The 115343-nt window shown below is 47.8% G+C and carries 87 protein-coding genes and 2 pseudogenes (2 of these 89 running past the window's edge); 24 read left to right on the plus strand and 65 right to left on the minus strand.

The window, feature by feature from the left end; translation table 11 throughout:
* On the plus strand, window positions 1-903 hold the 3' portion of the coding sequence (locus LKE33_11710; protein ID MCH3951581.1) for an MFS transporter. Its footprint begins 306 nt before the window's first position; the window shows 903 of its 1209 coding nt (coding positions 307-1209); its start codon lies off the left edge, out of view; it ends in the stop codon at window positions 901-903.
* Between the two features lie 16 nt (window positions 904-919).
* Window positions 920-1288: an ACT domain-containing protein gene (locus LKE33_11715; protein ID MCH3951582.1), complete on the plus strand. Its 369-nt coding sequence runs from the start codon at window positions 920-922 to the stop codon at window positions 1286-1288.
* 88 nt (window positions 1289-1376) lie between these two features.
* On the opposite strand, the gene LKE33_11720 is transcribed toward LKE33_11715, so the two are convergent.
* The 5 genes from LKE33_11720 to LKE33_11740 all read right to left on the minus strand — a co-directional run bounded on the left by LKE33_11720 (window position 1377) and on the right by LKE33_11740 (window position 6954).
* Window positions 1377-2603 carry an HD domain-containing protein gene (locus tag LKE33_11720; GenBank protein ID MCH3951583.1) on the minus strand — a complete coding sequence of 409 codons (1227 nt, stop codon included), beginning with the start codon at window positions 2601-2603 and terminating at the stop codon, window positions 1377-1379.
* A 137-nt stretch (window positions 2604-2740) separates the two neighbouring features.
* On the minus strand, window positions 2741-3217 hold the full coding sequence (locus LKE33_11725) for a low molecular weight phosphotyrosine protein phosphatase (protein MCH3951584.1): 477 nt from the start codon (window positions 3215-3217) through the stop codon (window positions 2741-2743).
* Window positions 3218-3572: 355 nt separating this feature from the next.
* Window positions 3573-3902 (minus strand): thioredoxin family protein, encoded by a 330-nt coding sequence (locus LKE33_11730; GenBank protein ID MCH3951585.1) that lies wholly within the window; start codon window positions 3900-3902, stop codon window positions 3573-3575.
* Between the two features lie 76 nt (window positions 3903-3978).
* On the minus strand, window positions 3979-4242 hold the full coding sequence (locus tag LKE33_11735; protein ID MCH3951586.1) for a TIGR03905 family TSCPD domain-containing protein: 264 nt from the start codon (window positions 4240-4242) through the stop codon (window positions 3979-3981).
* A 288-nt stretch (window positions 4243-4530) separates the two neighbouring features.
* The gene (locus LKE33_11740) at window positions 4531-6954 is read right to left on the minus strand and encodes an autotransporter outer membrane beta-barrel domain-containing protein (GenBank protein MCH3951587.1); all 2424 of its coding nucleotides are present in this window, start codon (window positions 6952-6954) and stop codon (window positions 4531-4533) included.
* Window positions 6955-7919: 965 nt separating this feature from the next.
* On the opposite strand from LKE33_11740, the pseudogene LKE33_11745 reads away from it, so the two are divergent.
* The 5 genes and pseudogenes from LKE33_11745 to LKE33_11765 all read left to right on the plus strand — a co-directional run bounded on the left by LKE33_11745 (window position 7920) and on the right by LKE33_11765 (window position 11162).
* Window positions 7920-8499: pseudogene (locus tag LKE33_11745) on the plus strand (carboxylesterase family protein).
* Complete coding sequence (locus LKE33_11750) at window positions 8494-8655, plus strand: carboxylesterase family protein (GenBank protein MCH3951588.1); 162 nt, start codon at window positions 8494-8496, stop codon at window positions 8653-8655. The pseudogene LKE33_11745 and the gene LKE33_11750 overlap by 6 nt, the downstream one beginning before the upstream one ends.
* Entirely contained in the window at window positions 8589-9392 is an 804-nt protein-coding gene (locus LKE33_11755; GenBank protein MCH3951589.1) for a carboxylesterase family protein, read from the plus strand. The genes LKE33_11750 and LKE33_11755 overlap by 67 nt, the downstream gene beginning before the upstream one ends.
* A 246-nt stretch (window positions 9393-9638) precedes the next feature.
* Window positions 9639-10040, plus strand: a complete 402-nt coding sequence (gene tnpA, locus LKE33_11760; GenBank protein MCH3951590.1) for an IS200/IS605 family transposase — start codon at window positions 9639-9641, stop codon at window positions 10038-10040.
* A gap of 6 nt (window positions 10041-10046) precedes the next feature.
* The gene (locus tag LKE33_11765) at window positions 10047-11162 is read left to right on the plus strand and encodes a transposase (GenBank protein ID MCH3951591.1); all 1116 of its coding nucleotides are present in this window, start codon (window positions 10047-10049) and stop codon (window positions 11160-11162) included.
* Window positions 11163-11408: 246 nt separating this feature from the next.
* On the opposite strand, the gene LKE33_11770 is transcribed toward LKE33_11765, so the two are convergent.
* Window positions 11409-13037, minus strand: a complete 1629-nt coding sequence (locus LKE33_11770; GenBank protein ID MCH3951592.1) for an IS1182 family transposase — start codon at window positions 13035-13037, stop codon at window positions 11409-11411.
* A gap of 657 nt (window positions 13038-13694) precedes the next feature.
* Here LKE33_11770 and nrdG point away from each other — a divergent pair.
* Both nrdG and LKE33_11780 read left to right on the plus strand, forming a co-directional pair.
* Window positions 13695-14204: an anaerobic ribonucleoside-triphosphate reductase activating protein gene (gene nrdG, locus LKE33_11775; protein ID MCH3951593.1), complete on the plus strand. Its 510-nt coding sequence runs from the start codon at window positions 13695-13697 to the stop codon at window positions 14202-14204.
* Window positions 14205-14221: 17 nt separating this feature from the next.
* Window positions 14222-16408: a ribonucleoside triphosphate reductase gene (locus tag LKE33_11780; protein MCH3951594.1), complete on the plus strand. Its 2187-nt coding sequence runs from the start codon at window positions 14222-14224 to the stop codon at window positions 16406-16408.
* Window positions 16409-16645: 237 nt separating this feature from the next.
* Here the strand turns inward: LKE33_11780 and LKE33_11785 are convergent, their stop codons facing one another.
* The 16 genes from LKE33_11785 to LKE33_11860 all read right to left on the minus strand — a co-directional run bounded on the left by LKE33_11785 (window position 16646) and on the right by LKE33_11860 (window position 45724).
* A complete protein-coding gene (locus LKE33_11785; protein MCH3951595.1) occupies window positions 16646-19600 on the minus strand; it encodes an autotransporter outer membrane beta-barrel domain-containing protein in 2955 nt (984 codons plus the stop codon).
* 317 nt (window positions 19601-19917) lie between these two features.
* The gene (locus LKE33_11790) at window positions 19918-20370 is read right to left on the minus strand and encodes an autotransporter outer membrane beta-barrel domain-containing protein (GenBank protein ID MCH3951596.1); all 453 of its coding nucleotides are present in this window, start codon (window positions 20368-20370) and stop codon (window positions 19918-19920) included.
* 420 nt (window positions 20371-20790) lie between these two features.
* Complete coding sequence (locus LKE33_11795; GenBank protein MCH3951597.1) at window positions 20791-23748, minus strand: autotransporter outer membrane beta-barrel domain-containing protein; 2958 nt, start codon at window positions 23746-23748, stop codon at window positions 20791-20793.
* 634 nt (window positions 23749-24382) lie between these two features.
* A complete protein-coding gene (locus tag LKE33_11800) occupies window positions 24383-27334 on the minus strand; it encodes an autotransporter outer membrane beta-barrel domain-containing protein (protein ID MCH3951598.1) in 2952 nt (983 codons plus the stop codon).
* 530 nt (window positions 27335-27864) lie between these two features.
* Window positions 27865-29952 (minus strand): autotransporter outer membrane beta-barrel domain-containing protein, encoded by a 2088-nt coding sequence (locus LKE33_11805; GenBank protein MCH3951599.1) that lies wholly within the window; start codon window positions 29950-29952, stop codon window positions 27865-27867.
* Window positions 29953-29970: 18 nt separating this feature from the next.
* A complete protein-coding gene (locus LKE33_11810) occupies window positions 29971-30861 on the minus strand; it encodes a hypothetical protein (protein ID MCH3951600.1) in 891 nt (296 codons plus the stop codon).
* Window positions 30862-31000: 139 nt separating this feature from the next.
* Window positions 31001-34252: an autotransporter outer membrane beta-barrel domain-containing protein gene (locus tag LKE33_11815; protein MCH3951601.1), complete on the minus strand. Its 3252-nt coding sequence runs from the start codon at window positions 34250-34252 to the stop codon at window positions 31001-31003.
* A gap of 680 nt (window positions 34253-34932) precedes the next feature.
* A complete protein-coding gene (locus tag LKE33_11820; protein ID MCH3951602.1) occupies window positions 34933-38031 on the minus strand; it encodes an autotransporter outer membrane beta-barrel domain-containing protein in 3099 nt (1032 codons plus the stop codon).
* 639 nt (window positions 38032-38670) lie between these two features.
* Window positions 38671-39609 carry an alpha/beta fold hydrolase gene (locus LKE33_11825; protein ID MCH3951603.1) on the minus strand — a complete coding sequence of 313 codons (939 nt, stop codon included), beginning with the start codon at window positions 39607-39609 and terminating at the stop codon, window positions 38671-38673.
* Window positions 39610-39717: 108 nt separating this feature from the next.
* A complete protein-coding gene (locus LKE33_11830) occupies window positions 39718-40038 on the minus strand; it encodes an AzlD domain-containing protein (GenBank protein ID MCH3951604.1) in 321 nt (106 codons plus the stop codon).
* A 336-nt stretch (window positions 40039-40374) separates the two neighbouring features.
* Window positions 40375-40743 carry an AzlC family ABC transporter permease gene (locus tag LKE33_11835; protein MCH3951605.1) on the minus strand — a complete coding sequence of 123 codons (369 nt, stop codon included), beginning with the start codon at window positions 40741-40743 and terminating at the stop codon, window positions 40375-40377.
* A gap of 222 nt (window positions 40744-40965) precedes the next feature.
* The gene (locus LKE33_11840; protein ID MCH3951606.1) at window positions 40966-41514 is read right to left on the minus strand and encodes a helix-turn-helix domain-containing protein; all 549 of its coding nucleotides are present in this window, start codon (window positions 41512-41514) and stop codon (window positions 40966-40968) included.
* A gap of 168 nt (window positions 41515-41682) precedes the next feature.
* The gene (locus tag LKE33_11845) at window positions 41683-43041 is read right to left on the minus strand and encodes a D-serine ammonia-lyase (protein MCH3951607.1); all 1359 of its coding nucleotides are present in this window, start codon (window positions 43039-43041) and stop codon (window positions 41683-41685) included.
* 19 nt (window positions 43042-43060) lie between these two features.
* Window positions 43061-43549, minus strand: coding sequence for a hypothetical protein (locus tag LKE33_11850; protein MCH3951608.1), 489 nt, complete (start codon window positions 43547-43549; stop codon window positions 43061-43063).
* A 47-nt stretch (window positions 43550-43596) separates the two neighbouring features.
* A complete protein-coding gene (locus tag LKE33_11855) occupies window positions 43597-44400 on the minus strand; it encodes a DUF3100 domain-containing protein (protein MCH3951609.1) in 804 nt (267 codons plus the stop codon).
* A 10-nt stretch (window positions 44401-44410) separates the two neighbouring features.
* Complete coding sequence (locus LKE33_11860; GenBank protein ID MCH3951610.1) at window positions 44411-45724, minus strand: amidohydrolase; 1314 nt, start codon at window positions 45722-45724, stop codon at window positions 44411-44413.
* Window positions 45725-46100: 376 nt separating this feature from the next.
* Here LKE33_11860 and LKE33_11865 point away from each other — a divergent pair, with 376 nt between their 5' ends.
* Window positions 46101-46487 carry a nuclear transport factor 2 family protein gene (locus LKE33_11865; GenBank protein MCH3951611.1) on the plus strand — a complete coding sequence of 129 codons (387 nt, stop codon included), beginning with the start codon at window positions 46101-46103 and terminating at the stop codon, window positions 46485-46487.
* Between the two features lie 85 nt (window positions 46488-46572).
* On the opposite strand, the gene LKE33_11870 is transcribed toward LKE33_11865, so the two are convergent.
* The 4 genes from LKE33_11870 to LKE33_11885 form a co-directional block, all read right to left on the minus strand.
* Window positions 46573-47580 carry an alpha/beta hydrolase gene (locus LKE33_11870; GenBank protein MCH3951612.1) on the minus strand — a complete coding sequence of 336 codons (1008 nt, stop codon included), beginning with the start codon at window positions 47578-47580 and terminating at the stop codon, window positions 46573-46575.
* 73 nt (window positions 47581-47653) lie between these two features.
* Window positions 47654-48307: a DUF2271 domain-containing protein gene (locus tag LKE33_11875; protein ID MCH3951613.1), complete on the minus strand. Its 654-nt coding sequence runs from the start codon at window positions 48305-48307 to the stop codon at window positions 47654-47656.
* A gap of 41 nt (window positions 48308-48348) precedes the next feature.
* On the minus strand, window positions 48349-48915 hold the full coding sequence (locus tag LKE33_11880) for a sugar O-acetyltransferase (GenBank protein ID MCH3951614.1): 567 nt from the start codon (window positions 48913-48915) through the stop codon (window positions 48349-48351).
* A gap of 11 nt (window positions 48916-48926) precedes the next feature.
* Window positions 48927-50090 carry an iron-containing alcohol dehydrogenase gene (locus tag LKE33_11885; GenBank protein MCH3951615.1) on the minus strand — a complete coding sequence of 388 codons (1164 nt, stop codon included), beginning with the start codon at window positions 50088-50090 and terminating at the stop codon, window positions 48927-48929.
* A gap of 433 nt (window positions 50091-50523) precedes the next feature.
* Between LKE33_11885 and LKE33_11890 the strand changes: the two genes are divergently transcribed.
* Window positions 50524-51489, plus strand: coding sequence for a cysteine synthase family protein (locus LKE33_11890; protein MCH3951616.1), 966 nt, complete (start codon window positions 50524-50526; stop codon window positions 51487-51489).
* A gap of 54 nt (window positions 51490-51543) precedes the next feature.
* On the opposite strand, the gene LKE33_11895 is transcribed toward LKE33_11890, so the two are convergent.
* Window positions 51544-52095, minus strand: a complete 552-nt coding sequence (locus tag LKE33_11895) for an XRE family transcriptional regulator (GenBank protein ID MCH3951617.1) — start codon at window positions 52093-52095, stop codon at window positions 51544-51546.
* Between the two features lie 137 nt (window positions 52096-52232).
* Between LKE33_11895 and LKE33_11900 the strand changes: the two genes are divergently transcribed.
* Both LKE33_11900 and LKE33_11905 read left to right on the plus strand, forming a co-directional pair.
* The gene (locus LKE33_11900; protein MCH3951618.1) at window positions 52233-52964 is read left to right on the plus strand and encodes an AzlC family ABC transporter permease; all 732 of its coding nucleotides are present in this window, start codon (window positions 52233-52235) and stop codon (window positions 52962-52964) included.
* Window positions 52961-53278 (plus strand): branched-chain amino acid transporter permease, encoded by a 318-nt coding sequence (locus tag LKE33_11905; GenBank protein MCH3951619.1) that lies wholly within the window; start codon window positions 52961-52963, stop codon window positions 53276-53278. The genes LKE33_11900 and LKE33_11905 overlap by 4 nt, the downstream gene beginning before the upstream one ends.
* Window positions 53279-53717: 439 nt before the next feature.
* Here the strand turns inward: LKE33_11905 and LKE33_11910 are convergent, their stop codons facing one another.
* From LKE33_11910 to LKE33_11920, 3 genes are read right to left on the minus strand one after another with little or no spacing between them, the layout of a single operon-like run.
* Entirely contained in the window at window positions 53718-56135 is a 2418-nt protein-coding gene (locus LKE33_11910; GenBank protein ID MCH3951620.1) for a homocysteine S-methyltransferase family protein, read from the minus strand.
* A 41-nt stretch (window positions 56136-56176) separates the two neighbouring features.
* Window positions 56177-56854 (minus strand): Vitamin B12 dependent methionine synthase activation subunit, encoded by a 678-nt coding sequence (locus LKE33_11915; GenBank protein MCH3951621.1) that lies wholly within the window; start codon window positions 56852-56854, stop codon window positions 56177-56179.
* A gap of 24 nt (window positions 56855-56878) precedes the next feature.
* Window positions 56879-57745: a methylenetetrahydrofolate reductase gene (locus LKE33_11920; protein ID MCH3951622.1), complete on the minus strand. Its 867-nt coding sequence runs from the start codon at window positions 57743-57745 to the stop codon at window positions 56879-56881.
* Between the two features lie 449 nt (window positions 57746-58194).
* Here LKE33_11920 and LKE33_11925 point away from each other — a divergent pair, with 449 nt between their 5' ends.
* Window positions 58195-59538, plus strand: a complete 1344-nt coding sequence (locus LKE33_11925; protein MCH3951623.1) for an MATE family efflux transporter — start codon at window positions 58195-58197, stop codon at window positions 59536-59538.
* A 469-nt stretch (window positions 59539-60007) separates the two neighbouring features.
* Here the strand turns inward: LKE33_11925 and LKE33_11930 are convergent, their stop codons facing one another.
* The 8 genes and pseudogenes from LKE33_11930 to nifJ (LKE33_11965) all read right to left on the minus strand — a co-directional run bounded on the left by LKE33_11930 (window position 60008) and on the right by nifJ (LKE33_11965) (window position 70923).
* Window positions 60008-60859, minus strand: a complete 852-nt coding sequence (locus LKE33_11930; protein ID MCH3951624.1) for a YitT family protein — start codon at window positions 60857-60859, stop codon at window positions 60008-60010.
* A 129-nt stretch (window positions 60860-60988) separates the two neighbouring features.
* Window positions 60989-62101, minus strand: coding sequence for a butyrate kinase (gene buk, locus LKE33_11935; protein MCH3951625.1), 1113 nt, complete (start codon window positions 62099-62101; stop codon window positions 60989-60991).
* A 12-nt stretch (window positions 62102-62113) separates the two neighbouring features.
* Window positions 62114-63451, minus strand: a complete 1338-nt coding sequence (locus LKE33_11940) for a 2-hydroxycarboxylate transporter family protein (GenBank protein MCH3951626.1) — start codon at window positions 63449-63451, stop codon at window positions 62114-62116.
* A gap of 59 nt (window positions 63452-63510) precedes the next feature.
* Window positions 63511-64410: a phosphate butyryltransferase gene (locus tag LKE33_11945; GenBank protein ID MCH3951627.1), complete on the minus strand. Its 900-nt coding sequence runs from the start codon at window positions 64408-64410 to the stop codon at window positions 63511-63513.
* A gap of 17 nt (window positions 64411-64427) precedes the next feature.
* Complete coding sequence (locus LKE33_11950) at window positions 64428-65762, minus strand: aconitase/3-isopropylmalate dehydratase large subunit family protein (GenBank protein ID MCH3951628.1); 1335 nt, start codon at window positions 65760-65762, stop codon at window positions 64428-64430.
* Window positions 65739-66224: pseudogene (locus LKE33_11955) on the minus strand (3-isopropylmalate dehydratase). Before LKE33_11955 ends, LKE33_11950 begins: the two are co-directional and overlap by 24 nt.
* A gap of 15 nt (window positions 66225-66239) precedes the next feature.
* Window positions 66240-67349, minus strand: coding sequence for an aconitase family protein (locus LKE33_11960; GenBank protein MCH3951629.1), 1110 nt, complete (start codon window positions 67347-67349; stop codon window positions 66240-66242).
* Window positions 67350-67413: 64 nt separating this feature from the next.
* Window positions 67414-70923: a pyruvate:ferredoxin (flavodoxin) oxidoreductase gene (gene nifJ, locus LKE33_11965; GenBank protein ID MCH3951630.1), complete on the minus strand. Its 3510-nt coding sequence runs from the start codon at window positions 70921-70923 to the stop codon at window positions 67414-67416.
* A gap of 423 nt (window positions 70924-71346) precedes the next feature.
* Between nifJ (LKE33_11965) and LKE33_11970 the strand changes: the two genes are divergently transcribed.
* From LKE33_11970 to LKE33_11980, 3 genes are all read left to right on the plus strand, one after another.
* On the plus strand, window positions 71347-72360 hold the full coding sequence (locus LKE33_11970) for a LacI family transcriptional regulator (GenBank protein ID MCH3951631.1): 1014 nt from the start codon (window positions 71347-71349) through the stop codon (window positions 72358-72360).
* 269 nt (window positions 72361-72629) lie between these two features.
* Window positions 72630-74006 carry a pyruvate carboxylase subunit B gene (locus tag LKE33_11975; protein ID MCH3951632.1) on the plus strand — a complete coding sequence of 459 codons (1377 nt, stop codon included), beginning with the start codon at window positions 72630-72632 and terminating at the stop codon, window positions 74004-74006.
* A gap of 18 nt (window positions 74007-74024) precedes the next feature.
* Window positions 74025-74414 (plus strand): carboxymuconolactone decarboxylase family protein, encoded by a 390-nt coding sequence (locus tag LKE33_11980; protein ID MCH3951633.1) that lies wholly within the window; start codon window positions 74025-74027, stop codon window positions 74412-74414.
* Between the two features lie 610 nt (window positions 74415-75024).
* Here the strand turns inward: LKE33_11980 and LKE33_11985 are convergent.
* The 8 genes from LKE33_11985 to LKE33_12020 form a co-directional block, all read right to left on the minus strand.
* Window positions 75025-75477, minus strand: coding sequence for an HD domain-containing protein (locus tag LKE33_11985; GenBank protein ID MCH3951634.1), 453 nt, complete (start codon window positions 75475-75477; stop codon window positions 75025-75027).
* A 19-nt stretch (window positions 75478-75496) separates the two neighbouring features.
* Complete coding sequence (locus LKE33_11990) at window positions 75497-76087, minus strand: helix-turn-helix transcriptional regulator (protein ID MCH3951635.1); 591 nt, start codon at window positions 76085-76087, stop codon at window positions 75497-75499.
* 310 nt (window positions 76088-76397) lie between these two features.
* On the minus strand, window positions 76398-76811 hold the full coding sequence (locus LKE33_11995) for an amino acid-binding protein (protein MCH3951636.1): 414 nt from the start codon (window positions 76809-76811) through the stop codon (window positions 76398-76400).
* Window positions 76812-76828: 17 nt separating this feature from the next.
* Window positions 76829-77869: a 3-deoxy-7-phosphoheptulonate synthase gene (locus LKE33_12000; protein ID MCH3951637.1), complete on the minus strand. Its 1041-nt coding sequence runs from the start codon at window positions 77867-77869 to the stop codon at window positions 76829-76831.
* A 237-nt stretch (window positions 77870-78106) separates the two neighbouring features.
* Window positions 78107-79171, minus strand: coding sequence for an alcohol dehydrogenase catalytic domain-containing protein (locus LKE33_12005; protein MCH3951638.1), 1065 nt, complete (start codon window positions 79169-79171; stop codon window positions 78107-78109).
* A gap of 145 nt (window positions 79172-79316) precedes the next feature.
* A complete protein-coding gene (locus LKE33_12010) occupies window positions 79317-80237 on the minus strand; it encodes a hypothetical protein (GenBank protein ID MCH3951639.1) in 921 nt (306 codons plus the stop codon).
* Between the two features lie 308 nt (window positions 80238-80545).
* On the minus strand, window positions 80546-81346 hold the full coding sequence (locus LKE33_12015) for a hypothetical protein (GenBank protein ID MCH3951640.1): 801 nt from the start codon (window positions 81344-81346) through the stop codon (window positions 80546-80548).
* Window positions 81339-82094, minus strand: coding sequence for an aldolase/citrate lyase family protein (locus tag LKE33_12020; GenBank protein ID MCH3951641.1), 756 nt, complete (start codon window positions 82092-82094; stop codon window positions 81339-81341). The genes LKE33_12015 and LKE33_12020 overlap by 8 nt, the downstream gene beginning before the upstream one ends.
* Window positions 82095-82263: 169 nt before the next feature.
* On the opposite strand from LKE33_12020, the gene LKE33_12025 reads away from it, so the two are divergent.
* A complete protein-coding gene (locus LKE33_12025; GenBank protein ID MCH3951642.1) occupies window positions 82264-83148 on the plus strand; it encodes a LysR family transcriptional regulator in 885 nt (294 codons plus the stop codon).
* A 20-nt stretch (window positions 83149-83168) separates the two neighbouring features.
* Window positions 83169-83957 carry a hypothetical protein gene (locus LKE33_12030; GenBank protein ID MCH3951643.1) on the plus strand — a complete coding sequence of 263 codons (789 nt, stop codon included), beginning with the start codon at window positions 83169-83171 and terminating at the stop codon, window positions 83955-83957.
* A 59-nt stretch (window positions 83958-84016) separates the two neighbouring features.
* On the opposite strand, the gene LKE33_12035 is transcribed toward LKE33_12030, so the two are convergent.
* Together LKE33_12035 and LKE33_12040 are read right to left on the minus strand one after the other, a co-directional pair.
* Window positions 84017-85366 (minus strand): butyryl-CoA:acetate CoA-transferase, encoded by a 1350-nt coding sequence (locus LKE33_12035; GenBank protein MCH3951644.1) that lies wholly within the window; start codon window positions 85364-85366, stop codon window positions 84017-84019.
* 76 nt (window positions 85367-85442) lie between these two features.
* Window positions 85443-86090 carry a PAS domain-containing protein gene (locus tag LKE33_12040; protein ID MCH3951645.1) on the minus strand — a complete coding sequence of 216 codons (648 nt, stop codon included), beginning with the start codon at window positions 86088-86090 and terminating at the stop codon, window positions 85443-85445.
* A 218-nt stretch (window positions 86091-86308) separates the two neighbouring features.
* Between LKE33_12040 and LKE33_12045 the strand changes: the two genes are divergently transcribed.
* Complete coding sequence (locus tag LKE33_12045) at window positions 86309-86689, plus strand: RidA family protein (GenBank protein ID MCH3951646.1); 381 nt, start codon at window positions 86309-86311, stop codon at window positions 86687-86689.
* Between the two features lie 541 nt (window positions 86690-87230).
* Here LKE33_12045 and nifJ (LKE33_12050) read toward each other — a convergent pair.
* From nifJ (LKE33_12050) to cdaA, 9 genes are all read right to left on the minus strand, one after another.
* Complete coding sequence (gene nifJ / locus LKE33_12050; GenBank protein ID MCH3951647.1) at window positions 87231-90734, minus strand: pyruvate:ferredoxin (flavodoxin) oxidoreductase; 3504 nt, start codon at window positions 90732-90734, stop codon at window positions 87231-87233.
* Between the two features lie 574 nt (window positions 90735-91308).
* Window positions 91309-92514: a threonine ammonia-lyase gene (ilvA, locus tag LKE33_12055; GenBank protein ID MCH3951648.1), complete on the minus strand. Its 1206-nt coding sequence runs from the start codon at window positions 92512-92514 to the stop codon at window positions 91309-91311.
* A 79-nt stretch (window positions 92515-92593) separates the two neighbouring features.
* Window positions 92594-93802: a dicarboxylate/amino acid:cation symporter gene (locus LKE33_12060; protein ID MCH3951649.1), complete on the minus strand. Its 1209-nt coding sequence runs from the start codon at window positions 93800-93802 to the stop codon at window positions 92594-92596.
* A gap of 403 nt (window positions 93803-94205) precedes the next feature.
* Window positions 94206-94523, minus strand: a complete 318-nt coding sequence (locus LKE33_12065; protein MCH3951650.1) for a TIGR04076 family protein — start codon at window positions 94521-94523, stop codon at window positions 94206-94208.
* 129 nt (window positions 94524-94652) lie between these two features.
* A complete protein-coding gene (locus tag LKE33_12070) occupies window positions 94653-95177 on the minus strand; it encodes a DUF4309 domain-containing protein (GenBank protein MCH3951651.1) in 525 nt (174 codons plus the stop codon).
* A gap of 230 nt (window positions 95178-95407) precedes the next feature.
* A complete protein-coding gene (locus LKE33_12075) occupies window positions 95408-96340 on the minus strand; it encodes a manganese-dependent inorganic pyrophosphatase (GenBank protein ID MCH3951652.1) in 933 nt (310 codons plus the stop codon).
* 55 nt (window positions 96341-96395) lie between these two features.
* Window positions 96396-97997 (minus strand): hypothetical protein, encoded by a 1602-nt coding sequence (locus LKE33_12080; GenBank protein MCH3951653.1) that lies wholly within the window; start codon window positions 97995-97997, stop codon window positions 96396-96398.
* Window positions 97978-98937, minus strand: coding sequence for a CdaR family protein (locus LKE33_12085; GenBank protein MCH3951654.1), 960 nt, complete (start codon window positions 98935-98937; stop codon window positions 97978-97980). The genes LKE33_12080 and LKE33_12085 overlap by 20 nt, the downstream gene beginning before the upstream one ends.
* Window positions 98924-99790 carry a diadenylate cyclase CdaA gene (cdaA, locus tag LKE33_12090; GenBank protein ID MCH3951655.1) on the minus strand — a complete coding sequence of 289 codons (867 nt, stop codon included), beginning with the start codon at window positions 99788-99790 and terminating at the stop codon, window positions 98924-98926. Before cdaA ends, LKE33_12085 begins: the two co-directional genes overlap by 14 nt.
* Before the next feature lie 218 nt (window positions 99791-100008).
* Here cdaA and LKE33_12095 point away from each other — a divergent pair, with 218 nt between their 5' ends.
* Window positions 100009-101268: an amidohydrolase gene (locus tag LKE33_12095; protein ID MCH3951656.1), complete on the plus strand. Its 1260-nt coding sequence runs from the start codon at window positions 100009-100011 to the stop codon at window positions 101266-101268.
* Between the two features lie 171 nt (window positions 101269-101439).
* Here LKE33_12095 and LKE33_12100 read toward each other — a convergent pair whose 3' ends face one another.
* The 7 genes from LKE33_12100 to argB form a co-directional block, all read right to left on the minus strand.
* Entirely contained in the window at window positions 101440-102609 is a 1170-nt protein-coding gene (locus LKE33_12100) for an amidohydrolase family protein (GenBank protein ID MCH3951657.1), read from the minus strand.
* Window positions 102610-102637: 28 nt separating this feature from the next.
* Window positions 102638-103951 carry a hypothetical protein gene (locus LKE33_12105; GenBank protein ID MCH3951658.1) on the minus strand — a complete coding sequence of 438 codons (1314 nt, stop codon included), beginning with the start codon at window positions 103949-103951 and terminating at the stop codon, window positions 102638-102640.
* A gap of 420 nt (window positions 103952-104371) precedes the next feature.
* A complete protein-coding gene (argH, locus tag LKE33_12110; protein MCH3951659.1) occupies window positions 104372-105784 on the minus strand; it encodes an argininosuccinate lyase in 1413 nt (470 codons plus the stop codon).
* Window positions 105784-107007: an argininosuccinate synthase gene (locus LKE33_12115; GenBank protein MCH3951660.1), complete on the minus strand. Its 1224-nt coding sequence runs from the start codon at window positions 107005-107007 to the stop codon at window positions 105784-105786. The genes argH and LKE33_12115 overlap by 1 nt, the downstream gene beginning before the upstream one ends.
* A 35-nt stretch (window positions 107008-107042) precedes the next feature.
* Window positions 107043-107984 carry an ornithine carbamoyltransferase gene (gene argF / locus LKE33_12120; protein MCH3951661.1) on the minus strand — a complete coding sequence of 314 codons (942 nt, stop codon included), beginning with the start codon at window positions 107982-107984 and terminating at the stop codon, window positions 107043-107045.
* A 17-nt stretch (window positions 107985-108001) separates the two neighbouring features.
* The gene (locus LKE33_12125) at window positions 108002-109195 is read right to left on the minus strand and encodes an acetylornithine transaminase (protein ID MCH3951662.1); all 1194 of its coding nucleotides are present in this window, start codon (window positions 109193-109195) and stop codon (window positions 108002-108004) included.
* Window positions 109196-109223: 28 nt separating this feature from the next.
* Window positions 109224-110111, minus strand: a complete 888-nt coding sequence (gene argB, locus LKE33_12130; protein MCH3951663.1) for an acetylglutamate kinase — start codon at window positions 110109-110111, stop codon at window positions 109224-109226.
* A 387-nt stretch (window positions 110112-110498) separates the two neighbouring features.
* Here argB and LKE33_12135 point away from each other — a divergent pair, with 387 nt between their 5' ends.
* Window positions 110499-111290, plus strand: a complete 792-nt coding sequence (locus LKE33_12135; GenBank protein ID MCH3951664.1) for a transglycosylase domain-containing protein — start codon at window positions 110499-110501, stop codon at window positions 111288-111290.
* A gap of 580 nt (window positions 111291-111870) precedes the next feature.
* Entirely contained in the window at window positions 111871-112323 is a 453-nt protein-coding gene (locus LKE33_12140) for a DUF3795 domain-containing protein (GenBank protein MCH3951665.1), read from the plus strand.
* Window positions 112324-113038: 715 nt separating this feature from the next.
* On the opposite strand, the gene LKE33_12145 is transcribed toward LKE33_12140, so the two are convergent.
* Entirely contained in the window at window positions 113039-114490 is a 1452-nt protein-coding gene (locus LKE33_12145) for a glucose-6-phosphate isomerase (GenBank protein ID MCH3951666.1), read from the minus strand.
* 272 nt (window positions 114491-114762) lie between these two features.
* Between LKE33_12145 and LKE33_12150 the strand changes: the two genes are divergently transcribed.
* Window positions 114763-115343 carry the 5' portion of a WYL domain-containing protein gene (locus tag LKE33_12150; GenBank protein MCH3951667.1) on the plus strand. The gene runs 430 nt beyond the window's last position, so only the first 581 of its 1011 coding nucleotides appear in the window; the start codon lies at window positions 114763-114765; its stop codon lies off the right edge, out of view.

Here is a 115343-nt window from a genome sequence, read left to right on the forward strand (position 1 = left end):
ATGGCGGGACTCATCGTGGCCGTCGGGCTCCTCATCGGGTCCGGGGCCGGAGCCATTTCGTTTGGGATTATCCTGGCGGCTGTTGTTTCTGCCGTAGGGCCTAAAAACGGGGCCATGATTTCCGGTTTCATCAATGCGGCGGCCGGTCTTGGTTCTACCATCCTGTCGCCTGTGATTGAAGGTGCTGTTGCAGGGGGAGGGCTTCCGGAAGCAGCCATGCGTCTGAGCCTTCCTGCAGCGCTGCTCCTCCCCGTAATTTTTTACCTGACGAATCGCAAGTATACAGGTGAAGACGCGCCGGCAGCTAAAGAACAGGCCGGGGCTTCGCTTTCTGCCCGGGAAATTTTCCGTTCCGCTTTTGCCAGTCACCCCTTCCGGTGCCTGGTCTGCGGATTTTCCACCTGCGGATTCCACATGGTGATTATTGAAGCTCACCTGTACTCCCAATTTGTATCCTACGGCATCGCAAGAGCCATGGCCGCGCGGGCCTATGGCTTCTACGGCATTGCCACGGTACTGGGTTCCCTGATTGCGGGATATCTCTCCACTAAGGTGCATAAAGGAAAGCTGCTGGCCTTCTACTACGGCTTCCGTGCCGTATGGGTCGCCCTGTATCTGTTCCTTCTGCCCAAGACATTTGCCACGGCCTGTCTCTTCAGCGTCGGACTTGGACTGACGGGCGGAGCTTCTGTACCGCCTACGTCGGGTGTCGTGAACGAGCATTTCCCGCTTGCCCAGACAGCTACGCTCATCGGCGTGCTCTTCCTGTGCCATCAGGTGGGTGCGTTCCTCAGTGCGTCCCTTGGCGGCGTCTGTGTCAATCTGACAGGCAGCTACGTGGCGATTTGGTGCGTGGATATTGCACTGTGCTGCTTCGCTTCGTTTGCCAGCTCAAGAATTTAAAAGAAAGAACGATACGATGAAAATTCAATCCATTCCTTATGACTTCTCGGTCTGCAAAGTCAGGGATTATTCCGAAGTAAATTTTGCTTCTACCTATTGCTTCATCGGTAAAACGGACGAAGAAAATTCTTTGGTCTGCCTGACTACCGACGTCCCAAAAAATACAACAGCGCGGGACGACGGCTGGAAAGCCTTCCGCATTGAGGGCACGCTGGACTTTTCACTCATTGGAATTCTATCCAAAATTTCCACGCTCCTTGCCGAGCACAAAATCGGAATCTTCGCTATTTCCACCTATAACACCGACTATATCCTGACCAAAGCACAGCAGTACAACAAAGCATTAGCTGTACTACAGGAAAATGGGTATATTACGAGCATATAGTTGAATACGAATTTTTAAAGGCACCTGCCTCACGCTGGCGTTCGACAAGTCTCGCGCGCATCGTGAGGCAGGTGCCTTTCCTACGTAATTATCCGTAATACCGATTCAAATCTTCCACAACACCCCCATCAATCTTCCCTTCCTCCACCATATCCTTCATGATGGAAATCGTCTTTTGATGGGAGAATCCGTCTTTATAGGGGCGCTTTTCCGTCAGCGCCTGATAAATATTAATACACCCAAGCAGGCGCTCCTCAAAGGTAAGATCTTTGCCCGTCAGGCCGAGACAGTACCCGCTGCCGTCGAGTTTTTCGTGATGGAACGAAGCCCAGTCACGAATATCTTCAAATCCAGGGATGCCGTTCAGCATATGATAAGTCCATTTCACGTGGAGCTTCATTTCCGCAAATTCGCTGTCCGTCAGTTTTCCGGGCTTTTCCAATACGGCGGTGCGTACAGCCAGCTTGCCGTAATCGTGCAGTGCCGCCGCAAGAGTGAAACGCTCGAGCTTATCCTCATCCCAGCCGTAATACTGCGCCATGTCACTGGCTTTGTGCATGATGCCCGCGGAATGGTCCTTCGTAAAGGAAGACTTATTATCGACGATATAACAAAAGAACTGCGTGAGCTCCTCAATCTGTTCTTTAGAATACTCCTCTTCATCTTCCGGCAGCATCTCTTTAAGCAGTACATCGGGACGTTCTTCCTGAAGGCGCTCGATGTCTTTCCAATGAATCGTCTCATCCATCAGCTCAAGGGCCCGCTCCGAGAATTCATGGTTTGCCCGCGAATGCATGCGGTCCATCATGGGCCGGAATTCTTCTTTTTTCAGGTGCGGCAGATCGTACCAGACATCCATGCGGTCTACCAGAAAAATAATCTGGGATTTGAAGTTGATTTCTGGTTCCGTAAGTCCCAACGGCCCGGAGCCATCGGCACATTCGTGATACATGAGCAGGATATCTTTCACGTCGCCATAAAAGGGCAGCTGCCGGATGATCCGTTCGCCCAAAAGTGCGTGCACCTGGTCACCGCTGATTTTGCGTCCGTCAGGAAGCATTTCGAAATACTCCCTTCCATCGGCCTTGGCATCCCGCAGATTACGCAGATTTTCCACGGCGCCGCAGTCATGAAGCAGCGCGCATTCCACAAAATCCATGAGTTCCGGCTGCGGCAGAAAGAGCGGTTTTGCCATCAGGCACGACAGATAGGCGACACGTTCCCCGTGCCCGCCGGTGGAACCCGTCAATGCTCGTTCTTCAATATCCAGTGCTTCAATCATCGGCATCAGGAAATACAACAAACTCAGTTTCAATGCAGTCTGCCTCCCTTTCCTGTGAAAAATTTTACTCAGATAACTTCATTATACCCTATTTATCTTTCATTGCCTACGTAAAAGCATTGAATGACTGACAAAAAGTTTCAGCAAAGGAATGCCGTCCTCTGCTGCTCTCACTGCTGACGGCCCGCAAGTTCTTTTTTCACAAAGGCCCTGCATCCCTCGACGATATCCGCATAAGCCACATCAAAATTCCGCGTATACCACGGATCGGCCACATCGCGCGGATGATCCGTGTAATCAAGAAGCAGCGAGATCTTGTGCTGGGGGTCGCCTCCGCAGATACGATGCATATCATGAAGATTTTCCCGGTCCATGCCGATGATGAAATCATACCGGTCGTAGTCGTCGCGTGTCAGCAGTGCGGCCCGTTTGCCTGCCGGATCGATGCCGTGCTGCAGCAGCGTATCCCGAGCCGGAGGATAGATAGGGTTCCCCACACCGTTCCAAATCTCGTCCGTCGTCGTCGCCGCGGAAGCAATGAAAAATTCCTTTTCCCTTCCCGCCTTTTTCACCATGTCCTTCAGGACAAACTCAGCCACAGGACTGCGGCAGATATTACCGTGACAGACGAAGAGAATTTTAGTCATTGTATGGTAACTCCTTTGATATAGAAATAAGTGGATAGTGATTGGTAGTTAGTACAATCGTGCTGAAATCCACCTTGGCGGATTCTTGAGACAGGCAGCCGATGACATTTGGTCTCTTGTTTCACTGCAAACCATCTGTCGGTGTGATGTCTCTCACACGTTTTTATTGTAACAGAAAATACGCACCTTATCAGCAGGAATCGTAAGAGAAAACAAAGTCATTTTCAAACAAAAAAGTCTCCAGGCTTATAAAACGCCTGGAGTCCCTGGAGGGATTTAGCGATGCTGAAATGGGCATCCACAAAAGCAAACTGTTATATATATAAGGCAATCCGTACCTTGCACACGCAGCGATTCACCCGTTGCGAAACTTCATGAGTTTCTCTGTTTTGGAGAGTGCCCGTTCCAAACTGAAGTACCCGCACTCCCGCCGGGTCAGCTGCCCATCGATGTAAGTCAGGAGCGTCGGTGCGCTCAGTACGCCCATCTGTACGCTTTGCTGCAGGTGCTTTTCCATGGGCACATAGACAACATTAAATTCCGGATGTTTTCGGCTCCACATCTGCAGTTTAGAGGCGATAGCACGGCAGGGACTGCAGGTCTGCGTTCCAAACTGGATAACGAGGCAGTCGTTATCGGCAATCAGCTGCGGAAGTTTCCATGCTCCGCTAAGCACAGTGTACATGAAAGAGTACCTCCCCTTCATTTCCGGCCCCCGGATGATTATGCCATCACAACGTGAACCTTGGGTTTCAGCGTATTCAGGCAGTTTTCATCTGCCGAAGTGCCTTTTCTACGCCGCGGGCCAGCTGATCGGCGCAGGAAGTAGGACGGTCGCCGCAGCGATTGCCCTTAAGAAGGTTCACAACTTTTTCAGCGCGTTCCCCTTCCAATAACTTAGAAATCGCGCTCAGATTGCCTGGGCATCCGCCAAAAAAATGTATGTCATGAATTTTCCCATCTTCCAGGGAAAAATGAATCAACTGAGAACAGGTACCTTGCGTTTTTACCTCAAACTGCTTCATGATTGTCGCTCCTTTTTATCACATTTTGGCAATTTGTATGTATTTTACTGATATCGTTATTATACTTAGTATTAAAAACTTATCAAGTACGCAGTTTTTACTTGTATGGTATGAAAAAACTGATTGGGAGTGGAAAAGAAAAAACGCATTTGGCACGCAGCCTGAGCTCAGCAAACGAATTCTATAAATTGAAAGGGCAGCAAAAAAGGAGCTTTGATGCAGAAGAGTCACATCAAAGCTCCTTTTGAGTCTTATTAAAGTTTAACTATATCCCACAGTTTCGTTTCATCAGAACATCCATCTGAGTCCGGCGTTGAACTGCCATTTGGTCGTAATATCTCCGCCGAAGGATTTTTCCACGTCGCCGTAGAGGGCAGCGTTCTTACCGAGGGTGACTTTTCCGCCGATACCGACTTTATACCAGGTATCGCGGGCTGCGACCGTGCCGTTGAAGGTAGTAGAATCAGCACCAAGGAGGCTGACTTCTTTGTCGTCGCCGAATTCATGGAAGACGTTGAATTTAAGGTAGAACTGGTTGGGTTCCTTTTCATAAGGATTGCGGAAAAGCCGCCCTAGACGGAATCCCAGTCTTCCAATCAAGCTGTTCATACTTTCCTGATGAACTTTTACGCCGTTCGTGATTGTATAGTCTGCGTCGCCGATGTCGCCGTAGACGAGCTGGGTCTGCGGTTCGAAGAACCATTCGTTGCCGAGGTTGAACTTCTTCCCGTATTCGACGCTGGCCGCCCAGGCTTTGGTGCTGTAATCGGCACTGGCGGACTCGTTATCCGCAAAGATCGTATATTTATTCTTGTAGTGATTGTACTGGAGGACGTAGTCCATGTACTCGCCGCCGTTACCGGCCCAGCCGGCATAGAGGGAACCGCCGTACATGTGCAGGTCGCCGGTGCCGTCGTCGTAAGAAGCATCACCGACTGTCGTCTGGTAAGCACCGCCTACGTACCAGTTACCGCGCTTTGCCGGAATGCGCCGGTCATAACCAATTTGGTAGAAATCCCAGTCGTAATCATAATGTCCGAACTGATGGGATTCCATCTCGCCGGTCTTCCAGCGGACCCAGACGCCGTCATTCGCGCCGGAGTAGTCCCGCAGTTCACCCATGCGCTGGTTCAGCGTATCGATGGAGCGGTGGGAAATGTAGTCCCCGTACAGAAGAGCCGTGGCAGATCTGGCCGTGTCCGTCGTTTCCGTCGTCTCTTTATCGACGCCTACAATATACCAGTCATCATCGGCCAGTGTCCCGAATTTTGTCGACACGATGTTCTTTTCCAGGATAGGCGTGTAGTCGTACAGTGTACCTTCCACCAGCGTAGACGTGCTGGAGAGTCCTACCAGATTCAAGTGGCTTGTCACATCACCGATTCTCACCGGATTGCTAGCAGTGATGCCTTCCAGTTTGCTGCCGTCAATCGGCTGAACATACAGTGTTCCCGAGCCAGTCGGCACGACCACAAAGTCGGACCCGTTGCGATAGGTGCTGTCCACGGTGCTGCCATTAGCATCCATGCGCAGGATACCGCCGTCGGAGTTCAGTTTGCCGATATATAAGTGATCCACCGTATCGGCCGCATTGGTATGCTTGTTAAGACCGTGCATATTAATGATACCGCCTTCTTCCAGGTTGACCATCCCGATATAGGAAGCCTTGACGGATTCATCGCCAAAGGCCGGGTCATCGGTCTGCATAATATCAGGTACCCATTGGGCACCGTCGGCAAGGCGGAGCATGAGGAAGCTGTTTTCACGCGGCTTATACCAGCCGGTACTTTCATCCCGTACGATACCCCCGACTTCCGCGCCGTACCAGACGGAGTCGCTGCCGCTCATGGCGAGCCGCACCATACCCTTTTTCACATCGATATTCCCGAAGATTTGAATCTTGGCATTGGGATCGACGATATTCCCTTCCTGGTCAGCCGTAGCGTTGATATTGACGACGCCGCCGTACTTGCCGCTCACAGCATCGTTCTTGCTGACGCCGATGGCATATTCCCCATCATAAGCGTCTCTGACCGATGTCAGGTTCGTATTGATAAAGACATCACCCGTCAGGTTCAGGACAGATTCTGCGCCCTGAGAGGTGCCTTCCACGAGGGCGTATACCCCGTTATGGGCCGCCTGGGTGGCATCTTTAAAATCTACGGTACTATCCAGGTAAAGATTATTAATGGTCACATTGGCACTGGTCGAACCGCTGTTGGCAACGCGGATATTGGTAACTTCCAAAAGTCTGCCGTCGAAAGCGTTTTCGACATCGGTATTGATGGTGACGTTGTCCATATTGATATTGCCGCCGTAAATCTGTATGACGCGCAATTTTTCGTTAGCCCGGCCGGTACTCTCGATGGAGACATTGTTAATGGTCCTGTCTCCGCCAGTGTGAAGCAGGGTGGAATGATATTTCCAGTGCAGCTCATCGGGATTCGTCCAGCTGCTGGGAAGCGTATCGTCCGCACCCAGTTTCGCTGCGACATTATAGGAAGAATACGTCGGCATATCCGCTGCTGACTCTGTATCGATTGAAATACCTTGATGCGCATTCACCAGTTCATCGCCGCTGTTATAAGAAAAATCGGGATTCGTGGCATTCATACTGGTACTTTCTGCGGCGAAAACGTTATGTGCCGGGTAAAAAGTACCTGCACTTATAAACGCCAACGTCGTCAACAAAAATAATCGTCTGCTCTCCATAATCTTCCCTCCCGATTTTTCATTGTTATCTTTCTATTTTTTGATTTTTTAAAAAATTTAATTGTAACTTAAATGAATTCAGTAAATTGTCTTCATGGCAAGTATATCATAACAATTTATTTTTGACAACATTAATTATTAATTTATAAAGTGTTTTTGTTCTTTATCACGAATATTTATTTATTACTAAAATACTCTATTCCCTTTCAAGCCCCCTCTGGCCGTCGGCTGCCAGATGTAAAATTTATTACACAATTGTTCTTCTTCCTAAATTCTTTTGTGATTCCGGAAGAAAAAACAGACCTGATTTTCTTTTTCTCTGTACCTTATTGTCATTTTCACAGCGAAGTTTTGAAGACTCAATCCGTCATTGTTAGGACTTAATGAAGAAAAAAGACTGAAAACACTGCTGAATAATATGCAAATGCTGCCGATATGATAAGAAAAAGTGCTTTTAGCCTATGGCCTCAGCGGCGAAGAAAAAAGTAATTAGTGACGAACGGTTAGTACACCCGTGCGGGCAGATGCTATTGAATGCTATTATTTTTTATATCTTGCTAAAATTTACTTAAGAATGAAATGCCGGCATACTACATTCTGTCATCAAGAAAAGTCTAACGCTAAAGTACTGCAGATAATTTCTTCCGCCAAAATTCACAGTTCCAGTAGTCTTCGTTACCGGTTCTTAGTACCGATTTTCACTCTCGATGAAGCTGGAATAATTTTTACAAATTGTTATGTTTTATACGTATCACATGCATTCCTATGTACGGATTCTTGACACACATTATGACAGTCTATAGGATGTGAATAAGAAACCAAGGCGTTTGTACAACAAGGAAGTGTTTTTTATGAGCCATAGGAATCTAAAGAAATTATTATTGCTGGCGGCAGTGCTTTCCACCGTATCAGCCTCTTCTGCGGGAACTGTCCAGGCAGCTTTTGGAACCGGGACAACGAACAACATGTCGGTGCTCCACACAGCTGCCGCCTATAATCCTCATTCACAGGACGCCGTAACTGCCTCCGATGCCAGTATCGTCGACGTGACAGGCGGAAAAATCCGCGGCTCTGTGCACAATGGGATTTATCAGTATTTAGGCGTCCCCTACGCAGAAGCTGCGAAACGGTTTGTGAAAGCCAGCCCGGTTACCTCGTGGAAAGGGGTAAAAGATGTTACATCGTACGGAGCAATCTCTCCTCAATATCTATTTGGAACAGACCGGCCGATTACCGACGTACCCGTTTCCAACAATTGCCAGAACTTAAATATCTGGACGTCCACCCTGGATCCTGAGGCAAAAAAAACCGGTCATGGTCTGGCTCCATGGCGGCGGATTCGTCAGCGGCAGCGGAAATGAAGGCTGGTACGACGGTGAGAACCTGAGCCGGAAGGGTGACGTAGTCGTCGTAGCCATCAACCACAGGCTGAACGTACTGGGGCACTTGGATTTGTCCGCTTACGGAGAAAAATACAAGGATTCCGCCAACGTCGGCAGTATGGACATGGTTGCGGCACTGCGCTGGATTCGTGCCAACATTTCCCGCTTCGGCGGAGACCCCGACAACGTGACCCTCTTCGGTCAGTCCGGCGGCGGCAGTAAGATATTGGAGGCCTGTTCCAGAAAGCCATCGTGCAAAGTGGGACATCGGACACGACAGGAATTCGTTTTACCCCGTCAGCCATCAGCAGAGAAGTGACGGAAGAAACGCTGAAAAATCTGGATCTGAATCCGGAACTGTTGGAAGAACTTCAGACAATACCCGTAGAAACGCTATGGAAAGCTACGGAGAAAGCGCTGCAAACCGTAGCTGACCGTCACCGGATTCCCAGTCCTCTGGGAGATGGGTACAGTCTGATGTTCCAACCCGTATCGGGGACGGATTTTCTGCCCCTGGATCCCGTGCAAGAGCATGGTTTCGCTCCTTCCGGAAAAGATGTGCCTCTCCTGATTGGGAGCAATCTGAACGAATGGACGACTATCTTCCCCTTCACGGCACATAAAAATATGACGGAGCGGCAAAAAATCCTGTACGCCAAAGCATATCCACAAGAAGATTTTGACACGGCTGAATTTGTGGACACACGGTTTCGTCCTACGACCAAACTGGCAATGGATCACAAGGCAGAGCAAAACGGAGCTCCCGTCTACGCCTACATGTTCACTAAGCAAATCGGCAATGCCGGTGTCTACCACACGGCTGAAATTCCCTTCGTATTCAGCAATACGAAGGAAACCTCTCCCCTTGCAGACACCATGACGGCCCTTTGGAGCAGTTTTGCCCATACAGGCATTCCCAAAGCGAAAGGCGTATCCAAATGGAAGCCCTACACTGTTCAAAACGGATACACGATGATTCTGGACGACCATAGTTATCTGACTCAACATCATGATGATGCATTGATGCAGGCCATGACGAACAGCGAATTGCGCTGAAGCGATAAAATCATTACCAGTTGCAGCTCAAGACGCTGGAGCAAGCTTTTCTATACGCCGGTTTGCTTAAAAAAATGCCTTTGACATCTGACCTGAATTCAGCAATGTACCTTTACAAATCCCCAGCGAGTGAAAGCCCTTGGTTTTAACCATGGGATGAAACTTGTCCACTAAAAACAAAATGATATTTTGCATGCTCGTAGATGGTTAATTGATAATTATCTATCAATATGTTATGCTAACATCATGGAAAATAAATATTTCAGGACAAAAACAACAGTATCTTTCATCAACTATCATTTTGTATTCTGTCCCAAATACCGCCGCAAGATATTCTTGATTCCTCATGTCGAGGAGAGATTCAAGGAGCTGACACGGCAGATATGCGAGGAACTTAAAATTGAAATCCTTGCTATGGAATGCCATATCGACCATGTGTATTTGTTTTTAAGGTGCTGGCCGAAGCAATCCCCTGCCGAAATTATGAGGGAGGTGAAAGGAGCTTCCTCCCATCGACTTCGAGATGAATTTCCTCAACTGAGTGGCATGTCGTCATTATGGACCAGGAGCTATTTTGTTTCGACGGCCGGCAATGTCAGCAGCGAAACGATTAAACGCTATGTGGATACTCAAAAAACCAGGGGGTGAAAAGCAATGGTCAGGACATTCGGGTTCAAGCTGTTCCGTGCTAAGCGGAACAAAAAACTGCATCGGCAGATTAATGCTGCCGGAATGGCCTACAATCATTGCATTGCCCTGCATAAGAGATATTGGAAACTGTACCATAAGTCATTGAACCTCTATGCGCTCCAGAAGCATCTCACGAAGCTTAAGAAAATACCGCGTTTTGCTTATCTGAAAGAGATTGGCTCGCAAGCCTTACAAGATGTTACTCAACGCATTGACAGGGGCTATAAGCTTTTCTGGGAAAACCTGAAGCGGGAGCGGAAGACGGCACCACCAGGATTCCGCAAGGTGCGAAAGTATAAATCCTATACGCTCAAACAGGCTGGTTGGAAACTGGATCAGGAACATGGTATTGTCTATATCGCAAAACAGAAATACCGCTATGCGAAAAGCCGCAACATCGAAGGCAAGATTAAGACATTGACTATCAAACGGGACAGTCTTGGTGATATCTATCTCTATTTCACCTGCGAATTGCCGGATATCGAAGTAGGAGCACGAACAGGTAAAAGCGTCGGCTTCGATTTCGGTTTCAATGGCAAAATGCTCATAGCTGAAAATCCGGAGGAAGATATCCGGGAACCAAGATTTTTCTGCAAAGCCAGGAACGAAATTGCCCGTGCCAATCGCAAGCTGTCCAGGAAACGTATGCAGTCAACCAATCGGTGCAGGGCTCGCCAGGAATTGGCTCGTCTGCATCGTAGGATTGCGAATCAGCGTAATGCTTTTCACTGGCAGTTGGCAAGAGAATTATGCTCCCGCTACGCAGTCATCTGTCTTGAGGACTTGAATATGAAGTTCATGCAGAAAGGCCACGGGAAAAAGGTTATGGACTACGGGCTTTCTGAGTTCGAGAATATCCTCGCTTATGTAGGCAGGCAGGTTGGTACAAGAATCGTTAAAGTAGATCCATACTTCCCGTCTAGCCAACTCTGCTCGGAATGCAGCTATAAGAATCCTGAGATGAAAGATCTCCGTATTCGCGAATGGGTTTGCCCTGCCTGTGGTTCGCATCATGACAGGGACAGGAATGCTGCCCGTAATATCCATCAGGAAGGCCTGCGAATACTTGAATCGGCCTGAAGTAAACAATACTGGGCGGGGCATCGTCCAGCTGCAGGAGTCCTCGTAAGACTATCGCAAGGTAGCAGAGGGCGTTAGTCACTCAGGAAGGGGCTGTCGCAAGTGACCGATTTTTAATCCCTGAAATAACTTGCTAAAGGCCCCAATTTGCCTTACTTTTTAGTTGAATATGTTTTGAGATGAAAAAAGGGCGCACGAAATTAAGCAACCCTAAGTTGCTTTTTTCGAGCGCTCTTTTCGTATCTTTTAGGCCTCTTTTTTCAACGGATATAAGTGCAAATCCTCTTTGCCGTTTTGAACTTTGTGATGGACCTTCAGGACATTCCGTGCCATGGCACATATTCCCACTGTTACCAGGGCATTTCCTTTGCCTCGGGTTTCTAGTCTTCTGACGTTTAATGAATCCTTGAGATCCGCAAAGGCTCCTTCTGCCTGTATACTGCGGTTCATCCTCAGTTCCTTACCATATTCGGAAGTAATGTTCTTCAGGGATTCTGCCCTCAGTGCAGCAAAATTCTTCGAGACCACTAATTTCTTGTTTCGTTTCTCCATGGGTGTCCTGCAATTGTTCCCATGGATGCACTGTTCCTTGTAGGGACAACCGCTGCAGTCCTTACATTCGTAATATGTTTTCTCTGACACATATCCTGACCGGTTCTTTACCTGGGTTACTTTGCTGACTTTCAGCAGTCTCCTACCTTTACAGATATACATGTCTTGCTCAGGCAAATATGTCATGTTTTCTGCTTTGCCGATGTCGTTCTTATACTTTTTCCTCTTGCTTCTTTCATAATTGTTAGGCTTGATATATGAAGTATACTGATTCTTCTTCAGCCAGACCAAGTTCTCTTCGCTTTCATAGCCTGCATCGGCTACAATGTTTGCAAATTTCTGACCAAAGTGGGCTTCAAATCCTTCAAGAAAAGGAATGAGTGTCCGCATATCTGTGGGATGCGCACTCACATCTGCAAACAAGGTAAAACCGGAATTGTTTGCATATTGGACATTGTATCCCGGCTTTAAGGTGCCATTAAGCATGGCGTCTTCTTTCATCCTCATAAAGGTAGCATCCGGGTCTGTTTTGGCAAAGCTGTTCCGTTCCCCACAGATATGAAGCTGCTTCGTATACACCTTAAGCCGTTTGAGATAGTTAGCTAAAATCTCATAGTACTTCTGTAGGATGGTCTTTCTTTTCCCACATCCGTGAACAAACTCGATCCCTTCAGCCCGCTTTATGACAAGCAGTTTTTTTAGGAGCTTCTTTAAATGACGGATGTGGAAAGTGTTTCCGTAACAGACCTTGATCCCGAAACGTTCCTCGATTTCGGGAACCAGTTGCTCCAGTTTCTCTATGAGTTTGTTCTGGCTGCCTAAGACTCTGTTTTTCCAAACAAATTTGTATTTGTTTGCCACAGATTCAATTTTTGTCCCATCGATGAACAGGCTATCCAGCGTGATGAAACCGCGAGCCAGCAGCCATTTATCCATCTGAATCATGAGCTCCTTGATACATGGTTTTAGATGGAGGGAACAAAATCTTGCAATGGTTGCATTATCCGGAGCTTTTTTCCCATCTAAGAGGAACATGAAATGAGTGTCTCTTTTACAGGATTGCTCTATCTTACGCGAACCACGAATTCCTTCCATACATGCATAAATGACGATTTCCAGCAGCTGAATTGGTGACGTTAATTTATTCTCGACATGAGAATACGTGTCATACAATGCCTTTACATCCATCCCTTCTACCATGGCACGCACCAAGCGAACAGGATCGTCATTAGGGATTTGTACTTCAAAATTTAGAGGAAGAAAAAGTTGATAAGAACTGCCAATTTTTGTATAATCCTTTTGTGTAGGTTTCTTTTTTTGCATATTTAAATTCTACACCAAGGCGCGGTCTCATTCAATGAGGCCGCGCCTTGCTTTTACCTTGTTTTTGATACAAAAGAGGCCGTCGCAAAATGCGACAGCCCCGGATGTCAAAAGTTCATGACAAAACTGACGAAACAATTTTGCACCGACGGCAGCCTGCGTAAAAGGGGCGGTGAAAAAATAAAAAGGCGCCTTTGGCGTATGGCCTATGGCATTTAGCCTCGTCTGCAGCAGGGTGGTAAGGCCTTTAATTCAAATAAAATATGATATAAAACCTGAAATTTAGCAGTTAACCTAAATTTCAGGTTTTATTTTAAAAAGGCGCTTTTAGCCTTTTACTTATGACACTTAGCATTAGATTGGTACTATCTTCCGCCACTTCGTGGCCTCCTCCTTCCGACTGCGTGGAAGGAGGTCCCAAAGGAATACCCAACCTGACGGTTTGGTTTAATGAAAGGAAATTTTTCTTTCACGGGCGGGCTGCGGAAGGCGAAAAAAGAAAGGGATAAAAATTTCACCCGATTTTGTATAAAATACTATATATTGTAGAACGCTATTGACATCGATACAAAATATAGTATGATTATAGGTGTATTCTCATAGAACAATTACGTCTGCCGAGAAAAGGACGGCAGCAAAAAACAGGAAGGTGATTTGATGACAGAAATGAAAGTACGGATTGCCGGCGTCAAACGCCATTCCTGTGTGGACGGACCCGGTGTCCGTTATACTCTTTTCTTCCAGGGCTGCCCGCATGACTGCCCGGGCTGCCAGAACATGGATACCCATGACAGGAACGGCGGAATGGAAGAGGATGTCGGGGACGTAACTGCCGATTTGCTTTCCACCCGGTACCTGGACGGAGTCACCCTTTCGGGCGGGGATCCTCTCATGCAGCCGGAAGCAGCCGCTGTCATAGCGGAAGCTGCGGAAAAAGCAGGATATCCTGTATGGTTATATACCGGCTGGACATGGGAAGCGATCCTGTCGGGAAGTGCTGGAAATGCAGTCAAAAAGGTTCTTCCCCATATTACGGTCCTGGTGGACGGTCCCTACAAAGCGGCCCTGAACACGGGTACCACAAAGTGGCGCGGAAGTTCCAATCAGCGATTAATATGGGTACCGGAAAGTATCCGTACGGGAAAGATAGTGCTTTGGCAAGAATAAAGGAGGCTGGGTCATAAATGGAAAGCAAATGGAGCAGCACGACAGCTGCTCAAAACGGGGACAGCGGAGTCTATTATCCTGGAGGCCTGAAAGAGGTCATCAAACGGGATGGAAAAGTGGTTCCTTTTGAGGCTACCAAAATAGAGAATGCCGTTGCAAAGGCACTGATGGCCACCGGCGAAATCAATGCCCGTGACGTGTCTGCCGTAGCAAGGGCCGTAGAACTGATTGTCGTTTCTGCCCTGTCCGAACAGGGAACGGCTGTTCCCAATGTGGAGCAGATTCAGGATCATGTCGAAGAAGCGCTGATGAAATGCGGATATCCGAAGACGGCCAAGGCTTATATCCTGTACCGCGACCGGCACAAGAAGGCCCGTAACACCAAGCAGGCCCTTCTCGATTACCGCAAGCTGGTCAATGGATATATCGGTGAAAACAAAGATTGGCGAGTCAAGGAAAATTCGACCGTCACCATGAGTCTTGGTGGCCTGATTCTCAGCAATTCCGGCGCTGTCACGGCTAATTACTGGCTCACGGAAGTTTATGATGATGAAATTGCAGAAGCCCACCGGCGCTGTTTCATTCACCTTCATGACCTTTCCATGCTGTCCGGTTATTGTGCCGGCTGGAGCCTGAAGCAGCTCATCGAAGAAGGGCTCGGCGGTGTACCGGATCGGATTACTTCCGCCCCGGCAAAACATCTGTCGACGCTGTGCAACCAGATGGTCAATTTTTTAGGCATCATGCAGAATGAATGGGCAGGTGCCCAGGCATTTTCGTCTTTTGATACCTACCTGGCGCCTTTTGTCAAGGTAGATAACCTTTCTTACGAAGAAGTAAAACAGTGCATCCAATCCTTTATCTATGGCATCAATACGCCTTCCCGTTGGGGCAGCCAGGCGCCTTTTACCAACGTGACGCTGGACTGGACTGTTCCGGAAGACCTTGCTAATTGGCCTGCCATCGTCGGCGGCAAGGAGATGGATTTCAATTATGGAGACTGCCAGAAGGAAATGGATCTGATCAACAAGGCATTCCTTGAAACCATGATTGAAGGAGACGCCAATGGCCGCGGGTTCCAATACCCCATCCCGACCTACTCCATTACCAAGGATTTTGATTGGAGTGAAACGGAAAACAACCGCCTGCTCTTTGAAATGACGGCAAAATACGGCACTCCTTATTTTTCGAACTATATCAATTCCGATATGAAGCCGTCGGATGTGCGGTCCATGTGTTGCCGACTGCGCCTTGACCTGCGTGAACTCAGAAAAAAGGGCGGCGGCTATTTCGGCTCCGGTGAAAGTACGGGATCCATTGGTGTGGTAACCCTCAACCTGCCCCGCATGGCATACCTGGCCAAGGATGAGGAAGACTTTTACCGCATCCTGGACCACTACATGGATGTAGCGGCGCGTTCCCTCGACATCAAGCGGCACGTCATTACCAACCTTCTTGATAACGGAATGTATCCGTACACGAAGCATTACCTGGGCAGTTTCCGAAACCACTTCTCTACCATCGGTCTCATCGGCATGGAGGAAGCGCTGCTGAACGCCTCCTGGGTGCATGAAGATCTGACGACGGAAAAGGGCCGCAGACTCGCGGTAAAGTGCCTGCAGCACATGAGAAACCGTCTGTCCGACTACCAGGAACAGTATGGGGATTTGTTTAACCTGGAAGCGACTCCGGCAGAATCGACTACCTACCGTTTTGCCAAACATGATGTGGAGGAATTCCCTGATATCATCACCGCTGCCCACGAAGGACAAGCTCCTTATTACACCAACAGTTCCCACCTTCCGGTCGGTTATACCGATGACATCTTTGAAGCGTTGGAAATGGAAGATGAACTGCAGACGCTTTATACTTCCGGAACCGTTTTCCACGGCTTCCTCGGGGAACGTCTGCCCGATTGGAAGTCAGCCATGAACCTGGTCAAAAAGATTGCCGTAAACTTCAAACTTCCCTACTACACTTTGAGCCCGACCTACTCGGTCTGCCCGAAAGACGGCTACATTTCCGGAGAACATTTCACATGTCCGAAGTGCGGCGGCGAAACGGAAGTCTATTCGCGGATCACCGGTTATTACCGTCCTATCCGCAACTGGAACGACGGAAAAGTATCTGAGTTCCAGAATCGCCGGACCTATAAGAAAAAAGAAGAAACTACGAAAAAGCGCTTTCAGGAATCTGCCATGTAACGGAAAAGAGAATCTGCAAGAGAACATAGCGAATAAGTATTAAAAAAGACTGTGGACCAATGAACAATCATTGATTCACAGTCTTTTTTCGCCTTCCGCCGCCCGTGAAAGAAAAATGGCCTTTCATTAAACCAAACCGTCAGGTTGAGTATTCCTTTGGGACCTCCTTCCACGCAGTCGGAAGGAGGAGGCCACGAAGTGGCAGAAGATAGTTTCTTTTAGCGCCAAGGCTTTTCCTCAAAACTTCCAGTTGATTCCGGCACGAATGTTGTACGTTCTTGAAAAGTCATTTCCAAAGTACCTCTCCGCATCGAGATAGAAATATTGTTTATCCCCAATCTTGCTGCTATATCCCAGACCTACAACGCCCCACGTACCGCTTTGGTCGGCTTCGTTCACCAGACGGTCACTGCCATAACGAACGGTTACATCGTTACCATCCAGAAATTCATGGAGCAAACTTGCCTTGAAGTACAGCTTGCTGTCCGTCCTTTCATCAAGGTTCTGAACCAGGTCAAAGCCCAGACGCCCGATGAGGCTCCAATCATGGTCACTATCGACATGCAGCCCCTGAGAATCTTCGTAATCATAGCCACCGATGTAGGACAGCTGCAGCTGTGCCTGCGGCACAAAACTCCATTTTTCGTCGAGCTTATTGACCCGGCCGTATTCCGTGGAGAGGCTGTACACGTCCTGGCTGTAGTCCCCGTCATATTTAAGGCCCGTATGATGATCAACAGCACCGTATTCCGTCTTCACATGATGGTACTTGAAATAGTTATCCCAGTAGCTGTGTGTTCCCTGTTTCCAGGCCGGCTTCTTCGCCATTTCTTCTGCACTCGGGTAATATTCATGCGTATCGAACAGGCTCACCGTAAAGTCGCGTATTTCGAGGTCACCGCCGTACCCTTCCCAGCTGCCCGATTCCTTTCCGTAGGATACAGAGGCACTGAATCGGTCATTTCGTTCCTCATCCTGGCGGGTTACAACAGTATAGCCCAGTTCGTACGTGTTTCCGTCTACCTCACCGACGCCGTCGACGCCGAGGTTGCGGTATCTCAGACGCACCCAGCCGCCCTGGTCCGCACCCGGCGTGAAGTACACGATCTGACCGGTACGGTCCGTAAACGTATCAAGGTCCGTCACGTAACGCCACACAATGTCCCGAGTTTTAGCTGGTGTAACGGCACCGGCGTTCTCTTCTACCGCAGTTGATTTTACAAGGTAGATGTTCGTGGCGTCGTCTCCGCCGTACAAGCTGGCGACCGTCGCCTGTGACGGTTTTTCACCATCATCGTAGTTCTCATCTGCGTCGGGGTCCTCGGAAATGGTACGGTAGTCAACGGTCAGGACGTCGTTATAAAGGCCATCGACCGCGTAATACGTTCTTCCTTCCGTAAATCCGCCGCCGGAATTTTTCACCGTAGCAAACCGCACGGCGTCGCCGTCACTCATCTGGTTGTTCAGCTCACTCAGATTTTTCACGACAAGTGTCTGCGAGTCAGACGTTCCGTTCACGACGTAAATCATGTCGCTCTGGGAATGATCCGCGTAGTTGAGGTCGAGGGCCCACGTGTGAGAACCCGTGACGGTTCCGACTTGCAGCGCTTCGCCGCCGTCCTGGTAATAAACCGTGCCGCCATTACCCGAAAGACTCGTGAGGGAGCTGGAATCGGTCATAAGCCAGACAGCACTGTCATTGAGTTCCAAGTTGATCGTGCCGATTTGCTCTTCCGTTGCTTCCCCGTTTTGGTAAGCTAAGAGTCCCGTATCAGATTCACCGGTCCAAAGGGCCGTATCACTGAACGTCAAATCAGCCGTTCCTTCTTCTGTTGCTTCCACATTTCCTGTCAGATAGGAATCAGACCCCGCAAAAACGACATTCGCTTCGCTCCCCGTTCCTATTACGGAAATCAGACCATCCACCTGTTTAGCCGATTCGGTATCTTCCGCAGTAACCGTACCGCCGTCCGATACAGTGATAGCGCTTTCGGTGCCGGAGAGAACCGCCCCTGCTTCGAAAGTTATCGTACCGCCACTGGAAGCGACATCTGTATCTGCAGTAACTTCCGTATCCGAATGAAGCGTCACTGTTCCGCCGGAAGCAGAAATTCCCGTTTCCAACGCACCGATTACAGCATTTCCGTCATAATCTGCCGCATCACCGCCGATGAAAATACCTTCGCCGGCGGTAAATTCGGTCGTACCGCTTTCATTCAGGATACCATACCCCATCTCTCCGGTAATATTGGTAGCGCCTCCGCTCTCAGAAGTAATCGTACCGCCGTTATTATGGACGGCTGCGGTGTCGTCATAGTCGATGGTATTTACGATGTCGACGTCGCTCCCTGCGTCCATCTCAAAAGCAGCGCTGCCGGCGATATACACGACGTCTTTATTCATAAATGTGCCGGTAGGCGTCGTAGTCCATGTCCACAGCCGGATATCGCGCCCTGCAGTAAACGTCTGCTCTCCCTCTGAAAGTGCTTTGAGAGCAGAACCGGCCGCATTCACAAGAATCGAACCGGACTCACTTTCAAACAGCGCATTACCTTTAGAATTTGTGGCAACACCGAGGGAGTTTACATCAATTACAATATTCCCCGTCATATTGACCCTGGAAACGCTCTCTTTTTTTGTCGAAAAACCAGCGTAGGAAGCAGCCTCTGTCTCCTGACTAGTAATTGTTAACGAGTTTCCATTAATTTCAATCAGGCCGCCAGTCCCGGAATTCATGACTTTGTTTCCCATGTCTTGCCTCGTGTTCAATGAAACATCACCGGCATTCAGGATTTGGACTGTATCATTACTTGTCCCGTCACCCTTGTCTAAAATACCAATAATGACATAATTTACATCCATTGATAAATCATAGCCTTGCATATCCAGAGAAATCGTACCATCACTGGCTCCATTTCCCATGCCAATCATGTACAGATTGCCAACTCCTTGTGAAATTGAAACATCTGAAACTGCTTTGGCAGAAATTGTTCTGCCGCTTTCACTTGTTCCCCTAAAATTGGCAAAAGTATCACTGGGTAAGCTGTAAGTTCCGCCGATGGTAGTTTCCTGCCCGGGCTGCAAATACGAAGCTTCTCCCTGCGGCACAGCGCAGAGATACGGAAAAGCCGCTGCCGCAAGGGCTAGTAGTATGCTCTTTGTTAAGTTGCGACTCCTCTTCAACCTTCCCACCAAAATACGCCTCCATATCACGAACCTGAAAACAAATTCTCCACGCCTGTTTTCATTTATTTCCATATTTTCTGTCTCTTTTATTGACGGCACAGATTCACTCATTTTCAATATGATGGCAGACAGACCTCTGTACAATACTGCAGATTGTATTCATCCGCACAGGAAATCATCCTGGACATGCTTTGACAGAATTTTTTGAGCTTCTACTTTTTCCTGCACCATGTGAAGCATAATCTATCTTCATTACTAAGTTAAGTTCTTTTCTGTTTCTGATAGACTCTTCAGAAGGCTCTGTTGGGTCTGGTGCCTTTTCCTCAGAACTTCCAATTGATTCCGGCACGAATGTTGTACGTTCTTGAAAAGTCATTTCCAAAGTACCTCTCCGCATCCAGATAGAAGTACTGCTTCTCCCCTATTTTGCTGCTATAGCCAAGACCTACAACGCCCCACGTACCACTCTGGTCGGCTTCGTTCACCAGACGGTCACTGCCGTAACTTACGGTCACATCGTTGCCATCCAGGAATTCATGGAGCAAACTTGCCTTGAAGTACAGCTTGCTGTCCGTCTTTTCATCAAGGTTCCTTACCAGATCAAAGCCCAGGCGGCCAATGAGACTCCAGTCATGGTCGCCGTCCACGTGCAGGCCCTGGGAATCTTCGTAATCATAGCCGCCGAGGTAAGACAGCTGCAGCTGTGCCTGCGGCACAAAGCTCCACTTTTCGTCGAGCTTATTGATCCGGCCGTATTCCGTGGAGAGGCTGTACACGTCCTGGCTGTAGTCCCCGTCATAATTGAATTAAATTTTCTACTGTATATTTTATAGTAACAATTTAATATCGTCCAGTAATAATTATAAAAATTATTTAATTTAAATAAAAAGAATACCAGATGTTACAAATATTGCAGTTACGCTGACGCAAAAATAAAAGTGCCAGCCTCTTGTCAATCTTAGTTAAGTTAAACCATAAGGTTTGGAATTCCTCTACAAACTCTTAAGGAGAGCCTGCCTTGCGGTGGAAGATAGCTTTAACAAAACAAAAATCAAGGCACACGCTCCATTAAAAAGCGCATGCCTCAATGCCACAATTACTTTTCTATTTACCGTTTCCAAGCTCTAACCGCCATAGCTGCCGAAGGCAGTCACAGCATCACAGTTTTTTTTTGCGCGAAGCGCCACAGCATTTATTTAAAACTTCCAGTTGACTCCAGCCCTAACGTTATATGTGTGGGAAAAGTTATTGCCAAAATACCTCTCCGCATCCAGATAGAAGTACTGTTTATCTCCGATCTTGCTGCTATATCCCAGACCTACGACACCCCACGTACCGCTTTGGTCGGCTTCGTTCACCAGACGGTCACTGCCATAACGAACGGTTACATCGTTACCATCCAGAAATTCATGGAGCAAACTTGCCTTGAAGTACAGCTTGCTGTCCGTCTTTTCATCAAGGTTCCGAACCAGGTCAAAGCCCAGGCGCCCGATAAGGCTCCAATCATGGTCACTATCGACATGCAGCCCCTGGGAATCTTCGTAATCATAACCGCCGAGGTACGATAGCTGCAGCTGTGCCTGCGGCACAAAACTCCATTTTTCGTCGAGCTTATTGACCCGGCCGTATTCCGTGGAGAGGCTGTACACGTCCTGGCTGTAGTCCCCGTCATATTTAAGGCCCGTATGATGATCAACAGCACCGTATTCCGTCTTCACATGATGGTACTTGAAGTAGTTATCCCAGTAGCTGTGTGTTCCCTGTTTCCAGGCCGGCTTCTTCGCCATTTCTTCTGCACTCGGGTAATATTCATGCGTATCGAACAGGCTCACCGTAAAGTCGCGTATTTCGAGGTCACCGCCGTACCCTTCCCAGCTGCCCGATTCCTTTCCGTAGGATACAGAGGCACTGAATCGGTCTTTTCGTTCATCATTCTGACGGGATACGGTCGTATACCCCAGTTCGTACGTGTTTCCGTCGACTTCACCAACACCATCCACGCCGAGGTTGCGATATCTGAGGCGCACCCAGCCGCCCTGGTCCGCACCCGGCGTGAAGTATACACTTTGGCCGGTACGGTTCGTGAAGGTATCGAGGTCCGTCACATAACGCCACACAATGTCGCGAGTTTCGCTTGGTGTAACTGCACCGGCGTTTTCTTCCACTTCGGTTGATTTCACAAGGTAGATATTCGTAGCGTCGTCACCGCCGTACAGGCTGGCAACCGTCGCCTGTAACGGTTTTTCACCGTCATCGTAGTTCTCATCTGCATCGGGATCCTCAGAAATCGTACGATAGTCGACGGTCAGGGCATCGTTATAAAGGCCACTTGCCACATAATATGTCGTGCCTTCGTTGAAGCCGCCTCCGGCGTACTTCACGGTAGCAAAGCGCACGGCATCGCCGTCACTCATCTGGCTGTTCAGCTCACTTAGATTCTTTACGACAAGCGTCTGGGTATCAGACGTACCGTTTACGACATAAATCATATCGCTTTGGGAATGGTCCGTGTAGTTGAGGTCGAGTGCCCAGGTGTGGGAGCCCGTAACGGTTCCGACCTGCAGAGCCTCGCCGCCGTCCTGATAGTAGACCGTGCCGCCATTGCCGGAAAGGCTCGTGAGAGAGCTGGAATCCGTCATGAGCCAGACAGCGCTGTCGTTGAGTTCGAGATTAATTGTACCGGTTTGTTCTTCCGCCATTTCTCCGCTTTGGTAAGCTAAGAGCCCTGTATCGGACTTGCCGGTCCAAAGGGCCGTATCACTGAACGTCAAATCAGCCGTTCCTTCTTCTGTTGCTTCCACATTTCCTGTCAGATAGGAATCAGACCCGTTAAATACAACATCTGCCTTGCTTCCCGTCCCCGACACGGAGATCAGGCCTTTTACCTGTTTAGCAGAAGCGGTGTCTTCCGCAGAAACCGTGCCGCTGCCATCGACAAGGACAGCGCCTTCCGACCCATTAAGGACAACTCCCTTTGCAAAGGTCACCGTACCGCCATTTGAAACGACAGCCTGCTGCGCCGTAACTTCCGTATCCGAATGCAGTGTAACCGCTCCGTTTGCGGCAGCGATTCCCTTTTCCAAAGCGCCGACGACTTCATCTCCGGCAGAATCCCACGCATCGCCGCCGATATAGATTCCGCCGCCCGCCGTAAGGTCAATCGTTCCCTTGTCGTTGATAATGCCGTTTCCCGTTTCACCGGTAATCACAGTTGTACCGCCGCTTACGGACGTTACCGTACCGCCGTCATTATGGAGGCCCACTGTTCCGTCGTAATCAATCGTATTGACGATATCAATGTTAGCCCTTGCATTCATATCAAGAGCAGCGCCGCCGGTGACATACACCACGTCTTTATTCGTAAAAGTAGGGCTGCTGTCTGCCGTAGTCCACGTCCACAACTGGATATCCTTCCCTGCTTTGAAGGTCTGCTGGCCTCCTGAGCGTCCCTTAAAAGCCGATCCGGCGGCATTTACCAGGATCGAACCGGATTCACTTTCAAAAGACGCATCGCATTGATTATTCACGGTTACGCCGAGTGAATTCACATTGACCGCAATATCCCCCGTCGTGTTGACTCTGGAAACACTTTGGCGATTTGTCACAAATCCCGGATAAGAGTTAGACTCTGAGTCCTGGCTCGAGATGGTCAATGAGTCGCCCTGAATTTCAAGCAGACCGTTAATTCCGGAATTCATGACTTTGTTAGTGCTTTCATTCTCAGTACTCAGCGTAACATCGCCGGCATTCAGAATCTGGATGGTATTATTGCGGGTTCCGGCATTGTTATCATTCAGGACCCCGATAACGACGTAAGTTACGTTCATTGACAAATCGTGACCCTGCATATCCAGAGAAATCGTGTCATTACTGGCCCCGTTTCCCATACCGATAGCATAGCGTCCGCCGGCCCCCTGCGAAACCGAAACATCCGAAACAGCTTTGACAGAAATTGTCATGCCGCTTTCACCGCGCCCGTTAAAATTCGCAAAGGTATCGTTTCCGAGGCAATAGGATCCACCGATTGTCGTCTCCTGACCAGGCCACAGGTTCGAAGCTGCCACCTGCGGCACAGCGCAAAAATACGGAATTGCCGCCACTAGGGCTGTGAGTATCCTCTTTGTCAAGTAGTACGTCTTGTCTGACCTTCTCATTAGCACTCACCTCCGTATTGCGGACATAACGACAAATCCTATTTACTTATCTGCCGAATTTATTGTTATATTTTCTGTTCTTTTACCACCCTTCCGCAGGTGATAATTTTTTCTTTTTTACACGTAAAATATTATTTATTATTAGAAATTATTTTAAGAATTGTATTTATTAAATGTTTCTCTTATATATTGTATAACAATACTATTATGTAGTCCAATATTAATTATTAGAATAAATTATTAGTAGTAAATAAAATAATAAATGTTACAATCATTGCAGTTTGGAGATGAGTAATCTTTTGCCCATAGTCGAATGGTGACTTTCTTTTAGAAAAAGCGCCTTAAACTTTTGACGTCTGACATTTATTCCCGGTTTGCCAGCAGAATAGTATGGTCTGACGGCAAAAAGGGAATAAAAAAGAGTAAAAAATAAAACCTGAAATTTAGGTTAACCGCTAAAATTCAGGTTTTATATATATTTGAATCAAAAGCTTTAATACGCTGTTGCAGACGGGGCCAAATGCCATATCTAAAAGCCATAAGCGCTTTTGTAGTATCGTTTTCAAAGCTTTATTACCATTGCTGCCGAAGGCAGCCACAGCTTTCTCTTTGCGCGAAGCGCCAAGGCTTTTAGTTAAAATTTCCAGTTTACACCGGCCCTGATATCGTAAGTTCTCTCAAAATCGTTGCCGAAATACCGTTCTGCATCCAGATAGAAGTACTGCTTATCCCCAATCTTGCTGCTGAAGCCCAGACCGACTAAGCCCCAAGTACCGCTCTGGTCGCCTTCGTTCACCAGACGGTCACTGCCATAACGAACGGTTACATCGTTACCATCCAGAAATTCATGGAGCAAACTTGCCTTGAAGTACAGTTTGCTATCGTGACTGTCATGAAAATCACGAACCAGATCAAAACCCAGGCGCCCGATAAGGCTCCAATCATGGTCACTATCGACATGCAGCCCCTGGGAATCTTCGTAATCATAACCGCCGAGGTACGATAGCTGCAGCTGTGCCTGCGGCACAAAACTCCATTTTTCGTCGAGCTTATTGACCCGGCCGTATTCCGTGGAGAGGCTGTACACGTCCTGGCTGTAGTCCCCGTCATATTTAAGGCCCGTATGATGATCAACAGCACCGTATTCCGTCTTCACATGATGGTACTTGAAATAGTTATCCCAGTAGCTGTGTGTTCCCTGTTTCCAGGCCGGCTTCTTCGCCATTTCTTCTGCACTCGGGTAATATTCATGCGTATCGAACAGGCTCACCGTAAAGTCGCGTATTTCGAGGTCACCGCCGTACCCTTCCCAGCTGCCCGATTCCTTTCCGTAGGATACAGAGGCACTGAATCGGTCATTTCGTTCCTCATCCTGGCGGGTTACAACAGTATAGCCCAGTTCGTACGTGTTTCCGTCTACCTCACCGACGCCGTCGACGCCGAGGTTGCGGTATCTCAGACGCACCCAGCCGCCCTGGTCCGCACCCGGCGTGAAGTACACGATCTGACCGGTACGGTCCGTAAACGTATCAAGGTCCGTCACGTAACGCCACACAATGTCCCGAGTTTTAGCTGGTGTAACGGCACCGGCGTTCTCTTCTACCGCAGTTGATTTTACAAGGTAGATGTTCGTGGCGTCGTCTCCGCCGTACAGGCTGGCAACCGTCGCCTGTGACGGTTTTTCACCGTCATCGTAGTTCTCATCTGCATCGGGATCCTCAGAAATCGTACGATAGTCGACGGTCAGGGCGTCGTTATAAAGGCCATCGACCGCGTAATACGTTCTTCCTTCCGTAAATCCGCCGCCGGAATTTTTCACCGTAGCAAACCGCACGGCGTCGCCGTCACTCATCTGGCTGTTCAGCTCACTCAGATTTTTCACGACAAGTGTCTGCGAGTCAGACGTTCCGTTCACGACGTAAATCATGTCGCTCTGGGAGTGATCCGCGTAATTAAGATCGAGTGCCCAGGTGTGGGAGCCCGTAACGGTTCCGACCTGCAGCGCTTCGCCTCCGTCCTGGTAGTAGACTGTACCGCCGCTGCCGGAAAGGCTCGTAATCGCACTGGAATCCGTCATGAGCCAGACAGCACTGTCGTTGAGTTCCAGGTTGATTGTACCTATTTGGTCTTCCGTTGCTTCCCCGTTTTGGTAAGCTAAGAGTCCCGTATCAGATTCACCGGTCCAAAGGGCCGTATCACTGAACGTCAAATCAGCCGTTCCTTCTTCTGTTGCTTCCACATTTCCTGTCAGATAGGAATCAGACCCCGCAAAAACGACATTCGCTTCGCTCCCCGTTCCTGTTACTGAGATCAGGCCATCCACCTGTTTGGTCGATTCGGTATCTTCTGCAGTCACCGTGCCGCCGTCAGATACCGTGATAGCGGTGCCTTCGATGCCGTTAAGGATTGCCCCTGCCTCAAAAGTTATCGTGCCGCCGCTCGAAGCAACAGCAGTATCTGCTGTCACTTCTGTATCGGAGTGCAGTGTCACCGTACCACCGGAAGCAGAAATCCCCGTTTCCAAAGCACCAGTCACAGCATTTCCATCATAATCTGTGGCATCACCGCCGATAAAGATGCCCTCACCGGCCGTAAATTCAGTCGAACCGCTTTCATTCAGGATGCCGTACCCCATTTCGCCGGTAATCGTTGTGGTACCGCCGCTTACGGAAGTAATTGAGCCGTCTTTGTTATGAATAGCGACCGCCCCATCATCCTGGATGGTGTTCACAATATCAATGTCATTTCCTGCGTCCAGCGTAAGATCACCGCTGCGGGTGGTATGTACTACATATTTCATTGTATCTGTTACGATATCGGATGACCACAGCCGGATATCTTTCCCTGCTTTAAGTGTTAACTTCCCTTCTTCGGTCGCCCCGGCTGCAGTACCGGCCGCATTGATAAGAATAGATCCGTCCTCACTTCCTAAATATGTCTCACCTTGTGAATACGAGGCAGCGCCAATAGAGTTCACATCAACGACAATATCTCCCGTCATATTGACTTTGGTAACGCTTTGAAAACCTGTCATAAACGCATTATTTTCATTAGGGGTTGAATCCTGGCTCGTAATCGTTAATGATTTTCCTTGAATTTCAACCAGACCATTTGTTCCGTAATTCAACACTTTGTTTGTTGCATCTGTATCCGTATGCAGCGTGATATCGCCGCCATTTAGGATCTGAATAGTGTTGTTATCGGTCCCATCATTTTGATCAACGATACCAACAGCGACATAATTTACATCCATTGATAAATCATAGCCCTGCATATCCAGGCGAATTGTGTTATTATTAGCTCCATTTCCCATGCCGATGGCATACATATTGGAAGCCCCTTCCGAAATCGAGACATCCGAAATGGCTGTGGCAGAAATCGTCTGACCGCTTACAGTGGCATAGGTACCGTCAAAGTTAGCAAAGGTGTCATCGCCAAGGGCATAGGAACCTCCGATAGTAGTCTCACCGGGCTGCAGATACGAAGCTTCCACTTGCGGCAGCACGCAGAAATACGGAAAAACCGCTGCCAAAAGAGCCGGCAGTATTCTATTTTTTAAGTTGTAAGTTCCGCCTAATCTGCTCACCAAAATACACCTCGACACCCATTAACATACAAACGAATCCTGTCTATCTGCCAGGGCTATTGCTATCTTTTTCGCCTTTTCTTACTGTCCGTACCGAATCTATAAAAAGTTCTCTTGAAGACGCTCCGGCAATTCATCGGGCTCCTAGTTTTGCCCTCCGAGGCCCGCAAATTATTATCTATAGTTATCTATAAGCTATTATTCAAAAGATATTTTTGTCGATTCGTCCCTGTATATTTTACAGTAACGATTTAAAATAGTCTACAATTAATCATTAGGACAATTTATTACAAAAGAAAATTAAATAATAAGTGTTTCAATTTAATCACTTTTCACACACAAAAAAGTTTACCCTCACTGCAGCAGTGTTCGTCCCCCTTGAATGCACCAATAAAGACAAAGGGAGCTGTGAAGAAATGACCTCTCATTTCCCCACAGCTCCCTGCTAATATTTACTTTTTCATGACCAGCCGCCAAAGGCGATCACAGTGTCACAGCTTTCTTTTTGCGCGAAGCACTAAAACTTTTATTTAAAATTTCCAGTTTACTCCGGCTCTGATATCATACGTCCGTTCAAAATCGTTGCCGAAGTAACGTTCTGCATCCAGATAGAAGTACTGTTTATCTCCAATCTTGCTGCTGAAGCCCAGACCGACTACGCCCCAGGTACCGCTCTGGTCGCCTTCGTTTACGTAGCTGTCACCATCGTAGCTCGTTGTGACATCGTTGCCGTCGAGGAATTCATGGAGCAGCGATGCCTTGAAATAAATCTTGCTGTTGCGGCTGTCGTGCAAATCGCGAACCAGGTCAAAACCAAGACGTCCGATGAGACTCCAGTCGCTGTCGCCGTCGACATGGAGGCCCTGGGAATCCACGTAATCATAGCTGCCCAGATACGACAGCTGCAGCTGTGCCTGCGGTACCCAGAACCAGTCTTCGTTCATCATGAGCTTATGACCGTATTCCGTAGAAAGATTCCACACGTTTTGATCATAGTCACCGGAATACTTTGTGCCCACGACGTGATCATAAGCGTCGTATTCAGTCTTCACATGATGGTACTTCAGGTAGTTATCCCAATAAGCATGGGACTCTTTCTTCCATTCCGGCTTATTGGCAAGCTCTTCTGCAGAAGGATAGTATTCATGAGTATCGTAGAGGTTCACGGAGAAATCCCGTACCGTCAAGTCGCCGCCATACCCTTCAAACTGACCCTTCGGCTTGCCATAAGCCACGGAGGCGCTGAAGCGGTGCTTCCGTTCATCATTCTGTCTGGATACTGTCGTCCAGCCCAGTTCGTATGTATTTCCGTCGAGTTCGCCGACACCATCAACACCGAGATTGCTGTATCCCAGACGTACCCAGGCGCCGCGTTTGCCTTCATCCGTAAAGTACCGCGCTTCACCGTCACGCTTCGTGAACGTATCCAGCGTCGTCATATAACGCCAAATCATGTCACGGTTGCGGCTTGGTGACACGGCACCATCGTTGAGTGTTTCTTGCTTAACCAGATAGATGTTTGTCGCATCATCCAGACCATAGGCCACATCAAGGTCAGCATCGTAAGTATCTGTCCGGTTAGGATCGGACGACACCGTACGATATTCCGTCGTCAGCGTATCATTATAGAGGCCATTAACAATGACATAATCATTACCCAGGAAGCCTCCGCCGGCATCTGACTGCACGGTTGCATAGCGGACAGCATCACCGGCACTCATTTCGCTGTTAAGCTGCTCCAGATTCTTGACATTCAGTGTCTGATGGTCGCTCGTACCCGTCCGGGCATAGAGCATATCGCTGTGCGTTTTATCCGCATAGGAAAGATCCATATCATACGTATGGGAACCGGAAACGCCTTCCGTAATTTCCAGATGATCGCCGCCATTTGCGAAATGAACCGTACCGCCGTCACCCGAAAGCGTGCTGATGGAACTGGAACCGGTCATAGTCCACAAACTCCTGCCATACATTTCCAGATTGATGGTCCCCATGCGGTCCGTTCCCCTGTCCTCGAGGGCCACTAAACCGGAAGCATTTGTTGTCGTCCCCGTTAAGGTACTTCCATCAGTCAGCGTAAGATTAATAGTCCCGCCTACAAACTGGTCCGGATCCTCGGTCCCATCCTGGTAGGAAGCCAGATACGTCCCCGTCAGGTCAATTTTTTGCTCACTCTGCTGCGCATCTGTCCGCGGAGCTATGGTAATAGTTCCTTTGTTATAAGCTGCTACGTCGCCTTCAATCGTTGACGCGCCATCGTACTGCAAATCAATGGAAGCCCCGTCGCCAGTAGGATTACCCGAATCATCTTCATCCTGTCCGTCTGCCTGCAAGGCCGTATCACTTTCCACAATGGTCTGTCCTTTAAGGGTAGTTTGAGCTCCATATACGGAAACTATCCCTACATCAGGCGCCACAATGCGGTTGGTTCCTGTGCCTGTAATGACCGATATATCACTGCTCGTCTGGTTATAAATTCCATAGGCATCGGTTTCGATATCATTGTCGCCGCTGCCGGCCGTAAGTGTAACAGACCCTTCCTGGAACGTGACAAGTCCTGCCGCACTGGTGCCGCTGACACGGACAATATTACTGCCATTTGTTGTCTCAACTTCCACAACCCCAAGACGGTCCGCCTATACACCTTCACCGGCTGCACTCGTCGAAACTGTCATCACATTATCTTTTTCAGCGCTGACGAGCAAATGTCCCTCTCTTAGTTCACCAGGGTGGTCCTTATCCCTTCCTGAGGCGTTAAGTGCGATGTGAGTTGATGAAAAGACATTGCTGCCCTTTTCGGCAATAATAGAGGCTTCAGCCCCAAATTTTGCATAAACGGCCTTATCCTCATTATCAGGGTCAGTGGAGGAAATCACATTATCCCCGTTCAGGGCCTTAATCGTCGTTGTTCCTTGATTTACAAATACGGCGTCCTTAGTCGATGAATCAGATTGTGAAGAAATAGAAATCTCATTGCCGCTGCGGCCAATTACTTCTATATTGGCTTCCGGTGTCACAACACTTACGGCAGAATTGACACCTTTAAGAATATTTTTATCAGCCTCAAGATGGATCTGTCCGCCATTATTTGCATAGACAGCCGTATCCCGGATTCCCATTCCGGTAATTTCATTGTTCTGGGCTGCGTTCATTGTCAGTGTGCTGGAATCATTCACCCAAGCACCCCACCAGGCGTTTGTCCGGCCCGTATAATTATCTGTAGCTGTGTTGCTGCCGGTTGTGGCATTGATTTCTACCTGAGCACCGTTGTTCACTAAAATAGCCGTTGCTTGATAAGAGTCAGTAATGCGAAATTCATTCTCATCGTCTGAGTACGTATAGAGTCTGTCATTGTTCCCCGCATTCTGTGACCACGTTGCATCCTCGAAAACTGCAGCTCCCGCCAGCCGGGGCAGCCCGCTGATCAACAAACCTGACAAAGCCAATTGAACTGCTAAAATTGTCTTTCTTTTCATCTCCTCACCTTTTCCTTCTTCAACTCCTTGCATCAGTCCAAGACTTTTCATTCATCTGTAGCTTCCAAAAGGAAGACAGTCTTGCAAAGACAGCGGACGTCAACACCGAAAGATTTATTGATAGAAAAGTACCTGCCTCACAAGGTGTGCGAAATTATTCGTGCACCCCAATAAGGCAGGTGCTTTTTTCTTAGAACTTCCAGTTTACTCCGGCTCTGATGTCATACGTCCGTTCAAAATCGTTGCCAAAATATCTTTCTGCATCCAGATAGAAATATTGTTTATCACCAATCTTGCTGCTGAAGCCCAGACCGACTACGCCCCACGTACCACTTTGGTCGCCTTCGCTTACGTAACGGTCGCCGTCATAGCTCGTCGTGACATCATTGCCGTCCAGGAATTCATGGAGCAGTGATGCCTTGAAATAAATCTTGCTGTCGCGGCTGTCGTGCAAATCGCGAACCAAATCAAAGCCCAGACGGCCGATAAGGCTCCAGTCGCTGTCGCCGTCGACATGCAGGCCCTGAGAATCCACGTAATCGTAGCTGCCGAGGTAAGACAGCTGCAGCTGTGCCTGCGGTACCCAGAACCAGTCCTTACTTAGCATGAGTTTATGGCCATATTCGGTAGAAAGGTTCCACACGTTCTGGTCGTAGTCTCCGGAATACTTCGTGCCGACGACATGATCGTACGCGTCGTATTCAGTCTTCACATGATGGTACTTCAAGTAGTTATCCCAATAAGCATGAGATTCTTTCTTCCATTCAGGCTTATTGGCCAGCTTCTCCGCAGAAGGATAATATTCGTGCGTATCATAGAGATTGACGGAGAAATCCCGCACCGTCAAATCGCCGCCGTACCCTTCGAAGTGGCCCTTTGGCTTCCCATAAGCCACGGAGGCGCTGAAGCGGTGCTTCCGTTCGTCATTCTGCCTGGACACCGTTGTCCAGCCCAGTTCATACGTGTTACCATCGAGTTCGCCGACGCCGTCAACGCCTAAGTTGCTGTATCCCAGACGTACCCAGGCGCCGCGTTTGCCTTCATCCGTAAAGTACCGTGCCTCACCATCGCGCTTCGTGAACGTATCGAGCGTCGTCATATAGCGCCAGATCATGTCACGGTTGCGGCTTGGTGTCACGGCACCATCGTTGAGGCCCTCGGCTGTCTTCACGACGTAGACGTTCTGGGGATCCGTGTAAGGATCGACGTAGAGGGCATTGACATCAGCTGTGGTCGGCTTATTCGTGCCATCGCCGTTATATTCGTCATTATAAGCTTCCGTATTGAGCGGATCCGTTGCCACGTCGCGGTATTCGATGCTTAAGGTATTCCGGTAAAGACCGCTTGTCGATGTGGAAATCACTTTGCCGTCGCGAAATTCGTCCAGGGAATTTCCCACTACGGCAAAACGCACCGCGTCGCCGGCCTGCATTTCACTGTCGAGTTCGGACAGGTTCTTAATCTGAAGCGTCTGCTCGTCGCTCGTACCTTCGTTAATGTAGAGCATATCACTTTGGGTTCCGTCCATGGAAAAGTCCATAGCAAAGGTATGGGAACCGGTGAGCGTACCAATCTGCAGGGCATAGCCGCCGTTTTGGTAGTATACCGTGCCGCCGTTTCCGGAAAGGTTCGTTACACTGCTGGAATCCGTCATGTACCACAGGGCATCAGCCGGCAGGTCGATATTGACGGTACCTTCCCGTTCTGTTCCCTTGTCGTCAGCGAGGTCATACGCTACCGAGGATGTGCCTGTAAAGGTACTGCCGCCCGTAAGGTCAAGTTCCACCGTACCACCTTCATATTCCAAAGGATCGGTAAGTGTCTCATTTCCGTAGGCAACAATATTACTAGTCACATTGATTGTTGCATCACTGCTTGCCGGAGTGACTGTTACCGTGCCGTCCTGCATCGCGGTGATATCGCCGTCGATAGTGCTGTCAGCACCATAGTTGACATTCACTGCCGCGTTCACCGTCTGGGTCGAATCCGTGTATGGTGCGGCCGCCATAAGAGCTATATTATCACTGCTGATCTGCGAGGAACCGGTCACGCTCACAGAACCGCCATACTTAGCGTATACGCCGGCTTCCGTTCCCTCAATGATGTTGCTGCCGCCCGTGGCCGTAATTTCCGTTTCGCCGCCTTCAGAATACACGGCTGTATTCGAACTCATAATCTCGTTATTACCGTTTTCTGCCGTCACTTTCGTACTGCCGAAGCAATCGTAGATTCCGATAGCACCCGAAGCATTCTCGGCTTTAATGGTATTGTTCCCGTTCGTGGCAGAGACTGTGACCGTACCGGCCACATTTTCAACAGCGGAAATATACGTGGCATCATTGATTCCCGTCACTATGATTTCATTGGAACCGTTTTGGGCAGTGAGATTGGTTTCCCCACTGCTTAACCAGTTAGCGATCCCAGCCGAATACTTCGGGCCGGAAACCGTGACTACGTTATTTCCGCTTACTGACGTCAGGTTGACACTGCTGCCATATCCGTAGATGCCATAGCAATAATAGCTTGCACTGCTGCCGGGAGACGTCGCCTCCACCGTATTATCCGTTCCGGCTGTCATATTCATGGTCGAATTGTAAGAATAAATACCGTACCAAGTAGAAGATACGGTATTGCTGCCCTGAGTGGCTGTAAGATTCACACTGGCTTCATCATCATCATCGTCTGCCCAGACAAGGATGCCCACACCTGCTTCACCCTTAGCTGAAATCGTATTGTTCCCAATATCTGCCGTCACATCTACCTCTATGTCATTATGCACGGTATGGCCAACACCTTGGTCATCTTTATAGCGATAATAATCTTCTGCGCTAATGCCAAACGATTGACCACCCACAGACGTAGCATCAGCGGTAATCTCATTATTGCCGCCGGTAGACTTAATGCTGATGGTAGTAGAATATCCTTCCAACGTAAATTCGTGTGAAGGATTGCCCCATACGCCATAATTAGTACCCTGAATAATATTGTCTTTACCGGCCGTCATGTAGAGGTTACTGCCTTGGTATACTCCGGCGCCATAATCGTTTGCCCCAAGACCGATGATATTGTTACTGCCTTTTTCTGCCGTCAAGTACAGCGTAGCCGTATTGGAAACAGAAATACCCCACCAACTGTCATAATTTGTGCTGGTAGAGCGGTCGCGGCTCGTCGCAGTATTGTCACCCTCTGTTGCCGTAATGCTAACTACACCGTCATTCTTCACCCAGATGCCGACGTTTCCCTGACCGCCGCTGGCGCCTTGGTAATTGTCAGCGCTGGAATCGATGTAAAACTGGTTCGACGTATCCGATTCTACGACATTTGGTTGATCGATATCCCAATGAGTATTGAGATATACTGTTGCTTCAGCCTGACCATACACGCCCATCATGAGCAGAGCACTGAGTACCCCTGCCACTTTTATCCCCATAAACCTTCTCATTTTTATTCCTCCTTCATACCCCACAATTACATCAATAGTCAAAATAGATAGTTAATAAATTCACATTTATCAGACTATTCTGACCGTATTGTGAAAAAGAAAGAAAAGTTCTCGCTGGAAGGATAGCTTCTGCCCCATAATAAGGTACTCATACCTCATAATTATGGTTCTGCCTGCTGACACAAAGATTATTAATTGCTATTAATAGGGTTTAATAGTAAACGTTTTTATTTATTGATATCTTACAAAATAATTTACTATTTAAGAACCTTCTTCCATTTCTTTAGTTTATTGATTTTTCAATAATTTGTCAACTAAATTAATAACATCTGAGTTAACGATAGTCATAAACATTTAAACTGTGACACTATGCCGCTTCCACGATTATATCCATGGTAGAAAATCAGTACGTGGATTTGCTGGCAGCGCGACAACTGAATATCGGCTGTTTATTTGCAAAGAATTGCACGAATAAAAAGTGTTGTAAGTTTTTTAGAGAGCTTATTCGACGCAGCTATGCGGCATTGAATAAGGGAGACCGTTTTGCAGGGGAAGATAGCTTCATAAAAAATCAAGGCATACGCCCCCAAAGAAGCGTATGCCTCATTACCACAATTACTTTTTATTTGCTTTCTCTAAAATTTTACTGCACTGTTGCTGAAGGCAGCCACAGCTTTTATTTAGAACTTCCAGTTGACTCCCGCTCTGATATCGTAAGTTCTCTCAAAATCGTTGCCAAAATACCGCTCTGCATCCAGATAGAAGTACTGTTTGTCCCCGATCTTGCTGCTGAAGCCGAGACCGACTACACCCCATGTACCGCTCTGGTCGCCTTCATTCACATAGCGGTCGCCGTCATAGCTCGTTGTAACATCGTTGCCATCCAGGAATTCATGGAGCAGTGATGCCTTGAAGTAAATCTTACTGTCGCGGCTGTCATGAATATCACGAACCAGGTCAAAGCCCAGGCGGCCGATGAGACTCCAGTCACTATCGCCGTCGACATGCAGGCCCTGGGAATCTACGTAATCGTAGCTGCCGAGGTACGACAGCTGCAGCTGTGCCTGCGGTACCCAGAACCAGTCTTCGTTCATCATGAGCTTATGACCGTATTCCGTAGAAAGGTTCCACACATCCTGGTCGTAGTCTCCGGAATACTTCGTGCCGACGACATGATCATAAGCGTCGTATTCAGTCTTCACATGATGGTACTTCAAGTAGTTATCCCAATAAGCATGGGACTCTTTCTTCCACTCCGGCTTATTGGCGAGCTTCTCTGCAGATTGATAGTACTCGTGCGTATCGTAGAGGTTCACGGAGAAATCCCGTACCGTCAAGTCGCCGCCATACCCTTCGAATTGGCCTTTTGGCTTTCCGTAGGCTACGGATGCACTGAAACGATGCTTCCGTTCGTCATTCTGCCTGGACACCGTTGTCCAGCCCAGTTCATACGTGTTGCCGTCGAGTTCGCCGACGCCGTCAACGCCTAAGTTGCTGTAGCCCAGACGCACCCAGGCGCCACGCTTGCCTTCATCCGTAAAGTACCGTGCCTCACCATCACGCTTCGTGAACGTATCCAGCGTCGTCATATAGCGCCAGATTAAGTCACGGTTACGGCTTGGCGTCACGGCACCGTCATTGAGCCCTTCGGATGTCTTCACGACGTACACGTTCTGAGGATCCGTGTAAGGATCGACGTAAAGAGCATTCACATCAGCTGTAGTCGGCTTGTTCGTTCCATCGCCGTTATATTCGTCGTTATAAGCTTCCGTATTGAGCGGATCCGTTGCCACGTCGCGGTATTCGATGCTTAACGTATTCCGATAGAGGCTGCTCGTTGTGGTAGCGATGACTTTACCGTCACGGAATTCATCCAGCGAATTTCCTACTACGGCAAAACGCACTGCGTCGCCGGCCTGCATTTCACTGTCGAGTTCAGACAAGTTCTTGATCTGCAGCGTCTGCTCATCGCTCGTACCTTCGTTGATGTAGAGCATATCACTTTGGGTTCCGTCCATGGAAAGGTCCATGGCAAATGTGTGGGACCCTGTCAGCGTACCAATCTGCAGGGAATAGCCGCCGTTTTGATAGTATACCGTGCCACCATTGCCAGAAAGGTTCGTTACACTGCTGGAATCCGTCATATACCACAGAGCATCGGCCGGCAGGTCGATATTGACGGTACCTTCCCGTTCCGTGCCTTTATCGTCAGCGAGATCATACGCCACCGAGGACGTGCCCGTAAAAGTACTGCCGCCCGTAAGTTCCAGGTCCACGGTGCCGCCTACATATTCCGAAGGTTCTGCCTCACGGGTAGTGTTCGTGCTTGAATCCACGACAATCGGTTCATGTCCGTAAGCAACGATATTACCGGTCACATTGATTGCTGCATCGCTGCTTGCCGGGGTAACCGTGACCGTACCGTCCTGTATCGCGGCGATGTCTCCGTCAATGCTGCTGCCGGCGCCGTAGTTAACGTTGATGGCTGCATTCACTGTCTGGGTCGAATCCGTATAAGGTGAGGTCGCCAAAAGAGCTATATTATCACTGCTGATTTGTGAAGAACCGGTCACGTTCACAGAGCCGCCAGACGTAGCGTATACGCCAGCTTCCGTTCCCTCGATGATGTTGCTGCCGCCCGTAGCTGTAATCGTTGTTTCGCCGGCTTCAGAAAGTACGGCTGTCCCAGTGCTCGTAATGTTATTGCTGCCGTTTTCTGCTGTTACTGTTGTACTGCCATAGAAATCATAAATGCCCTTAGCTTCGGAAGCGCAATTAGATTCAATAGTATTGTTCCCGCCAGCAGAGGAAACATTGACCGTACCGCCATCCTCAGTTTTAATGCCAATGACATTTTCATCCTCACTGGTTCCATTTGCCGTTACGGAAATGGTATTATCTTTTCCAGCCGTCATATCAACTGCAGCGAAATCGTAGGTAAGTACGCCGCATTCCGTGGAAGAAATAGTGTTACTTCCCTCCGTAGCTGTAAGTTTCACGTTAGCGCCACTGTGTTGGGCGAGAATGCCATAGGCATCCAAACCATCTGCCGCACTGACCGAAACAGTATTGTTTCCTACATCTGCGGTTACATTTACTGTCACTTTGTAAGCCGGGGCAATGCCGTATGCTCCCAGGGTTTCGGATGTAGAATTAACTATAATCTCATTATTGCCCCCGATGGACTTAATATTGACAGCAAGAGGTAAGTCCTCCTTCTTATTATGATACCAGGGATTTTTAGAATCGCCCCATATGCCAATAGTGGCAGCCCGTATCTTATTGTCTTTTCCGGCCGTCATATTAACATTAGCGCCCCGCGTGGCATCTGGATCAACACCGCCGCGGTATACACCGACGCCATAGTTTTTAGGGCCAAGGCCAATAATATTGTTGCTGCCTTTTTCTGCCGTCAAATCCAGCTGCGCATTTTCGTCGACAGATATTCCCCACCATCTTTCAAAGTCGGTACTAGTCGCTTGGTCACGGCTTGTCGCCGTATTATCGCCTTCCGTTGCCGTAATACTGACAGTCCAGTCATCGCTCACCCAAATACCAACATTCCCTTTTCCGTCATCTGCTCCCTCGTAATTGTCAGCTTCGGAATTAATATAGAATTGGTTAGACTCATCTGATGCTATCTTAGTTTTTGAGCCGTGATCGGAATAAAACCACCAATGAGCATTCGTATAATCCTTTGCCTCTGCCTGCCCGTATATGCCCATCATAAGCAGGGCACTGAGCACGCCTGCTGCCTTTTTTCCAAAAAATCTTTTCATTTTGTCCTCCCCTAATTCCCAGTTACTCAAATATTCAAAACAAATAATTAATAAGTCTATATTTATCGGTTTATTCTTACTGCATCACGAAGCAGTAAGAGACTCGTGCCCGAGAGAACAAGTCTTGCCTCCAAAACAAGACCTGGAATCGCCTCACCTTATGGTCCTGTTGTCACAAGGTATATTTAGAATTATTGAACTATTTCTGAACTAGTTTAAAATTGTAATCACTCTTATTTATTTTTATTATAAAAATTTATATATTAATTGAAATTTTTTATCTATAATTTTAGTTTATTGATTTTCCTATAATTTGTCAACCGTATCTGGCGGATATTTACAGTTAGGTTAATAATAGCCAGAGACGTCCATCTGTGAAGCTAAAACGAGGAAAGTCAAAAAATAAAAAGACACTTTTGGCTTTTGTCCTGAGTCAAAAGACCTGTTTTTATAAAATTAATGACAACGTTGTTTCGGCAATTCTACTGCCTACATGACAAACCACGACCAGTAAAAAAAGCAGAGTGAAACGAATTTGAGTCGCTTCACTCTGCTTCTATATTTCTTTAGTTAAGGTAAAAATATTCCCTTATTTAAAACATTTTAATTCATGAGAATCCATTGCCGAATTTCCATGTTCTATTTTACTTCACCAGACAGTACATCCTGTTTTTCCAAAAAAGCTACAATTTCATTCATAGCCTCATGAAAGCTGCTTCGCTCCGGGAACGTATGGCCCGTGCCATGAATGATATGAAGCTTTCCCTGAGGATAAACTGCCGCTGCCCTTTCGGAATATCCCACCGGAACTGTCTGATCCTTGTCACCATGAATCAGAAGCACCGGCTTGTTGAACTTACCCATATCCTCGTAGAAATCGAAATTCCACATATCGACAGCATATTTTTTACCTAAGGTAATCCAATCCTGATAATTCACGATATCGTCCACATCATCCAGGGAAGCATAAAGCTTATGCAGTTCATCCGTGATGACGAAAGCCGGATAAAGTAAAATCATTGCCTGCAATTTGTCAGTGTGCCGGCTGGCCACAATGGAGGCTACCGCGCCTCCCTGGCTTTCTCCTAATAAAATGATATGGTCCTTATCGACAAAATCCCAGTTTTCGGCAGTCTTCAGCACGGATTCCAGATCAGCGACCTCCGTCATCACGGACATTTCTGTGGTCTTTCCTTCGCTGCGGCTTTGAGCGCCGCCCCCGCGATAATCGAAAATATAGACGGCGGCACCCCGTGATGCAAGCTCCTTGGCATAATCCACACCTACTTCATGACTGGCACCAAGCCCATGAGAAAAAATAATGAGCGGCATTTTTCCACTGCACGTTGGACGATAAAGCTGTCCATAAATATATTTTCCGTCATTAAAGGCAGGTTGTTCCGTAACCGTATAGGCGTGCCGACGGGCTAGTATTTTGCCGGCAGTCTGTGAAGCAGTCTCCGATACCGTCATTGCTGCTTCCTTCGCAAAGGCAGCGGGTATATTCGGAGAATCTGCCATCAGAACGGCAGCCGACAAAAGCACTACCATAATCCGCAATGATTTCTTATTATCCATGGTTTCCTCCGAGAACCCTTGAAAGAGAGTTCCATAAATCATTTTTCACTTATGTATCCTGAATTCAAAAACCTCTTTTAATGTTTCCACAGGCGGGCGGCGATTTTCTCACCCATGAGGAATCACTGTCATATACAAAAGGACATCCAGGGCAATCGCAGCTATGACGCAGAGAATCACAGGAACTTTCTTCCATGCAAGAATGGCAGCAATCAGACCGCCGAAGACGCCGATCTCCCTGTGTGCCGTGTCGACACTCAGGATGCCCGGAAAGATCAAGGCTGCCATCGCTGTACAAGGAATCATCGTGAGAAACTTTTCCACCTTTTTAGGCAGTACGATTTTTTCCATAATAAGGGACGGGAGCACCTGGGGTACATAGGTCACGAGGGCCATGCCCAGAATCATAATCATCAGGGACGTATTCATGATTCCACCCCGCTTCCTGCCAAGTCGGGCATGAAATAAACGCCTGCGAAGGCCCCTAAAATCATCGATGTAATGACTGCCCAGCTGCCGGGCATCACACCTGTCCCATTCCCCAGTTGAGAAGGGCTGTCAGCAAAACCAGCAAAGACAGGCGGCGATTTCCTTTGGCGTGAGGAATGAGGAGCGCAATAAAAGCTGCATAAAAAAAGCAATACCAAAGCTATCAATGACAATGGGCGGAAGAAAATCAGTCAGGAAGCAGCCGCCTACCGTACTGAGGACAAAAAAGAAATACATGGACGTATTGGCCCCCAGAAGGAAAGGATAGCTCCGTTCCTACGACAGGGAAAAGACTGCAAACGATTCGTCGCAAAGAGCAAAAGAGCCCAGAAGCTTATCTCCCAGACTTGCCCCTTCAATGCGCCTCCAGACAGAGGCACTCATGACAAAGTGCCGCAAGTTCAGGAAAAAAGTTCCCAGGATAATAGCTGCCACGGGAGCCCCTGCCGTCATCATGCCGATGGTCATGAGTTCCGAAGCTCCGGCCATGACAAGAACGGAAAGAAGAATTCCCTCAAGTTTACTCATTCCTGCCTGCATGGCGAGAAGACCGATGGAAAGGCCGTCAGGAATGCAGCCCAGTCCCGGCGGCACAGCCGCTTGGGCGCCGTCCCAGAAGTTTTTCGTAAAGAATGCCCTGGCCAACAAAACTCCCTTCCCTCTCTCGTCTCCCATAGGCGCAAAATTTATTCTCACCATTGTAGCAAAAAAATCGTCGAGGTGCTTTAGCAAAAGTATAAAATCTGATTCTATATATAATAAAAAGGGCGTCTGTACCTGCTTTTTCAAAAAATAGCAGACTCAGCCGTCCTTGGCAATGCGATATTGTTTTTTTCTGCTGTGAGACACAATTGCAGTATAAAAATCTTAGAAACTCGGTGGTGATATAGCAAAGATAATCTTGGCAGCCTTTTCAGAATGGTTGGCCCATTTATGGAGACTCTGTGGAGCGATTCGAATGGAATCCCCTGTTTCAAGGACATAATGATTCTCATCCACATAAACTTCAATAGGACCGTCCAGCACATAAGCAACTTCCTCGCCTATATGGCTGACCATTCTGGCTGATTCAGCGCCTTCATGAAGCTCCATGATACAAAATTCTATATTGCCCATCGACCCCGGTGTAAGCAGGGAATATACGGTATCCTGCTCTTCCGGTTTTCCCATTGTTCTCCGCTTATCCTTACGAACAACGATCTCTGTCTCTTCCTCTTCTTTAAAAAACAAATATAACGGAACATTCAGTGTTTCAGAAATATCCTTTAAGGTTTTGATAGAGGGATTCGCCAGTCCGCGTTCAATCTGGCTTAACATGGAGGCCGTAACTCCGGATGCCTGAGCTAATTCACGAATGGACATGCCTTTCTCAGCTCTAAAGGTCTGGAGTTTTTTGCCTATATTGATTTCTGCCATAATTCCTCCTCCAGCTGACAATAATCTTCTTCCCCATTGTAAGCTTCAAGCACAAAAAACTAAAAAGCTTACTCCAATCGGGAGAGGGCAGTATACCCCCTCCCGATTCACTATTCCGGGGATTCGACTTAATTAATCATATCAGAAGAATTATCGCAACGCAAACTTTTACTTTTCTGCTTCCAGGGATTTTCCCTTTTCGTAGTACTGCTTCATGATTCTTTCAGGAACCATACCGCCGCCTGTTGCCCAGACGATGTGAGTCGATTGACTCATCACTTCCGTTAAATGCTCCTTCTGCAGATACTGCCTGCCGGATGCCGTTCCGAATATACGGCTGGGACCTGCCATGCCGGCGAGGGCGCTCGGTTCCAGGGCAATATGTTCGGAATCGAATAATTTTGCAAGCATCTGATACATGTGCTCATCCGTCAGCGTGTAGATTCCGGAAAGGAATGGCGTCATGAGTCTTCCGACAAAGCTGGAAGGTCTTCCCACTGCCAGGCCGTCTGCCGCAGTCTTATTGTCGATACCAAAATCCTGAACCGAAACTTTATCATGCAAGCCGGTCATCATTCCCAGCAGCATGCATGCAGAATGCACAGGTTCTGCGAAGAAGCAGTGTACATTGTCACCAAATACCTGTTTCAGGCCAAAGGCTACTCCTCCGGGTCCTCCACCTACACCACAAGGCAGGTAGACAAATAACGGATGGTTTGAATCGACGGGAATCCCAGCCTTTTTCAGTTGCTTTTCAACACGCAGTGCCGCTACTGTATAGCCCAAAAACAGTGTTCTGGATTTTTCATCATCGACAAAATGGCACTTGGGGTCAGCTTCAGCTTCTTTCCTTCCCTGGGCAACAGCAACGCTGTAGTCCTTATCATACTCCTTCACCAATACGCCTTTCTCACGGAGCATATCCTTCTTCCACTGTCTGGCGTCGGCCGACATATGGACAGTTACCTTAAAACCCAATGTTGCGCTGATGATTCCAATAGAAAGTCCCAGGTTGCCGGTAGATCCTACAGCAATGCTGTATTCCGAGAAAAGTTTTTTAAACTTTGGTTCCAGGAGAACGGAATAATCATCAGTCAAGTGCAGCATTCCGCTTTTCAGTGCCACATCCTCGGCGAACTTCAGTACCTCATAAATGCCGCCCCTGGCTTTGATAGAACCGGAGATAGGAAGATGACTGTCACACTTCAGCAGAAGATTTCCCTTGATTTCCGTACCGTACATGGCATCAAGTTCTTTCTTCATTTTTTCAATCGGACGAAGCGGACTTTCAATGATGCCTCCCGTGGCTTTCGTCTCCGGAAACGCTGCCTGAAAGTAAGGTGCAAACCGTGCCAGACGTGCTTCCGCATCCCGGATGTCTGCCATGGAAAGTTCTGCTTCGGGAATTGCTTCAGCCGCGGGCTTTTTTCCGGCATTGAGCCAGAATACTTCTTCCAGTTTGCACATCTTATCAATCAGTGGATATTTCCTGACCCACTCTGCATAATCATGTCCCAAGATTTTCATTGATTTCAATCCCCCTGTATCAGATGACACCGGTCAGTGAAAGAACAGCCTGACCAATAATAACCGAGCCGAAAAATGTTCCAAAGAAAGTAATCAGTGATACCACAACTATAGATATACCCTGTTGGCGGAAAGTATTCAAGTCTTTCCCTACAGAAATTCCCGTATAGGCCATAAGCACGGTGATCAAGCTCATCAGTTCAACTTTTTCAATATGAGCTATACAGAACTCAGAGAACGGGAATAGTCCCGGAATGGAAATCAGGATTGCCGCCAATGAGATGTATACGATATCCGGAAAATTTTTCGGCAGAATCATACTAATTATGTTCTCCACCAAGGTCGCAAGCAGCACACATGCTGCCAATATAAGAAGCCCTGGAAGAGCCTCAAGAGGGCTCACTGCCGCACCGGATTTGCCGGTCAGGATATAATTCGCCACGGAAGCGATGCACAAAGAAACCAATAATACTTTAATGCGCTGAACCCATTCCTGAACTGTCATCATTCTACCTCCTTAACTGTTACCTGCTCCACTGCAGTCTTTTCAGTTACCTATTTAACAGGAACCCCATTTTTATAATGAGGATTGTGCTTTGTCATGGCCGCGTAAACAAAATTACACATCGGCAGAGTAATCAGAAGATACTTGTAAAAACTATCTACGGAACTTAGCACGTTACTAGACGTAGCAAATGCGGTAATTTCATTTGCGTAATCAGGATAATATTCAATAACCGAAGCAATTCCGGCCATCATCATCGAAGTAGATCCACTTCCGCAGGCCATAGCCAGTGCATAGGGATGAAACACATGCAGTGATGACAAGAGGGATGTGATAATACCGACAAAGAGCGTTCCGAGGATTGTACCGGTCACGTACCCACCCATGACGCCAAGGCCTTCGTCAGAATCCAGGCCATACTTGCTGCCGATGATTGCAATACCTTCTTCTCTGGAAATAGAGAAACTGCATCCAACCGCGGCGCGCCCCATATGGAACACTGCAATAGCAATGGGAAGGGCCAGGATAACTGTCATGATACTGCCAAATTCCTGCAAAATCATGGCAATACCTGCCTGACGGACGATGTCGAGGTTAGGGCCGATTCCCGTGCCGCACTTAGCTACAACCAGTGTGGCACAGATTGGTCCGTACGGAGAAGCCTTTTCCATGATTTCTTTAGGAATCACCTTGAGGCCTCCCAGTATCGTTCCGAAAATCAGCGCATAGAGCATGGGAAAGATTGCAAATGCTGCAATACCGAAATCAAATTTTACCGTTCCTATCATCTCTGCCACTACCGTCAAGGCAAAGGCAAGTAAATGAATCTTCACGTCCATCAAATTCTTCTTCATGGCTTTTTCCTCACTCAAGCTTACCCCAGGTATTCAGGTACTCTTCTTTCGTCATAGCCGGTTTATAGTCTTTGATTACTGCAAGGCCCGTTTCGGCTCCTTCGGCCAGCATATCGATGGCTGAGCAGATCAGCACCTTTGCCGTCGTCAGATACGCCGTTTCCTTATCAATGATTTCATAGTTCTCACTGTGCATATCTCCCTTGGAAGCAGCGATGTAAGCATGTACGGTCGGGAGAAGCTGGGAAATATTGCCGGCATCGGTAGAGCCGCCGTCCCATTCGGAAATACATTCCGTATGCTCATCTCCGAAGAAATGTTTCAGGTTGTTGTAAACAACCTCATCAAGAGGCTGGTAATGGCGAACAGGAAGATATCCTGGAAGTTCGGTAATCTTGCATTCAGCACCGACTGCATAAGCTCCTGCCTGCAGTGCGCGGTTAACCTTCTTGCTCGCATCGATAATGGCATCCATGCTGGCACCTCTTACATACGTTTCAAGACGTACATCAGCCGGGACAACGTTTACCAAATCACCGCCCTTGGTGATAATCGGATGTACACGGATATGATCTTCATCGCGGAAAGTTTCACGCTGTGCGTGAATAGCGGCCAAGCCGAGTTCTGCTGCGTTGAGAGCGTTGATTCCCTTGTAAGGTGCAACACCTGCATGAGCCGCCTTCCCGATATAGCGAATCAGTTTACCCACAAAACCGATGGTGCGGTTTCCTGCCATTGCCTTGATGGGCTGATCACCCTGAGAGAAAATGTGCTGCATAATCATAGCATCCACATCATCCATGACTCCCAATTTGATGAATTCTTGTTTGCCGCTCAGGAAGGAAATCTTCCCCTGATTTTTCAGATTGTTACGGTATTCAAGTTCAACAAACTCTTCACCCGGGACTGCCATCAATGCGATATCTCCATAGAGATCATCCATCAGATGGGCATCATGGATTGCATAGGCGGCCCCGGCGAGACCTGCCATCATGCAGTGATGTCCGCACGCATGAGCAGCACCGGTATGGCAGTCTGCATGGGGATGTCCGGGAACGAGCACGGCGTCCAGTTCTCCCATGATTGCAAGCTTCATACGGCTTTCCTTGCCCTTTTGATTGGCAATTACACCGGTCAGTGCCACATGATCTTGATGTTCAAATCCGATTTCATCCAGCAATTTCTGGAACTTTCTTGAAGTCTTCTCTTCGCGATATCCCAGCTCCGGCTCAGCAAAAATTGATTCTGCAAAGGCATAAATTTTATCTCTGTTCCGGTCAATCGCTTCACAAGCCTCTTTCTTTAACTGCTCTTTTGTACGCATTTTTTCTCCTCCTTTAAAGTCATTCTGTTAACTAATATTTTACGGTGTTAAATATTTTTGTTAATATATATTTAACACCGTTTAACACTTTTGTCAAGCAAAATTTAACGTTTTTTTGTATTTTTAAATATAATTAAATTCTGCTTCAAAATATCATCAAAAAGATCATTAAGGATGAGATGCGTACACCGGTAAAACAGGTAAGTTTTTCTACGACTGCACCTTCGTTATGGATTGTAGGGTGTTTAACTTCTCCATTATGGCAGGCATAAACGGTAACACTCTGAGACACGCAGCTCCTCCTTTCATTTTTTGTATTAAAACGGCAGCATCTGCTATACTTGAATTAAAAAAATCCTCAAGGGAGGTAAAAAATATGTCTGAAATCAAGGATCTCGTAAATCGGTATATAGCAGCTATTCATTCACAGGATAAACAGGAATTCCGCTCCCTTTGGAGCGGCTCTGACGCTGATACCATGATTTCTGTCGCCAAGGTATATTGCGGGACAGATTCCATCGTCTCCAATTTTCTGATTGGAGCTATCCAAAAAGCCTATAAAGAAATTACTCTTATAGCGGATGAAGAGCCGGAAATCCATCAGCTGACAGAAGATACGGCCATTGTAATCTTCCGCTATCACACGGAATGCATTAAAAGGCAGGACGATTCCGCCTATGGCATCAGTGGTATAGAAACACAAGTCGTAAAATGTATTGATGGACAATGGAAATTGTGCCACGTGCATTATTCGAAAAAATAAAGACAAAATAAAAAGACAGATACCCGAAATTTTACGGATACCTGTCTTTTTTAGTTTTTAGGAAAAGCGTATTCTCGTTGTTTAATCAGTCTTTCATATATTTATCTGCAAAGGAACTCATTAACGTATATGTTTCCTTAGCTTCGGAAAGTTCCGGGAAGATAAACGGCCAATCGTGGGACATATCGTCGAAGAGATGCATTTCCACCGTGCTGCCGGCCGCCTGGGCATGATTCGTGTAGAGTGCCATATCGTCTACAAAAAGTTCATTCTTTCCGCCGATAATCAGAGTAGGCGGCAGATTTTTAAGGTCAGCGTAAATCGGAGATACGTACGGATCTTTCAAATCAGCCGTACAGAAGTAATCCTCATTGTTATTGACAGCTTTCAGCATGGACGGATTATTTTCTCCCAGGACCAGATCTTTCTTCACATTCGTATCGTGCGTCGGAAGATGACCGGCATCTTCCCAGGGAGAATAGAGAACCAGAAGGCCCGGCATGGGCAGCTGATGGTCACGGGCGTATAAAGCGAGTACGGTTGTCAGGTTTCCGCCTGCCGAATCACCGGCAACAACAATCTTATCGGCCGGAACGCCGGAAGAAAGGATGGCCTTATAGGCTGCAACTGCTTCGTTCAGGATCTCAGGGTACAAGGCTTCCGGTGCAATGCGGTAATTTAAAAGATACGTATCGCCGTCACCTAATGCATGGGACTGGGCAATGGCCCAATCGCGATAACCATTGGAAATTCCCTGCACGTAGCCGCCTCCATGGAGGAAAAACAGAACGCGGTCCGTTCCTTTCTTTTGTGGCATATACTTTTCGACCCGGACGTTTTTGAAGGTAGTCAGGTCTTCCGTCCAGCCTTTAGGAACGACATAGGCCTCTTCTGCCTTTTTTGTGCCTTTAAACATAGTCGCCGTCTTGTTTTCCATATACTTCATTTTATCTGCACGGGTCGTCATGGCGGCCGTTTCCGGATATTGATAAGGATTTACATAGGCGGCTTCTGCCATGCCAAGACCAGTGAAAAAAGTTCCTGCCATCAGTCCTACCACAAAAAGTTGGTATCCTTTTCTCTGTTTCATCATCTTTCCCTCCAGAATTTGCTATAAAAAACACTCCCCCTGCTCAATCCTGAAACAGAAGGGAGTGTTCTGCTGCTCACTTCGCTGTACCTTTATAGACCGCACTGACATCCGATATCATGTCGCGGTTTTCTTTATGTTCCGGTTCCTGCGTCAGCGTAGCCTCCATGGTCACGTTCTGATCCTGACTACCTTTGGTGAAGCTTCCTGTAAAGAGCTCATCGCTGTACTTATAGAGCGTTGCTTCCATGACAACCTTATAGGAGCCGTCCGGAACCGGCTGCCCTTTGGCATCTTTGCCGTCCCAGATAAGAGTATGAGTTCCACCCTGAGGCGTAGCGCTCGTCAAAGCGTCTACATCCTTGCTGTCCATTTGGGCAAGATTCGATTTTTTGACCCATGTCGGAATCGACATTTCCCGGATTTGGTAACCGCCTTGGGCAGTAAAGCGCGTCGCCATGAGGGTCCGCACGACTTTACCCTCCGCGTTCTCAATCCAGACAGCCATCTGATTGGACCATGCACCGGACTTTGGTTTGTACGTATACGTCAGTGTCAGCGTACCGGGCTGCTGATCTGTTTTCTGCGCTTTTTCCGTCTTTTGAGACGTCTCAGTTTGCTGAGTCGCAGCATTTTGCGCCTGTGCGGGCTGCTTTTCATTGCTGCAGCCGCCGATAAGAGTCAGAGCCAGAAGCCCGATAAGAATGATATTTTTTTCTCTTATTTTCATGTCAATACCCTCCTATTCAGAGCTCAATTGAGTACTGACTATTATAAATCATTTTCGAGCTCGCGGAGCACTTTTGCCGGCACGCCGCCAATCAGCACATTATCAGGCACATCCTTTGTCACAACGGCACCAGCTGCAATAATGACGTTGTTGCCAATCGTCACACCGGGCACAATGGTCACGTTGCCGCCAATCCACACATCGTCACCGATATGCACTGGTTTAGCAATGCCGAGATGCTTCCTGCGGCCGGCAGGTGTCAGAGGATGGTTGACCGTGCTGATAAGGGTGTTCGGCCCGATAAGCACATGGCTCCCGATATAAACCGGTGCAATATCAAGAATCGTTACGTTGTAATTTGCGAGAAAATCGTCGCCGACATGAATGTTGCTGCCGTTGTCGCAGCGAAATCCGGGCAGAACTTCCGGATTTTCACCGACACTGCCGAAGAGATTCCTGATGGCCTGAATTCTTTTTTCGTGGTCTGTCACGGGGACAGCTTCGAGGGCATCGGCCATCTTCACGGCATGAAGCTTGCGGCCGTTTACGCCGGGGTCCGTCATATCATAGGGAAGCCCCGCATCCAATTTTTCAACTTCTGTCATCATGATACATCGCCTCAACGATAAGATTCTTCATAAATAGCCAGATAATCGGCATCGCTCAGAGGCAGCGGATCTGCCGTGATGTCTCCGCCCAGCACTTCATGAACACGCTTCGGATACTTCTTGAGCTCTTCCTTCGTAATGCCCGCATCGCTCATCTTGAGGTCCGCACAGCCCACGGAAGCGATAAGATTGTCGAGAGCACGGATAAAGTCTTTGCCGGAAGTCGGATTTTCCACGCCCATGGCCTTAGCCATCTTGATCATAGGCTCTTCTGCTGCCTTACGTTCTGCAAAGAAGTCAAAGTAAGCGTGGGAAATCATAATCAGCCCGGCGCCGTGAACGAGGTTGTCGTGGTAACCGCCCATGACGTGTTCCATCGTGTGCTGGCTCGTGCAAAGCATATAGTAACCGGCGAGCGTATTAGCAAGCGCTACATAAGAACGAGCTTCCTTATTGGAACCATCTTTATATGCAGTTGGCAGATACTTGGCAATGAGTTCAATGGCCTTCAGCGCAAACATTTCTCCCATAGGATGCTCATTCTTGTTGATAACGGATTCTGCAGCATGATAGAAAGCATCCATTCCCTGATAAGCCGTAAATTTAGGCGGTACGCTCATCATAAGGTTCGAATCAACGACAGAAAGAGTCGGGAACATGGAAGTAAAGAAGATGCCCGTCTTTTCCTGCTTTTTTTCGTTGGTGATGACAGCAGCCATATCAACTTCGGAACCCGTTCCGGCAGAAGTCGTAATAGCTACAATCGGAGCTGCCTTGTGAGCCGGATTTTTCTTGCCGCCTTCGGCAGAAAGGCTGTAATCCCAAATATCACCGTCGTTGGTCATCATGAGGGCAATGCACTTGGAGCAGTCCATAACGGAACCGCCGCCCAGGGCAATCACAAAATCGCAGCCCGTCTTCTTTGCCAGAGCCGCACCGTCCATGACGTTGTCACTCGTCGGGTTCGGGCGAACCTGGTCGAACAGTTCATAAGAAACACCGGCCAGATCCAGTTCCTTTTCCAGCGCTGTCAGATAACCATATTTTTTAGTGGAAGTCCCATTCGTTGTGGCAATGAGAGCTTTCTTCCCAGGCAGAGCTTCCGTATGAAGAGACTGCAGTTTCCCGGCACCGAACAGAACTTTAGCAGGCATATAAAAATCAAAATAGTACATAATGATAACCCCTTTCTTTACATCACAAGATTTTTTCTTGATAAACGCTTTATCACATCATCGATGTTGGCTATAGTATACTTTCATTTTAGACTGGAAACAGTCATATATATTAATAATATTAGTGGTAAATCTTAATATACAGTATTGTTTTTAAAAGCTTCCCTCGTTCTAAAATATTCTTACAAAATAAGACGCAAAAACGGCCGGCAATCAAAATGACTGCTGGCCGTTATATTTTTATCAGTAACCGAATTCAACTTACAGAATTAATTCGCATTGGCTATTGACAATTATAATTTACGATTGTAATATTTAATTAACAGATTGAGAAAATGGATCCATTCGTCACCTGTTAGCTTATTACATCCATATCTATTACGGTTCTATATTTTTAATGAGTTATTCACTCAAACGAGAGGAGATTATAATCATGAAAAAATTATTACAGAACATCTATGAAGCTATCGGTGAAACTCCTATGCTCAATTTAAGCCGCATTGTAAAGCATTATGGCGTCAATGGTCAAATTTATGCGAAACTCGAATTCTTAAATCCAGGTTACAGTAAGAAAGACCGTCCTGCCCTGCAAATGATAGAAGAAGCTGAAGCAAGCGGGGAACTAAAACCGGGACAGCCTGTCATTGAATTGACCAGCGGCAATACAGGAACAGGTCTTGCTATCGTATGTCAAGCCAAAGGTCATCCTTTTATTGCTGTCATGTCTGAAGGCAATTCCACAGAAAGAGCTCGCATGATGAGAGCTCTAGGCGCTGAAGTCGTGCTGGTTCCCCAATCCGGTACCGCTGCGAAAGGAATGGTATCGGGAAAAGATCTGGAGCTTGTCGAACAACGCACACAGGAATTAATCAAAGAACGCGGTGCTTTTCGTGCCGATCAATTTAAGTTAGATTCTTCCTATCGTGCGCATCTGCTGCATACAGGCGAAGAAATGTGGCAGCAAAGTGATGGAAATATTGATGTATTTCTGGATATGGCAGGCAGCGGCGGAACATTCGAAGGCTGTGCCGAAGCGCTGAAAGCGCATAACCCTGCTATCCGCTGCTATATCGTAGAACCGGAAAATGCTGCCGTCTATGCCGGTCATCCCATCAAGAATGGCGGCCGCCACAAGGTGCAAGGATGCGGCTATGCCATGGATCTGCCAAAGATTAAAAAGGAAAATGTCGACGGCACGGTACAAGTCAGTGACCAGGAATCCATTCAAATGGCTCGCGACCTGGCACGTCTTGAAGGCTGTTTTGTCGGTGTTTCATCAGGTGCTAACGTCGCTGCTGCCGTAAAACTGCTTCGCGGTACCGAACAAGGAAAAACGATTGTCCTGACACTTAATGACAGTGGTCTGAAATACTTGAGCACGGATTTATTCCCACGATAAAAATAATCATACGCAAACAATCAGACAAGGAGACTGTTGTCTCTCCGCCGATTTTTACAGAGGGTAATAGTTAGTTACGTAGGCATTGACAACAGTCTCCCCACGATTGCTGTATATATGGGGCTCTGACGCCCGGAAACTGATAGCATCTCCCGCCTGCAGGAGATAGTGCTTATCTTTGATTTCAATTTGCAAAACACCGCTTTGTACAAGCAGGTATTCAAACGTATGCGGACCATGACCGGCAGATCTATATTGGCACCCCGGATCCAACTCCATTTGAAACCATTCAAAATTCCGTTCTACCGAAAAAGCATAATAACAGCGAAGGCGATAGTGACCATCTTCACTGCGCTGTACCGGCAGTTCATCTTGCTTAATCAACGCAGCAGAGTGCTCTGTCGATTCCAGTAACGCTGTATAAGGAATATCCAGCGCATGAGCTATTTTCCATATGTTGTTGATAGTCGGATTGCCGCCGCCTTTTTCGAGCTTTGAGAGCATGACCTTGCTCAATCCGGTTTTTTCGGCCAGTTGGCCGAGGCTCAGCCCTTTTTGTTCCCGAATGTTTCGTAAATTTTCTGCAATAATCTGGTCTACTTCCATAATGTCTCCTAAAATATAGTAAACTTTTATTAATTATATTTTACCACATTAAGTATATTTTGTAACTCCTGGTAATCATTTGTCATAAAAAAGCAATCGTTTTTTACGTTTACAAGCTATAAAAGGAGCTGTGACCGATGAACAACAATCAAGCAGCTAAGCAAAGTTCAAAGGCTGTCGCGGCCATGAAACCCGCCTTTGTAAAAACAATTCCAATAACGACCGGATTTATGTTTCTTGCCATTGCATATGGCTTTTATATGCAGCGCATGGGATTTTCCTTTTGGTACCCCACATTGATGGCTATGACCATTTTCGGAGGTTCCCTTGAATTCGTTACCGTTCAGATGCTGCTTTCACCTTTTGCACCGATTCAGTCTTTTTTGATGGCGCTGATGATTCAGGCACGGCACTTATTCTACGGCATTGCTATGCTGGACCGTTATAAAAATACGGGGTGGAAGAAATTCTTTCTCATATTCTACATGTGCGATGAAACATTTTCCCTGATTTACACGACACCCGTCCCGGAGGGCATCGATAAAAATTGGTACATGCTGTGGATTTCATTTTTCGATTACGCTTCCTGGGTACTTGGAGCAGCTCTCGGCGGCATATTCGGTTCCCTGCTTTCCTTTGAGACAAAGGGCATCGACTTTGCCATGACCTCCATGTTTGTTGTGATTTTTCTGGAGCAGTTCCTTAATGATACGCAGCACCTTACGGCTTATATCGGGTTTGCCGCTGCTAGCGTCTGCCTGATGGTATTTGGCCCCAATTCCTTTATCATTCCGACCATGATTGGTATTCTCGTCTTGGTAACAGTTTTTAGAAAAAAGATTGAAGAGGCAGGGGGCATAACAAGATGACATTAACTGAGCAAATCATTACAATCGGCGTCTGCGCAGCCGCTACGATGCTCACGCGCTTTCTGCCGTTTCTTATTTTTTCTTCCAAAAGACCGACACCGGTTTATATCCAATACCTTGGCAAGGCGCTGCCGTCCGCTATCTTTGCGATGCTGGTCGTATACTGTCTGAGAAATGTGCAGTTTCTTTCCGGAAGTCAAGGCATTCCGGAACTCGTTGGTATCGTCGTGACCGTAGCCATTCACCTATGGAAAAGGAATATGCTCCTTTCCATCTTTGCCGGCACAATTGTATATATGTTAATCGTAAGATAAGATTAAAAGGGACTGTGAAAAATAAAAAGCGCTTTTGGCATTTGGCTTATGGCATTTAGCCTCGCCTGCAAGAGTATGTTAAAGCTTTTGATTCAAATAAAATATGATATAAAGGCTGAAATTTAGCAGGTACCCTAAATTTCAGCTTTATTTTTATAAGTTTGTAGAAAAATGCTTTGTCATTTTTCGTCCATAGGCGGAATGGTGCGGGCTGCGGACAGCGGAAAGCGACAAGGGGCTGTAAAATAATGTGTGTGCATTATTTCACAGCCCCTTTTATGATTCTTGATATCACTCATTACAAAACCGGGAGCATTCTTTTATTAAAGCACGAATAAACAGTTACCTATAGAACATCAAGCTCAAGATTTTGAGCCGGAGCCGTATTCGCCTTTAAATGTTTTATAGTTTCGAGAGGCCCGAAAAAATTCACGTGTCCTTAGGCGGGATTCAAAATCTTGGTCGCATAGTGTACGGACGCTACCGCATTCGGTGCGTAACAATCGGCTCCGATGCTCTTGGCGTACTCATCCGTCAGCACCGCCCCGCCGACCATAACACGGCAGTCAGGCAGCTCCCGGTGTACCAATTTAATGGTATCTTCCATGGCACCGACAGTTGTCGTCATGAGGGCACTGAGTCCGATCAAATGAACATGGCGCTTTTTAGCCGTTTCGACAATCGTTTCGGGCGGGACGTCACGGCCCAGATCAATCACGTCAAAGCCGTAATTTTCGAGGAGCACCTTCACAATATTCTTGCCGATATCGTGAATATCGCCTTTGACGGTAGCAACAATGACCGGTTCGCCCTTTTTCGTCGTGCCGCGGCTCTGCAGTTTTTCTTTCAGAATTTCAAAACCGGCCTTGGCCGCGTCGGCACTCATCAGAAGCTGCGGTAGGAAAAGTGTTTTCTTTTCAAAGGCATCCCCTACCCGGTCGAGCGCCGGGATCATATATTCGTTGATTATATCGAGCGGCTTTTTGCCGTCTTCCAAAAGTTTACGCACCGCCGTTTCTGCCGGACCAATCAGGCCCTTGACAATAGCTTCGTCAAGAGAAAACTCTTTCTGTCCAGCAGCCGGCGCCTTCTGCACCGATACAGACGCCGATTCCCGTTTGGTTTCTTCCTGTCCGGCAAAGTAGTTGATATAGTTTCGGCAGCTCGTATCATATCCTCTCAGGGCTCCAAAGGAATACCATGCTTCCATCATAGGGGCACTGTTCGGGTTGACGATGCCCGCGCTGAGTCCTGCCTGCATAGAAAGGCCGAAGAACGTGCTGTTGACGCCGTCACGGTGCGGCAGACCGAAGGAAATATTGGAAACGCCCATGACGGTTTTGATATTTCTGGCCTTGAGGGCCGTAATGATAGCAAGGTCAATCTGTGCGTTCAGAGCACCCGTACTAATAGTCATGGCAAGAGGGTCAATGAGGATGTCGCGGGCAGGAATACCGATTTTATCCGCACGCTCAATAATTTTATCAGCCACGGCAAGCCGCTTTTCCGCGCTCTCCGCAATACCCTCGTCGTCCAGGCACAAGCCTACGAGCATAGCGCCATACTTTTTGGCAATAGGCAGTACCTCAGCAAGCGATTCTTCCTTACCGTTTACCGAATTGAGCAGCGGACGGCCGTTATAGACGCGCAGGGCCCGCTCCATAGCCTGCGGGTTGGATGTATCGATCTGCAGGGGCACAGCCGTAATGGACTGCAGGGTCTTCACCGTTTTTTCGAGAAGCGCCGGTTCATCAACGCCCGGCACGCCGACATTGACATCCAGTACCTGGGCGCCTTTATCGAGCTGCTCCAGAGCGAGCTCGCAGACGTAATCCATATTTTCTGCCTTCAAAGCTTCTTTGAGGCGCTTTTTCCCTGTCGGGTTGATGCGTTCCCCGATAATGACCGGCATGGTTTCAAAATCGACCGGCGTGCCATATCCGGTAATAGCACTCGGAGCCGCTTCCCGCGGTGCCGGCAGCGGAATGTCACTGACGATATTTGTCATCAGGCGGATATGTTCCGGCGTCGTTCCGCAACAGCCTCCTAAAATTGCTGCTCCCTCTTTGGCGAGCCCCGTCATGAGAGAGGCATACTCCTCGGGTCCGACTGGAAAAATTGTCTCTCCGTCCCGCTCTACAGGCAGTCCCGCGTTGGGATTGACTACAAGAGGCAGGGAGACAGCCGCTTTGGCCCGTCCAAAGAGCGCCGCGACTTGTTTCGGGCCGAGGCCACAGTTAAAGCCTGTTGCCGCCGCGCCCAGGGCTTCTGCCAGGATCATAGCCGATTCCAGGGATGCCCCGTTCAGCAGTTTGCCGTCCTGGTCAAAGGTAAAAGTTACAACTATGGGCAGATCCGAATGTTCCTTGGCTGCCAGGATAGCCGCCTTGGCCTCGTAGCTGTCGCTCATCGTTTCAATCAGAACAAGGTCCGCACCGGCCTTTTTCCCGGCTTCAACCTGTTCTGCATAAAGGCTCACTGCCTCCTCAAAGGGTAAATCGCCGTAAGGCTGCAGCAGCCGTCCGGTCGGGCCCATGTCGAGCGCTACATAGCCCTCTTTCCCGGCTGTCGTCATCGCTTTTTTAACGTTATCGACCGCCGCCGTGACGAGCTGTGTCACTGTCGGGGTCCCTTTTTCATCAGAGAACTTCAGCCGGTTGCAGCCGAAGGTGTTCGTTTTAATAATATCGGCACCATTTTTCAGGTAGGCAGCATGAATCCCCTGCACCACATCAGGATGGGACAAGTTCCAGGTTTCCGGGAGTTCTCCGGCCTTAAGCCCTGCCGCCTGCAGCATCGTACCCATAGCACCGTCAAAGAATAAGCGTTTCGTTTTAATAGCTTCAAGAAAATTCATAGTGACTCCTTTCCGGAGCGTCTTAAAGTATCGTATCTATTTCAGGACCGGCGAAAAGCACAATCCGTCTTAGCACAACTTGCACAGCCCCTTTTCTCAGGTTCCTCCGAGCAGGCTCCGGATGTGTCGACTCCGATAATCGCTGTAACCGATTTGAGAGGCGCCATGAGGCCGCCCTCCGTGAGCGTCAAACCGATTCGTTTGGCGCAGTCGAGCACCCGAAAAATTTTTCGTTGGTCTTCCAGCGGCCAGTCACCGTATCCCGGAGAAAACCGCGTCCGGTATGTGTAATAAGAAGGCAGTTCCTGTTTCCATATTTTTTCCTGCTCATCAATATACGTTTCAATCAGCGCCGTGCCTACTGCCTGAGCAGCGGCGCCTTCGGCAATACTGCGCAGACTGAGCCGCCGCAGGGCCAGGTCAAACCGGCTGCCCAGCGTCGCCCCAAGCAGAATGAGCTGTGAACAGCCTTTCAGATGCTTGGCAAGCTGCGTTCCCGTAAAGGCCGTACCGTTACTGATCTGTACTTTGCCGGGATGCTCTGCTGTACCCTGCACGATATCACAGTGCCATAGCTGATGAATGCTGCGCGGCTGCAGTTCGTCCTTTACGGATAAGAACACCTGGTTCACCAAGCCGTGAGCCTCTTTGTCTTCCGGACGGGCACCGAAATAGCGTACTGCTTCCGCCTCATCAAAAGGAATGGGAAACGTACTCATGACCCATCCTCCCTTCGAATGATTTTACAGTTTAATAACTTCCGAAAGAGCGCTGCGGATGCCGCCGATGACTTCCGGTTTATTCATCGTATAAATATGGATATGGTTAAACCCATTGGCAATAAGGTCCATAATCTGCCCAATAGCATAAGCCATACCTGCCTGTTTCAAGGCTTCCGGGTGATCCGAGAAACGTTCGACCATAGCGCGCAGCTTGGACGGAATCGGAGTCCCGCTCAAGAGGAAAATCTTTTCCACCTGTTTGGGATTCGTAATCGGCATGATGCCGGCAACGACCGGTACCGTAATGCCCTTTGCCATCAGACGGTACATGAAGTTATAAAACATGTCGTTATCAAAGAACATCTGCGTAACGAGGAAGTCACAGCCGGCTTCGACCTTGATTTTCGTATGTTCCAGGTCCTCATCCAGCGTTCTGGCTTCCGGATGGCCTTCCGGGTAAGTCGTGCCGCCGACGCAGAAATCACCATAGCTTTTAATTTCTCTGACAAGGTCGCTGGCGTGAGTGAAATCACTGTCCGGCATCTTGTCCATTCCCTCCGGCCGGTCGCCGCGCAGGGCGAGAATATTCTGGATATGGTTGGCCTTCAGCTGATCCAATACACTTTCAATATCCGCCTTTCTGGCACCTACGCACGTGAGGTGTGCCAATGCCGGAACGCCTGTACGCTCAATTTCAGCGGCGATGGATACACTCTTTCCCACGGCCGTTCCGCCGGCTCCGTAGGTTACACTCATATAGTCGACACCATTTTTGGCAATGGTATCCACAATTTCGAATGCATGCTGCAGCTCTGTTCCCTTTTTAGGCGGGAACAATTCACAGGACACTGTTACTTTCGGACTGTTAAGCAATTCACTGATTTTCATTCTTACTCCCCCTACGCGAAATTGGTTCGCCTGAATTATTTTTTCATCTCTTTTCAGCCATAAAGACGCTGCAATGCGCCTAGTCAACCGAAAAACCTGGTTATATCCTGTTTTTGTTGTTACGGCTTCCCTTGCTGCCATTTGTGTTAAAAATAAGATTGTGCATTATTATATCATATTTGTTTCGTATTTTTTCGTAAATCATTAACATTTTTCTCATTTTCTTTTTGAAATTAAGAAACTACTGAAAAGCATTGTCGTAATATCAGAGAATAAACTACTTTAGAAAGTGAATACAATAACATCCGGACAAAGATGACAGGATGATTGTCAAAAAGTCACTCAACTAATAAAAGTTGTCGCAAAAGTAAAATTATCATATATAATAGAGAAATAACCCGCAACGAAACAGGATTTTAAAACGATTCAGAAGGCAGGCGTTTTCAGTTATGGCTCACACAACAACAAAAGATATGACCACGGGCAGTATTCCGCGGCTTCTCCTTGAATTTGCCCTGCCCCTTATGGTCGGCAACATCTTTCAGATGCTCTACAATACGGTAGATTCCATTGTGGTAGGGAACTTTGTAGGAACCGAAGCCTTAGCCGCCGTCAGTGCCACGACGATGGTCACCAATATGTCAGTCTTCTTTTTTAACGGTTTTTCCATCGGTGCCACGGTCATCATCGGAAAATATTTTGGTGCCAGAGATTGCAAGACACTCCATCGGGCTGTGGAAACTACGATGGCTGCGACTTTTATTCTCTGTCTGCTCTTTACGGTCTTTTTCCTCACGGCCAATGACTTCATGCTCGAGTTCATGAAGACGCCGGCCGATGTATTTGACGAAGCATCCCTTTATCTCCGAATTTACTTTGCCGGCGTAACCGGTCTTCTCATCTATAACATGGGCAGCGGTGTTCTGCGGGCCGTAGGCGATACGAAACGGCCTCTGTATTTTCTGATGCTCACGAGCGTTCTGAACATCATTCTGGACCTGGTCTTTGTCCTGGTGTTCCATATGGGAATTGCCGGCGTGGCCTACGCGACTATCATCGCCCAGTTTATCTCTGCAGCGGCAACCATGGCAGTGCTCATCCGCACAAACGACATCTATCAATTCAGGTTCAAGGATCTGTGCCTTGACCATTTTTTGCTGAAAGAGATATTCCGCGTGGGGCTCCCTACCGCCATTCAGAGCGTCATCACGTCATTCTCTAATATTTTTGTTCAGTCCTATATTAATTTCTTTGGAGCGACCATCATGGCCGGCTGGGGCTGCTACAATAAGATTGACCAGTTTGTCATGCTTCCGGTCCAGTCCATGGCTATGGCTTCCACCACCTTTGTCGCCCAGAACGTGGGAGCAAGACAGGATAAGCGGGCCAATGACGGAACCGTATCGTCCATCGTCCTGAGCCTTGGTATCGTGTTTGTCATTATTACGACGCTCGTCATTTTTGCCGACACGGCCCTGCGCTTATTTACCGGCGATGAAGCCGTTATCGTAGCCGGTGTCGATTTCATCCACGTCAACCTGTTCTTCATGCTGTTTAACTGCGTAAACCAGGTTCTTGCGGGTGCGCTCCGCGGCCGCGGCGATTCCGTAGCGCCCATGCTGATCATGCTCTTTTCCTTCGTGCTGGTCCGCCAGATTTACCTCTATATCATGAGCAACTATATCAGCAACACGCCGCTCACCGTAGGCTTCGGTTATCCCGTAGGCTGGATGACCTGCTGCGTGATAGAAGTTTCCTACTTCTACCTCTTCTGGAAGCACAGACCGAGATGAGAGGAAAGAGGAACAGTGAATAGTGATTTGTACCGCAGTACGGGCAGTTTGTTAAGGGAAGATCAGGCAGATAGCCGATAGCAGTCAGCAGTTAGCAAAAAGATAAAAAGGCGCCTTTAGCGTCTGGCTTTTAGCCTCGGCGATAATAGTGTGTTAAAGCTATTGATTCAAATAAAATATGATATAAAACCTGAAATTTAGCAGTTAACCTAAATTTTAGGTTTTATTTTTATAAGTTTGAAGAAAAATGCCTTGGTCATTTTTCTTCCATGAGCGGACGGCAGAAAGCGTGAAAAAGGGACTATAAAATAATGCGTGTGCATTATTTCACAGTCCCTTTTTTGATCAAGCCACTACAGGATAATGATTTGACCGACGGCGCCCGAAAAATCCTTGTGGCCTTTCTTTGTTAATTTAGTCTCAATTATTTTTGTACATGCTTTACCCTGGCTATCTTCTAACCTGCCGTCTATTTCGTAATTTTCTCAAATCCAAGACCAAGGATTTCCGTAGCTTCTGTCACGATGACAAAAGCAGTGGGATCGGTTTCCTGAATAATTTTTCGAAGCGCATTGAATTCCGATCTCCTTACGGCACAAATCACAATGCTTTGACCGGCATTGGAATATGCACCTCGGGCACTGACAATAGTCGCTGTGTGGTGCATTTTACCAATAATAGCCTGCGACAAGGCTTCAGAATGCTGAGTGATAACGGAAATCTGAGATTCGCTTTGAAATCCATACAAAATAGTGTCAATCACTTTCGTTGTTGCATATAAACAGACAAGACCGAACAAACCGGCATCCACATCCTTGTACACAGCAATTGAAGTCAATAAAATGATGCCATTTAAAATCAGAAGAGCCCGACCAATAGAAAAGTCAGGATGTTTCTTCTGCATGAGGTATCCCAAGATATCAGCTCCGCCGGTAGTACATCCCGCCATAAAAATAAAAGCCATACCGATTCCCGCAATAATACCGCCGTATAAACTGCCAAAGAGCCTGTTTCCCAGATATAAAGGAACATAAGGGGTCACGATATAATCCAGGATGGCCGAAGACAGAAAAATTGTGAGCGTCGTCTTGACTGCAAACTGATGACTCAGACCTTTCCAGCCCAAAATGAGCAGCGGTATATTGATGACAAAAGTCATAGCACCGACAGGCAGGCCGAAGAGGTAATTGAGCATCAGGGCCACACCGGTTGCTCCGCCAGGTGCAATATGAGCCGGACTTACGAAGCAAGCCATCCCCACGGCGTAAATGAATGAACCCAGGAGAACAAGCAGTCCCTCTCGGCGGCTGAATAACGACATTTGAGGACTCCTCCTTTCAAAAATATGTATTCAAAGTTATCTGCCCGGCACGATGACTCGTGCCGGGCAGATAACTTTTGAAGTGACATTAGGAAAGAAAGTAAGCTCTTTCTTACTTCTGAGAGGTGGCTATTTTGCGGCAAATGAAAAGCCGTTCCATACCGGTTTTCCGGTAAAGTCTTTAGCTATTTCTTCACCTTTTAACACTCGGATTGCCCCCGCAGCCAATGCTTCCATTTCAAATTCACCGGCCATGACTTCTACCGGTGCGATGAACCCAATCATTTCTTTCAATTTTGACGTAACATATTCATCATAGGAAATACCACCGGTCAGAATGATGGCGTCTGCCTTGCCATGCAGCACTGCGGCCATGGCTCCTACTTCCTTGCCGATTTGATAAATCATTGCATCATAAATAAGACGGGCATAGGCATCTCCTGCGTCGGCACGAGCCTTGACTTCACGGGCGTCTGCCGTTCCAAGATGGTCGACAAGACCGCCGGTTTTCGTCATTTTCTGATACATTTCCTTAGCCGTATAGCGCCCGGAAAAACACATTTCGATGACATCCCGCACCGGCAGTGTTCCGCAGCGCGTAGGTGCCATTGGTCCATCTCCCCCGGCAATATCATTGGAATCAATCATTTTTCCCAGGGAATGAGCCGTTACAGAAATGCCTCCGCCGAGGTGGCAGATAATCAGGCGCAGACTGTCATAGCTGCGTCCGATTTTGGCCGCATACCGAAGGGCAATTTCCTTCTGGTTCAGAGCATGGAGAGAACTATGACGATATACGCCCTTTAGTCCTGTAACCCGGGCCAGATGCTGGAATTCGTCCACTTCCGGAGGGTTGACCACGAAGGCCTTCGCCCCGTATTTCTCTGCGAGAGCGTGAGCAATCGGGGCTCCCAAAATGGCAGGATGAACGACCGACGGATGGATACGAGCATAATCAAGTAAGGTACTGCTGATAGTATAGACACCGCTTTCGACTGTTCCAATTCCGCCGCCGCGGCTAGAAATGGCATCAACTCCATCAAGGGTCATCCCTGACTTAGCAAGGCCTTCCAAAATTTTTTCCTTACGGTATCCGAGCTGGTCCCAGACTTCCTTAAAAGATTTCAACTCCTTGGCACTGTGCTGGATATTTTCCGAATAGACCTTTTTCGTTCCTTCAAACATCGCCACTTTGGTCGATGTTGATCCTGGATTAATAACAAACACCTTATATGTTTTCATGGATGACGCTCCTTACTTCATAAGGATCGGGTACAGAATACCGAGCCAGATAACCATGAGGGCGCCCCCGATGCGAGTGGAAATTGATGCAAAAGCCAGGAGATTCATTCGGTTAGCCGCAGTCAGGACTGCAATATCACCGCTGCCGCCAATGTTGCAGCAGCAAAGGCCGGCCGTAACACCGCATTCATAAGGATACAGGCCGGTCAGACGGCCAAAGAACATGGCGCCAAGGAAAGCACCCATAACGCCGATAAAGATGACAAGGAATACCGGAACCGTAAAGTATTCCGTCAAAGCCGTAAACTTGAGGGAATTTACCCCAATCCCAGCAATGAGCATCGGAAGAAGCGCTTTCAGAGCAAAGTTCATAGCGTAAACAGCGTCATCCATGATGTCGTTTTCCACAACACCAGTACACTTAACGATGATTGCAATGATAATGGACCAGGCAAGTCCGGCAATATGACCGGTGACCGGAAGTTTACCTAAGATATAACCCATAAGATAAACAACCAGGCAGATAAAGATACCGCCGCCAAGGCGTGAATAATCGAGGGTCGTAGTGGGACGTTTTTCTTCTTCGGTAATCATATTTTCCTGTCCGATAAGAATCTTCCCATCCCCATTGAGTCCGTGGATTTTGGAAGTAATGCCATTACCCAATGCAGCAAGAACAACAGCCAGGACATTGGCAATGGAAGCATAGCAAAGGAACTGCCCGGCCATGCTTGTCATGTCTTTACCACTGAGTTCCGTATAAAGAATTGGCAATGTCGTCATGGCACCTGCGCTGCCGCCCGACATACAAGGTGCTCCGATGTAGAAAAGGCCTTCTGCACCGCCAAATCCAATCAACTTGCCGCCAAGATAGCAGGCAATAAGTGCGATGGCCTGGCTTCCAACAATAGCAGGCATGTAGCGAGCTGTTGCTTTTAAAATAATTTTCCGATCCATGACCAGCACAGAACCAATGAGGAGGGCTGCGATGTACATATCCTGGAATCCCCCGCGCATCACTGTACGGATTCCGTTTTCGAGGGGTTTAGGAATGAGCCCTACGTAGTTCAGCCAGGAAGCACCGATAAGCGGTAAAAGGCAGGCACCGCCCAAGTAATTATTCACAATGGGAATTGTGTTGCCGAGCCAAAAGAAGAGACCTCCGATGGCCATGAGAAAGGCAACTGTCATTACATAACTGGTAACTACATAACTTCCGGATGCATTGGAATAAATTTTTGCAAGAGGCATAAAATTTCCATAGACTGCGATAAGGATAACGGCGAACAATAGGAAAAACGGTTTCGGGCCCATGCCGCAAACTTTAAATTTAATTTTTGAAGTATCCATTTTTACTCTCCCTTACTGCTTTGCAAGAAAGCGCATCTATAATCCACTTTTCTTAGCTTTCAATTTGCTTTTTTGGATGTCATTGCTGCCATAACGATAGCTAGATATTTATCCGTTACCGTAGCGGCCCGGGAAACGAGAATAACCGGCACTAAACCGCCGACTACAACGCCGCCAGTTTTACAGCCGCCCAGCACAGTCAGGCTTTTTGCCGCAAGATTTCCCGCTACAATATCCGGGACGAGAAGGATATCGGCGTCCCCCGCAATGGGAGATTCATATCCTTTGATAGCACAAGCTTCCTTATCCATGGCAAGATCGAGGGAAATCGGGCCTTCCACAATCGCGCCAGGAATCCCTTCTTTCTTGATTTCTTCCGCTTCTATCGTCTGAGGTAATTTCGGATTGACTTTCTCCATTGCCGAAAGCACAGCAATCTTTGGATTTTTTTCTCCCAGATTACGATAAGCAGCCACTGCATTCTGCAGCGCCATTTGCTTTTGTTCCTTTGTCGGGTAGGTCAGGAGCCCGACATCGGTAATGGTAAAAAGTTTATGGTAATGAGGGCTTTCCATAAAAGCCAGGATATTCATGACCTTGGAACAGGAAATCCCGTATTCCTTATTGACCAGCACTTTCATAAGCGTCTTGGTATCCAGATGTCCTTTCATGATGGCATCGACTTTACCTGCCCGGGCCAGTTCACAGGCTTTTTTCGCACACTCCGAAGGGTCATCGATAGCAATAATCTCGGTTCCTTTCGGATCAATGCCTTCCTCTTTCAAGATAGTTTCAATACCCTGACGGTTCCCGATGAGAACAGGCGCAATCAGATTTTCTTTGTAAGCGCGCAGGACTGCTTCCAGCGTATGGAGATCCTGAGCAGCTACCACAGCAACCCGACTTTTGACCGGATCCTTCAAGAGGCGGTCTACAAGTTCAGCAAAGTTCTTAATCATTTCTTTGTCCTCTCTTTTTATAAAGTTCTCGGATCCGTTACGACACCGGTCAAAGCGGTAGCCGCGGCTACTGCCGGACTTGAGAGGTACGCCAGCGTTTTCTTTGTGCCCTGCCGGCCAATGAAATTCCGGTTTGCCGTCAGGAGGATGCGTTCATTGTCATACATAAGACCATAAGGCATACCGCAGCATAGACCGCAGCAAGGATGGGAAATCACGCAGCCGGCCTCAATAAAGTCTTTAATATATCCGGCAGCAATTGCTTCTTTAAATACAGTGTTAGTGGCCGGCACAACAATAACGCGAAGATGGTCGGGGACATGATGCCCGCGGAGAATATCAGCTGCAACCTTCAAATCTTTCAGGCTGCCGTTTGTGCAGGAGCCAATATAAACTTCGTCCATCGGAGTTCCCAGTACTTCACTGATGGGGTGGACATTATCAACACCCTGAGGGCAGCTGAGCTGCGGTTCCAGTTGGCTGACATCGTAGGTCAGCACTTTTTCGTAATGGGCATCGTCATCAACTTTGATCCAGTCGATATCGGAAAGAGGCATTCCGTAATAGGCCGCCGTTTTTTCATCAGCTTCGAAAAGTCCGCTCTTGGCACCTGCTTCGAGTGCCATATTGGCAACAGTAAAACGAGCGTCGAGTGACATTTCATGGGCTGCGGGACCTGTGAATTCAAGTGATTTATACTGAGCTCCGGAAGCAGTGATATCTCCCAAAATGCGAAGAATGATATCTTTCGAAAATACTCCTTTAGGGAAGTGTCCTTTCAAGACGACTTTAATGGCTTCAGGGACCTTAAACCACAGTTCTCCCGTTGTCAGGGCCGCGGCCATCTCTGCCGTGCCGATGCCGGAGCAGAAACATCCTGCTCCACCGTAAGTCGTAGTATGTGAGTCTGTGGCGGACTGCACTTCCCCCGGCTTGGCATAAAATTTTTCATGCATCAGAGAATGGCAGATACCTTCTCCGATATGCAGTTTCTTAATGCCGTACTCTTTAGCAAGCTCAAGGCCCGCATCGTAGTGAGCTGAATCATTTTTGGCAACGGCCGTTGGCATGCAGTGATCGAAAACGATGCAAACTTTATCGGGATTAACAATTTTTTTCGTACCCATTCGATGCAGTGTATCAAGAAGATACGGTGTATAAATGTCATGAATCATAAGAAAATCAGGATGCGTAATGACAATATCCCCCGGCTTTACATTCTCGACTCCGGCATTACGACGCAGAATTTTTTCTGCAAGAGTGAACCCCGTGCGGCGAAGGGAAGCTTCGCTCAGTTTTGGCAGCTCCGGTGCCTTATACCCGGATGCTACTTTTTTCTTGGTATCTTCCACCAGGCCGCCATGTTCGACAATGTCCAGCAGATTCTGAGGAATGGCTCCAACCACAAACGATTTCCCATTGGCACTTACTTCGCGTTTTTCGAGGTCGACCGTAACAATATCCCCGCCTTTCACGACATCCTGGATACCATCGCACTGCAAAAGAATGATGCCATTATTGAAAGCATTGCGGAAAAAGATACGGGCGAACGACTTGGCGATGATGCAGCGCACTCCATTATGTGAAAGCACCGTTGCTGCCTGTTCGCGAGACGAACCACAGCCGAAATTCTTGCCGGCGACCAGAATATCTCCGGGCCGAACCGCTGTTCCAAATTCCGGTTTCAGCAGTTCAAACGCATATTTTTTCATTTCTTCAATGGTCGGGATTGTACCGCGCTTACCGGGAATGATGGTGTCCGTATCGATATCATCACCGAATGTCCAGATTTTTCCTTTGAATCGTGTTTCCATAACGCTTCTTCCCTCCTATTCACAAGCGGCCGCCATAATACTTTCGACGGAAGCCGTATAGATAGACGCGTCATCACAGCCCATAGCTCCTTGATAGGTATAAAGACCTGTCGTAAGAAGCGTCTCATGATGGCCGATTACACCGGCCCCCTGAGAAACGATGTCATGATCTCCGGTTGCCTGAATCTGCGCATTGAAATCGATGAAGGTTGTAATCAATCCTTCTTCAAGTGCCTGCAGATATGTTTGCGATGTAGCCGGACTGATGGATAAGCGGAATCCGCGTTTCAGCTTCTTCCCCTGCATCAAGGAAGCAGCAAGGCGAAGGGAATCAATATCTCCCCCATTCATCCCGGCAATCTGGCCGGCTTGAATCGGCTGCCCTTTCAGTTCTTCAAGAGTGCCAAATTCCGCTTCCATTTGGGTATATAGACTGGTGCAGGGTTTTCTTACCATACGCGTTACCTTGCTGAGATCCAGCATTTGGCCGGGTGCTCCGCCAGAGACGGCGAAGGCAGTTACGGCTCCCGTGTCCACAGCCATTTCACAAAGCACTTCTTTTTCATGAGTGGAAAGCTGTGGGGCAATAAATTCTACGGCTTTTCCAACCAAGTTCCGATTTCTGCTCAGAAAATTCAAGGCAGCATCAATGACTCCGACTCCTTGAGGTAATTTACCGGTCACAGCAACCGAAAGGGTTTGGGGAACAATCATCTGATATTCGTCAGACTCCAGAACACGTGCCAGTTCTGTATGGCTGAGGCCAAGACCCATGGCCCCCACAGAACCCAAAATGGAGCTATGACGCGTGCCCGTAATGACAATGTCTCCGGCAGTAATTTTCTTTTCTTCCAACAGCCACTTCTGGGCAATTCCCTTCGCCTGGTAAAAGGTCAGGCCATTCTTTTTGGCAAAATGCAGGATTTCCTCAAAAACTTTAGATTCTTCCGGAAGTCCTGCCGGAACATTGTGATCATAGACAACGATTGCTCTGTCTCTAGCCTTTACAGAGGAAACAAGTCCTGTTACTTCATGTCCAAAACCGTTCGTCACAAGAACAAGGGTGGGCTTTACGCAAACGGCTGTACCTTCGAGTGCGCCAAGGATTTCTTCAATTCTGCTCATCGTAATCTTCTCCTTTGCCGGTAAGCAGGGAAATCCCGAGGGACTTCCCTGTCCGGCGGTCAGTTTATTCTCCGGCGAGTTTCTTATAACGGTTGTAGCGTTCCATTGCTTCTCTATGGCACTTTTCGTACAATGCTTCGGCTGCTTCCGGGAAGGAGCGCTTCAAAGAAGCATAGCGAGTTTCGCCCTGCAAGAATGCATCAAAGTCTCCCTGCGGTTCCTTGGAATCAAGGACAAACGGATTCTTGCCGGCTTTTCTTAATTCAGGATTGAAACGGTACAATTGCCAGTAGCCGACTTCCACGGCTCTCTTGATTTCATCCTGAACTTTTCCCATTCCACAGCGCAGGCCGTGGTTAATGCAAGGCGAATAGCAAATGACAACGGACGGTCCATCATAAGCTTCAGCTTCGCGAATTGCAGTCAGTGTCTGCTGCATATTGGCACCCATTGCGACCTGAGCCACATAGACATTGCCGTACTCCATAATCATGGCTCCCAAATCTTTCTTCTTATTAGGTTTGCCGGCAGCTGCGAACTGGGCGACGGCACCGGTCGGCGTAGCCTTGGAAGCCTGTCCGCCCGTATTGGAGTACACTTCCGTATCAAACACGAGGACATTGACATCGGCACCGGACGCAATCACGTGATCCAATCCGCCGTAGCCGATATCATAGGCCCAGCCATCGCCGCCGAAGAGCCAGACGGATTTCTTGGTAAGCTGATCCTGATTTTTCAGTGCATAATCCACATCGTCTTTTACAGCACTTCCCTGATATTTCTTAAGTGCCAGAAGCATTGCGTCGCCGATAGCACGGGCATCTTCTTTTTCATCTTTCCTAGCCAGCCACTGATTGGCAGCATTAGCCAGGGCAGCATCATCAGAATCTTCGGCAATCGCAGCAATATGATCGGTCAAAACACTTCTTCTCGCATCATCAGCCAGTTTGATACCAAGTCCGTATTCGGCGTTATTTTCAAAGAGAGAGCCACCGACAGCAGGCCCATGGCCTTTCTTATTCGGCGTATACGGCATACTCGGGAAACACGTTGCCCAAACCTGGGAGCAGCCGGTTGCCGTTGCGATATACATACGATCACCGAAAAGCTGCGTAACAAGTTTGGCATACGGAGTCTCACCGCAGCCCGGGCAAGCCCCGTTGAATTCGAGTAACGGCTGATTGAACTGAGAGTTTTTAACCGTTTTTGTTCCCAGCGGATTGCGTACTTCCGGCAGTTTGGATGTATAATCCCAACCTGCCTTCTGTGGCATTTCCTCATCGAGAGAAGTCATAGTAAGTGCACCAGCCGGGCAAACATTGACGCAGGAGCCACAGCCCGTGCAGTCAAGAACGGAGACAGCCATATGGTAGTCATAGGATTCAAGCCCCTTTCCGCGAGCCGGTACTGCCTGTAGTGTTTGAGGAGCCTTTGCAGTTTCCTCCTTGGTGAGGAGCAGCGGGCGCAGGATTGCGTGCGGACATACATAGGAACACAAATTGCACTGAAGACACTTGGAAGAATCCCAATGGGGAACACGAACCGAAGTACCGCGTTTTTCGTAACGGCTGGTCCCCTGTGGGAACATACCGTTTGCATACGGAACAAAATCAGAAACCGGAATATCATCGCCGACTGCAGTATTGACGCGGTTAAGGATTTTATCCACATAGTGCGAAACGGAGGCTTTCTCAGGAAGCGGCTCATTACTGCAGGAAGCCCAGGCTTCCGGAACCGGAACTGCTTTGACTTCCTTGACCCCGGCATCTACAGCCGCATAGTTCATATTGACAATCTTTTCTCCTTTACGGCCGTAAGATTTAAGAATGGCATCCTTCATGTACTTCACAGCATCATAGATAGGGATGATATTGGCAATCTTGAAAAATGCAGCCTGCAGAACCGTGTTGGTACGGGAACCCAGACCCAGTCTGAAAGCAATGTCCACAGCATTGATGATATAAAGGTGAATGTGTTTCACGGCAAGATCGTGCTTCATTTTGTCCGGGAGACGCTTTTCCAGTTCTTCCGGTTTCCATTCGCAGTTCAGCAGCAGGTTGGCGCCGTCCTTCAAGTCCTTTACCACATCGTACGTATGAACATAAGACTGGTTGTGTACACCGACAAAATCAGCTTTCTTGACGTAGTACTGAGAACGAATCGGCGCTTTACCAAAACGCAGGTGAGAGCGCGTCAAACCGCCGGATTTCTTTCCGTCGTACTCAAAATAGGCCTGTACATTCAAATCGGTATGATCACCGATAATCTTGATGGTGTTTTTATTAGCTCCGACAGTCCCGTCGGATCCGATGCCCCAGAACTTGCAGCTTATGGTACCTTCGGGCACGATATCGAGTTCTTCGCCATAGGGAATAGAATGATGTGTCACATCATCGTTGATGCCGATTGTATAGTGATTAGCTGGAGTTTCATGGGTCATATTCTCGAACATGGCCGCCACCATCGCCGGCGTCGTATCCTTACCTGCAAGGCCAAAACGGCAAGCCAATACTTTAAACGTACGATCCGTATCATTCAAAGCCGAAACAATTTCTTCATACAGCGGTTCACCTACGGCCCCGGCTTCCTTGTCACGATCAAGTACCGTCAAGACTTTGACCGTCTTCGGCAGAGCATCGACAAAATGTTTTACGGAGAACGGACGGAAGAGATGAACTTCCAGATAACCGACTTTTTTACCCTGTTTTCTCAAATAATCAACAGTTTCCTGAGCCGTACCGGCAATGGAACCAAGGCCGGCAATCACGTATTCGGCATCAGGGTCGCCGTAATAATTAAACAGATGGTAGTCACGGCCCGTCAGCTTATTAATCTGGCCCATGCAGAACTCCACAACGTCCGGTAAAGCTTCATAATAAGGATTTACAGATTCGCGCTGCTGGAAATAGGTATCGTCGTTTTCACCAGTTGTGATCAGGGTCGGATGATCCGGATTCAATGAACCGGAGCGGAACTTATCAAGTTCGTCATAATCTACAAGTTTCTTTAATTCGTCATAATCGAGACAATCCACTTTTTGGATTTCGTGAGAAGTCCGGAAACCATCAAAAAAATGCAGGAAAGGAACATGACCTTTAATGGCGGATAAATGTGCCACAGCCGCAAGATCCATAGCCTGCTGTACCGTAGAAGAAGCTAACATCGCAAAGCCCGTCTGACGGCAGGCCATAACATCGGAGTGTTCGGCAAAAATAGAAATTACGTTGGTGGCCACATTACGGCTTGCTACATGAACTACAGCCGGTTGGAGTTCACCGGCGATGCGGAACATTGTCGGAATCATTAGCATAAGGCCCTGAGAAGCTGTATAACTTGTCGAAAGCACGCCCGCATTAGAAGCACCATTGACCACTGAAATAGCACCGCATTCAGACTGCATTTCCACAAGTTTGACCGGCTTTCCGAAAATATTCTTTTTGCCGTGAGCTGCCCAGGCATCCACATGCTCAGCCATTGGAGAAGACGGCGTAATCGGATAAATAGCAGCGACTTCCGTAAATGCATAGGAAGCATACGCAGCGGCTTCATTCCCATCCATTGCTTTTTTGTACATCATGATTACCTCTCTTTTTCTTTCCTGAATTTACGTTTTTCCGAAGCTTGCCTAAGGCATCGGGAAAGGGAATTTACGACGGTTTTTATTCTAGTTTAACGTATTAGTAAATCGTTTTACTAAGGTTATTCTAATTTTCTATTTTTTACTTGTCAACACTCAAAAATGAGAAAATTTTAAATGCCGTTTTTCTGACCTCATCCCTTTATTTGAAAGAAAGCCCCAACTCAAGCCAAAAATTAATTCATAAATTTATCAAATCCAGTGTGATTTTTACGTTCTATTAGCCTGGAAAATATGATTCTGCATTGACATTTCTGCTTTTCGTCGATAAGATGATTTTGATTCGTTTAAAATCGTTTTACTAAAAATATTTCTTCCCACGACGTATGAAGTGGGAAGCTCTGATAGCAGGTGATTTCAATGTCTACAATCAAAGATGTTGCGAAAGCTGCCGGAGTTTCTCCGACTACGGTATCCATCATCCTGAATGGTAAATCGGAAGATCGAAAGATTTCCAAAGCCACTTATGACAACGTGATGAAGGCCATTCAGGATCTCGATTATCATCCTAACCTTTCTGCACGTCGTCTCCGGTTCAACGATTTAAAAAAGCCAGCTCTTGCGTTTTTCTGGCCGAGCGATCACCGGACTCCGATTATGGCCACTTTTGTTAATTACATTCAGCAAGAACTCACGCTGCATAATTACGACTGTGAGTTTATTATTCAGACTTATAAAAACGACCATCTCTGTGAAAAAGCGGCTGCTTTTGCAAAAAACACTTACAATGCGATGATTATCGGTGCAGCTTCCTTAAAGGATGTAGAATTTCTTGAATCCATTTCCTCTCAAACACCAATCATTTTGATTAACCGTAATTCCGAACGTTATTCGAGTGTGAATGTCGACGATTCAGCAGTCGGCCGTGAGGCTGCCCGTCTTATCTACGCCAAGGGCTGCCGCCGGGCCGCACTCCTAGCATCCCGCATGCCATACGTGGCAACCGGCATCCGCACACGCGCCTTTCTAAGTTCCTGTCAGGAACTTGGTATCGAAATTGCTGACAATGCCATCATTCGCTGCGAAAATACGATTGCCGGAGGTGTCGAAGGCGCCGCAGCCTTCTGCCGTCTTCCCGATCCTCCCCGCGTGCTTTTCTCTGAATCGGAGCAAAGCGCGGTGGGTGCTTTGTATACCTTTTACAAAAACAACGTCCATGTTCCCGATGACGTGGAACTCCTCTCTATGTCACTCATGAGTCCCGAAAGCACGATGTATACGATTCCACCACTCAGCGTCATTGAAATTCCTCAGTCTGAAGTCAGCCGGGAAATCGTGAATATGCTCATGAAACTACTTTCAGGCACTATAAAAGGTCCGCTGCATAAAGTGCTGCAGCCTAAGGTTGTATTGAGAGAAAGCTTTACGCTATAATTTTTTAGATAAAATGACATGATAAAACGGGACTGCCGCCATGATAGCGACAGTCCCGTTTTCACGTTCGGCATCTGTAATTTACCGTCTGCAAAAGATGAAAAACTGCTTGTTCCTTTTTACACCCCCTATTTTTATCTTGACAAAACACTTTCGATGAGATACGATGTGTTTAGTTCTAGTATAACGTTAAACTAATCTATTTTCCTAAGGAATTGGATTGCCTGTCCTTCCTGTTTAGTACTTTTTTCAAAAAGGATGTGAGTACTTTGTCTTTTTTTACTAAAACAAAGCCCTATTTTGCAGAAAATCCTCACCCTCTGCAGTTCAACAGTGTTGAATTCAGAGATGGACAGCAATCTCTTTTTGCCACCCGCATGACAACGTCCGAAATGCTGCCACTGTTGGAAGCTATGGATAACGTTGGTTTTGCCTCTATGGAAATGTGGGGCGGCGCAACATTTGATGTGGCAATCCGTTTTCTTGGTGAAGATCCGTGGGAACGCCTGCGCCTCTTCAAACAACACGTTAAAAAAACACCGCTTAAAATGGTTCTCCGTGCCCAGAACCTTGTAGGCTATCAAGCTTATCCGGATGATGTTGTGGAAGACTTTGTTGCCCGGGCTGCCGAAAACGGTATCGATATATTCCTGACCTTTGATGCTTTGGGAGATTTGCGCAACTGTGAAACTGCTTTTAAGGCTATCAAAAAGGCCGGTAAGACCATCGAAGGATCTCTGCAATACAATATCAGTCCTTTTAATACCATTGAATCCTATGTGAAAAACGCAAAGGAACAAGTAGAAATGGGAGCCTCTTCCATTCATGTGGAAGATATGGCAGGACTCATGACACCCCAAGCGGCATTTGAGCTTATTACTGCACTCAAAAAAGAGCTTACCGTGCCGGTACATCTGCACGCACATTGCGTCGGTGGGCTGGCAGACATGGCTTATTGGGAAGCAATCCAAGCAGGGGTAGACGGACTCGATGTCTGTGTATCTTCTATGGCATTCAGTTCCGCTCATCCTCCCCTTGAAAGCTATATCTCCGCACTGCGTGGTACGCCGCGGGATCCGAAAATTGACTTAGGACAATTTGATGCTATCAATAAACAGTTTCTGGAAGTACGTCGTCGTCATGCCGATACAGCAACAAAACTCGTCGGCGTAGATGTAGGATGCTTGAAACATCAGGTACCCGGCGGCATGCTTTCCAATCTAGAAGGGCAGCTCAAAGCTATGAACATGTCTGACCGGCTGCCGGAAGTTCTGAAGGAAGTGACCCAGGTACGCGCCGATATGGGGTACCCTCCCCTTGCTACTCCATCAAGCCAAATCTGCGGTGCTCAGGCAACTGTTAATGTGCTTACCGGGAAGCGCTATTCCATGATTTCCAAGGAAATGACCGATTACTGCCGCGGCCTTTACGGAATGCCTCCCGGAAAAATCAATCCGGAACTTTCTTCGAAAGCACTCAAAGGAAAAACATCTGACTTCAGTCGCCCAGGCAGCCGCATTGCACCGGGACTTGAAAAAGCCCGCAAAGAAGCGGGAACCCTCGCCCGCTGTGAGGAAGATGTGCTGACTTATGCGCTCTTTCCCGAAGTAGCAAAAACCTTTTTAGCCAATAAATACAGTCGTTGATATAAAGGAGTCTTAACGATGAAGCAAACTGATGAAAAAAAATTAATTCGTTCTCGGGAGATTCTTAAAGAACTGAAGGAAGCACGCGGCGGTTCGGTAATGGCATCTCACCGCAAAATGGGAAACGATCCGAATCTTGTAAATATGTTTCTTCAGCAGTATGTAAACTGCAATAAAAAAGATATCAATATACCGCGTAAATATCGTGAACTGATTGTCATGGCCATCGGCATGGCCAGCGGCACGGCAACCACAATGAAAGTTCATTCCAAACTGGCCCTGGAAAACGGAGCGACACTTGATGAAATTTTTGAAGTCATCCGCATCATTTTCTTCACTTGCGGAGTAACCAAACTGCTCCCTATCCTGGAAACGCTCGATATAATTGAACCAATTGAAGAAGATTAACTTCGGCTATTCAAAGCAACCTCTTATAAAATAAACAGCCACACCTCGCAGTCAAAAAACGGCTGCGGGGTGTGGCTGTTTATTTTTCATCATTTATTTCCGTTAACATCGCCTGATGTGCGGCAATATGGTAAGAGCTTCGGGCAAAAATAATAAAAAGGCGTCAATTAACTATAGACTATTTCTATAAGTTCAAACCAATATGGTCATAAAAGTTTTGCCTCCACAGGCAGACATTGACTTGCCGGCTGCAAGTGAATATTTCCGAAAAAATGACTACCGCAAGATAGCAAAATTTTTTCACAGCGCCTGTTATTTTTTCTAATGAACCTGCTATTCTATTAACTCAGCTAATTCTCTTAAGGCTTGCAGCTTTGTAAAAGCCGTTTCCCAATCTTTTCCGGATTACTTGAGCAGCCAAAACCACAATTCCTTCCCTAAAGTATTCTTTTTTACTTCGTACTTAATTAAAAATTCAGCTCCGGCTTAGCCCCAGCCTGGGAACAGATGACCGCGCATATGCTCCCTCATCCATTGTGTCGTCATATGGAGTTCGTTCCAAAAGTTCCTTATAGACAGCTCATTCTTTCGCAGAATAAGAAGTTTTTTCTCATCCTTCCAAAATCTTTAAAGCCGGAATATATTTTTTCTGCACTCGTTCCTTATCTTTGGGAGTAGGTCCATCGGGAAAACGGGACAAGTCCATATTCATATGAAGGTCGGCTAGTTTGACTTTCCGTGCTGCCTCATTGCCGCTGTCTTTGATTTTTTGGACATAGTCCAGGTATGGCGTAGTTTTATCATGGGTCAGGAGTTTCAGGGCTGCAATGACATCGGGACTGAATTCCTTTGCCAGCTGCTGCATGGTCACATCCGTATCTTCCACCGTGTCGTGAAGCAGGCCCACAATAATAGCTGTTTCATCGTCCCCTACATTGGAAGCGACTGTCATCGGATGATAGATATAATCCTTGCCGGCCTTGTCTTTTTGTCCTGCATGGGCCTTTTTAGCAATCTGATAAGCCTTCTGAATCGGTTCACTCATCTTCATAAAATCTTTCATGTTTCTTTCTCCCTTCTCGTTACCGTCCATTCCGGTAAGCATCTCCCAGTGACATTTCGCCTGCTTCGACAAGTTCCTTATTGATCTGATACAAGTCAAAATTTTCTTGTTCCAAAAAATAAGCCACAATCAAATCGGCTTTGGACGCTGTCGAAAAGGCATATCCTGCCCGCATGAGCAGTTCTTTTGTCTGTTCAAAGGTCAGGTGCATCAATACGGCAAGCGTCAGAATAGTACGCTTTTTAGGCAGGCTCTCTCCCGAGCGAATGCGGGAAAAACTTTGCCTGCTGAGATTGGCTTTATGGTACAGTTCGGCATCCCGGATACCCCGGAGGTCCAGAAGTTTCATTAAATAGACATGGAAAGGCTCTTCCTGGGCGTCAAGAAGCGCCGACAGCGGATGACCCTTGACCTGCTCGATATGATCCCGGTCCTCCACGGATACAAGCCGCTCCCCTGCCAGATTCTGCGGACGAATCGTAAGGTACTGCATGGGCAGGGACTTGGAACTATCCGACGTTTTTGCAAATGCCTTCGGCGAATGGAAACGGTCATAAAGACTTTCCGATGCCGGTTCATAATACCGCTTCAAATAAGCCTCCAATGTCACACACATCAACCTCCTGATGCTCTTATGTCTCTATTATAGTACAGCAAGTGGAAATTGGTGAGAAAAATGATGGACAGTCAAAAGATAAAAAGGCGCCTTTGGCTTTTCGCTTATGGCATTTAGCATTGGATTGGTACTATCTTCTGCCACTTTGTAGCCTCCTCTTTCCGACTGCGTGGAAGGAGGTCCCAAAGGAATACCCAACCTGACGGTTTGGTTTAATGAGAGGCAATTTTTCTTTCACGAGCGATTAGCAACCTATGTCTACACACACAAAAAAAGACCGCCGCGTTTGCGGCAGTCTGTCTAATCAGAAGCTTTCTATCAATCTGTATCCCTTGCCCTGCAGGAAGGTTTCCGTTTCCGGTTCATCCGTCTGCATCACGACAATCGGACTGGAAGTCTCACGGTCAAAGGAAATGTAGAGGTAACGGATGTTGACATTAGCCTTTTCGAGGTTAGCCAGAATCCGGTTCAAAGTACCCGGTTTATCGGAAGCCATATCCACGGCAATGACGTAGTCGATACGGCACTGATAGCCGGCACCGGTGAGTTGTTCCTTAGCTTTTTCCGCATCATCCACAATGATGCGGACGATACCGAATTCCGCGCTGTCCGTAGCCAGCATCGTATAAATATTGATATTCTGCTTAGCCAGTTCGTTCGTGATTTTTCCCAGAGCGCCTTGGGTGTTAGCAGCAAAAATAGAAATTTGTTTCAGCATGATAACATGTGCCTCCCTTAATAGTCCACGCGGCCTGCCAGTTCCTTGATCAGGGCTTCCGTCTTTTCCCAGCCCAGGCAGGGATCGGTAATGGATTTGCCATAAACCCCTTCTCCGATTTTCTGGTTGCCGTCTTCGATGTAACTTTCAATCATAATACCCTTGACCATCTTCTTGAGGTCCGGGTTCATATGACGGCTGTAGAGCACGTCGTTGGCAATACGAATCTGTTCCAGGTATTTCTTGCCGGAATTAGCATGGTTGGCGTCGACGATGACGGCCATATTCTGCAGATCCCGCTTCCCATACTCATCGTAGAGACGAACCAGGTCTTCATAGTGGTAGTTCGGCAGACTCTTGCCAAATTTATCTACATACCCGCGGAGAATGGCGTGTGCCAGGGGATTGCCCTTGGTCCGCACTTCCCAGCCGCGGAAGAGGAACTGCTGCTCATGCTGAGCAGCCGCAATGGAGTTCAGCATCACGGAAATATCCCCGGACGTCGGGTTCTTCATGCCGACAGGAATCCCGACACCGCTTGCAATCATGCGGTGCAGCTGGTCTTCCACAGAGCGTGCGCCGATTGCTGCGTAGGAAATCAAATCGGACAGATACCGATGGTTTTCCGGATAAAGAATTTCCTCAGCGCAAGTAAAACCAGTTTCACGAATCACACGAGCGTGCATTTCACGGCAGGCAATGATGCCCTTCAGCATGTCTTCCTTGCCCTCCGGATCCGGCTGGTGCAGCATGCCTTTGTAACCAACGCCGATGGTACGGGGCTTATTGGTATAGACACGCGGAATGATATAAATCGTGTCCTTGACTTCTTCCTGAACCTTGGCAAGACGGTGGCAGTAATCAACCACCGCGTCTTCATTGTCCGCGGAGCATGGCCCGATAATCAGCAGAAAGCGAGGGTCCTTGCCCGTCATAATGTCGTGAATTTCCTTGTCACGGCGCCGTTTTGTTTCATAAATGGCCGGTTCCACAGGATGTTCCACCTTGAGCTCCTGGGGAGACGGCAGTTTGCGGATGAACTCCATTTCAAGTTCCATAAGATGCCTCCGATAAAAAAGAGTTGAAAGTATTATATCACAAAAGGGGAAAAAGTGGTTAGTAGATAGTCGCTAGTACAATCCCGATGGAATCAACTTCAGGTGATTTTTAAAACGAGCAGACGACAGCTTTTATAAAAAAACAGAGTGGAACGACTTTTCATCGCTTCACTCTGTTTTCATTCAATCAAACCGCTCCGCAGTTTGATTGATTAATTAAGGCGACCGGCGTCAAAATTATTTTTCCGGCATATGCGGATAGAGCAGCATCTTACCGGGCACACCGCTCTCGACAGCACTTACGGCGCTGTCAAAATCAGACAGGGCATAACGGCCGCCGATGACGCGGTCCAGTTTCCAGTACGGGCCCTTCATGACTTTTGCAAAGTCAGTCCAGGTTTCCCAGATTTTGCGGCCCGAGATTCCCGTAAGTTCAATCTCGCGGTAAATCAGGTCGTCCGTCATATCCTCAATCGTAACCGGTTTACTCGGCAGGCCTACGCAGACAAGCCGTCCGGCTGCGCGCAGGCATTTCAGATCCGTATTGATGGCTTTGCCCGACCCCGTAATATCTACGACGCGGTCGACACCCATGCCGTTCGTAAGTTCTTTGACTTCTTTCGGCAGATCTACCTTGGCACTGTTAAAGACGTAGTCAGCACCCATCTCTTTAGCGACTTCCAGTTTTTCATCAATGAGGTCGCAGGCAATCACCTTGGATGCGCCAAAGGTCTTGCAGGCGGCAATCGCAGTAAGGCCAATCGGGCCGCAGCCGCTGACAAGCACCGTATGACCCGGCACATCGGCTTTTTCGACACCGTGAACACCGGCTCCCATGGGCTCAAACATGCAGGCAGCTTCATAGGAAATATCATCATCCAGGAGGAATGTAGCGTCCCAGCGAATTTTGGCATATTCGGCAAAAGCACCATCCTGGCTGACGCCAAAAATCTTGGTGTTTGTGCAGATATTCTTCATGTCATGCTTACAGAACCAGCACTCGCCGCAGGAAATATGGGACTCGCAGGACACGCGGTCGCCCACCTTGCGTTCGGTCACGTTCTTGCCGACGGCAACGATATCGCCCGCCGTTTCATGACCCGGAATCAGAGGCGGATGTACCCGCATCTGGGACCAGGTATCCCAATCCATAATATGAAAATCCGTACCGCAGATAGCGCTGCAGTGGACCTTGATCAAAACTTCGTCATCCCCGACCTGAGGAATCGGCAAATCTGTACGATACACAAACTTACCGGGACCCACTTCTTTTTTTACCAGACCACACATCGTTCCTTGCATTTCGATTCACTCCCAAATTCTGTAAATTTACCGAGCATGAACTGCCATGCCGGTGATCTGCTTCGCTATTATTTTACTATACTAATCAAATATTGTTAAACATATCATGGGAAGCCCCATGAGTGAACTTCCCACGCAGCGGATATTATTTCGTTTTTCCGGTTCCCTTGTTTTCAAAATAAGAATAAGCCCAGTCCCAGTAAGCTTCGCAAGTTAAATAAAAGAAACGGCAGTCAGAAAACACCATGGCATATTCACTAAGCTTATAAGGTTGATAGAATCCCTTACTTCCCTCCAGGATAAGATTTTCCCATTTATCATTGCGTATATACTCAATAAATTGTTCCAAATCAGGCCCCAATTCTTTGAGCATCAGCAAATAATGTTCGGCTTTCTGAATCTCTCCAAGTTTGAAATAAAGCATGGACAGCGGCAGCAGGAATCCAATTGCAGAATCACTTTTATATTTTTTAAAAAGCCGAACTGCCTTGCGGTCGTCTTCCATAAAAGCATATAGATGCATCAGCAGAAAACGGGCGCCGGTACTATCATTTACGTTGAGCCGAATAATTTCTTCGCCAATTTTTATAGCCCTTGTATAGCAAGCTGTATCTGCCAGTAATCCGGCATAGTACCTTAGCGTTCTGATAAAAGGCCGAGTCTCAAAAATGTCATAGAACTCTCCCACATCATTCTTCAGTTCTTTTTTGAAGATTTCATAGCCTCGTTTGACCACTTGTTCTATATTCTGAAGTTCTTCGAAACAGTTCTTGCTCTTTAAATGGGCAAGATACCTCATTGCATCCAAATCATCAGGATTCAGAGCAAGCCCTTTTTCCAGATATTCGCGTTTCTTTATATTACTTTTTTCTTTATAAGCCAAGTCAAAAAAATCATCAGCAGTTTTGGCAGTACGTGCAGTCATTTTCCGAGGCCGTTTCGAATTATATTGTTTGACAAATTTCTGCAGCTCCTGGTCGACATCCTCGATAGAATCGAGCGTCTTGCCTTTTTGAGCTGTATGTTTCAAGAATTCTTTAAAAAACTTTTCACTTTCTAACGTCATGGTGCTCCTCCCGTATCCGGTAAAATCAATCTTTTCTTACATTCTACGCCAAAATAAAGAGTAAAAACAAGCTGTGAGACAAAAAGAGATGTCAGCACCACGCCGTGCCATAATATAAAAAACATAACATAGCCAATGCTCCTTACCCTCTTTGGGAGAATCAAAACAAGAGAAGTGCTCCGCATTTAGCCCAGCCTTCGGGAAAGATATAGGGATTAACGACAAAACACGTTCCAGCGTTAGAGAGTACTGTATAGGCAAAGCACTTTTCTAACTCCAGAACGTGTTTTAAGGCTTCTTTATCCCTTTCACTCCATCCGCAGCGTCAGAGCCGGATAGCCATCCATACTGAGAGTATAGACATCGCCGGCGCTGGCGGGGTTAGCGGCGATAAACGAACCGGACAGTACGATATCGCCCTTCTTCAGGTAAGTTCCGTAGTTCAGCAGTTTATTCGCCAGCCAGGCCATGGAATTTACCGGTGACCCCATCACTTCGACGCCGGCTGCACTGGCAAGAAGCTGACCGTTTTTTTCCATGACAAGGCCGATGGTACGGGGATTGATTTCATCAATTCGCTTCGGGCTGCTGCCCAGCATAAAACGGGAGGCTCCCGCATTATCGCTGATGGTATCGCGTACCGTAACTTTCCATTTCGGGAAGCGGGCGTCGCAGATTTCAAAGCACGGCAGCACCCACGCTGTAGCGTTCATAATATCTGCTGTCGTCACGACATCCACATCAAGGTCTTCACCCATGATAAAGGCCAGTTCTCCTTCCACGATAGGAATATTCAAGTCACTGCGGCGGCAGGGCGTCCCTTCGAGAATCATCGTATGGGCAAGCAGGCAGCCGTAATCCGGCGTATCCACATTGAGCTGCTGCATCATACCGCGGCTCGTAATCCCGATTTTACGGCCCACGATTTTAGCCCCATCTGCCATACGCATTTTGATGCCTGCTTCCTGGATGGCATAAGCGTCATCCATTGTCATGTTGGGATAGGTCTCCGTAAGCAGCCCAATAGGTTCATTCTTCTTTTCGGCCGTGTACAGCTGCCGAGCAATCTCCTGATGCTGCTTCTCGGTCAGTGCATATACTTTATTCATTTTGCGTTACCTCCTTATGAAATTCTTTAACAAGTGTCTGAAAAGCATTAATCAACACGGATACATCAAGGTTATACGTGATGCTGTCAAACCCTTTTTGGACCCATTTAACGGCATCTTTCATATTTCCTGCAAAAATATAAGACTCTTTGCCTTCCTTCTTGCAGGCTTTTACGATTCTTTCAATGGCCCGCAGTAACAGAGGGTTGTCAAACTGCAGGGGAATTCCCAAATCGATGGACAAGTCACAAGGACCCACAAAGATACCGTCGACACCAGGCAGCGCCGTAATCTCCTCAATTTGCTCCAGGGCTTCCTTCGTCTCGCATTGAGGGATCACCTTGACGCGCCGGTTGCACGTATCCATGTAGGAATGCACGTCCTGAGCCCAGGCATCGGCGCCCCAGCCGGTCGTCCGGTTAGGGCAGAAACCACGGTTGCCTAGGGGCGGGAATTTTGCATATTCCACGATATTTTTAACCTGCTCCAACGTCCGGATATTCGGGATGATGAGGCCGCGCGCCCCGATGTCCAGCATCCGGAGCACATAGGGCCGGCGTGTATCCCCGATTCGAACGTAGGGCAGCAAACCTCCCTTTTCCGCGGCAAGAATATACTCCGCCGTACTTTCCGTCGAAAAACAGCCATGCTCTGTATCAATAATGACGTAATCCAGCCCGGTCCGGGTCAGACTTTCCATGGCAATCCGTCCGCCCAATTCGAAAAAAGTTCCAAAAGTAGTCAACACTATCCACCCCTTTCCGGTGAAACAGTCCCCACAGGACTGCCGTAACACTGCTTTCTCAGTCTGAAATGATGATCATTCATTGACACCAGTGTACACGAAATATATAATTTAGAAAATTAGAATATTTCTTATGCTTTGTTTTAAATTTTCGAACAAACGGAGTTTATCAATGGACATCGAATATCTGCGCACCTTCAAGACCATCACAGAATCAGAAACATTTGCCGAAGCGGCATCCAAACTGGGATATACGCGTTCTACAGTTACATTCCACATCCAGCACCTGGAACGTGAATTCGGTTTCAAATTGTTTGAAAAAATCGGCAGGAACATGCAGCTCACACAAAAGGGGCAAAGTATTCTTCCCTACGTCGATAATATTCTTCTGAACTATCAGGAAATCTCGAAACTTTCCGCCCAGCCGGAGCATAAAGTCAGGATTGCCGTGATTGAAAGCTTTCTGGCCTGTAAATTTCAAAATATCATCAAAGAAGTGCGCCGCCAGCTGCCTGACGTCGAATTGGATATCCAGACCAATGCCTGTTCTGCCATGCACAAGGTGCTCCTGGCCGGAAAAGCTGACCTTGCTATCCATTACGATGTCTGGGGACACCATCCTTATATCCGTACCGAACCAATCAGAAACTACTCTCTCGTGCTGTTTGGCAGCCGGGAACTGGGTACGCGTTCCTTTGCGGATATACTAAATGACGCGGCCCGTCCTATCAGTTTCATTGACCTTGAGGAAAACGGATTTTACCGGCAATGCCTGGAACCACTGCTGCCAAAATGTCAGGAATTCCACCTCAATACCATCGTGATGGGCAGCGTCGCTTCCCTCATCGAATGCGTCAAATCCAATCTTGGCATCGCAGTGCTTCCGGAATATGCCGTGGCGCGGGAAATCAAAAAAGGAACGATTCAGCCTCTTGATATTGAACTGCAGCCAAAACGTATCCCCCTCGCCATCAGTTACCACAAAAATAAATGGCTGTCTCCTACACTCAAGACCATCATCAGAATTATCAAAGAAACGACAACCAGTCATCCATAAAATTAGAAAGGAGTCTTACCATGAAAAATCACTTACACAAACTTGCATGCTGCGCTTTGGCCCTGATTGCCGCCGCAGGTTTTACCTTCACACGCGCGGAAGCGGCAGATACGTGGGATAAGGAGAATGCCCAGAAAACAGCTTCCCGTACAGAAATCTCCAAGGGAAGCTGGTACAATCTCAAAGGAGAACGCATCCTGCAAATTGATGATCATACCGTAAACGGGAATCCAATTGTCCAGATCAGCAAAACGGTCTATATGCCCGATCATTTTGAAATCACGGTGGCAGAAAAAACAGGGAACCGTACGCTCACCATTGGTGATGATTACATCCACAGCGGGTGCATTACCTATAACAATACCGTGCTGCGGAAAGACAACAAGCCTCATTACTTCGAAAGCGTGGACGGTATTGCCAACACGATGACCATGGATGAAGTGAAAGCCCGTTGGGGAGAACCGGATTCCGAGGTAAAGGATTCGGATAATCCAATGCTTACCTGGAATTATACGAAAAAAGGCACGTCGGTAATCTTCGCACCGGGCGGCCTTGTGACAAGAGTCATCCTGCAAAAAGGCAGTCCGCTCCGCTTCGACAGAAGTAAACTCAATTGCGAAAATCCGGTCGAGGCCTTCCGCAAAGCCTACGGTCTCAGCGCCATCCGTATGAACCAGGAAGGCAAACTGGCAAAGCACCTCTTTTATGTCCTTACTGACGTATCCGGAAAAGAAACGCCTTACGAAGGCATCGTCTTCGAAGGTACAAAAAACCAACTCGAGAAGATTACCTTGCTTATCGTAAAGTAAATCAAAAGGTGCGATTGGTAAAAAAAGACTGCCGCATTTGCGACAGTCTTTTTTGCGTTTTATCTCTTGTTGGAGTTTCTCCAGATACCGAGCTTTTCAGCATCTTTGATGAGCTGTTCACGGACTTTCGGATGAGCGACAGAAATCAGTTTTTCTGCTCTCTGCCACGTGGTCATACCTTTCAGGTTAACGATACCATATTCGGTAACGAAGTAGTTCAGGTTGGTCCTCGTTGCCGTTACTGCATCGCCAGGGGTCAGGGTCGGAACGATACGGCTCTTGGTCTGGCCATCATGGCCGGTGAATGCGGAGGAGCAGCAAATGAAGCTCTTGCCGCCCTTGGAGAGGTATGCACCGAGCATAAAGTCGAGCTGTCCGCCGGCACCGCTGATGTGTCTGTGACCAACGGATTCGGAGGAAACCTGACCAGTCAGGTCTACTTCAATGCAGTTGTTGATGGACATGAAGTTATCAATCTGAGCAATGACGCGGGCATCGTTGACGTAGTCAACCGGTGCGCCCATGACAGCCGGGTTATTGTTGACATAATCATAGAGCTTCTGGGTCCCGGCACCGAAGGTGAATACCTGACGGCCCTTATCGATATTCTTCTTGGCGCAGGTCAGTTTGCCGGCCATGGCAATATCGACGAAGGAATCTACATACATTTCGGTATGGACACTCAGATCCTTCAGGTCACTCTTGGCAATCATGGCACCTACGGCGTTCGGCATACCGCCGATACCGAGCTGCAGGCAGGCACCATTCGGAATTTCCGGTACAATCAGCTTTGCTACAGCTTCATCAATTTCGGAAGGCTTGCCGCTCGGAAGAATGCCCATCGGCATACCGCCGTTATCTACAATCATATCTACATCATCAATGTGGACACTGACTTCATGGCCGCCCAAAACTTTCGGCATGTTCTTGTTGACTTCGACAATGACCTTATCGGAGCATTCAATCACAGCCGCAATATCCGTTGCGCTCAGGCCGAAGTTAAAGTAGCCGTGTTCATCCATAGGAGTTACCTGAATCATAGCGACATCTACATGTTTAATATTATCGCGATAGTTTCTCGGCAGTTCGGAAAAACGCAAAGGAATGTAATAACCGATACCGGAATCCGTCAGTTTTCTTTCATAACCGGAGCTATGCCAGGAGTTCCAGCACATCCGTTCCTTGGCATTCGGAATCTTAGCTACTTCAGGCATCCAGAGGCAGACACCGCCTCTGAATTTCAGGTCGGTCAGCTCCGGTTCCTTAATCATCCGTTCAGCCAGGGCCTTATCCAGGACCAGCGGATGGTTAGCAGACCATCCATAGTCAATCCAGTCACCGCTTTTAACGATCTTTACGGCTTCTTCCGGAGTCGTTAACTTCTTCGCATATTCCGCTTCGTAGTTCATTGACACATACCTCCCAAAATAACCTATGCATTTTTTATTGCAATTACCCGGAACATAGTTCCCGATAATCCGTAAACTATTTTTCTATCTTTTCTTTCTTGATATAACGGTATACCGTCGGTTCGGAAAGGTGCAGCTGCTTGGCAATTTCCACGACAGCACCTTTCATATTATGGATACCGGCATTCATCAGGCGGTGAATCACGGCGGCTCTTTCTTCTGTCGTCATACGTTCGGGCTGAACCCCGACAGCTTTGATTTCCTCGGAAACCATCTTGGGCAGGATATCTCCCACCGGCGTATCCATGGTTTCCTCTACCTCTTCGTTGACATCAAGAAGATTATAGTTTTTCTTGACCGCTTCCAGGACTGCATCCAGATTGTTGATAGTATCCATATTCCGGTTGATGCACAGCAGGCCGATCAATTTGCCGTCATGCTTAATAAAGAAAGTGGACGAAACAAAATTCTTTCCTTTGCTGCGCCCATTGTAGTTCGCCAGGTAATCCTTATCCACGTACTGCTTTTCCCGCATAATTTTCATGGCGAGATCCGTGAAAGGGCTTCCTACTTTGCGTCCCGTTTGAAAGCCATTGGCAATAGCAATGACAGAATGCTTGGGCTGAGAAATATCGTGCAGTAAAATTTCACAGCTGCTGCCCAGGACTTCCGCTAAAAAGGGGACTAACATCTTGTAAGGTTCCAATAATGGATTATATTTCATGCATTCATCTCCCGTCAATGGATATACTGACTTCTAATTTAACTGAAGCAATCAATGTGTCCTGATTTTTGTAATGCATTTTAATTTTATCTTACGCTATGATAAAAGTCAAACGTAAATACAATACAATGTATTATCTTGATAAATTTTGTTGCATTATTTAATTTTTAGTTGTATAATAAACCTGCAATAAGTAAAACCCAAGGAGGTCTTTTCCAATGTCTAAAACTGTAATCCATACCGACAATGCGCCGGCTGCTATCGGGCCCTATTCCCAGGCCATCAAAGCTAACGGAATGCTCTTCGTATCCGGTCAGATTCCTATCAATCCGGCTACCGGTAAAATTGAAGCTACTGATATTGTAGGTCAGACCAAGCAGGTCTTCAATAACCTCAAAAATATCATCACTGCTGCCGGCGGCGATATGAGCAGCATTGTCAAGACCACGGTTTATCTGCAGGACATCAAGGATTTCACCGCAATGAACGAAGTATATGCTACGTTCTTCACTTCCGATTACCCTGCCAGAGTGGCTGTAGAAATTGCTAAACTGCCGAAAGGTGCTTTAGTTGAAGTAGACGCTTTCTGCGTACTCTGATTTTACTTAAATTTTCTTTCTCAAACTACAAAAAGAACCGGAACTCTTTCATTCTCTCTCGAGTCCGGTTCTTTTTTATTGCCCTTTTTAGAAAAAGCAGCCTTTTATTCAGTCTTCTTTCCCCACTCCGTGGGTTCCCCTTCCTCCGACGCCGCATAGCGGCGTGGAAGAAGATGGCAGAGGATAGCCAAACCTGGCGGTTTGGCTCAAAAAAAAAACACGCTGTCAGGGAGATGACAGCGTGTTTATCCGGGAAATTAAATTTTCAAGAGCCTTCCTTGCTTATTGCGTACTGCGACAGTTCCGGCAATTCTGACAGAATCAAAAGCCTGAGGGGCTTTGGGTACGAAATTGTATGTCTCTGATTTCGTGTAATTAGGGGGAATCCGCGGGAAATATCTCCAAATCCGTGAAGAAGCTTCCCACGGTGAAGGGAGTTATCTGACCCTGCCCGGAATCACCGGCGTACTGCCCGAAACAGTACACCGTGGCAATCCAGGCATCCTGCTAATTCAATAATCCCGGTGCGTGAAAACAATGCTTATTTACCGGCGAGCTTCTTGTAGGAAGCCAGTCTGTTCTTCATGTCTTCCCCCGTCTTTGCGAAGAAAGCATCAGCCTTATCCGGGAACTTGATCTTCAGAGAGGAGTAACGAACTTCGCCCATCAAGAAGTCTTTCAGATCACCGCTCGGATCCTTGGAATCAAGCGTGAAGCCGTTCTTGCCTTCTGCCACCAGATCCGGGTTGTATCTGTACAGATGCCAGTATCCGTCCTCCACGGCCTTCTTGGCTTCTCTCTGAGCACAGCCCATGCCGGCCTTGATGCCGTGGTTGATGCACGGAGCGTAAGCGATGACGATGGAAGGACCATGGTAAGCTTCTGCTTCCTTGATGGCCTTCAGGCACTGGTTCTTGTCGGCGCCCATAGCTACCTGAGCGACATAGACATAACCATAGGTCATGAACATACGGCCCAGGTCCTTCTTCTTGGTCTTCTTGCCGCCTGCTGCGAATTGTGCCACTGCTGCGGTCGGGGTTGCCTTGGAAGCCTGTCCGCCCGTGTTGGAGTATACTTCGGTATCGAATACCAGGACGTTGACATCAGCGCCGCTGGCAAGGACGTGGTCAAGTCCGCCGTAACCGATATCATAGGCCCAGCCGTCGCCGCCGAAGATCCACTGGCTTCTCTTCACGAGGCAGTCCCTGCGTTCGTAGATATCCTTGTAAAGATCCTTCCTGGCTTCGACAACTGCCGTTACCTTTTCGGCTCTTTCTCTCGTCCCTTCGGATTCATCCTTATGATCCAGCCATTCCTGGAATACGGCCTTATCTTCTGCCGTGGTCTTCGGATTGTCGATGGCTTCCTTCACCATCATGGCCATCTTCTCGGACAGCTGCTGTGCGGCCAGGAACATGCCCAGTCCGTATTCAGCGTTATCTTCGAACAGGGAGTTAGCCCAGGCAGGGCCATGACCCTTGTGGTTCTTGGCATACGGGATGGAAGGCACGCTGCCGCTCGTTACGGAGGAGCAGCCCGTTGCGTTGGCTACCATCATGCGGTCACCAAACAGCTGCGTTACCAGTTTAGCATACGGGGTTTCACCGCAGCCTGCGCAGGCGCCGGAGAACTCAAGCAGCGGCTGTTCGAACTGGGAGCCCTTGACGGTGAACTTGTTCATCGGGTTGGCTTTCGGCGTTACCTTGTTCACGGCATAGTCCCAGGCAGGAGCCAGGTGCATCTGGGAAGCCAGCGGCTTCATGACCAGAGCCTTTTCCTTGGCCGGGCAGACATCCACGCAGTTGCCGCAGCCCAGGCAGTCCATGACGCTGACGACCATACGGAAGTTCAGGCCCTTGGCACCTACTGCCGGTTTGGTTTCGAAACCTTCCGGAGCGTTCTTCACTTCTTCATCGGTCAGGAGAGCCGGACGAATAGCGGCATGCGGGCAGACGAAGGAGCACTGGTTGCACTGGATGCAGTTCTTCACGTTCCATTCAGGAACATTGACGGCTACGCCGCGTTTTTCGTAAGCAGCCGTGCCCAGAGGATAAGCACCGCCGGCCAGTTTCTCGAAGGCGCTGACAGGGAGTTTGTCCCCTTCCTGTCTGTTGATCGGTTCCAGGATCTTGGTTACGAATTCAGGCACGTCCTTCTTGGCTTTCGGAGCATCTTCTGCCGTCTTCCAAGATTCAGGAACGTTGATCTTTACAACCTTCTCGACACCCTGGTCAATAGCCTGGTTGTTCATGTTGACAACCTTCTCGCCCTTGCGGCCATAGCTCGTTACTACGGCTTCCTTCAAGTACTTCACGGCATCATCGATAGGAATGATGTTGGCCAGTTTGAAGAAGGCTGCCTGCATGATCATGTTGATACGGCCGCCCAGACCAATCTTCTGGGCAATATCTACAGCGTTGATTGTATAGAAGTTGATGTCGTTATTGGCAATGTAGCGCTTCATGGAAGCCGGCAGCTGTTTGTCGAGTTCTTCCGGAGTCCAGATGCAGTTCAGGAGGAAGGTACCGCCCTTCTTCAGTCCTGCCAGCAGGTCGTATTTCGTCACATAGGACTGGTTATGGCAGGCTACGAAGGCAGCCTTATCAATCAGGTACGTGGAACGAATCGGATTCTTACCGAAGCGCAGGTGGGATACGGTGATGCCGCCGCTCTTCTTGGAGTCATAAGCGAAGTAAGCCTGGGCATACATATCGGTATGGTCGCCGATGATCTTGATGGCGCTCTTGTTGGCACCTACGGTACCATCGGAGCCCAGTCCCCAGAACTTGCAGGCCGTCGTACCGGGCTGCGTCGTATCGATATCTTTAGTAATCGGCAGGGAGGTGTTCGTTACATCATCCACAATACCAATTGTGAAATGGTCTTTCGGCGTATCGAGTTTCAGGTTTTCATATACGGACAGGATATGGGTCGGGGTCGTATCCTTGCCGCCGAGGCCGGCACGGCCGCCTACCACTACCACATCCGGACGTTCTACGGAGAAGGCGCCCTTCACATCCAGGAACAGCGGTTCTGCCAGGGAGCCCGGTTCCTTCGTGCGGTCGAGAACAGCCACCTTCTTGACAGTCTCCGGAATGTACTTGAAGAAGTACTTCAGGGAGAACGGACGATACAGATGAACTCTCAGGAGACCTACCTTTTCGCCATGGGCATTCAGGTAATCCACGGTCTCTTCCGCAGCTTCGGTGAGGGAGCCCATCGTTACGATCATGCGGTCCGCATCGGGAGCACCATAGTATACAAACGGATGATACTCACGGCCGGTCAGGGCGGTGACTTTCTCCATGTATTCTTCCACGATATCAGGAATGGCTTCGTAGTACTTGTTGACGATTTCCTGCTGCTGGAAGTAAACGTCGCCGTTTTCCAAGGTGCCCTTCAGGGTCGGATGGTCAGGGTTGGTCGCTCTGTCACGGAATCTCTTGATGGCGTCCTTATCAGCCATGGCAAACAGATCCTTGTAATCATAAGCTTCAATCTTCTGTACTTCGTGGGAAGTACGGAAACCATCGAAGAAGTTCAGGAAAGGTACGCTGCCCTTGATAGCTGCCAGATGAGCTACCGCAGACAGATCCATGACCTGCTGTACACTGCCTTCAGCCAGCATGGCAAAACCGGTCTGACGGCAGGCCATGACGTCGCGCTGGTCACCGAAGATGCAGAGGGTGTTCGTACCCAGAGCACGGGATGCCACGTGGAATACGCCCGGGAGCAGTTCGCCGGCAATCTTGTACATGTTAGGAATCATCAGGAGCAGGCCCTGGGAAGCCGTGTAAGTCGTGGTCAGGGCACCGGCCTGCAGGGAACCGTGTACGGCACCTGCGGCGCCGCCTTCTGCCTGCATTTCTACGACTTTTACGGTTTGTCCGAACATGTTCTTGACGCCCTGGGTTGCCCATTCGTCAATGTGTTCCGCCATCGGAGAGGACGGCGTAATCGGATAGATTGCTGCCACATCAGTGAATGCGTAGGATACATACGCAGCTGCTGTGTTGCCATCCATGGTCTTGATCAGTTTACTCATTTCTTTTCCTCCCTATGAATGTATTAAAAACAGCTTGATTACTTCGTGAAGCTCGCGACCCGACAGCCCATGCTGTCGGTACAGCCTCCCTTACACGCTAATATTATATAACAAGTCGGCCTGTGTTGCAACTTTTACTTAATATATGAAATAATTTTTATCTTATTTATTGATTTTCTTTTTTTATGCAATTTTATTTTTCTATCGGTTTCATTTATCCTTCCTGAGAGGACATTTATGCGGTATCTTAGCCAAATCATGTATAAATGTCCTTTATTTAATCATCCGCCAACAGAAAATAAAATAAAATTTCTGAGCGGAAATTGAACCTGACTTTGTACCATACTGCCTGATCTACGCTTATCTCAGCCTGCCAGTACACCACCGCAGCAAACTGCAGGAGCTTTTTATGCAAATCTGACGCGCTTTTAATCTATTTCGCACTCATAAGAATTCTATTATAGACACACCGGTTCACGAAACAAACAGCATCCGCCAAGTTAAAAAAGAACTGTGAAACAATGCATAACCATTGCTTCACAGTTCTTTTATTAGAGGGGGTGATTAGGAGCGATTATTTAACAACTTTGTATCCTGCCTCGATAATCTTCCTTTCAATGTCGTTGGCATGATTCCAATCCCGGCATTCAAGTACCAGTGTCATAATCTGGCTTTCGAGTTCCAGGGAAGAATCATACATGCTTTGCGTAATGTAAAGGATGTTGGCATCGTTGTCGGAAATCAGCTTCAACAGTTTTGCAGTTTCGCCGCATCTATCTGCCATGACAACTTTCAGCTCAATTCTTCTGCCCTGCAGCAGGAGAGCCTTGTTGATGATTCTGCTGATGAAAGTGATATCTGCGTTGCCGCCGGATACCATCAGAACAACCTTCTGATCTTTGCAGTTGATCTTGCCGGCCAGCACAGCAGCAAGCGGCGTAGCGCCGGCACCTTCTGCCAGGTTTTTGCCCTTTTCGAGCAGGTACAGCATAGCTTCGGCGATTTCGTCTTCCGTAACGGTGACGATTTCATCAACGTACTTCTTGACCATTTCGAAGTTGATCTTGCCAGGCGTACGAACGTTGATGCCTTCAGCTGCCGTGACACCGGCCGGAACCGTAATGATCTTACCTGCTTCAATAGACTTCTTCATAGAAGGAATGACAGCACTTTCAACACCGATGACTTTGATTTTCGGGTTGCTGAGCTTCAATCCGGCTGCAATGCCGCTGATCATTCCGCCGCCGCCGACAGGAACAACAACCGTATCTACATCAGGTAAATCTTCAAGGATTTCCAGAGCAATCGTGCCCTGGCCGGCAATGACGTATTCGTCATCGAACGGATGTACAAATACAGCATTGGTTTCCTTCTGTACTTCCAGAGCTTTGGCGTATGCATCATCGAAAGCAGCACCATGAAGAATGACGTTGCCGCCGTATCCTTTGGTGGCGGATACTTTAGCAAGCGGAGTCGTGGCCGGCATAACAATTGTGGCTTTGATGCCCTTTGCCGTAGCACCCAGAGCCACGCCCTGTGCATGGTTACCGGCACTGGCAGCAATAACACCGCGGGCAGCTTCTTCTTTGGTCAGGTGGGAAATCTTATTGACAGCACCTCTAATCTTGAAAGAACCAGTTTTCTGCAAATTTTCATATTTGAAGTAAACTTCTCCGCCGACCTTAGCACCCAGTACAGGGGATTCAATCATCGGGGTCTTTTTAGCAACGCCTTTCAGCGTCTCACGTGCTTCTTCAATGCTCTTCAAAGTAACAGTCATGATGTGATGTGCCTCCTAAAAAATTTATAATCACTAAATAGATATGGTACGGAAAGTTACTGAGTTAATCAAGTAGTTTTTAAGCGTTCGGATTTTCCAGCTTAGCAATTTCTTCGTCCGTCATGGGTTTCAGTTTATGGCCGCCAATCTTGTTAACCAGTACGGCGATAGCACCGTCACCGGTAACGTTGCAGGCAGTACCAAAGCTGTCCTGAGCGAGATACAGTGCAATCATCAAAGCCTGCTGATCGGCGTTGAAGCCCATCATGCTTTGCAGGATACCCAGAGCGGCCATAACGGCGCCGCCCGGAACACCAGGAGCAGCAACCATAGTAATGCCGAGCATCAGGATGAACCCGAACATGTTGCTGAATTCAATCGGTCTGCCGTTTAACAGCATAACAGCCATCGTGCAGCTCGTCAGCGTAATGGTACTCCCGGTCAGATGAATCGTGGCACACAGCGGAATGACGAAGTCGGCGATGCCGGCTACCACACCGTTTCTCTTGGTGCAGGCAAGGGTAACAGGAATGGTAGCAGCAGAAGACTGCGTACCGATAGCGGTCATGTAAGCCGGGATCATGCCCTTCAGAAGTTTGAACGGGTTAGCACCGGCGACGGAACCTGCCACACTGTACTGGAACACCAGGATGACAATGTGCAGAATAATGATAACCACGAATACCTTTGCGAATACGCTCAGGACGGCTGCAACCTGGCCGGCATTGGTCATGTTGCAGAAGATACCGCAAATATGAAGTGGGAGCAAAGGAATGATGATGTTGGCAATCACTTTTTCAACGATGCCCTGGAATTCATGAGAAATCTTTTTCATGATTTCGTCCTGGCAGACGGCGATGCCGATGCCGAGGATGAAAGCGATGAGCAGTGCGCTCATGACGCCCATCAGAGGGGGCATGTCAATCGTGAAATAAGGTTTCAAAAGACCCTTTTCAGGGTTTGCCAGTTCAGCAGCCATGCCTGGCGAAATAAAATTATGGAGCAGTGCATGGTTCGTGAAAAATGCAAGACAGCCGCCGATAACAGTGGAGCAATATGCGATTAACGTCGTGATGGCAAGCAGTTTGCCGGCGGATTTGCCGAGATCTGCAATACCAGGAATAATAAAACCGATGATAATCAGTGGAATCGTAAATCCTAAGAAATTGCCGAAGATAGAGTTAAATGTTGCTAAAATTCTGACTACTACAGGAATACCTAATTTACCGAGTAAAATACCTACGATGATGCCTAGAACAAGGCGTGGCAGCAAGCCAAGTTTTTTCATTGTGTTAGCCTCCCTTTTGTTGTGAATGACTTTCCGCTTTCTATCTGAGAAAATAGTACCACAACCAGGGTTTTAATGCAAGCTTTACTATCATTTCGCAATAAAATACTACATAGTTTAATAAATTATTCTTTTATTTAAGAAAATATGACAACACAGGTAGGCTGAATCACACGTTTTATAGTTTTAGAACAACAATATGAGAGTAAAAGTTTACTCTGTAAGAAATCTTCTCTCTGCCCGTTTTATCAGACGGTAAAAAAATATGCTTTTATATTTATCATATGTTTTATATATTTTTTTAATAAATCAGGCAAAGATGTCAAAGCCCGGCAGACAGCCGATAGCAGATGGCAGATAACCGCGGACAAGCTGCGGAATGCAGGTGGGTGGCCGCATCTTCTTATTTTCCGCTCGCCTCATCCAATGCTTCCACGTAAAAACTGACCGGACGGAAACCGTCATTGCAGGACACCATGGCACTGCGTTTATTCTTCATCCACCCGCTGTAAATGTCGGACCCGCCGTACGCAAGAGTCATCACGAACGGTGACAATGTTTCCCAGGCACTGTCACACATGCCTTCCGGTTTCTTCCATCCATCCGCGATGAAGACCTGCCCCACCTGCATATCACAGGCGTGTTCCAGCGGATTTTCATATTGTGCGGAAAGGTCCGGATAGGTCGTTATCCGCATCACCGTAATTTTTACTTTGTTCATTTTAAGTGTTCCTCACTCCCTTCTCATAATTTGAAACCGAGTGCCGCAAAGCAGGACTTGTGCAGTATTCTCACTTATAGAAAAACCTCCTGGCGAGTCTCTGTCAGGAGGTCTTGTTGCTATCAGTGCTTATTTTATGGTGCCGTTTGCATCCGTATGGAATGCCATGGAAATGATGGTGTCATCCTTGATGCCGAAAGTCATATCGTAATCGCTGTGTTCTGTCCTGTATACGCAGAAAGTAATACCTGAGAGATCGTTGCCCTGGAACGTGGAATCCGGCTGTCCATATACCTGTTCCATAGCGACCCTTTTCATGCCGATTCCAATGCCTGCCGGAGTTGTCCAACGGTCATTGCTTTCGTTCTGCTTTACGATAATGGAAGAAGTTCTCTCCGTCCCGTTGACACCATTTGCCATGATGGAAACATGCTTTCCATACGTATAGGAACGATAAATTAAATCGCCTTTCTGGATTGTCACGGTCTGGTCCGGTTCCCCATACAGTTTCTTCATGTCTTCTACCGTTGAATTAGGCGTCAGCCCGCCTAACCCAATTTTTTCCAATGCAATATGGGCATCCGATACAGCACTTGTTCCCATAGCGGCGCAAAAAACAGCTGCCGCCAGCAGTGCCGATAACTTTTTACTCACTACGGCCACCTCCCGATAAAATTCCGCAATATCTCATTTCAGTATATCATGAATTAGGAGGTTGTGCAGAGAAAAGATAATACTTGCTGTTCAATAGTTGGCAATTAATACAACAGAACGAAAAAATCGGACCCCTCATGGGATCCGATTTTCTACTTATTTACCGCAAAACGCAAAGATAAGCAGTTTACCCCCTGTCATTGCGGCCGGCAATCCACATTCTTTAGCTCTCAGCCCTTAAAAGCGTTGGTCAGAGGCGGAACAATCTGTTTCTTTCTGGACAGTACGCCGGGCAGATGATAATGGCCATCTTCTGCAGGTGCACCAAATGCCTTGGTCAGGACATCCTGATTCTTACCGGCCCAGAGCAGTTCCGTAACTTCGCTCATGATATCGGTTACCATCAGAAGGGACGTATCGGCTTCGCCGCCGTCTACCATATCCTGCAGTGCCTTCTTGAGGTCAGCCCACTTTGCCTTGGCCTTTTCGCCGTCCATGACGTTAACCTGAGCTACCGTAACTTTGCCCTGCGGAAAATCAAATTCCTTCATGTCGCCGTGTACAATTTCCTTAGGAGTGCTGCTGTTGATGGCAGAACCGTGCTGCAGCATATCGAGTGCGTAACCCTTCGGATCCTTGATACCGGCAATCTTAGCCAGTTCTCCGGCGGCTTCCTTATCGGTTTCCGTCGTGGTCGGAGACTTGAAATACAGCGTGTCGGAGCTGATGGCGGAGAACAGCAGGCCTGCATAAGCAGGAGGCAGCGCTACACCATTTTCCTTGGCAAGCTTATAAATAATAGTGGAGCAGCAGCCGACCGGTTCTACGCGCATATAAAGCGGAGCAGCCGTCGTCAGACCGCCCAGACGGTGATGGTCGATGACTTCCAGCAGATTGGCGTCATCCAGGCCATCGATAGCCTGGCTCTTTTCGTTATGATCCACAAGGATCAGCTTTTGACCGGCATCTACTTTTTCAAAATACTTCGGGGCTTCCATCTTGAAGGTATCCAGTACAAACTGGGTTTCCTTGCTTACTTCGCCGGCTCTGCCGGCAATTGCTTCCTGGCCCAGCTGGTTCTTGATATACGTATACGTCAGGGCGCAGCAGATGGAGTCCGTATCCGGGCTCTTGTGTCCGGTGATGATCGTCTTGTTTTCCATAAAGACATCTCCTTTATTTTTTAACACACCATGAATAAATACTCTAACTTGTTTATTATACCACAGGTTGAGCAAATCTTGCCATAAAACGACGGGCCTGATGATATCCATCGAGAGCGGCACTCGTGATGCCGCCGGCATAGCCTGCCCCTTCCCCGCACGGATACAGACCGCGGCAGGTAAGGGACTGCCCGCTTTCATCACGGACAATCCGCACCGGAGCGGATGTTCTGGTCTCCACCCCAATCATAAGGCCTTCTTTGCTGAACCCGGGAAGGCGCCGTTCAAAATACTTCAGGCCATGTTCCAGGCTGTCTGTGACATAGACCGGAAGAATTGTGCGCAAATCGGCCGACACAAGGCCCGGACGATAAGAAGGTCGGAACGGGACATTAAGATCCGGCTTTGCATGCTGCATAAAGCTGCGGGACGACTGGGCAGGTGCCCGGTAATCCTTGCTGACGCCATAGGCCAGTGCCTCATATTTACGCTGAAATTCCATGCCGCCCAGCGGTCCTGAAGGAAAATCCTCCGGGGTGACACTCACGACGAGGGCGCTGTTGGCAAGGCCCGTATCTCGCTTAAAAGGACTCATTCCGTTTACCACAAGTCCGCCAGCTTCCGAAGCGGAAGCAACGACCTGTCCGCCGGGACACATGCAGAACGAATACACCGCGCGGCCCGATTCGGGGTCATGGTAGACCAGGGCATAGTCGGCAGCACCCAATTTCGGATGATGGGCAAATTTTCCGTACTGTGCCCGGTTAATCAGTTCCTGTGAATGCTCAATACGCACTCCTACGGCGAAAGCTTTGGATTCCATGTGAACGCCGCGCCGCAGCAGAGTCTGATAGGTGTCACGGGCACTGTGACCGCATGCAAGGATAAGGCCGTTTGTCGGGACATGTTCCCTGTTATTCAGCGTGACACCGATAAGTCCTCGTTCGGGGTCAATATCAAAATCCGTAACCTGTGTTTCATATCGGACTTCCCCGCCGCTGCGCTTAATCATCCCGATCAGGCCAGCCACCATGAGGCGCAGCTTATCTGTCCCCACGTGGGGCTTTTGCTCCGTCAGGATTTCTTCAGGTGCACCGGCAGCCACAAAAGTCTTCAGGATGTGAGAAATCACGGGGTCATTGACCCGCGTCGTCAGTTTGCCATCGGAAAAAGTACCCGCCCCGCCTGCGCCAAACTGTACGTTGCTTACGGGGTCAAGCTGTCCGGTTTTCCAGAAGCGTTCCACATCCTTTACCCGGTGCTGCAGGTCACGGCCGCGTTCCACAACAAGCGGATGATAGCCGTGCTTAGCCAGTTCCAGGGCAGCCATCAGGCCTGCCGGTCCCAATCCAATGACAATAGGGCGCCCGGTGAGCGCTTCACTGCCGATGACAGCCTCGGGCAGCATCTTTTCCTGCCAGGGCGTTACGAGCTTCTGCTTAATAAGGCGCTGGACTTCACCTTCGCTCATCTTTAAGTCCAGCAAAAGGTGATAAACCAGGCAAATATTACTTTTTCTCCGGGCATCCACGGCTTTGCGGAGCACTTTTGCCCGGGCAATGCGAGACTCGGAAACACGAAGTTTCCGAGCCGCAATTTGTTTCAGCGAGTGAGTGCTGTCCAGCCCTACCCGCACATTATTGAGCTTTACTATCATTATTGTTACCCGCGTCTGCTTTCTTTACTGTAATTTCTACGATAACGCTGTGCGTTTCCGCCATGACCTGATCCGGAATCTGCAGAGGCATCTTAAGTTCCACAGAATCCGAAATATTATCCAGTACAATCGGTGCTGTCTGAATTTCAGTAATCTGCCCCAGCACCTTCGGATCAGCCGTCAATTTGACGGAGCTCGGCGTAATCTTTGTATCTACGAGCGTATATCCTGCCGGCAGTTTCCCGGACAGATTTGCCTTAATCGGGAATTCATTGGTTCCAAGCTGTCTTACGATGGTAACTGCCGTCTGGATCTTGGACGGATCAACTTTGACATCATACATTTCGCGTCCGTTGTGGTCCACAGCAACGGCCGTTGCTTCCGTCTCAAAGTTCTTATCGTGGTTGCTGATATCGACCATAACGAGCACTTTTTCCACCAGGGCAATCCGTTCTCCCGCGCCGCGAATAGTTACGGTCGTCGGATTCAATTCCATCTTGCTCACGGTGACGCCGCTGTGCGGCACGCCGACAATCCGGGCCTCCAGTTTGACCTCTTTGCTGGACATAACATCCGTTTCAAGCTGGAGGAGGCTCGGGGAAATTTCCGTCACTTCGCCGACTTTCGTCGTTGCCATCACATTATAGGTGCCGCGTCCCTTCGGCGCGTCCGTGAAGTCAATATATGCCGTCACATCGGAATTCCGAAGCGAAGCAATCTGGGACCGTGTGCCACTGATTCTTACATTCACGGAATCCGGCAGATCCTTGACCATCATGTTTTCCTGAAGGTTCAAGGGTGTCAGCGGAACCACGAAATTCCGCGTCGTAATCGGATTTTGTTCATTCATCACGTAGACCCAGAGGATACAGGCTACAATGACGGCCATAATACGGGCAATCCAGGAATTTTCTTTCTTCGGGGAATTATTTTTTAGCATAATCCCCACCTCCTTCCTGATTACCGTGATGCCACAGAGCGGAGAGCTTGGCCTTCAGGGAATCTTTCCAGTTAAGCATCGGCTGCTTCATAACCGGCCGCAGCAGATCCTTCACATCATTGTGAGTCAGATAGCGCTGCAGAGCGCCGCCGCGTGCCATGGAAACAGCGCCTGTTTCTTCACTGACGACGAGAATCAGCGCATCTGTCTGCTCGGACAAGCCGATGGCCGCACGATGCCGCGTACCGAGTTCCTGATTGAGGTTGCGGGCTTCCGTCAGCGGCAGAAGGCAGCTTGCCGCGGCAATCCGGTCGCCGCGGATAATAACGGCGCCATCGTGAAGCGGTGTATTCGGAATAAAAATATTTTCAAAAAGAGCCGTACTGATCTTGCCGTCGATCTGGACACCCGTTTCAATATAGTCATCCAGCCCGGTTTCACGTTCGAAGACAATCAGGGCCCCGATCTTGTTGCGGCTCAGATCATCAGCGGTTGCAGCTACGGCCTCCAGCATATTCTCAATCTGCGTTTCGTTCAGCACCGTACTCCGGCGGAACAATTTTCCGCGCCCGATCTGTTCCAATGCGCGGCGCAGTTCCGGCTGAAAAACAATAGGCAGTGCGAACATGACGATCGTCATGAACTTTTCGAGCAGCCAGTTAATGACGTACAGGTTCAGCCACTTACTAATAAGCATAATGACAAGGAGCATCAACAGGCCTTTGACCAGTGATGCCGCTCTTGTATTTTTAAGCATCTGATAGATTTTATTTAAGAAAAACGCAACCACCAGGATATCCAGGACATCCAGAATCGTGATGGTGCGGATTAAATCTAAAATATGACCTCCCACGGCACTTTCCTCCTCTACAAACGGTGCGTAGAAAACTATAAGCACCCACTTGTTTATTATAACTAAAGTAAGGGCACCTTGTCCACGTGTCTATTGCACTCTTTCCGAAATTGTCACATCTGATTCCGGCTTTTTTCATCATTTTATAAATGATATAATGGACGCATGAAAAATACATGAAGAAGAAAAATTATCCAAAAGAAAGGACACTCATAAAAATGAATATTTTAGCACTTTGTCAGGAAGCATTTCCGGAAACCGTTCGTCTGCGCCGCCATTTCCATGAAAATCCGGAGCTCAGCAATGCGGAAGTAAAGACCATCGCCTTTATCGAGGAATATTTAAAGAATCTCGGAATCCCGGTTACCAATGTACCGGACGGCGGCCTCGTGGCTGTCATAGACAGCGGAAAACCCGGCAAAACCCTGCTCATGCGAGCTGATACGGACGCTCTTCCTATTGCCGAGAGCAAGACCAATCTTGTGGGTCCCAAGGTCTGCATCTCGAAAGTAGACGGCTGCTCCCATGCCTGCGGACACGACGCTCATATGGCAATGCTGCTGACGGCCGCCCGTCTCTTAAACAGCCATAAAGAAGCTTTTCGCGGCCGCGTTGTACTTTGTTTTGAACGCGGTGAAGAAAACAACGGAGATATCGTCAATCTTTTGCCCTGGATTGTCCGCAAATCCGGCCTTTCCATCGATGGATGCTACGCAACCCACGTACGCTGGGATATGCCCGCCGGCAAGGTTTCCATCATGCCGGGCGGTGTCATGGCCGGCGGCTGCTCCTTCATTGTAGATATCTATGGTACTCCCGGGCACGGTGCCCGTCCGGACCTTGCAAACAGTCCTATTGACTGCTTCCATACATTCTATGACGAAATGAATGCCTTCCGAATGCGCCGCGTGGCCCCCTTTGAATGCCTGACTTTCTCTCTCGGCTACGTGCACGCCGGCGGCGATAAATACAACATTATTCCGGACAGTCTGCGCTTTGGCGGTACCGCCCGTTTCTTCGATTACGATAAGGCCGGCAAACCTTTCGAGGATTATTTCAAGAAGACGCTGGATCACGTGACGGCCCTGCATGGATGCACGTATAAAATCCTGCAGATGCCGCTGGCTCTCTATGAAGCCCGCAACAATGAAGCTTGTGCCCAGATTGGCCGCGAAGCGCTTATTAAAGATTTCGGAGCCGATGTCATCTATGATCCGGAGCCATGGATGGCTTCCGAAAGCTTTGCGCTTTTCCTCCGCCTTTACCCCGGTGTTCTCGCCTTCACCGGCATCGGCAATCCCGAAAAAGGCTGCGGTGCCAACCACCATACGCCGGAATTTGATATCGATGAAAAAGGTATGATTACCGGTTCCGCCATGGCCGTCAGCTATGCCCTCGCATTCCTGAACACGGAATTCGATACACACTTTACGCCGACACAGGAACCGGTAGAAGAACTGGTTAAGAGAAATCTATAAAAAACGCTGCAAGACTCTCAAGCTTTTAATGCTGCCTACAATAAGAAATTGCAAAAAGAATGTTGGGATGAGAAAAGCCAAAATTTTTCATCATCCCAACATTTATTATTAAGCTTAAAAAATTCCTCTTCCCTGTTTTTGGGAAGAGGAATTTTAGTTTATTTCACAAAATCAAATGTAAAAATCCGGCTTGCAATATGCAATAGCTCCTGAAATCATCACTAATTGAGGCACCAAAACTTTATGACAAGTAATCTTATCATCACAGAAATCCTTCTGGGTATATTCAATATCCTTTTCATCAAAGACAGCTACATCGGCAAAGGCACCCGCCTTCAAGGTTCCAATCTTGCCGGCAAGTCCCATGATTGCTGCCGGAGTTTCTGTCACTGCTTTGATGATTGTCGGGAGATCAAGCCCCAGTTCCCTGTATTTTCCCATTACATGAAGCAAATTTTTATCATAGGGAGGCATATTGAACTTATCGGTTGTCAAATCACTGGAAATGATATCCGGCAGGAAGCCTTCCCGAAGTGCGTCCCTAGCAGTCTGGAGGCCAAAGTTACCTTTCCCGTTAGCCGCATCGAAAATGACGCCCCTTTCGCGCGCCTTCAGAATATCCTCCTCAATTTTCCCGGACTTTGAAATAATGGTATTTCCCGCACCTTGATAGCAGTGGCAATAAATATCCCCGCTTCTCAAACAGTTAGCAAGCTCTCCAGCCGGCACCGGTGAATTCGTAGTATGAATGCAAAGTCTGACAGCTTGTCCTATGCGGTCTTCCAGACTCTTGCAAAGATCGATAGCTTTCTCTATGTAAGTGGTTCCCGAATCTTCAGGGACAACACCTTTAGAAAACCGAATCTTTAGTCCCAGAAGCTGATTTTTGTATTGTTCATAGACACTTTCAATCCGATCTCGATTGTACAGAGCAGGATTAAAATCTTCGCATAACTTGGGGTCAATCTGTCCGCCGCTGTAAACTTCCATGAAACTCTTGATTTTCACCATAGACTGGGAAACGACAGATTGATAAAATGCCCCAAAGTTGGCACAGCCAGCGCTGCCTGCATCAACTGTGGCCGTGGTTCCTAGAGGAATCATAAGGTCAGGCCGAATACAAATTGTACTTCCGCTGTAGAAAATATGCGTATGAAAGTCTATCAGACCCGGGGCAATAAGTTTGCCGGATGCATCAATAATCTGGTTGGCTCCACATTCGACAGGTTGAGAACCGGCGTCAACGATTTTATTGTTTTTTACATATATATCCTTTATACCATCAAAATGAGCGGCTGGATCGATTACGTGTCCGTTTTTAATGATATAGTCTGCACGCATAATGACCATTCCCCTTTCCAAATTTCAATCAAACAATGCCAAACTTGCCCATGATGCAAGCCAATATTGCACAAAGGAATGGCATCACAGCGCAGGTGATGAACACATACTTATAAGTATCCCGCTGGGAAGTCTTAGCAATCTGGTTGCATACAACCATCCCGGAGGCATGCGGCATAGCATCGAAACCGGAAGAAGCAATGCAGACAACTCTGTGAAGCATGGAAAGGTTAAGTCCCGATGCAGCAAGATAGTTACCCATGGAACTCAGGAAAATATTCAAACCACCTGCCGAAGAACCGGTAATAGCGGCAATCACGTTGATAGAAATCAATGCCGTGATTAAAGGATCCGCCTGCATATTGACCAGAGCTTCCGTAATGCGGCTATATGCTGGGGAAACAGAAACAACAGCACCGAATCCCATGATGGACGACGTTGCAATGAGGGAACCCAGGCCTCCGCCTGCTCCATCACAAATAGCCTTTTTAGGATTGATGAAGTCCCGATACAGATAGCAGCCAACTAAAACAGCAACAGCCATAGCGATAGCAACTGCATACGCGGAAGGAATTTTGGTAAAGAACTGCAGCCCGAACATAAGGGCCAAAAGAATGATGATAGGAATAAAGCAGTTCGTAATAGAAGGCACTTTTCCCTGGTTAACTGCATCCAGTGCAGACAGGTCTTCTCCCTCGCTCGGTTCAAAATGTTCTCCATTGGCCTTAGCCTTACGAATCTCCCAGTTGAGGTAAACATAAGCAGACACAAACATGATAATGGAGCAAATGATACCAATCGTAGGGCCGGCGTATGCAGTCGTCCCAAAATACGTGGTAGGAATAAGGTTCTGTGTGGAAGGAGAGCCCGGAAGCATCGCCATGCACACCGTAACCGGGCATACCATAATCGTTGCAACAATCAGCTTTTTAGGAATATCAGCCTTTTGGAACAATGCAACAGCAATTGGATAAAGAGAAAAAGCAATGATAAATGTCCCGATGCCGCCGTAAGAAAGAACTAATCCGGTAAGCATAATGACAAGAACAACTGACTTTTCTCCGATAAGTTTAAGCATGCGGTTCGCAATTCCGACAGAAGCACCGCTGTCTCCCATCACTTTGCCGAAGATTGCTCCCAGCATGAACAAAAGGTACCAGTTACCTGCAAAACCAGCCATGCCCTTCATGAAGTTATCCTTTAGAGCCATGACAGGATCCATTCCGTTAAATAAAATAACAACCAACGCGCCCACGAGGGAAACAACGGCCATATGCCAGTTCTTCCAAATGAGTGCTACGACACAGATAATGGCAACAATAAGACCTAGAATACCAATCATCTCAATGATCCCCTTTCCATTAAATTTTGTAGCTGCAAAGTTTTCGTAACTTTCTGATTTTATTGTATCTGTAGTTCCATTATTAGTAAACTTGAATATATCGATGATTGTTCTAAGTAAAATTACTAACATGAAAATAACAATTATGGTACCGAAAAAAGGCATAGTAACGCGGTTTTTTAAGCTTTTACACGAATAAAAAAGGACTGTGAAAGCAATTTTTTCACAATCCTTAAAAATTTAGATAGCTGCTGACAATAAAAATATAAAAAGGATTTTAGCCGAAATTTAAGACACTACTTTTACAAATTTAGCGTAAGATTGCTTGGAAATTTTGCCTCCATTGGGGGCATGCGGACTGCAGAAGGCATCAAAAAAGCTGTGAAGAAATGGCTTTTCATTCCTTCACAGCTTTTTCACTTACAGTTTTTCTTTAAGCTCAGCCAAAACCTTCTTCTGAGCATTAACTTTTTCATGTCCCTTTTTCAGCTGGACTTCGTTCTGGCTGTAAGCCGGTCCGCCGTAACTGGTACGGGCCGCCACGCAGTTCTCCGGTTTAATGGCCTCGAGGAGGTCTTTTTCAAAAAGCGGGCAGAATTGTTTGAATTCGTCCATCGTAAAATCAGCAAGGAATTTATGATGAGCAATGCCGTATGCCACTGCTTCACCGACCACTTTGTGAGCCTTGCGGAAAGGCATGCCTTTCTTCACGAGATAATCGGCCAGATCCGTCGCATTGGAATAATCCTTATGAACGGCTTCCGCCATTCTTTCCTTGTTGACTTTCATCGTAAGGATCATGTCCCTGTAGACCTGAAGCGAGAACTTCACCGTATCAATCGTATCAAAGAAACCTTCCTTATCTTCCTGCAGGTCTTTGTTGTAGGCCAGCGGCAGTCCTTTGATGGTCGAGAAGAAGCCCATCATATTGCCGTAGACGCGTCCTGTCTTGCCTCTTACAAGTTCGGCAATATCCGGATTCTTTTTCTGCGGCATCATGGAGGATCCCGTTGCAAAGGCGTCATCCAGGTCAATGAACCCGAATTCCGTCGAAGACCACAGGCAGATTTCTTCACTTAAGCGAGAAAGATGCATCATGCAGATCGAAGCGAAAGACAGGAATTCAAGAATGTAATCCCGGTCACTGACAGCATCCATGCTGTTGCCGTACACTTCGGAAAAATGCAGTTCTTCCGCCACCTGGAAACGATCGATGGGAAGCGTCGTACCGGCAACTGCACCGGCACCGAGCGGCATCATGTCGGCGCCCTTCCAGACGCCTTCCAACCTGCGGAAATCACGCAGGAACATATTAAAGTAAGCCAGCATATGATGGCAGAACGTAATGGGCTGCGCACGCTGCAGATGGGTATACCCGGGCATCAGCGTCTTCTGATGCTGCTCTGCCACGGTAAGGAGTGCCTCCTCAAACTTGATGAGCAGCTCCATAACTTCCGTGATTTCGCGCTTGGTGTACATATGCATATCCAGAGCTACCTGGTCATTGCGGCTTCTTGCCGTATGCATGCGTGCACCCGGATCTCCGACGAGATCCGTCACAGCCGCTTCCACGTTCATATGGATATCTTCGAGTTCGGTTTTGAACTCAAATTTTCCGTCTTCCATCTCCTGGAGCACCTTTTTCAGCCCGGCAACGACTTTTTCGGCGTCGTCTGTGGAAATGATTCCGGTTTTAGCCAGCATATGCACGTGGGCAATGCTGCCGCGGATATCTTCCCGATACAGGCGCTGGTCATAGCTGATGGACGCGTTAAACTCATCAACCAGGGCGTTGGTGTCCTTACTGAATCTTCCACCCCATAACTTAGCCATTATTTCAACTTTCCTTGTTTCATCAGAGCTCTGACAGTCAGAGGCAAGCCGAACAGGGTAATGAAGCCCTTGGCGTCGGTCTGATCATAAACGTCATCTTCACCGAAGGTTACATATTCCTTGCTGTACAGGGAGTACGGGCTCGTTACGCCGGCAGAAATAATGTTGCCTTTGTACAATTTTACTCTTACCTTACCGGTTACGGTCTTCTGGGTTTCATCAATGAATGCCTGCAGGGCTTCTCTCAGCTGGGAGAACCACATGCCGTCATAGACGAGTTCAGCGTAACGCAGGGCAATCTGTTCCTTGTAGTTGTAAGTAGCTCTGTCGAGGCAGATATTTTCCAGTTCATTATGGGCATAGTAAATGATGGAACCGCCAGGCGTTTCATAAACGCCGCGATCCTTCATGCCGACGAGACGGTTTTCTACCATGTCGGCAATACCAATGCCGTTGCGCTTGCCAATTTCATTCAGCGTGGTCAGGAGTTCAACCGGTTCCATCTTCTTGCCGTTAACGGCAACAGGAACGCCCTGTTCAAATTCCAGTTCCACGTATTCATCCTTATCCGGAGCTTGTTCCGGAGTACCGGAGAAGACGAAGATATCGGGTTTCGGTTCATTGGACGGATCTTCCAGGTCGCTGCCTTCATGAGACAGATGCCAGATGTTCCAGTCCATGCTGTAATCCTTCTTCTTCGTTACAGGAACGGGAATATTATGAGCTGCTGCATAATCGATAGCATCTTCACGGGATTTGATTTTCCATTCTCTCCAGGGAGCGATGACCTGCAGCTGAGGTGCCAGTGCTTTGATACCCAGTTCGAAACGAACCTGGTCGTTGCCCTTACCTGTAGCACCGTGGCAGATAGCATCGGCATTTTCCTTCAGTGCCACATCAACCAGATGCTTGGCAATAACAGGACGGGCAATGGAAGTACCCAGCAAATATTTCTTTTCATAGACAGCGCCGGACTTTACCATTTCCCAGGCATAGTCACGGAGGAATTCATCACGCAGGTCCAGCACATACGCTTTGCTGGCGCCGGATTTCAGAGCTTTATCATGGACAAAGGACATATCGTCGCCCTGGCCCAGGTCAGCTGTTACGGTAATAACTTCGCAGTTATTGTAGTTTTCTTTCAGCCAGGGAATGATGCAGGACGTATCCAGTCCGCCGGAATAAGCAAGAACAACTTTCTTGATTTTGGATTTATCTAACATGTCGCTTCAATCTCCTTTGTCAAATTGTGATACTTTTATAATACTTCGTCACTCATGAGCAGCGCCATAATGGCCTTCTGGACATGAAGACGATTTTCAGCTTCGTCAAATACGGCAGAATGAGGTCCTTCAATGACTTCGTCCGTAATTTCTTCGCCTCTGTGTGCGGGCAGGCAGTGCAGCACCATACAGTCAGGACGTGCTACTTCGAGCATTTCCTTATTGATCTGATAGCCCTGGAATGCCTTGCAACGAACTTCACGTTCTGCTTCTTCACCCATGGAAGCCCAGACATCCGTATAGAGAACGTCGGCACCTCTGGCTGCCTCCATCGGGTCTTCCATCACTTCAATCGTAGCACCGGTCAGTTTGGCATCTTCCTGAGCCTCGGCCACAATCTTCTCATTAGGCTTGTATCCTTTCGGGCTGGCGCAGACCATATTCATGCCGACCTTCGCGCAGGCGTACATCAAAGAATGAGCCATGTTGTTGCCGTCACCGATAAAGACAAGCTTACGGCCCTGGAGTACTTCCTTGTATTCCATGACTGTAAACATATCGGTCAGTGCCTGACAGGGATGAAGCAGATCCGTCAATCCGTTGATGACAGGAACTGTTGCATATTTAGCCAGTTCAATAACAGCATCATGGGAAAACGTACGGATCATGATGCCATCGACGAAACGCGACAAGACACGAGCCGTATCTCTGACCGGTTCCCCGCGGCCGATCTGAGAAGTCGATTCCGTCATATAAATCGGATGTCCACCCAGTTGATGGAATCCCGTTTCAAAGGAAACACGCGTACGCGTGGAGGCTTTAGAGAAAATCATTGCCAGGGTTTTCCCCTTCAGGTATTCATGGGGTTCACCCATCTTTTGTTTCTTTTTTAATTTCTTGCTGACATCCAAAATCGTGGCAACTTCGCCCACGGATAAATCATGAATGGAAATCAGATCCTTGTTTTTTAAAGCCATTTTATCCCTCTTTTTTCTTAGAATTCCGCCAAAATCTCATCTAATGCCTTAAGCAGTGCATCAATTTCCTTTTCACTGATAATGAGCGGCGGTACAAAACGCAGCACATTGCCAGCCGTGCAGTTGATGATGAAGCCTTTCTTGAGTGCTTCTGTCACAACGCTGCCGCCGGGACGATAAAGTTCAGCTCCGAGGAGCAGCCCTCTGCCGCGAACTTCCTTGATCTTATCCGGATGTTTCTTCTGAAGCGCCTCAAGCCCTTTCTTGAAGTAGTCGCCCGTCTTGGCAGCGACTTCATCCAGATGCATTTCCTTCATTGTGCTGATAGCTGCATAGCAGGCCGCGCAGGACAGTGGATTGCCGCCGAACGTAGAACCGTGGTCACCCGGTTTGAAGACGTGGGCCAAACGTTCCTGAACGAGGAAAGCCCCCATCGGGAATCCGCAGCCAATAGCCTTTGCCAGACTCATGGCATCAGGCTTAACGCCTTCATGCATATAAGCAAACCACTTGCCGGTGCGGCAAACACCGCTCTGTACTTCATCAAAGAGCAGCAGGGCATCATACTTTTTGCACAGGTCCTGTACGCCCTTCAGATAACCTGCCGGAGGCACATGAACGCCGCCTTCGCCCTGAATCGGTTCAAGCAGGACGCCGCAGACATCCTCGTCCATAACCTTTTCCACAGCGGAAAGATCGCCAAACGGCACATAAACGAAACCTTCCGGCAGCGGTTCCAGGCCTTCATGGTAATTTTCCTGTCCTGTAGCGGTCAGGGTTTCCATCGTACGGCCGTGGAAAGAATCGATTGCCGTAATGATTTTATATTTCTTCGGGCTCTTGGCACTGCCATATTTACGAGCCAGCTTAATCAGGCCTTCATTGGCTTCTGCACCGCTGTTAGCGAAGAACACGCGGTCCATCCGAGCCACTTCGCACAATTGCTTAGCAGCCTTTGCCTGGATCTCATAGTAGAAAATATTGGAGGCATGGGCAATTTTTGCTGCCTGGTCACTGATTGCCTTGACAATGGCCGGATGAGCGTAGCCCAAAGCATTTACGGCAATACCGGCGAGAAAATCCGTGTAGGCTTTGCCGTCTGCATCATAGAGCGTGCAGCCTTCCCCGTGGTCCAGCGCAATAGGCGGCCGGCCAAAAACAGGAAGGTAATATTTTTCAGTAGTATCTATGATTTCTTTTGTATTCATCATTCATCCCCCTCATGGTTCAAAGGCTTATTCAGCCCTTGACAACTTCCGTGCCGACGCCTTCATCCGAGAAGATTTCCTGCAGGATGGAGTGTTCGCGGCGCCCATCGATGATATGGGTCTTGACAGCACCGCCGGAAAGAGCCGTGATGCAGGCCTTGACTTTCGGAATCATGCCGCCGTCGATGCTGCCCTTCAGGATCAGTTCATGAGCTTTTTCAAAGGTCAGCGTAGAGATGAATGTCGATTCATCTTTATGATCTTCATAAATGCCCTTTACATCCGTCAGCATCAGCAGTTTTTCTGCTTTCAGCGCACCGGCCACTTCACCGGCTACACTGTCGGCATTGATGTTGTAGGTTTCACCGTTGGCGCCGATACCAATCGGAGCGATGACCGGAATGTATTCGTTATTAATGAGCAGATTCAGGAATTCCGTGTTGATTTTATCGACGGTTCCTACATAACCGATATCGACGAGATTGACCTGACCATTTTCGTAAACATCGGCAAGATGTTTCTTGGCTTCCAGCAGTTTGGCATCCTTACCATTCAGACCCACGGCCTTACCGCCGAGCATATTGAGGCGGCAGACTAGGTCCGTATTGGTACGGCCCACCAGTGCCAGTTCAGCAATTTTAACCGTTTCTTCATCCGTGACACGCAGTCCGCTGACAAAGTGAGAATGCTTGCCGGCCTGTTTCAGCATGGCAGTAATTTCCGGGCCGCCACCATGGACAACAACAGGCCGCATGCCAGCCAGCTGCAGGAAAACGATATCTTGAAGAACCTTGTTCTTCAAGTCATCATTCAGCATTGCATTGCCACCATATTTAACAACTACGGTCTTCCCTTTGAAAGCGCTTAAATACGGCAAAGCCTCAACTAGAATGTTCATTTCATTGCCTTTAATCTGCATCTCATTTCCTCCTCATGAGTGGTTTCCTGTGCATATATATTGGTTTTTACAGGAAACATAGCTTTGATAAAACGCTTTATCAGTAAAGTTTCGGATGACCGCCCGCTTATGTAATGTCATCTGCTTAAAACGGCTTCCCCTCATCGCTGTAAAGCGGCTGCCTTACGGTGCCTTATGTTGCAATATTATACATCTGTATGCATATTATTGCAACCTTTTCTTTTCAATTTCTCCTCTACTGATAGTCCTTTTATTATAGTACGAAAAACGCTAAATCTACTATATATTTTTGGAAAAAGTACGGAATTTTTCACGATTTTCTTTTGAGGAATGGTATTTTCGCCATATTTCGAGTAGAATGGGGATGTATCAGGAAGGAGGATGCCCATGAAAAAACTGCTGTTCATTCTCGTCCTTCTGTCTGCGGGGCTCTGCTGGTACGTAACCAGGCCGGAAACAATCAAGGCACCGGCGTCAGCTGCCTTCAAGGAATGGGAAACGATGACGGAAATACCTTCCTCCTCTTCTCTGGTGGCAAAAATTCCGCGTCCGCTTCGCCTCATCTATAAGGCGGCGTGCCTTAAAGAAATAGCCCAGGGAGCTATTCCGAAGGAAAACTGGACGCCCCTGTCCAAAATGCCACCTGCCCTGCCTAAAGCACTCGTCGCGATTGAAGACCGCCGTTTCTATTCCCATCACGGCATCGATCCGGATGGAATTATGCGGGCCATTCTGGTCAACATCCAGGAAAATGAAGTGGTAGAAGGCGGCAGTACCCTGACCCAGCAGCTCGTAAAAAATACACTGCTCACTTCGGAGCGTTCCATGGGCCGCAAACTCTGGGAGGCAGTCCTTGCTCTTATCGTGGAAGCAAGGTACACAAAAGAAGAAATTCTGGAAATGTATTTAAATACGACCTTCTTTGGAAATAATTCCGTCGGCGTCCGTCAGGCAGCGCGCGGCTACTTCGGTGTAGAACCGCTGCAGCTGTCGCTTGATGAATGTGCCGTTATTGCCGGACTTCCCAACGCACCGACAGCACTGAACCCCTACCTCGACCGGAAAGCCTGTAAGGAAAGACGGGATCTTGTCCTGACAAAAATGCAGGAAGAAGGATATATCGATAAAGGCCAGATGGAAAGAGCTCAGAAGAAAAAAATCGTCCTGGCGCATGAATGAAGGCCATGAGGCTAAAGCTGAAAATTTTTGGAGCCAAATAAACAACAGGGGCTGTGAAATATGCGTGTGCATTATTTCACAGCCCCTGTTTTACGCTTTCCGCAGCCCGCCGTCCGCTTTCCGCCCGTGGAAGCAAAATGACCAAAGCATTTTGCTTTGAACTTATAAAAATAAAACATGAAGTTTAGGTTACCTGCTAAATTTCAGCTTTTATATAAATTTATTTGAGTTAAAAGCCTTAACACACGGCTGCAGGCGAAGCTAAATGCCATAGGCCAAAAACCAAAAGCGCTTTCTTTATTTTTCTTAGTCCATTTTTCGGATTGTCACTCTCATAAACCTGAGTATGTCATCCGCTCTGAAAACGATAATGGCGAATCTGTTTACGATAACTTTTCCTACGATTATGGAAGTAAAAATTACAAATCTCTATAAATCAGAGAAAGTGTTTTAATTGTTAACCTATGTATTGTAACGGTGAGACAATTTAGACTAAAATACATCTGAATGTATGAGGAAAACACGGGACTTTTATAGAAGATTTGCTGCGTTAACTATTTATAACAAAGGAGGAACAAAAATGAGCGATGTCAAAACGGCCATGGAAAGAATTGCACCTTGTGGACTGCATTGCGGAAAATGCTTTGCCTTTACGAATGGAGATATTCACGAAGCAGCAGGAAAACTGCAGAAAAATCTGGGAGATTTCGCACCCTACGCAAAACGTTTCACAACCGCACTGGATCCTGTATTTGAAAAATATCCGGAGTTTGCACAGCTGCTCGATTATATCGCAAAGGCACAGTGTGGCGGATGCAGGAAAGAAAAATGCAAGTTCTATAAGAATTGCAAAGTTCGCTCTTGTGCTGAAGCAAAAGGTGTGGATTTCTGTTTCCAGTGCGATGAATTCCCTTGCAATCACACCGGTTTAGATCAAAATCTTTACAACCGTTCTGTTGAAATAAATCGGCGGATCAAAAAAATTGGCATTACTGCTTACTATGACGAGATTAAAGATAAACCAAGATATTGATTGCAGAAGATTTCCTGACTTGTTCTGTACTTTGTAACTTAATTTCTTAGTCAAAAAATCTGCAAGTGGCCCCCGCTACCGGCGGATTTTTAGTTACCATTTTTTATTGTCTTACCGACAAAGAACGTACTATAATTTCATGGTTTTTTGTTTTAATATCCATTATTTTCAGTGAATCATTAGCACAAAATCTATAAGGTTGCACTCTACATTCCTTAAGTAAAAATTTACAAATACCCTATCGTAACTTGCCTTCTCTTTTGCAAAAAAGTTAGATGATATCTGCTTCTTGAAACATAAACACTCAGTATGCACATACTATTTTTCTTTGTTTCTGGTGGACTCTGCTGCAAGACAGCCGCAAATACGCGAAAGGCGGGCGCGGGGCCCAGAAGATGTACACAAATAGTACCTCGATGGGTCACGCGTCCGCCTGACAAAGTAGATGCGGCAGGGAACCAATGATTCAATTAACGGCTTCAGATACATGCGGATGTGCCAGCTACGCAAGAAAACAATCCGGAGGGTTACCGGGTGTAACTCGAGGAATTGTTGACACAGCGTAACTGGCACAGACACATGTAGATGAAGTTGCGAACGAATCACTGGTTCCCTAATTCTGCAGAGGACATCAGAAACTCCCTTAGAAAAAACTCTGCCCCACGATGCGTGCGAGACTTGTCGAACACCATCGTGAGGCAGGTGCCTTTCAACTTTACCGGTTTACATTGACCTTACCCTTCATAATTCTCTTATACACTTCCACACCTGGCTGGTCGAAAGCATCCACATCAGCCAGTTCGCCTTCATAGGCAATGCTGAGCATCAGGAAGTAGAAAATCTGGCCGAGATAGTACTCGTCAAGCGACGGCAGCACGTAGAGAGCATTCATCCGGTGATCACCGGCAAGCGCTTCTTCATTGGCTTCCATAGCAGCATTCAGGGCCGTTCCAAGATCCAGGCCTTCATATCCATTAAGAGATGCCATCTGCGGGAATGGATTGTGAACGGTCATCTTGTTCAGACGATTCTTTACAAAGAGGAACTGTACAACCTTATCCCGGATGCCGTCTTGATGGAGCTGCGTCTGGGAGTGCATGTCCGTCGTTCCGATGGCAAGGACAGGCGTACGGCCGTAGAACACGGTGTTGCCTTCGCGGTCCTTGCGTTTGCCCAGCGATTCGGCAAGGAGCTGCACATACCATTCACCCAACGCTTTGAGGCGCATTGCATAAGGCATAAAGACTTCAATCGTGCAGCCGTGATTCTTGCGGGCCAGATATTTCAGCGTCGCATTTAACAGTGCCGGGTTCTTCCATACATCATCCCCCAGGCACGCTTTGTCCATATCACGGGCACCCGTAAGCAGTTTATCAATGTCCATACCCAATGCCGCGGCTACGATAAGGCCCGGCGTGGAAAGCACGCTGAACCGTCCGCCTACACCGTGCGGAACCTGGAAGACCGGCCAATTATACTGTGCAGCCAGCTGAATCAGCGGACAGGTCTTGAGCGTGCGGTCGGAAACTACGGTCACCCCTACATCAATCGACTTGCCTTCTTCTGTCAGTGTTCCGTAGAAATAGAGAAATGCGGACATGGCTTCAAGGGTCGTCCCGGATTTACTGATAGGAACCAGCATGACTTTAAGGTTCCGTTTTTCCTTTGCGCGCACGTCGGCCGCCATCTTCATAATGGCTTCTTCCGTCTCGCTGGCAGCTTCAGGATCGAGGTTGTTGCCTGCAAAGAAGATTTGAGGTCTCTTAGCCGCTGCATCCTTCGGCCAATACAGGCTTTCGAAGCAGTCATAGAGGACTTTGCCGCCGAGGAAAGATCCGCCGATACCGCAGAAAATAGCGGCATCATAATGGGAACGGACGTCCTCACCAAATTTTTTCAAATCTGCTATCACAGAAGGAGAGTTCGGATACCCTTCTTTGATATAAGGCAGTCTTGGGAAATAAACAGCTTCGGGAGCACCATCTTTGGACAGGTGATTTTTGGCTACACCATCCGTACGGATTTTCTGCACGGCCGCGGCAGCCGCAGCAATCTGCGGTGCAAAAGCCTCTACTTCTTCTTTTTGTACGGTTTCAGGTCCAACCACATTGTGGTAGTCGAAAGTAAACCCTGAATCAAGAGTTAATTTAAGCTCATCTTCCTTCATCTTGAATCCCTCTTTTACACTAAAATTTCAACAGAGTATTCACTCTATTCCCACTTTTGTTAACTTAATTATAGCATAATCTGTCCCGCCGTGAGGACATAATTTAATAAATTAGGTGAAACTTACTTCCATAAATTCGTACAAATTTTACAAATAGGGAAATATATGTCCGAAAATTTGTACTTTTTTTGAAAAAATTGTCCTATTTTTCAATATTTATGATATGCTAAAGATGTAAGATTGTGTATCCGGATGAAAGGGGAGGGATGTTCGTGGCAAACGGAGTAAACCAGAAGCTGAAAATGCTTTATCTTAAAAAGATCTTCGAAGAAGAAACGGACGACAAGCATAGCTTGACTCTGCAAAACATCATTGATCGCTTGAACAGTTATGGAGTGAATGCCGATCGTAAGACACTGTATCAGGATTTCAAGGAACTAAAGCGGTTCGGGCTTGATATCATTGCCCTCCAGGAAGGCAGGACCTGGACCTACCACATTGGTTCCCGTCTCTTCGAGCTTCCGGAGGTAAAACTTCTTGTAGACTCCGTGCAGGCTTCCAAATTTATCAACGATCATAAATCCCAGATGCTCATCAGCAAGCTCGAACGCCTCGTCAGCAAAAAAGAGGCTGAGCAGCTGTCTCGTCAGGTCTACATCTTTGGACGGAGTAAGACCAGCAACAAAAAAACCTATTACACAATCGACAGGATTTATGAAGCGCTCAATACCAATCGTCAGATTTCCTTCCATTACTTCCAGTGGAACATCAAGAAAGAAATGGAAAAGCGCAGAGATGGGGCTTCTTACACTGTCAGCCCCTGGTGCCTTATCTGGGATGATGAAAATTACTA

This window comes from Acidaminococcus sp. (genome assembly GCA_022482815.1).
Classification (GTDB): Bacteria; Bacillota; Negativicutes; order Acidaminococcales; family Acidaminococcaceae; genus Acidaminococcus.

What these genes read in the sequence shown, in the direction of transcription:
- LKE33_11715 (MCH3951582.1), top strand. Translation starts at nt 920, where the DNA reads ATGAAAATTCAATCCATTCCTTATGACTTCTCGGTCTGCAAAGTCAGG.
- LKE33_11725 (MCH3951584.1), bottom strand. Translation starts at nt 3,217, where the DNA reads ATGACTAAAATTCTCTTCGTCTGTCACGGTAATATCTGCCGCAGTCCT.
- LKE33_11730 (MCH3951585.1), bottom strand. Translation starts at nt 3,902, where the DNA reads ATGTACACTGTGCTTAGCGGAGCATGGAAACTTCCGCAGCTGATTGCC.
- LKE33_11735 (MCH3951586.1), bottom strand. Translation starts at nt 4,242, where the DNA reads ATGAAGCAGTTTGAGGTAAAAACGCAAGGTACCTGTTCTCAGTTGATT.
- LKE33_11740 (MCH3951587.1), bottom strand. Translation starts at nt 6,954, where the DNA reads ATGGAGAGCAGACGATTATTTTTGTTGACGACGTTGGCGTTTATAAGT.
- tnpA (MCH3951590.1), top strand. Translation starts at nt 9,639, where the DNA reads ATGGAAAATAAATATTTCAGGACAAAAACAACAGTATCTTTCATCAAC.
- LKE33_11765 (MCH3951591.1), top strand. Translation starts at nt 10,047, where the DNA reads ATGGTCAGGACATTCGGGTTCAAGCTGTTCCGTGCTAAGCGGAACAAA.
- LKE33_11770 (MCH3951592.1), bottom strand. Translation starts at nt 13,037, where the DNA reads ATGCAAAAAAAGAAACCTACACAAAAGGATTATACAAAAATTGGCAGT.
- nrdG (MCH3951593.1), top strand. Translation starts at nt 13,695, where the DNA reads ATGACAGAAATGAAAGTACGGATTGCCGGCGTCAAACGCCATTCCTGT.
- LKE33_11780 (MCH3951594.1), top strand. Translation starts at nt 14,222, where the DNA reads ATGGAAAGCAAATGGAGCAGCACGACAGCTGCTCAAAACGGGGACAGC.
- LKE33_11795 (MCH3951597.1), bottom strand. Translation starts at nt 23,748, where the DNA reads ATGAGAAGGTCAGACAAGACGTACTACTTGACAAAGAGGATACTCACA.
- LKE33_11810 (MCH3951600.1), bottom strand. Translation starts at nt 30,861, where the DNA reads ATGAAAAGTCTTGGACTGATGCAAGGAGTTGAAGAAGGAAAAGGTGAG.
- LKE33_11815 (MCH3951601.1), bottom strand. Translation starts at nt 34,252, where the DNA reads ATGAGAAGGTTTATGGGGATAAAAGTGGCAGGGGTACTCAGTGCTCTG.
- LKE33_11820 (MCH3951602.1), bottom strand. Translation starts at nt 38,031, where the DNA reads ATGAAAAGATTTTTTGGAAAAAAGGCAGCAGGCGTGCTCAGTGCCCTG.
- LKE33_11825 (MCH3951603.1), bottom strand. Translation starts at nt 39,609, where the DNA reads ATGGATAATAAGAAATCATTGCGGATTATGGTAGTGCTTTTGTCGGCT.
- LKE33_11830 (MCH3951604.1), bottom strand. Translation starts at nt 40,038, where the DNA reads ATGAATACGTCCCTGATGATTATGATTCTGGGCATGGCCCTCGTGACC.
- LKE33_11840 (MCH3951606.1), bottom strand. Translation starts at nt 41,514, where the DNA reads ATGGCAGAAATCAATATAGGCAAAAAACTCCAGACCTTTAGAGCTGAG.
- LKE33_11845 (MCH3951607.1), bottom strand. Translation starts at nt 43,041, where the DNA reads ATGAAAATCTTGGGACATGATTATGCAGAGTGGGTCAGGAAATATCCA.
- LKE33_11850 (MCH3951608.1), bottom strand. Translation starts at nt 43,549, where the DNA reads ATGATGACAGTTCAGGAATGGGTTCAGCGCATTAAAGTATTATTGGTT.
- LKE33_11855 (MCH3951609.1), bottom strand. Translation starts at nt 44,400, where the DNA reads ATGAAGAAGAATTTGATGGACGTGAAGATTCATTTACTTGCCTTTGCC.
- LKE33_11860 (MCH3951610.1), bottom strand. Translation starts at nt 45,724, where the DNA reads ATGCGTACAAAAGAGCAGTTAAAGAAAGAGGCTTGTGAAGCGATTGAC.
- LKE33_11865 (MCH3951611.1), top strand. Translation starts at nt 46,101, where the DNA reads ATGTCTGAAATCAAGGATCTCGTAAATCGGTATATAGCAGCTATTCAT.
- LKE33_11870 (MCH3951612.1), bottom strand. Translation starts at nt 47,580, where the DNA reads ATGATGAAACAGAGAAAAGGATACCAACTTTTTGTGGTAGGACTGATG.
- LKE33_11875 (MCH3951613.1), bottom strand. Translation starts at nt 48,307, where the DNA reads ATGAAAATAAGAGAAAAAAATATCATTCTTATCGGGCTTCTGGCTCTG.
- LKE33_11880 (MCH3951614.1), bottom strand. Translation starts at nt 48,915, where the DNA reads ATGATGACAGAAGTTGAAAAATTGGATGCGGGGCTTCCCTATGATATG.
- LKE33_11885 (MCH3951615.1), bottom strand. Translation starts at nt 50,090, where the DNA reads ATGTACTATTTTGATTTTTATATGCCTGCTAAAGTTCTGTTCGGTGCC.
- LKE33_11890 (MCH3951616.1), top strand. Translation starts at nt 50,524, where the DNA reads ATGAAAAAATTATTACAGAACATCTATGAAGCTATCGGTGAAACTCCT.
- LKE33_11895 (MCH3951617.1), bottom strand. Translation starts at nt 52,095, where the DNA reads ATGGAAGTAGACCAGATTATTGCAGAAAATTTACGAAACATTCGGGAA.
- LKE33_11900 (MCH3951618.1), top strand. Translation starts at nt 52,233, where the DNA reads ATGAACAACAATCAAGCAGCTAAGCAAAGTTCAAAGGCTGTCGCGGCC.
- LKE33_11905 (MCH3951619.1), top strand. Translation starts at nt 52,961, where the DNA reads ATGACATTAACTGAGCAAATCATTACAATCGGCGTCTGCGCAGCCGCT.
- LKE33_11910 (MCH3951620.1), bottom strand. Translation starts at nt 56,135, where the DNA reads ATGAATTTTCTTGAAGCTATTAAAACGAAACGCTTATTCTTTGACGGT.
- LKE33_11915 (MCH3951621.1), bottom strand. Translation starts at nt 56,854, where the DNA reads ATGAGTACGTTTCCCATTCCTTTTGATGAGGCGGAAGCAGTACGCTAT.
- LKE33_11920 (MCH3951622.1), bottom strand. Translation starts at nt 57,745, where the DNA reads ATGAAAATCAGTGAATTGCTTAACAGTCCGAAAGTAACAGTGTCCTGT.
- LKE33_11925 (MCH3951623.1), top strand. Translation starts at nt 58,195, where the DNA reads ATGGCTCACACAACAACAAAAGATATGACCACGGGCAGTATTCCGCGG.
- LKE33_11930 (MCH3951624.1), bottom strand. Translation starts at nt 60,859, where the DNA reads ATGTCGTTATTCAGCCGCCGAGAGGGACTGCTTGTTCTCCTGGGTTCA.
- buk (MCH3951625.1), bottom strand. Translation starts at nt 62,101, where the DNA reads ATGAAAACATATAAGGTGTTTGTTATTAATCCAGGATCAACATCGACC.
- LKE33_11940 (MCH3951626.1), bottom strand. Translation starts at nt 63,451, where the DNA reads ATGGATACTTCAAAAATTAAATTTAAAGTTTGCGGCATGGGCCCGAAA.
- LKE33_11945 (MCH3951627.1), bottom strand. Translation starts at nt 64,410, where the DNA reads ATGATTAAGAACTTTGCTGAACTTGTAGACCGCCTCTTGAAGGATCCG.
- LKE33_11960 (MCH3951629.1), bottom strand. Translation starts at nt 67,349, where the DNA reads ATGAGCAGAATTGAAGAAATCCTTGGCGCACTCGAAGGTACAGCCGTT.
- nifJ (MCH3951630.1), bottom strand. Translation starts at nt 70,923, where the DNA reads ATGTACAAAAAAGCAATGGATGGGAATGAAGCCGCTGCGTATGCTTCC.
- LKE33_11970 (MCH3951631.1), top strand. Translation starts at nt 71,347, where the DNA reads ATGTCTACAATCAAAGATGTTGCGAAAGCTGCCGGAGTTTCTCCGACT.
- LKE33_11980 (MCH3951633.1), top strand. Translation starts at nt 74,025, where the DNA reads ATGAAGCAAACTGATGAAAAAAAATTAATTCGTTCTCGGGAGATTCTT.
- LKE33_11985 (MCH3951634.1), bottom strand. Translation starts at nt 75,477, where the DNA reads ATGAAAGATTTTATGAAGATGAGTGAACCGATTCAGAAGGCTTATCAG.
- LKE33_11995 (MCH3951636.1), bottom strand. Translation starts at nt 76,811, where the DNA reads ATGCTGAAACAAATTTCTATTTTTGCTGCTAACACCCAAGGCGCTCTG.
- LKE33_12000 (MCH3951637.1), bottom strand. Translation starts at nt 77,869, where the DNA reads ATGGAACTTGAAATGGAGTTCATCCGCAAACTGCCGTCTCCCCAGGAG.
- LKE33_12005 (MCH3951638.1), bottom strand. Translation starts at nt 79,171, where the DNA reads ATGCAAGGAACGATGTGTGGTCTGGTAAAAAAAGAAGTGGGTCCCGGT.
- LKE33_12010 (MCH3951639.1), bottom strand. Translation starts at nt 80,237, where the DNA reads ATGACGTTAGAAAGTGAAAAGTTTTTTAAAGAATTCTTGAAACATACA.
- LKE33_12015 (MCH3951640.1), bottom strand. Translation starts at nt 81,346, where the DNA reads ATGAATAAAGTATATGCACTGACCGAGAAGCAGCATCAGGAGATTGCT.
- LKE33_12025 (MCH3951642.1), top strand. Translation starts at nt 82,264, where the DNA reads ATGGACATCGAATATCTGCGCACCTTCAAGACCATCACAGAATCAGAA.
- LKE33_12030 (MCH3951643.1), top strand. Translation starts at nt 83,169, where the DNA reads ATGAAAAATCACTTACACAAACTTGCATGCTGCGCTTTGGCCCTGATT.
- LKE33_12035 (MCH3951644.1), bottom strand. Translation starts at nt 85,366, where the DNA reads ATGAACTACGAAGCGGAATATGCGAAGAAGTTAACGACTCCGGAAGAA.
- LKE33_12040 (MCH3951645.1), bottom strand. Translation starts at nt 86,090, where the DNA reads ATGAAATATAATCCATTATTGGAACCTTACAAGATGTTAGTCCCCTTT.
- LKE33_12045 (MCH3951646.1), top strand. Translation starts at nt 86,309, where the DNA reads ATGTCTAAAACTGTAATCCATACCGACAATGCGCCGGCTGCTATCGGG.
- nifJ (MCH3951647.1), bottom strand. Translation starts at nt 90,734, where the DNA reads ATGAGTAAACTGATCAAGACCATGGATGGCAACACAGCAGCTGCGTAT.
- ilvA (MCH3951648.1), bottom strand. Translation starts at nt 92,514, where the DNA reads ATGACTGTTACTTTGAAGAGCATTGAAGAAGCACGTGAGACGCTGAAA.
- LKE33_12060 (MCH3951649.1), bottom strand. Translation starts at nt 93,802, where the DNA reads ATGAAAAAACTTGGCTTGCTGCCACGCCTTGTTCTAGGCATCATCGTA.
- LKE33_12065 (MCH3951650.1), bottom strand. Translation starts at nt 94,523, where the DNA reads ATGAACAAAGTAAAAATTACGGTGATGCGGATAACGACCTATCCGGAC.
- LKE33_12075 (MCH3951652.1), bottom strand. Translation starts at nt 96,340, where the DNA reads ATGGAAAACAAGACGATCATCACCGGACACAAGAGCCCGGATACGGAC.
- LKE33_12080 (MCH3951653.1), bottom strand. Translation starts at nt 97,997, where the DNA reads ATGATAGTAAAGCTCAATAATGTGCGGGTAGGGCTGGACAGCACTCAC.
- LKE33_12085 (MCH3951654.1), bottom strand. Translation starts at nt 98,937, where the DNA reads ATGCTAAAAAATAATTCCCCGAAGAAAGAAAATTCCTGGATTGCCCGT.
- LKE33_12095 (MCH3951656.1), top strand. Translation starts at nt 100,009, where the DNA reads ATGAATATTTTAGCACTTTGTCAGGAAGCATTTCCGGAAACCGTTCGT.
- LKE33_12100 (MCH3951657.1), bottom strand. Translation starts at nt 102,609, where the DNA reads ATGCGTGCAGACTATATCATTAAAAACGGACACGTAATCGATCCAGCC.
- LKE33_12105 (MCH3951658.1), bottom strand. Translation starts at nt 103,951, where the DNA reads ATGATTGGTATTCTAGGTCTTATTGTTGCCATTATCTGTGTCGTAGCA.
- argH (MCH3951659.1), bottom strand. Translation starts at nt 105,784, where the DNA reads ATGGCTAAGTTATGGGGTGGAAGATTCAGTAAGGACACCAACGCCCTG.
- LKE33_12115 (MCH3951660.1), bottom strand. Translation starts at nt 107,007, where the DNA reads ATGTTAGATAAATCCAAAATCAAGAAAGTTGTTCTTGCTTATTCCGGC.
- argF (MCH3951661.1), bottom strand. Translation starts at nt 107,984, where the DNA reads ATGGCTTTAAAAAACAAGGATCTGATTTCCATTCATGATTTATCCGTG.
- LKE33_12125 (MCH3951662.1), bottom strand. Translation starts at nt 109,195, where the DNA reads ATGATGAATACAAAAGAAATCATAGATACTACTGAAAAATATTACCTT.
- argB (MCH3951663.1), bottom strand. Translation starts at nt 110,111, where the DNA reads ATGCAGATTAAAGGCAATGAAATGAACATTCTAGTTGAGGCTTTGCCG.
- LKE33_12135 (MCH3951664.1), top strand. Translation starts at nt 110,499, where the DNA reads ATGAAAAAACTGCTGTTCATTCTCGTCCTTCTGTCTGCGGGGCTCTGC.
- LKE33_12140 (MCH3951665.1), top strand. Translation starts at nt 111,871, where the DNA reads ATGAGCGATGTCAAAACGGCCATGGAAAGAATTGCACCTTGTGGACTG.
- LKE33_12145 (MCH3951666.1), bottom strand. Translation starts at nt 114,490, where the DNA reads ATGAAGGAAGATGAGCTTAAATTAACTCTTGATTCAGGGTTTACTTTC.